Genomic DNA, 92,571 nt, shown 5'->3' on the forward strand with positions numbered 1-92,571 from the left:
TGTGCTAATTCTGTAATTAAGGAAGGTGGAAAGTATTTAGTTTTATCTCATTTAGGACATTTTAGTGGCTCATCGGAATTAAAATCTATCAAAAATCCCCGTAATTTGACTAAGGCAAAGAAGAAAGAGATAAATAAAACCAAGAATGGAGAAGCTTTGGGTTATAGTGATAAGTCAGAAACATATGAAAAACTTATAGACATGTATGGTATGCAATTGTTCTCATCTTTTATGTATTCTAATAAGCACTTGTATGTAGCACATATATTTGATTCAACGTTTTTAGTAGAAATTAATGGAACTGAAATAGAAATTGTGCATCCGTTTTTTAAAAATGATTTATATACGCATCAATCGGTGACTACTGATTATGGAAAATATACTTTAATGAATTTAGATCATTACGGCACTGCATTAGATAGAGAAATCTCAGTAATTGTAATACAAGGAAATCAAATAACAAAACTTGACTGGAATGAAAACCACAATTAAAGTTCTATTTAAAAATTCAACATAGTAGATTGAGAACCCGTACTACCTATACGATACAAAACCCTTCACAATTTAAAATACAGCTATTGCAATGGGCACAGCAGTTCCGGGAAGTAGTTTTTTTGGAGGGTAATGATTACCACAGGAAATATACTTCTTTTGATGCTGTACTTGCTGTTGGCGCTTTTACATCAATTGAAACTGATCATATAAATGCCTTTGCCAAACTTAATGAATATCAGCAGGTAACAAAAGACTGGCTTTTCGGTTACCTGTCTTACGACCTTAAAAACGATACTGAACAATTAAGCTCTGATAATTATGACGGGCTTAATTTTCCCGATTTGTTTTTCTTCCAGCCAAAGAAAGTATTCCTGATAAAGGGAGATACTATAGAATTACAATTTCTCAACATTTGTGAGGAAGAAAGCCCCCTAACCCCCGAAGGGGGATTAAAACCCGAGGGTGAGTGCGACGACAATTTGCTTTGGAAAATATTTGCCTGTAACGAATTTGAAACCCTTAACCCGCAACCCTTAACCCGCAACCTGTTAACCATACAACAACGTATTTCACACGAAAGCTATTTAGATAAAGTAACACAGATGCTGGCACATATTCAGCGGGGCGATATTTATGAGGCGAATTTCTGCATGGAATTTTATGCCGAAAATGCAGTAATTGATCCGCTACAAACTTATCAAAAACTAAACGCCATTTCCAATCCACCCTTTGCAGCTTATTTTAAAAATAATAAACAATACCTTTTGTGTGCTTCACCAGAGCGCTATTTACGCAAGGAAGGGAGTAAAATTATTTCGCAGCCTATAAAAGGAACTGCACGCCGTAGCACTAATTCCGCTGAGGACGAGCAAATAAAACAGGAATTGCTTGCTAATGAAAAGGAACGCAGCGAAAATATTATGATAGTTGATTTAGTCCGTAATGATTTGTCACGTACTGCCACTAAAGGCTCGGTAACTGTAGAGGAACTTTGCGGCGCCTATACATTTAAGCAGGTACATCATCTTATTTCTACCGTAGCCTCGCAACTAAAAGAGGGTTTTACTGCGGCAGATGCCCTTAAAACTACTTTCCCGATGGGCAGCATGACCGGAGCGCCTAAAATTTCTGCCATGCAGATTATTGAGAAGCTCGAAGAAACCAAACGTGGATTATATAGTGGTGCTTTGGGCTATTTTACTCCTAACGGAGATTTTGATTTTAATGTGGTAATCCGCAGTATTTTGTATAATGCAGCAGAAAGGTATGTATCCTTTTCTGTAGGCAGTGCTATAACTGCTAAAGCCACACCCGAAAGCGAATATGACGAATGCCTGCTAAAAGCCAAAGCTATGCGCTCTGTACTCGAAAGTAAATGAATATTACAATGAAAAAATATTTTCTGTTAATCAGTTTTTTGTTTGTTCAGTTGCAGGGTTCTGCACAATCAGACTATAAAGTTTCTTATGATAGCCTTACAGAGTACCAAGGGGTTTATGAATACACAAACAATTCAACATTAAAAATTGCCGCCTCTCCCAGAGATATTATACTGTACGCAATTATCAATCAAAGCAGATACCCGCTAAAGCCGTTGGGTAAAGATGTATTTACAAACTCTTCAAACGAAAAAGTTACTTTCAAAAGGGATATTAATAATCGTGTGATTGCTTATACAGTTGGCAACGAAACCTTTAATCTGTTAAATAGTAAAGTAAATTTACCCGAAAGCATGTGGTATCCCAGGCCAAAGAACCGTCAAATATATCCTTACCGCTATAGTAAGCCGGTAGCAGAACACGATGGTATTACGGTATCTGAAGTCCAAAAACCACTTGATAAATGTGTACTTGAGAGGTTAGTGAATGAGGTGGCAAATGACGAATACCCTAACGTACACAGTCTCCTGATTATGCAACACGGAAAGCTTGTGTTTGAAGAATATTTTTACGAGTATAATAAAGACAGCCTTCATCAAATGCGTTCGGCATCTAAAAGCGTGGTTTCCGCACTAACGGGGATTGCCCTCCAAAACGGAGATGTAAAAGATTTACAACAATCTGTTACTTCTTATTTCCCGGAATATGGCGCTGAAATTAAAACCGGGCTTAAGGATAATATTACCATAGAAAATCTCCTTACCAATCAAAGCGGACTCGATTGTGATATAAGTAATGACAGCGCTGCCGGAAATGAAACGGCAATGGGGCAAAGTGATGATTGGGTAAAATATACGCTTCAACTTCCTATGAGTGATGTGCCTGGGGGGAAGGGTATGTATTGTTCAGGTAACCCTATCATACTCGGACGTATAATTGAAAAATCCTCAGCTATGCCATTATCAAAGTTTGCGGAAAGATACTTATTTGGCCCGCTGGGTGTAAAAGACTTTAAATGGGATTTTAAGCCAAATAAGTCTAATGCTGAAGATTTTTGCCAGGTGTATCTTCGGCCGCGCGATATGGCAAAGTTTGGCCAGCTTTATCTTAACCGGGGTATGTGGGACGGTAAACAGATACTCTCAACGGAATGGGTTGAGAATTCTGTATCTCTCCACAGCACAATCCAGAATGTGGGGTACGGCTACCTTTGGTGGATTAAGTACATTGAAAGTGAAGGTGTGCGTTATAACGGATTTGCTGCCCAGGGAAACGGCGGCCAGCGAATATTCGTTTTTCCCAGGCAGGATATTGTAATCGTTATAACAGGGGGCAATTATAACCAACAGTCGCCGTCAGATAAAATCATAGCCGATTATATCCTTAAGGCTTATAATAAAAAGCATTAATTTTGCTTTTCAAAGCAAGACAGATATGCTTACCAAACTCCGAACCCATCTCTCGCAAAACCTTACTTTTTTAGAAGGGAAGAGACTGCTGCTTGCCGTTAGCGGAGGGGTTGACAGCATGGTTATGGCAACGCTTTTTAAAGCGCTTCGCTATGATATAGCGTTGGCGCATTGCAACTTCAGTCTTAGGGGTAGCGAGAGCGATGGAGATGAAAATTTTGTAAATACTTTCGCCAAAAAAAATAATATACCTGTACATATAACACGCTTTGATACAGGTGCTTTTGCTTTAGATAATAAAGTATCTGTTCAAATGGCAGCAAGGCAGCTTCGCTATAGCTGGTTTAATGAATTGCTTGAAAAGCACAGCTATGACTACCTGCTTACCGCTCACCATCTTGATGACCAAATAGAAACTTTCCTGATCAATTTTACAAGAGGTACAGGCCTTGAGGGCTTAACGGGTATCCCGCAACAAAACGGCAGGGTAGTGCGACCGTTACTGCCTTTCAGCCGTAATGATATTGAGCAGTATGCACAGGAAGAGGCGTTGCAATGGCGCGAAGACAGCAGTAATGCATCTGATAAATACCTGCGCAACAAGCTGCGCCATGATGTGGTACCGGTACTTAAAACATTAAATAAAGATTTCGGGAAGTCGTTTGCATCTACTACAGAGCATTTGCAACAGGCCTTGTCTTTAGTTCAGGATGCGGCTGTTATAGTTTATAAAGAAGTAGTTACAGAGCATGAAAACCAAAAACATATAGATATAAAGCAGCTAATCAGGCTTCCAAATTATAAAGCTTATCTTTATCAGTGGTTAAATCCGCTCGGGTTTACAGCGTGGCACGATATTTATGGCATTGTTGGTGCACAGGCAGGTAAGTATATACTTGGCGAAGGCTATAGGTTGCTTAAAGACCGTGATGTAATGATACTGGAGCCATTTTCTGAAAGTAATACTACTATTTACAGTATAAACGAAGGGCAGGAGCTAATAACCGAGCCGGTAAAACTTCGTTTTAAGGAAATTGAAGAAATGCCTAAGGATATGCTTAAGAACAGTATATATGTTAACAAACAATTAATAAAATTCCCGTTATTTGTAAGAAAGTGGCAGGAAGGTGATTATTTTTACCCTTTCGGTATGAATGGCAGAAAAAAGAAAGTATCGAAATTTTTTAAGGACGAAAAGATGTCGCTGTCTGATAAAGAAAATACCTGGTTATTATGCTCAGGCAATGATGTTGTGTGGATTATAGGGCAGCGGGCTGATGAACGTTTTAAAGTAACCGAACAAACAACGCAAATTTTAAATATACAGCTATTACCAAAATGAAAAAAACAGCATTTTTATTTTTTTCAATCTTTGCTTTTATTTCAATGCACTCACAGGTGCTTGATCCTGTTAAATGGAAATCAAAGATCGAAAAGAAATCGGATACCGAATATGTACTGATTTTTGATGGTGTAATTGAAGACGAATGGCACATGTATTCGCAATTTACACCGGAGGGCGGGCCACTACCAACAGAAATACTTTTTAATAACGCTGAAGGTAATTTTGAGGCACCCGAAAAAGCCGAAGAGAGTGAAACCCACACCCAGTTTAATGATGTTTTTGGTGTAGATGAAACGTATTTTGATAAAACGGTTCAGCTAAAACAAACCATTAAAGTCACCAACCCTAAAAATAATCTCGTTCAAGCAGAGCTTTTTTACCAGGTTTGTAAGGAGCAGTGCATCATGCAGAACAAATATTTTGAGTTTGATTTAAAAGCATTATCATCTAAAGAAGTAGTTGAATTTGGCGTAGCTGCTGTCACGCCATCAGGTAATCAGGATGAGGGAAACGATAAGCCGGCTACAGAAACGCCTACACCTGAAAAGGAAGATGACTTAAGCTTATTAGGCTTTTTCTTGTTATGCTTTGCAGGAGGATTTACGGCTTTACTTACCCCTTGTGTATTTCCTATGATACCCATGACCGTAAGCTATTTTACGAAACAAAGTAAGACAAAAGCTGCAGGTGTAAAGAACGCTTTTTTTTACGGAATTTCTATAATCGTTATCTATGTAGTACTGGGTCTTGCGGTAAGTACAATATTTGGTGCTGATGCACTTAATGAACTCTCTACAAGCGTTTCGTTTAACCTTATATTTTTTATTTTGCTACTGGTGTTTGCCTTTTCATTTTTAGGGGCATTTGAAATTATGCTGCCTAATTCATGGGCAAACAAAATAGACAAGCAGGCAGACCGTGGCGGTTTTATAGGCATATTTTTTATGGCATTGGCTCTTGCCGTTGTATCCTTTTCATGTACTGGTGTAATTGTTGGAAACGTTTTGGTAAAAGCATCTATTGAGGGCGGCCTTGCACCAGTGATAGGTATGTTAGGATTTTCTTCGGCACTTGCATTACCGTTTATGCTGTTTGCCATGTTCCCTGGCTGGCTTAACTCGCTGCCTAAATCGGGTGGGTGGCTTAATACCGTTAAGGTATTTTTAGGCTTTCTCGAGCTTGCCTTTGCTTTTAAATTTTTATCTAATGCCGACCTTGTTTTACAGGCGCACATATTGGAACGTGAAACATTTCTTGCCATCTGGATAGCCGTATTTGGTACTATGGCATTATATCTGTTCGGAAAAATTACCCTGCCACACGATAGCCCGATTAGTTCAATTTCGGTTGGAAGGTTAAGCCTGGGCATCCTTACCCTTGCATTTACGGTTTACCTTATTCCTGGCCTTTGGGGTGCGCCCCTTAAACTGATAAGCGGATTCCCGCCACCATCCACCTACAGCGAATCACCATTTGGTTTCGGGGGGTCGGCGAACAACATCGGCGATAAAGAACTTCCGGAAGGCGCAAAGTATGTTGAAAACGGCATTATTTCTTTTGAGGATTATGACAGAGGTTTAGAATATGCGAAAGAGGTAGGTAAACCGGTTTTACTAGATTTTACCGGATATGCCTGCGTAAACTGCCGTAAGATGGAGCAGCATGTTTGGAGTGATTCGAAAATACTTTCGATATTAAAAAATGATGTAGTGCTGGTTTCACTATATGTAGACGGAACTGAAAAGCTTCCGGAAAACCAACAATATGTTTCCAAAACCACCGGTAAAAAGATCAAAACGTATGCACATAAATGGAGTGATTTGCAAATAAGCAGGTATAATGTAAACGCACAGCCATATTATGTGCTGATGCACCCCGAAACGGAAGAAAATTTAAATGACCCTGTTGGCTATACCCCTGATATTGCAGAATATGAGGAATGGCTTACCTCGGGTATCAGCAATTTTAAATAACAATAAAGCTCCCTGCACGGGAGCTTTTAGTTTATATCTGCTTTATTAAATGCCGCGCGGCAGTCTGCACCGGGTCCCATACAGGGGAGAAGGGCGGGGCGTAGCTGAGGTCTAAATCGATAATATTCTGCAAAGTGAGGTTATACGTTAAGGCTGTTGCAATTACATCTATGCGTTTAGCAGCGCCTTCTTCGCCTATTATTTGTCCTCCCAATAAGCGTCCACTGTTCTTTTCAGCTAATAGTTTAACGGTTATGTCTTTAGCGCCGGGGTAGTAATGGGCTCTTGTTTTACTGTTTATAGACGCAGCAACATATTCTATCTCCAGTTTTTCGAGGTCTCTTTCCCTAAGCCCTGTGCGTGCTACTTCATATTTGCACAGCTTGCATACGGCTGTACCTACTGCTCCCGGAAAAGTAATGTTTTCTCCTGCTAAATTGCTCCCGGCAACAAGCCCCGTTTTATTGGCTATTGTACCCAAAGCAATATGCGTATGCTTTTTACTGACAAGGTCAAGCGTTTCTGTGCAGTCGCCCGCGGCATAAACATCTTCAATGTTGGTCTGCATCCTTCCATTTACCTTTATAGCATTTTTTACTCCAAGTGCTATACCCGACCCTTTTAGGAAATCGGTATTGGGAGAAGAACCCATGCCCAAAATAACCATATCGGCTTTAATTTCCCTTTTATCTGATATTACACCTGTAACTTTGCCATCTTCAGTTTTAAAGCTTTTGAGTCCTTCATTGCAGTATAAGGTAATATCGAGGCTGCGAATGGCTTCTGATATTTTATTCCCCATATCAGCATCAAGCGTATTCATAACATGGCTGCCCCTGTTAATAATGGTAACTTTTAAGCCACGTATTAAAAGGGCCTCCGCCATTTCCAGCCCAATATAACCACCACCCACAATTACAGCGGTTTCCGGCTTTTGATATTCTATAAAGTTCTCAACTTTAATACCGCTTTTCAGGGTAGATACACCAAATATTCCTTCTGCACCGTAGCCTTCAACATCGGGGCAGTAAGCCTTAGCGCCGGTTGCTATAAGTAGCTGGCCGTAATCTTCCCAAAACTCCGTTTGGTTACCTATGTCCAGTACTTTAACCCTTTTGTTTTTGGTATCTACTTCTGTAACTTCATGAAGTGTTTTAACGTTGATATTATATTTATTACGAAACTCTTCCGGGCTGCGCACAATTAGTTCTTCAACTTCAGGAACAGTTTCAGATATAAAGTAGGGTATCCCACAGGCAGAGTAGGAGGTGTACCTTGATTTTTCAAAAACAAGGATTTCCCTTTCGGGCTGCTCGCGCCTGACTTTAGAGGCTGCCGACATACCTGCTGCATCGCCGCCAATAACAACAAGCTTAGGAAGTGTTATTTTGTTATTCATATTTTTCAATTCTTTTTTGAACCATGTGTGCAGTAAGCCCATGGATGAGTACCGAGAAAAATATTGTGGCTATGGTTATATCAAATAATTTTTCGGCATTTTCAAATGTTGCTGATGTTAATGCGTAAGCCAGGTAATATACAGAACCTATTCCCCTGATGCCATAAAAAGACAATACAAACTTCTGGAAGCGGTTTAGCCGCCTACCTGCGAGTGATGCATAGCCTGCAACAGGGCGCACAATAAGTATCATTATAAGCGCAACAATTATGATACTCGGGTTAAGCAATATGTAGTAATGAGAAGCTATAAAGATACCTGTTGCTAAAAATATTAATGCCACAACCATACTTTCCAGTTCTTCATTAAAATCGTGGAGGCTGTCCATGTGCTTGTCAAATTTTTCGAAGCGGCTAAACATGCATGCGGCTACAAATACCGCTATAAATCCGTAACCCCCTGCAATTTCTGTAAGTGCATAAGGTAATAAAGTTAATGATAATGATAATATACCACGACTAATTTTGCTGAGCATATCATGATGGGCAATATTAAACACAATTTTAAACAGCCCCCATCCTGATAGCAATCCTATAACAAGCGCAATACCAATTTTTATAAGCACATGATGCAGCAGCCAGTCGGCAATCCAGTTTTCGTATTGTGTGCCATATTGTGCAGCCATTATAGCAAAATAGGTAAAGGGGAATGCAAGCCCGTCATTAAGCCCAGCTTCAGAGGTAAGGCCCAGTCGTATTTTGCTTGTGTCTGCCTCGCTGGGCTGCGATGTTTGCAGTTCTCCTGCCAAAACGGGGTCTGTAGGTGCTATGAGTGCGCCAAAAAGTAATGCTGTTGCGGGGGCAAGCCCAGCTATCCACCAGCCCAAATATGCCGCAGCCACTATGGTTATGGGCATGGTAATTGCCAGCAGGCGGAAAGAGCTTTTCCAGGTTTCCCACTTAAAAGGCTCTTTAATCTTTAATCCGGCATTGGTAAGTGCTATAATAACTACAAACTCTGTTATGCGCTTAATCAGTTCCATGTGCTGCATGGGCTGAAAGAAATAATGCAACAATATAAAATAAGATGCTATACCAAACAGCATATATACTATTGGTGCAGAAATTACCCTTTTTTGCATTATAACGGGCACAATGGCAGCCAGCAGGGCTATAATGCCTGCAGCCAGTAAAATAAGGTCGTATTGTTCCAGTTTAAAATATTCAGGCATCGTATAATATAAAATAACCAAAACAGGTGTTTTGGCTAAGTGTTTTTGGTGTTAGTGAATTAGCCTAATACGTACTGGCTAAGAATCTGATATACTTCGTTTATATTATTATCTTTTCCGAATTGTTTTTTTATAGGTCTGTCTTCTCCGCGTATCCATATTTTCAGCTCTGCATCCAAATCCATCAGCCCGGCACTTTCTTTAGAGAATTTGGTAATGCTGCCGTAGGGTATGGTCATATAATCGGCCTTAGAGCCAGTAATGCCCTGCTTATCTATTAGAATTAGCCTTTTGTTAGTAAATACAAACATATCTCTTATAATGCGGTAAGCCTTTTGTATAGATTCTCCCGGAACTAAAACAGATTCAAATTCTTTTTGTATCTTTTCTATAGAAACCTCTGAAGCCTGGCCTAAAATTGCATTAAAAATTCCCATAATTATAATTTGTGTTATATGTACTAAAGTTAAAACTTAATTTGTAACGTATAAGCGGTCTCTTACTATTTTTAAGGGTAATTTATGATTTGATAAATATTTGCTTTATTTTCGGCTGTTAAAAATTACTATATGCTTATAAAAGTTTTCGGGAGTGCCGTATTTGGTGTAGAAGCCACTACAATTACAGTAGAGGTAAATATAGATAAAGGTGTTGGCTACCATCTTGTAGGGCTTCCGGATAACGCAGTTAAAGAAAGCAGCTACCGCATTGCAGCCGCACTAAAAAATAACGGCTACCAGCTACCCGGAAAGAAAATAACCATTAACATGGCGCCTGCCGATTTGCGAAAGGAAGGCTCGTCCTATGACCTTACGCTTGCCATTGGCATACTGGCAGCAAGCGGGCAGATTAATGCAGATGAAGTTGGCAAGTATATTATTATGGGAGAGCTATCGCTCGACGGAAGCCTGCAACCCATTAAAGGCGTACTGCCCATAGCCATTAAGGCAAAGGAAGAAGGCTTTAAAGGTTTTTTCCTGCCAAAGCAAAATGTAAATGAGGCCGCCATAGTAGCAGGGCTTGATGTGTATGGTATAGAGAATGTGACAGAGGTAATCGACTTTTTTGAAGGCAAAGGTTCGCTATCGCCTACAGTAATAAATACACGCGAAGAATTTTATAAAACCCTTGATTTCCCTGAGTTTGATTTTAGTGATGTGAAGGGACAGGAAAGTATTAAACGCTGTATGGAAATTGCCGCCGCAGGCGGGCATAATATCATATTGATTGGGCCTCCCGGCGCCGGTAAAACCATGATAGCCAAAAGGCTGCCCAGCATACTGCCACCCATGACGCTTAAAGAAGCGCTGGAAACAACAAAAATACACAGCGTGGCAGGCAAAATAAAAAATGTTGGCTTGCTAAACCAACGCCCTTTCCGCAACCCGCATCATACTGCAAGTTCTGTAAGCCTTGTTGGAGGGGGGAGTTTCCCACAGCCGGGTGAAATTTCGCTGGCGCATAACGGCGTTCTTTTTCTTGATGAGCTGCCGGAGTTTAAACGCGAAGTGCTTGAGGTAATGCGACAACCTTTGGAAGACAGGGAGGTAACTATAAGCCGTGCTAAATTCACCATTACTTATCCATCTTCTTTTATGCTTGTGGCAAGTATGAACCCCAGCCCCGGCGGCTATTTTAATGACCCTGATGCACCCGTTAGCTCTTCTCCCCACGAAATGCAACGCTATCTCAGCAAAATATCGGGTCCGTTGCTCGACAGGATAGATATACATATAGAAGTAACCCCTGTCCCTTTCGAAAAGCTAAGTGATACCCGTAAATCGGAGAGCAGTGTGGAAATAAGAAAGCGTGTTACTAAGGCACGCGAAATACAAACGCAGCGTTTTGCAGAATCTGACACGGTGCATTACAATGCACAGATGAGCACAAGGCAAATAAGGGACTACTGCAAACTTGACAGCACCTCTTTACAATTGCTGAAAACTGCTATGGAAAGGCTTAACCTTTCCGCCCGGGCTTATGACAGGATTTTAAAAGTGAGCCGTACTATAGCCGACCTTGATAATGCGGCAGACATTGAGCCGCAGCATATTAGCGAAGCGATACAGTACAGAAGCCTTGACAGAGAAGGCTGGTTAGGTTAATTTATATTTTATTTCTGAAAATTATACTCTAAAGGTTTTACCTTTATTAAAAACCATTTTATGTTTAAGCAGGAACTACAGGATTTATTTACAAATATGCCCCAACAGGTACAGGAAAAACTAAAGCCCATAACCGAAAACCTTTTAGAAAGGGCAGGGGAGGTAGATGCGTTTGCCGCTGATGACCCCGACTATTATGAAAATGAAAAAGAGCTCATTATGAAAGAGGTGCGCAAAGTAAAATATATTAACGACCAGTGGCAGATTATGAATTCTGGCAGGAATAATTGAGCTGATATTATAATACTAAATCCTCAAACAGTTTTTGTGCCTTGCTTTCTAAATCTGTGCAAAACCCGGGGTGCGGGCGTGATGTTTGTATAACCGAGCTCCTTACAGCCGTTAGCCACCTGAAACGCTCTGCTGCATCAAGCTTTGCAATTGGGCCGCCGTCTTTTGCGCCATTACCTACTTTTTTAAATGCCTCAAGGTTTAATTTTATCTGGTTTATGTCCAGTTCAGGGTTAAGCATTAATAGCTTTGCTTCATCAACGGTATAGAGTACTTTTACAAAATTTTGTCGTTTGCAAAACAGTATAACACCTGCATTAACAAACTCTTCGCGCTCTACCCGGGGTACAATCCTGATTACGGCATACTCATATAAGTGTTTGTCTTGCATCTTCAGCTTCTTTTATAAATATATCGGCATTTTCTAAGCGTGTCACTAAAAAAGTAAGGTAAACTTTCCTTATTTCTTCTGCGTTAAGTTCGTTTTCTTCCCATTGCAGCCATTCATCAGGTATAAGGTTTACAATGTCCTGTAAAACTTCTGTGGTAAGCAACTGCCTGCATTGTGCATCAGCCTGTGCTAATTCAGATGCCTGTGGAAGCAGTACATGGTCTTTTATAAGCGCAAATTTGCTTTTGGCATGGCCTTCAGGGTCAGAAAATGAATGATGGAAGTATAAGCTTGCCCCGTGGTCTATCAGCCATAGCTCTTTGTGCCATATAAGCATGTTGGTATTCCTGAAGGTACGGTCAACATTGGTTATATATGCATCCAGCCATACAATTTTAGATGCCATATCAGCAGGTACGCTTGTTACTACAGGGTCAAAATTTATGGCTCCTGAAAGATAGTGCAGTGCAAGGTTAAGCCCCCTGCTGCCCTGTAACAAATCCTGTATTTCCTCATCAGCCTCTGTACGCCCAAATGCTTCGTCGAGCTCGGCAAACACAAGCTCCGGCACTTTTAAACCAAGAACACGTGCTATCTCACCGCCAATCAGTTCAGCAATAAGTGCTTTGGGCCCGTGCCCTGCACCCTTAAACTTCAGTACGTAGTTAAAATTATCATCTGCCTCTGCAATAGCAGGCAAAGAGCCGCCTTCCCGTAGGGGTGTCACATAGCGGGTTACATTAACAGTACGCAATTTTATATTTTCCGGCATAAGCTAACTGGCTTTATCAAGTAAAAGTAATAATATTTGGCAAAACATTATTATCTGTAAAACTACATGTTTTGTAACTTTAAATGAAACAGATGTAACATGAGATATTTTTTTTCTGCTTTGGTTTTCTCTGCTTTTGCATGCAATAATAATGAACCCGTAAAAGAATACATACCTCCTGTTGAAGTTCAGGATGTTAATCACGAGGAGGAACTTAGGCAATCCATAATTTCATTTGCTAAAGAACATTTGGGCACAAAATATTGTTATGCAGGCAGTACCCCTCAACAGGGTTTTGATTGCTCCGGCTTTGTCTATTATGTTTATAAACATTTTGGTATAGAATTGCCGAGAAGCTCTTCCGGGTTTAAAAACTTTGGAGAACAGGTTAAGCCTGAAGATTTCAGGGTAGGGGACATATTGGTTTTTTATGGCTACCGTGATTCCGACTCTATAGGCCATGTAGGTATTATTTGTGAAGCTAACGGTATGAATTCGAAGTTCATTCATGCATCTTCAGGGAGCGAATATGCTGTAACGATCAGTGAATTAGCGTCTGAAATGTACACCCGCAGGTTTTATAAAGCCGTGAACGTACTTGATGATTAAAAAAAGAGTCCGCTTTTAAAGCGGACTTTCTATTTATGACCTGTACAGCAGTTGCGCAAGCCTGTTATCTCGTTTATAGACATCATCATAAAATGCAACATTTCCATCTTCATCTGCCCATGCAGTAAAGTAGGCAATATAAACAGGAATCTTATTTTTAATGCTGAAGGTGTTTTCTTTTTCGGCATGCATGGCTTTATCAACCTTGCTTTCTGTCCAGTCACCATGCTTTTTTGTTATCAGTACAGCAAGTTCTTTTGCTTTCTCTACACGAACACAACCATGGCTAAAAGCTCTTTCTTCTTTATTGAAAAGGCTTTTGGCAGGAGTGTCATGCAGGTAAATATTATTAGAGTTCGGGAACATAAACTTAACCAGCCCCAAAGAGTTGTTGCCGCCCGGTTTTTGCCTTACGCGGTCATCTACCCATTCCATATTGTGCTTGGCAAGGTAATTAGGGTCGCGTTCTATGCCGGGTTTTATTTCATTTTCAAGTATACTGTTAGGCACATTCCAGTACGGGCTAAAGGCAATGTAGCTCATCTGCCCGCTAAAAACAACCGTTTTATTCAGCTCTTTACCTACAACTACTTTACTCACCAAAGCCGGCTCACCATCCTGATAATAATGCAGCCTGTATGAGGGTATGTTTACAGCAATATACTCTTTGGCAGTATTCAGTTTTGGGGTTATCCACCTGCATCGTTCCATATTTACAGATATGGTTTTTATTCTTTCAGATACCGGCACATTAAGCTCTTTTACAAGCCCCGGTGTTATGAGGCTGTCAACTTCCCTGTTATGCCTTTTATCATATGCATTTACAGCTTCAACCAAGTCGCTGTCAAAAACGTTTTTGCCATTGTTGTTTTTCAGGTATCCCTCTTTGTAAAGCCTTTCGCGCACCTGTGCCACCGCAGCAGCAGAATCGCCGGGTTTTAAAGATTTTACGCCTTTATCAAGTGTTATAGTTCCCCATCCGCCATTTTTTTCAATCTCGCGGTATTTCTTTAATCCTTTTTTCAGGTTATAGTATTGTGTGAAAAACTCTTTTTTGTCTTTTACAATAAGCTGTGGGTCGCGCATAAGTGTATCAAGATATGCTACATAAGATGTTTTTTCGCGCGGCAGGTACCAGCCGGTTTCACGGCTTGCCTGCTTGTCCAGCCCTTCATATACTTTTTTGGTATAGTAAAAATACATAGAGCTGATAAGTAGTTCAGCATTCAGGTTTGGGTCTTTTTTGGTATCACCATAAAAAAGGTTGCTCAAATCATTCCTGTAGGGCAGTTTTCTCTCCAGCCCTTCCTCGTCAAGCTGATTAGTCTGGTTATACAAAACCTGTGCAAATTCAATTATACCGCCTTTGTCATACCAAATGTAATGGTTGTGCTTGCTGTAAAGTTCTTTAATATCGCCTCTGAATTCTTTATAATCAGGGTATTTATCAAAAAAAGCTTCAAAGCGGGTTGTGTCTATTGGTATGGTATTTTCTTCATCATGCACCTCTATACCCGAAAGGTCTTCATTACCTTCATCATCTTTGTTTTTCTTGCAGGAATACAGCATAAAAACACTGCCCAAAATAACAATAAGGGCATTTAATCTCAATCTCTTCATAGTTCTTTTATTGTTTTATTAAATTTACGGAAATTTAAAAATGTACTATTATTTTTAATAAAAGTTTAGCTGATTACCCTATAAGCTCCGTCAAAATAATAGTCCATTTTTTTCTGTTTCATGATAAATATCATGAAATATATACGATTCAATCTTTTATTTTACAGCATATTACAAGTGTAACAATTGTTACTGTACAAAAGTTATGCTGCAATTACTTTTACACCATAAACCAAAATATATTGTATCATGAAGATTGAACAGATTTATACCGGCTGCCTTGCACATGCAGCATATTATATTGAAAGTAAAGGTGAAGCAGCAATTTTTGACCCGCTTCGTGAAGTTAACGCTTATATTGGCAGGGCGGCTAAAGACGGTGCCAGGATAAAATATGTTTTTGAAACACACTTTCATGCCGATTTTGTGAGCGGGCATCTTGACCTTAGAAATAAAACAGGTGCCAAGATTGTATTCGGTCCTACGGCAATGCCTAATTATGATGCTATAATTGCTGAAGACGGACAGGTTTTTAAAGTAGGGGATTGCTCCGTTAAAGTTTTGCATACACCCGGGCATACTATGGAGAGTACTACCTATTTGCTGATAGATGAGAACGGGACTAAACATGGCATTATAACTGGAGATACTTTATTTATAGGCGATGTAGGCCGCCCCGACCTTGCCCAGCATGTGGTTACTACCCTTACAGAAGATAAGCTTGCAAGGCTGTTATATAAATCGTTACGTGAGAAGATCATGCCACTGCCTGACAACCTTATAGTTTACCCTAATCATGGTGCAGGCAGTGCCTGTGGTAAAATGATGAGTAAGGACACTACCGACACGCTTGGTAACCAAAAGCGTAGCAACTATGCTTTAAGGCCGGATATGACCGAGGATGAATTTGTAAAAGAGTTGCTTACAGGGTTAACTACCCCTCCCGGATATTTCCCTAATAATGTACTGATGAACATCAGGGGTTATACCAGCCTTGATGATGTTATGAGTAATGCTAAAAAGCCTCTTTTACCTGATGAGTTTGAAATGGTGGCTAATGCAACCCGGGCCCTTGTGCTTGATACACGCAGCGCAGAAGATTTTTCTAAAGGATTTATTCCTAACAGTATTAATATAGGGCTAGACGGAAACTTTGCCATGTGGGTAGGTGAAATGATAAAAGATATTAAGCAGGAAATCTTACTTGTAACCAATCCTGGAGATGAAGAGCAGGCGCTTATAAGGCTGTCGAGGGTAGGGTATGATAATACCATTGGTTACCTGAAGGGAGGTTTTGAAACGTGGAAAAATTTTGGCAAGGAAACAGAAACGGTGAACAGGATAGATGCCGCTGAATTTTCTAAATTGTACAATCAGCACCTGCTGGTATGTGATGTACGAAAGAAAAGCGAATATGACTCCGAGCATGTTATTGGTGCGAAAAATGTTCCGTTAAACGAAATTTACAGCCACTTAGCCGAAATACCAAAAGATAAGCCTGTAATATTGCACTGTGCAGGTGGTTACCGCAGCATGATTGCAGCATCAATACTAAAACAGCTTGGCTATGAAAATATAACAGATGTACGTGGCGGATTTACGGAGATAGCCCTTACTGCTGTCCCTAAAACAGAATATGTTTGCCCTACCACACTGTTATGATGTGATTATCAATTTGATTTTTGGGAGAGTCCTTTACCTTGGCAGGTAAGGGGCTTTTTATTAAATTTGGAATAGCTGACTAAAATAAAGATGATATGGAAAATTTCTTTAAAATTATAAATGACAAAAAGCCGGTACTTGTAGATTTTTTTGCAACCTGGTGTGGCCCCTGCCAAATGCTGGCACCTATACTTACAGATGTTAAGCACAGCTTAGGTGAAAGGATTACCATTATTAAAGTAGATGTCGATAAAAATCCTGAATTAATGTCTAACCCGAGATTTTTAGTTAAAGGTGTGCCTACACTAATGCTTTTTCAGGAAGGTAAAATGCTTTGGCGGCAATCCGGGGTGCTATCAAAAGACCAGCTTATTAGTACAATACTCGATCATATCGAATAAAAAACAGCGCCTACATGGCGCTGTTTTTTATAGTGGTTCCTGCTGGCTAAGGCAATGAAAACTGCCCAAGCCCCATATAATGTCTACAGAATCTATACCTATAACCTCCCTGCCGGGGAAGCATTCCTGTAATATCTGTAGTGCTTTTTTGTCATTAACTTCATCCCTGAAAGTGGGAACAATAACACACATATTGGCAATGTAAAAGTTAGCATAAGATGCAGGAAGCCTTTGCCCGTCATACTCAACAGGTTTTGGCATAGGCAGCTCAACTACCTTTAGCGGGCTGCCGTCTTCCAGCTTCATATCTTGAAGCAGTTTCAGGTTTTCCTGAAGCAATCCGTAATTCTCATCCTCTTCATTTTCTTCTACAACTGTAACTACTGTATCTTCATTCACAAAGCGGGTAATATCGTCTATATGCCCGTCAGTATCATCGCCAACAATACCATCACCCAACCATAAAATATGCGTTACGCCATAATATTCTTTCAGGTATTCTTCTATTTGTTCTTTGTTAAGGTGTGGGTTACGGTTTTCGTTAAGCAGGCATGCAGTAGTAGTAAGTAAAGTACCCCTGCCATTAAACTCTACGCTTCCGCCTTCCATTACAATACCCGGATGGAAAACCTTTAAGCCAAGCGCTTCGCCAATTTTAGTTGGTACAACATCATCAAGGTCATAAGGCGGATATTTACCTCCCCATGCATTATAGCCCCAGTCAACAATGGCTTTTTCGCCTTTTTTTTTGTTTACAACAAAGGCAGGGCCGTGGTCGCGGCACCATGCATCGTTAGTAGGATGATAGAAAAAAGATATATTTTGCACCTTTGCGTGCTGCACAGTCGGCTCATATTTTTCAATATGGGAAAGCGCAAATTGTTTCATGGCTTCATCAGCCACATTAATACATACCTGTTGGTGGCGCGATACCAAAAGTATAAATTCACAATAGGGCTTGTATATAGTTTCAAGCTTACCGGGCCATGATTCTTCTTTGTGCGGCCATGACAGCCATAACGCTTTTTGCGGAGCAAATTCTGCTGGAAAGCTAAAACCGAGTTGTTTGGGGGTTTGATGACGACCGATGTCAGAAGACCGATGTCCGTTTTTTGAGTTCATCATTTTAGAGTATTTCTTAATGCTGCAGTTTTATTAATGAGTATAAATGCATCAGAGTATAATTCATTAACGTTCTCTTCGGTTATATATCTTCTTCTGATAGCTTTATGAAGACAGCAGACAACTTCTGATATGGATCGTAATGAATAAGTAAGAAACTTTTTAAATTCGGGATTAGTGTTACCTGTTGCACCTTCGGATATATTTAATGCTATGCTGTCTGCGGCAAGTCTTATCTGACTTTGTAAGTTATATAATTCTGAAGCAGGAAACGAGTTAGAGATATTATGAATCTTTTCTCCATAATCCATTGCTAATTCCCATACCTGAAGCCTTTCAAACTTAAATAATTTTTGCTGCATAAAACTTTTACATCAGACATCCGACATCATTTCTTCCATACCGAATATTAGTCCTCGTCAAGGTATCTTTTGGTAATGGGCTGGTAGCTGTCTATCCTTCTGTCGCGTAAAAAAGGCCAGTGCGTGCGATAGTGGTCGGTAGCTTTTGTATCTACTTCAATAACCGTAGTTTCTTCATTTTCATGTGATGCAAGGTACATAAGCTTACCCTGCGGGTTTGCCACAAAACTGCCGCCCCAGAATTTCATTGCACCTTCCTGTTCAAAGCCAACACGGTTAACGCTTACCACGTGTACGCCGTTTGCAACTGCATGTGAGCGCTGAATGGTTTGCCACGCATCATATTGTTCTTTGTTTGTGTCTTCATCCTGTGTGGTGGCCCAACCGATAGCTGTAGGGTAAAACAGTATTTCGGCGCCCATTAGAGCTGTAATGCGGCTCGCTTCCGGGTACCACTGGTCCCAACAGATAAGCACACCAATCTTGGCAAAGCGGGTATTGAATACTTTATAACCCATATCACCCGGTGTGAAATAGAATTTTTCATAAAAGGCAGGGTCGTCAGGAATATGCATCTTACGGTACTTACCAAGGTAAGCGCCGTCAGCATCAATAACAGCTGTTGTATTATGGTAAAGGCCTTCAGTTCTTTTTTCAAATAAAGAAGCAATTATCACAACTCCAAGTTCTTTTGCTACTTCAGATAAAGCTTCTGTTGAAGGTCCGGGTATCGCTTCGGCCAGTTGAAAATTGTCATAATCTTCTACATCACAAAAATATAATGAGGTAAATAATTCCTGTAAACATACAATCTGTGCACCTTTCTGTGCAGCATTGCGCACTTCTTTAATGGCTTTATCAAGATTCTCCTGTTTGTCTTTTACACAAGACATCTGTACAAGTCCTACTTTTACTTTTCCCATGGCGGATATATCAAAAATTAAAAGTCCAAAATTAAGGAAATTCTTTATTTTTACCGCATTCATTGTGTTAGGCTTTTGCTAAAACGCATGTTTATGCCAATAAAAACTTACGGCACCAGGTAAATAAATATGCCGAAAAAGTGCAGGATACTTCCGCCTAATACAAACACGTGCCAAATAGCATGGTTGTAAGGAATCTTTTCTTTGGCATAAAAATAAATGCCAAATGTGTAGCAAAGACCGCCACCCAGCAGGAAAAGCAAAGCACCTGTATCAACTGTATTTAAAAGTGGCTTTATGGCTATAATAATAAGCCAACCCATGAGTGCATAAAGCGAAAGTGAAAGTTTTTCTGATCTGCGCAGGGGTGAAAACTTAAATATAAAACCAGCTATGGCAAAAGCCCAGATGAGTCCGAATATTGTCCAGCCCCATGCACCTTTAAGCCCCAGCAGTGCAACAGGCGTGTAGGTACCTGCAATAAGTACATAAATACTCAGGTGGTCTATAAGCCTCCAAAGCCTTTTCAGTTTAAGTTTTGCAACCGCATGGTAAATGGTAGAGGCAGAATATAGCACAACCAGGCTTAGGCCGAATACCGCACATGCAGCAATATGCATTGCTGAACCTTTAACTATGCAATATACAAGCATAATTATTAGTGCGGCTACAGATAATACTGCACCTGTGCCGTGTGTTATAACATTTAAAAGCTCTTCTTTTTTGCGGTTCTTTTTCGCCATTGTCTAATCTTTATACAAAGATAAGAAGGGTACTCCTGATTATTTTTAACTTTGGGTTAAAATCTGTAAGTATGCAATATAACACAATAGAAAAAGCAGGAATTAAAGTAAGTAATTTGTCTTTTGGGTGTATGTCTTTAACTGATAGTTCAACTGGAAATGATGCGCTTATTGGTAAAGCTATTGATGCAGGCATTACATTATTTGACACTGCCGATTTATATGAAAAAGGAGAAAACGAAAAGCTCTTGGGCAAAGCCATTAAAGGCAGGCGTAAAGATGTGGCTATATCAACTAAAGCAGGTAACAGGTGGCGCAGCGATGGCAGCGGTTGGGACTGGTGCCCCGAAAAGAAATATATATTAAAAGCAGCTGACGAAAGCCTGAAACGCCTGCAGACAGATTATATAGATATTTATCTTTTGCACGGAGGCACTGTTGATGATCCTTCAGATGATGTTATAGAAGCTTTTGAAAGGTTAAAAGAGCAGGGCAAAATAAGAAGCTACGGCATTTCCTCCATACGGCCTAATGTTATCCGCAAGTATGTATCTGAATATGATATTGCAGCCGTAATGACACAGTACAGTCTTTTAGACAGAAGGCCTGAAGAGGAGACACTACCGTTATTGCAGGAAAACAATATTGCTGTCCTAGCGCGTGGCACTGTTGCGGGTGGCCTTCTTGCCGGTAAACCTGCTGCCGATTATTTAGATACAGATGCTAAAGAGATAAGTGCTATTATCAATAAAATAAACACCATGCTGCCAAACAGAGACTTTACAGAGAAGGCTTACCGATACGTGATGGATAGCCCTGCCATAACTACAGCAGTTGCAGGCATACGCACAGCAGCACATTTGCAGCAGGCTTTAATGGCTGCTGATGCAACAATATTAGCTGTACAGGAACGGCAAATGCTACGGGATATTTGGGAAGGTAATAAATACGTTCAGCAAAGGTAGGCCGTTAGATATGTCAATTAACAGTTCTTTAACGATTGGTTTTGTATTTTTGAACACCTTACTTATGAAACAAAACACTGATATAACAAAACGCGCTACAGCAATAGCCGCTTATAATAATTTGCCTGTATAATGATACTGATAGTAGACGACATACCGGCAAATATTATAGCCTTAAAAAAAGTTCTTGAGCTGCATAACCTCCAGGTTGATACTGCAGAATCTGGAGAGGAAGCGCTTAAAAAGATTCTCAAGATAAACTATACCCTTATCATTCTGGATGTGCAGATGCCCGGAATGGATGGTTTTGAGGTGGCCGAAATACTGGCAGGCAGCAACCGTACCAAAGATATACCTGTTATATTTCTATCGGCAGTAAACAAACAGAAAAAATTTATATCTAAAGGTTATGAAACAGGCGGTGTAGATTATATAACCAAGCCTGTTGACCCGGATTTACTTATACTCAAAGTAAAAACTTTTTTAAAACTGGCAGAACAACAAAATGAGCTTAAAGCCATTCGTGATATGCTGAGTAAAGAAATAGAAATAAGGAAAGAAGCACAGGATAACCTTGAAGTTAAAGTTGCCGAGCGTACCAGCGAACTGGTTGCCAAAAATGAGGAGCTTGAATTGCGCAACCACGAGCTGCAGCAATTTGCATGGGCTGTTTCGCACGACCTTAAAGAACCGGTTCGTAAAATGGAGCTGTTTATCAACATTGTAAAAGATAAATATCTTGTTGATGATGAAAAGGCACGCGATTATATAAAAAGGGCAGTAGGCTCGGCGCAGCGCATGTCTAAACTCATTACCGACCTTTTAGATTATTCAAGGCTGTCATCGGGAGCCGACGCGGTAGAAGCCGACCTTAACCTTATCTTACAGGAAGTTATAACTGATTTTGATTACATCATAGAAGATAAAAACGCAAACGTAGTTATTAACAAATTGCCTGTAATTAATGGTATACCCAGCCAGTTGCGCCAGGTATTTCAAAACCTGATAGGCAATTCCCTTAAATTTACCAATGAGGGTGTTAATCCTGAAATTACTGTAGCCTGTGAAAGTATTTCCGAGAAACGTTTTGAAAGTGAATGTAACCCTCAGGGGCAGTTTTGCAAAATAACTGTTACTGATAATGGTATTGGCTTTGACGAAAAGTACCTCGATAAAATTTTTGTAATATTCCAGGGGCTGAATGACCGCAAAGAATATGAGGGTACAGGCATAGGACTTGCCATAGCTAAAAAAATAATAGAAAAGCACAATGGTATTATCACCGCAAAAAGCAGCCCCGGCAAAGGTGCCAGCTTTATAATAATTTTACCTATTAATTAACAAACAACAACTGCAAAATATATGAGTGGCCAGTTCAGACGCAATTTAATTACAGGTTTCGGCATATCGATACTAATACTTATAATTAGTTCGGCAGCTTCTTTTATGAGTATCCGTAAATTGCTGCATAGTAATGAGATGGTAAACCATACACAGGAAATTATTTATAATCTTAATGAAGGTTCTTCTGTGCTTGTAGATGCACAAACCAGCATGCGTGGTTATTTAATTACAAATAAAAAAGATTTCCTTACGCAGTATAATGATGCAGAAGCAAGGGCAGATGATTACTTTGACCGCGTAGAACTTCTTACATCTGATAACCCTGAGCAGCAGCAATACCTCGAAAAACTTAAGCCGTTGCGCAATGAGTTCTTTAATTACCTTAAAGTAAAAGTAAACGAAAAAACTCATGGTAAGGCAATTACGGATACCGATCTTAATGAGGGCCGCCGAATAATGGGTGATATACGTAACCTCCTTAAGCAGATAGAAAGTAATGAGCAGGAACTGTTAGCGCAGCGTAACGAGACCTCGCAGCGTTTTGGTACATACAGCACAATACTTATTATTGCGGCCGCTATAATAGCGATACTGATAAGCATCTTTTTCTTTACCAGGATAATAAAAGATTATAACGAACGCCTTAAACTACAGGCAGAGCTTGAACGTAAAGACCGTGAAACAGAAGAGCGAATTCGCGTAATAAGCAAAATTGCAGAGCAGGTTGCAGCAGGCAATTATGACGTAAGGGTAAATGACAGTGAAAAAGATGCACTGGGCACCGTGGCACTCTCATTAAATAATATGGCCGGCGCCTTAAGCACTTCATTTAACTCTCTTGCAGATAATGAATGGCTGCAGGCGGGTGTAGCACAGCTTAATGAGGTAATGCTTGGGGAAAAGGGGGTAGAGCAGCTTGCTGCCGATGTGATAGAATATCTTGCAATATATACAGGCAGTAATGCAGGGGTAATATACCTGCTTGAGGGTGAAGAACTGCTGCTTACTGCAGGTTACAGCTATATAGCGGATGATAAAAGAAAATCAATAAGGTTAGGAGAGGGGCTAACGGGACAATCGGTTGTATCGGGTAAAATGTTGCAGGTTACTTCCGCTTCACCCGAAAATGTTACTATAAGCTATGCACTTGGCGAAATTAAGCCAGGTAATATAATAGCCCTGCCACTAATGGACAGGAGAGTTGCAGGTGCTTTAGAACTTGCAAAAATAGATGCGTTTACACCGCTTGAGGCTGAGTTTTTAAATGCAGTTGCCAATAACATTGCCATAGCCATAACCGCAGCACAAAACAGAAAACGCGTTCAGGAGTTGCTGGAAGAAACACAGGCACAATCGGAGGAGCTACGTGTGCAGCATACCGAGCTTGAGTCGATGAACGCCGAGCTTGAAACCCAGACAGAAAAACTACAGGCATCTGAAGAAGAACTGCGCGTGCAACAGGAAGAGCTGCAACAAACCAACCAGGAACTGGAAGAGCGCAGCGTACTGCTTGAAGAGCGTAATCTTGAAATACAAAAGAAAACGGAAGACCTTGAGCTTAGCACACGCTACAAATCAGAATTCCTTGCCAATATGTCGCACGAACTCCGTACACCTTTAAACTCCATACTACTGCTAAGCCGCCTGCTTTCTGAAAACGGAGAGGCCAACATGACCGATGAGCAGGTAGAGTTTGCAAAGGTTATACAAAGCTCAGGAAACGGGCTTCTTGGCCTGATTGATGAAATACTTGACCTTTCTAAGATAGAAGCAGGTAAAATGGATCTTGAGTTTATGGATATATCGGTTAAAGAAGTTACTGATAACCTTAAGAACCTCTTTACAGAAGTGGCAAGGGAAAAGAATATAGAATTTAAAATTGATGCTGAAAATGCCCCGCTGGTAATCAGGACAGACAAGATGCGACTTGAGCAGATCCTTAAAAACCTTATCAGCAATGCCATTAAATTTACTGCTGAAGGCTCTGTAACCCTTAAAATTAAAAAAACAGAAGACGGCAAGCATGTAGATTTTGCAGTTATAGATACAGGTATTGGCATACCGCCCGAAAAGCAACCGCTTATATTTGAGGCTTTCCAACAGGCAGACGGCTCTACCAAACGTAAATATGGCGGTACGGGGCTCGGATTATCAATCAGCCGTGAACTTTCTAAACTTCTGGGCGGAGAAATTAGCCTTAGCAGTAAAGTAAACCAGGGAAGTACCTTTGCGCTTACCATTCCGGTTATAGGACAGGCAGGAGCAAACTTAACTATTGAAAGAGAAAAAACTGCTGCTTTACCTTCAAAAGAAAATAAAGTTGATGAAACTGCCAAAGCAGAGAAAAAGGCTGAAGTTAACCGTTATATCAGCAACACGATACCTGATGACGTTCCGGATGATAAAGATATCATAAATGAAGGCGACAAAGTTATACTGATTGTTGAAGATGATGTAAATTTTGCAAAAGCGCTGCTTGATTTCAGCCACCAGAGAGGCTACAAAGGCGTTGTGAGCGTGAGAGGAGACCAAGCACTTAATCTTGCCCTCATCTTTAAGCCGGTAGGCATATTGCTGGATATTCAATTGCCTATAATGAGCGGTTGGGAAGTAATGGAAGCATTAAAAGCAAATACAGAGACCAAGCATATTCCTGTGCATATTATGTCGTCTCATAAGGTAAGAAAGGAAAGCCTTTTAAAAGGAGCTGTAAACTTTTTAGATAAGCCTGTTGCCTTTGAGCAGATGCCTGATATTTTTACACGTATAGAGCACATCATAAACAGGGAGTCTCAAAAAGTGCTTATTTTTGAAGATAATCCTAAACATGCACAGGCACTGGCTTACTTTTTAGGCTCTAATAACATCAATTCAGAAATAAAAAGTGAAATAACCGATGGTGTGTCGGCTTTGCAGCAGGAAAATGTAGACTGTGTAATACTGGATATGGGTGTACCGGATAACCAGGCGTATGAAATACTTGAAAATATAAAGAAAAACCCCGGCCTCGAAAATTTACCAGTTATAGTCTTTACTGGTAAAAGCCTTTCTATGAAAGAAGAGCTGAAAATTAAAAAGTATGCCGACTCTATAGTTATAAAAACAGCACACTCTTATCAGCGCATGCTGGATGAGGTTTCTTTATTCCTTCACCTTGTGGAGCAAAGCAAAAATGCCGATAAAAAAGAAGGTAACAGGAAAGCAGGAATACTTGCCAATGTACTTAACGGTAAAACCGTATTGGTTGTAGATGATGATGTGCGTAACATTTACTCTTTAACCAAGGCGTTGGAAACACTTAAAATGAATGTAATAACCGCTATAGATGGTAAAGAGGCACTTAAAGCGCTTGACGAAAACCCTGAGGTAGATGTAGTGTTACTCGATATGATGATGCCTAATATGGACGGCTATGAAACCGCCACAAGGATACGGCAGGACCGCAGGTTTAAAAACCTGCCGGTTATAGCGGTAACAGCAAAAGCAATGACAGGCGACCGTGAGAAATGTATTAATGCAGGTGCTTCTGATTATATTACCAAACCTGTAGACGTAGACCAATTGTTGTCGCTCCTTAGGGTTTGGCTTTATGACAGGGTATAACATATAGCCACATAATGGAAAAGAAAAAGATACTGATTATTGATGATGACCCGCGCAATATTTTTGCACTCTCGGCTACTTTAAAAGCGAAAGGATATAGTAACATATCCTGCACGGGTGCCGAAGAAGCGATTGTACTTTTGCGCGGCAGCGAACCTGTAGATTGTATATTAATGGATATGATGATGCCCGATTTAGATGGGTATGAAGCAATACCAATAATAAGGGAAATACCTGCCCGCAGGCACACGCCTGTAATAGCCGTAACGGCACAGGCAATGGTGGGCGACAGGGAAAAATGCCTTGAAGCAGGTGCAGACGGGTACATATCCAAACCAATTGATGTTGATAAACTTTTAGAAATTTTAAGCGCACTGTAATGATATGATTACTGATGACCGTGAAGTTGAGGTGCTGATAAATGAAATATTTGAATACTACGGATATGACTTCAGCGGGTATTCCAGGGCTTCTTTTAAGCGCAGGGTAGACCGGCTGTTACAGGTAGATGGATTTGATAATTTTACAGATTTCCTCTCTAAAATACGTACTGATGCGGTTTATTTTAAGCACGCGGTAGAAGAAATCACGGTTAATGTTACCGAGATGTTTCGCGATCCGCATTTTTACAAGTCACTCCGAACAGAGATACTGCCCATACTGGCTACCAAGCCTTTTATAAGGATTTGGCATGCAGGCTGCTCAACAGGTGAAGAGGTATATTCTATGGCTATCTTGCTTAAAGAAGCTAATCTGCTGCATAAAAGCCTGCTGTATGCCACCGATCTTAATACAGTTGTACTAAATTCTGCTAAGAATGGTGTGTTCCCGTTAAGGATGATGAAGCAGTATTCTGAAAACTATATACAATCAGGCGGGACTAAAGATTTTTCAGAATATTACATTGCTAATTACGGGTGGGCAAAGTTTAGCGATGATTTTTCGGCAAAAATGATTTTTTCACAACATAATCTGGTTTCCGACAGTTCGTTTAATGAGTTCGACCTTATCCTTTGCCGCAATGTCCTTATTTATTTTGATAAAGATCTTCAGGAGCAGGCACTTAAGCTTTTTGACGACAGCCTTGCCAAGCTGGGTTACCTTGCATTAGGTACTAAAGAAACCCTTAAGTTTTCGCCGCTCCAAAAGCAGTACCAGCAATTAGGAAAAGAGAAAGTATGGAAAAAGATAAACTAAATGCCAAATGTAAACTGCTTATTATTGGCGGCTCTGCAGGCAGCCTAGAAGTGCTTATTGCCGTGTTGCCAAAACTAAATATACCTTCTTTTGCGATAGTATTAGTATTACACCGCCGCAGTGGCGAAGATGGTATGCTTGAAGAACTTATTGCGATTAAAACAAAAATACCCGTTAAGGAACTGGAGGATAAAGTGCCTTTGCTTCCCGGTAATATTTATATAGCCCCGGCAGATTACCATGTGCTTTTTGAAAAAGACGGATTACTGTCGCTTGATACTTCAGAGAAGATACATTTTAGCAGGCCAAGTATAGATGTTTCTTTTGAATCAGCAGCCGATGTATATGGCAAAGAAGTTACCGCGGTATTACTGTCCGGCGCCAATGCCGATGGCACAAACGGTATTAAGGCCATACAAGAGTCAGGTGGTGTAACTGTAATACAGAAGCCGGAATCGGCAGAGGTGCCTTATATGCCTGAACATGCCTTAAAGGAAATCAGCCCCGACTATATACTTGACGCGCAGGAACTGGTTCTGTATATCAATTCTATTGCTTAGGCAGGTAACCACCTTCAATAAGTTCCTGTTCTGCAATAATTTTTTTCATAAAGCCACTATCAAGAAGCAGGTTATTATTACTTACTTCGAGCACGTCCCTGTAGTAATGATCTGTTATTACTATACCCTTTTTATCTTTTAACTTTAACAAATATTCTTTAATGTGTTCTTTATAAAGCGGTTCTATCATAGAGAAAGGCTCATCAAGCAGGAGAAAAGGATGATTAAGGTTGCTTATAAGCAGCAGCTCAAAATAGCGCAGTTCGCCCATTGAGAGGTTACCGGCTTTTGTATTTGTAATTTTATGTATGTTTTGAGCATAAAATAGTTTATCCTGTTCATCACCTTGATAGTACATGGGTATTATATCGCGTACTTTAAGATACTTCGGTATAAACGGATGTTGCGGAAGATAGGCAATTAGTTGTTGCGGTATGATATCTTTAACTGCAATATACTGTTGGTTAATAGTTACATGCACTGTATCGGCCTTAAGTATACCAAACAGAATTTTAAGAAGGGTTGACTTGCCGCTTCCGTTTCTCCCGAAAACACCTGTTATCTGTCCTGTTTCGCATTCCAGGTTTACATTTTCGAAAATGGTTTTACCCTTAAATGACTTTTTGATATGCTTTGCGCTGAGTGTATTATGCATTAAAAGGATATATTAAAAGCGCAGGCAGCAGGGCAGCAAAAAAGTTACATGCAAGTACAGCTATGGCAAGTTTTTGCCGGGTAAAGCCAAGATTATAATAAAAGTAATATTGGTTGCTGAATAAATAATTATAGCTTACTATACCAACGGCTAAGCCAACAGTACAAAATATAAAAGGCAGCCACATTAAATTGGTAAACATTAGCATCAACAGGCAAAAAGATATGTTTACAGAGTTTACCGCTATGTAATAATGCAAAAATGCCCTTCCCATTTAGTTCCTGCTTTTTCTTTTTACAAGCAGTTTTTCTATAATTTTATTTGATGTGGGGTCTGAGAAAGTTTCATCTCCTGTTACTAATATCCCTTTTGTACCCAAATGTGATACTATACCATAAACGGTGGCTTCATCATCAGGGTTAGATTCACCTTCGTAGTAATAAATATCAGAGATCTCGAACTCGTCATGGTTAAACTTACCTGTGGCGCATGCAAGGCAATTCTCCTCAAGATTAAAATCTTCTGTGTAGCCTTTTTCCTTTAGTTCGTTTATAGCCTGTAAAACGGTTGCATAGTGGTATTGAATATCCATAATAATAGTAAGGTTTATAATCTCAAATATAGAAAATTATAGCCATTAAAAGAATATAGTTAAATGAAATAAGCACCTAAAAGGTGCTTATTTTTATGGTATTGATGTCATTCCGAAGAGTTTAAACTCGCCATCTATCTTTACAAACTGAAAGGCATGGCTTGTACCCGGATGGCCTTTAGAAAGTTCGTTAGCAAGATAGGTTGGTATCCATACTTCATATAAAGTCAAATCTTCAGGATAGTCATCCGGCAGGTACTTTGGCCTGTAGCCCTTCAACAGAATTGAGCTAAAGGTATATCCTCTTTTAGCGAGCGCTTTATATACCGGAGATTTAGTAAAATTAGTGGCTATGTTAAGATAAAAAACATCTCTTGTAACAAAGTAGCCCCTGTTATTAAATTCGGGTGTGCCTACACAATCTATACAATCTACTACCGGATAAGCAAGTTTATTAAATGCGACTGCGTTATTATTTACAAGTGCATCTATAACTGCAACAAATACTTTATCCAGTTTATCCCATTCCTGTTTTGTAACCTTAACAGGAGTACTTGTTTGTTGTGCAAAACTGCATATGCTGCAAACAAAAAAGCAGCATAGTAAAAAATGTTTCATTGCTTAATCTGCTAAATAAGGGTAAAAGTAAGCATTATTTATTCCCTCTTAATACCAGCGTTTTTTATTTTTTTTCGAACCTTCAGATTTTCTGGATTTAGATTTTCCATCTCTCTGAGCGTTTTTATTATTGTTCCTAAGGTCGGGTTTCTTTTCCTGCTGTGGTTCTGCGTCCGTTTCACTAAAAGGGTAGGGATGCCCTTCAATCACTTTGATTTTAAGGCGAATCAGCTTTTCTATATCCTTTAAATATGGCAGTTCATCTTTACTGCAAAACGATATGGCAAGCCCCTCGTTACCGGCACGCCCTGTACGGCCTATGCGGTGCACATAGGTTTCCGGTATGTTGGGCAGGTCAAAGTTAATTACATAAGGCAGGTTCTCTATATCTATACCACGTGCGGCAATATCTGTAGCAACCAGGACACCTATTTCTTTATTCTTAAAAGCATCCAGCATTTTAACCCTTGCACTTTGCGACTTATCGCCATGTATCGCTCCCGAATTAACGCCGTTTTTCTTTAATGCTTTCACCACGTTGTCTGCCCCATGCTTTGTGCGTGTAAATACCAGTACATTGCTCAGGTTTTCATTACGGATAAGGTGATACAGCAATTTACGTTTATCACTCTTGTCAACAAAATACAACTGCTGCTTTACCCTTTCGGCAGTAGAAGATACCGGTGTAACCGAAATATATTTGGGGTTGGTTAAAAAAGTATCGGCAAGTTCACGAATAGCCAAAGGCATTGTTGCAGAAAACAGCAGTGTCTGCCTGTTATCAGGAGTTAGCTTAATAATTTTCTTTACATCATGTATAAAGCCCATATCCAGCATCTGGTCGGCTTCATCTAAAACAAGGTGGTGAAGCTGTTCAAGGTTTATAAAGCCCTGCTTGTGCAGGTCTAACAGCCTGCCGGGGGTAGCTATAAGCACATCTACACCTTTTTTAAGCTGGTCGGTTTGCGGTATCTGGTTAACACCTCCAAAAATGGTAAGCTGGGTAATGTTTGTGTAACGCCCGTAGGTTTCAAAACTTTCGCCTATTTGCAGCGCAAGCTCCCTTGTTGGGGTTATAATAAGCGTGCGGATGTATTTCCTTTTTTTGGCAGAGCCAACAATAGGGTGCAGGTCGTTAAGTATAGGTATGGCAAACGCGGCAGTTTTTCCGGTTCCTGTTTGTGCACAGCCCACAAGGTCTGTACCCTCAAGTATTATTGGTATGGCCTGTTGCTGAATGGGTGTGGGTGCTTCATAACCCTCATCAGCAAGTGCCTGTTGTATGTTTTTCAGTAACTTAAGATCTTCAAATTTCATGTAATACTATTATAATTCCAAGCACCCAACAGCGGGTACTGCAGGGTGCAAAGGTATACTTTTATTTTTAAAGTAATTAGCTGGTTTACAGTTTTAAAACAGAAGGTTACAGCTCTTTCGACTTGATAAAGTCGGTTATAAGATAGGCTATAAGCTTGCCCGTAAGGTGGTTGTTTTTTTCATTATCCAGTTCCGGCGCTCCTTCACAAATATGCAGGTAACACGCGTTTTTGTTCCTGCCGAAGTAATGCACGAACTGCCTTGCTTTCTCAATGCTGAAGCCTGTAGGCGTCATGGCGCTGCTGGCTATATTAGGCAATGCGTCAAGGTCCAGCTCTATACCAAAAGGCTCATCTTCTATAAAGCCGAGTGCATGGCCCATTTCGTCAGAAAAGCTTTTTTCGCGGCGCACGGCAAGCTGCTCATACGTGTTGTATTTAATGCGGTCTCCCTGCTTTTTAATGGTTTCCATTACACCCTTAGAGGTATAATTTTCGTGCAGCCCGAATATAAAATACTTTTTAAGGAAACCTTCTTCAAAAGCATAAGAAAATCCATTACCGCTATGGCGACCTTCAAGTATCCTGAAATCAGTATGCGCATCAAAATTGATGGCATTTACAGGTTTTCCTTTAGCAAGGGCGGTTCCTTTTATGTTGCCATAGGCGTTATTATGCCCACCGCCAACAATTATAGGTATTTTGCCGGCACTGATTATGGTACAGATAATATGCGATACTTCTTTATCAATCTCGCTTATGAGCACCGAAAGCTTTTTACGTTCGTCCGGCACATTGGTGTTTAAGCCTGCCGCGGCCTCCATAACGGCAGAAGTGTCTAAATGCCCCAATACTAACAGGCTGCTGCCTTTGCAGAATTTATTGTGCTGAATATTTACTATGCTTTTTAAAGCCTGTTCCCAAGCCGAAGCGGTACCGGGCCTGCCATAGTTGGCACGTACGCCAATATCTTCGGGTATGCCGAAAAGCACAAAGCCCGCATCACATTCCTTTGTAAATTCCCAAATATCTCTATCTTTGGGAACTGTAAGAATGCGCTCACCAAATTTTATTTCGCCGCTTCGCTGCGAAGTATATTTAGAAAGTTGTGCGGCTGTAAGCTTAATTATGGTTTCCATAGGCTATAAATAGGATGTCAAAAATACTATTTTCAGCTAAAATTTCGTTAAAAACAGAAGCGTAATTGAAATATCTTTAATTTTGTTAAAATTATTTGAGTGATGGAAAAAGAAAGAAGCAATTCAAGTTTAAAAGCAATAATCGTTATACTGGCTATCCTGCTTGTTGGCAGCCTGGCATTTATGTATAAGATGAGCACCGACAGCGAAAAAGCTGAAAAGCAGTATGTGAGCGAGAAAGACCAGTTTCTTGCAGAACTTAATGAAACAAAAGCACAGTATGATGCCGCTGTAGCCGAGAACACAGGCCTGAAAGGTGAACTGGAAGAAGAAAGGGCAAAAATTCAGCGCCTGATTGATGAAGTGGAGAAGTGGAAAGGCGATGCAAATTCGTTACGCAAGTATAAGGATGACTACTCGAGGCTTAAGCGTGAAATGGACAGGCTTATGGCTGAAAACAAACAGCTAAAGGCGCAGAACCAGCAACTTACCACAGAGCGTGACAGCACTATAGTTGTTCTGGATGAATCGCGCAGGTACAATGATACATTAGTATCGCAAAACGAGAACCTGAGCAAGACAGTTGAAAAGGCATCTAAGCTTACCATACTTGACCTAAAGGCAGATCCTTATAAAGAAAGGAACTCAGGAAAGCTTGTAAGTACCGAAAGGGCAAGGCGTGTAGATGTTTTAAAAATAAGCTTTACCATTGCAGCCAATGAGGTAGCCCAGGCCGGCAATAAAATGTATTATGTGCAGGTTATAGACCCTAAAAACAATGTACTTGGCGAAAAGCAGACAGAAGTATTTGGCGATTATACGCTAACTTACAGCTTTATTACCAATGCCATTTATGAAAATAAGACCATGAAGGTTTCTGAAACACTTTCAGGTAAAGATTTTGAAAAAGGAACATATCATGTAAACCTTTTTGATAAAGATAAACTGGTAGCTAACTCAACTTTTACTTTAAAATAAAACTTAAGTTTATCAGTTAAAAAGCACCGGGTACTACCCGGTGCTTTTTTTATGCAGTAATTTTATCTATACATCTGCAAAAAAACTGTTTTTTATTTTAAAAATATAATTAGTACTTACGATAACGAAATATTCTGCCTTTTTACGAACAAAAAGTAATGGTTTTTTCCGTTTTCAATATTTATCGGCTATATTAGTGTTTCATAAAAAAACAACTACATGACCGCAGGTATTATACTGGTACTTTGTCTGCTTGTGCTTTTAGCATATATATTCGATTTAACTTCACCTAAAACCAAAATACCTTCTGTATTGCTATTGCTGGTGCTTGGCTTTCTTGTAAGGCAGCTAAGCAATTTTTTTGGTGTAACGCTTATAGACTTACAGGAAGTACTGCCAATATTAGGAAGTATAGGTTTAATACTTATTGTACTTGAAGGCGCGCTGGAGCTGGAACTGAGCCGCGATAAATTGCCGGTTGTAAAAAAGGCGGTATTGATAGGGTGTATTCCGCTTATAATATTTGCACTGTTGTTAGCATATGTTTTTCAGTATATTACAGACTGGGATTATAAAACCTGCCTTACTAATGCTATACCACTTGCCATAATAAGCAGCTCTGTTGCTATTCCCAGTGTACGCAGTTTCAGGAAAGCCGACCGCGAGTTCGTGATTTATGAAAGCAGTATATCTGATATTATCGGGGTAATTTTCTTCAACTTTATAGTAATGCACGATACCATTGGCTTTATGGCATTCGGTTCTTTCTTCGTGCAGCTTATCATTATCATTATAATTTCATTTATTGCAACAGGCAGCCTTTCTTTTTTACTTAGCCGCCTGGATCATCACATAAAGTTTGTACCCATTATTTTCCTTGTAATACTCATTTATGAGATAAGTAAGGAGTTTCACCTGCCGTCGCTTGTGTTTATACTGGTATTCGGTCTGTTTTTAAATAACCTTAATCTTATAGGCGAAGTAAAACTGATACAGCAGCTTAAGCCTAAAGTTTTGAGACGGGAAGTAAACAAATTCAGGGAAATTACTATAGAGGCAACTTTTTTGGTAAGGGCTTTATTTTTCCTTTTATTTGGTTACCTTATACATACCAGCGAACTTTTAAACACAGATGTTTTGCTGTTCTCGGCGGCAATAACCCTTAGTATTTACATTTTGAGGGCTATTGCGCTTAAGCTTTCAGGCATAAAGCTTATACCGCTTTTATTTATAGCGCCAAGGGGGCTTATTACCATATTGCTGTTCCTTTCTATAATACCCGAACTAAGGCTTCCCTTCATTAACCGTAGTATGATTATACAAATAGTTATACTTACTTCTTTAGTTATGATGATGGGCACTATCCTCAGCAAAAAAGAACCTAAGGTAGAAACTACTTCGGAAGACGGGCCAGATAAAGAAAGTGAAGAAGAGCAGATAGATACTTTATAGTACAGTAATACCTTTTTATTGTTATCGGCTAAAAAGCCTTTACCAGTATGCGAATGCCAACAAGTATCATACAAACGGCAAGCGACTGAATAATAACATTGCTTTTTATTTTATGCGAAAGCAGTGCCCCAAGCTGTGCGCCGGGTACAACACCAAGAGCAAGAAGCAAGATCATTTGCACCGTACCTTCGTTATCATAAGTTCCGCTTATTGCGTGTACAATTACGCTGACTGTAGCCATTACCGCAAGTATAAAATGTGATGTAGCTGTTGCAACATGAACAGGAAACTTTAGCCAGTTTACCATGGCCGGCACGTGTATAATACCGCCGCCTATGCCCAGCAACGGAGAAATATATCCTACCACAATACTTACCAGATTGCCGTAAAGCGGATTGTAGCTGTAAGTATAAGTCATGCCTTTATTGTCTGTAAGAGTATGTTGCCTGTAGCCCTGCTTATGCTCAGGCTTTGTGGTAAGTATGGCATTCCTGTTTTTATAGAACAGATATGCTGCCAATACAAGCAGTAATACACCGAAAATAGTATTAAAAAGTTGTTGTGGTATATACTTAACTGTTAATACCCCAAGTATAGAGCCGGGTATGGTATAAAGCGCGAAGGTAATGCCCGCACGATAGTCAATCCTCCCCGAGCGTGCATAGGCAAAAGTGCCAGATATGGCATTTACAGATACCACCGCAATAGATATTGCCGTAACAAGTTCAGGGCTTAATTCAGGATAAAAAATAAGTAAGAGGGGAACAAGAATAAAACCGCCGCCTGCCCCTATAAGTGTACCTACGGTACCTATAAAAAGGCCTGCTGCCACTATCAGTATATTGCTTTCCAAAAGAGTTTGTTTTGCGGCAAATTTAAAAAATTAAAAGGTTAATATCGCGGTAAGAAAGCGAAAACCATTCAGCAATAGACCTGTTTGTTAATAAGCCGTGGTAAAAATATACTCCGTTTTTTAGTCCTCGGTTACACCGCACCGCACTTTCAAGCCCCCCGTCTTCCGCCATTTGCAGTAAAAAAGGGCTTATAATATTACTGATGGAAATAGAGGCTGTTTTGGAGTAGCGGGAAGGGATGTTAGGGACGCAGTAATGCACTACGTTGTTTTTCACAAACGTTGGTTTTTCGTGTGTAGTAATCTCAGATGTTTCAAAGCAACCGCCGGTATCAATACAAACATCTACTATTACAGCACCGCGTTTCATGTGCTCTACCATTGTTTCTGTTACGATAATAGGAGTACGGTTTTTACCGCGCATGGCGCCAATGGCTACATCACAACGCATTAAAGATTTAAGCAGTGTTTTTTCCTGTAAGGTAGATGTAAATATACGCTGGTTTAACGCCGACTGCAGCCTGCGCAGTTTGGTTATCGAGTTATCAAATACCTTTACATTTGCGCCGAGTCCTAATGCCGTTTTGGCGGCAAACTCGGCAACGGTGCCTGCGCCTATTATTACAACCTCTGTTGGCGGAACGCCTGTAATATTGCCAAGCAGTAACCCTTTGCCAATTTTTTGGTTAATCATTAATTCTGATGCAATTAATACAGATGCCGTACCTGCAATTTCGCTTAACGATTTTACAGCAGGGTAGGAGCCGTCTTCATCTTTTATAAACTCAAAGGCAAGCGCTGTAATTTTTTTAGCGGCAAGCGATTCAAAGTATTCTTTTTTTTGTGTTTTAAGCTGTATGGCTGAGATGAGTAGCGACTGGTGATTCATCATCTCAATTTCTTTAATAGTGGGCGGCTCTACTTTAAGGATAATAGGGCAGCCAAAAACTTTTTTTGTATCCTGAACCACTTCCGCACCTGCATCACTATACTCTTTATCGCTGTAGCTTGAGCTTTCGCCTGCACCTGCCTCAATCATTACACGGTGCCCATGTGCCGTAAGTGCACTTACAGCATCGGGCGTAAGGCATATCCTTCGTTCCTGGAAAGAAGTTTCTTTAGGCAGGCCAATAAAAAGATCGCCCCGCTGCCTTTCCACTTCAAGTTTTTCTTCCTGCGGTAGCAGTTGCTGTTTTGTAAATGGTGTTAATGACATTGTAATGATGTGAGATAATTGGTTCTAAATTACAAAAATATCAACGCATGTTAAAATTATTTCAGTATTAGGTGCCTTCTTCCGTCAGGCAAAATTTTTATGGTTACAGAAGAATGATCTAAGGGTATAAGGTTAGGCGTTTTTTCAGGCCATTCAATAAAACACATATTACCGGAATAGAAATATTCATCCATACCCATATCATAGGCTTCTTCCTCAGTATTCAGCCTGTAAAGGTCAAAATGATATAAGGTTCTGCCGTCTTCGGTTTCATACTCATTTACAAGCGAAAATGTAGGGCTCGATGTTATATCTTTAACCCCTAACTGCCTGGCAATGGCTTTTATCAGGGTTGTTTTACCTGCACCCATACCTGCATGAAATAAAACCGTTTGCTTTAGCCCGGCCTCTAAAATTTTTTTAGCAGCCAGGTCTATCTCGGCGAGCGAAAACGTAAATTCCATATCTCTGAACCGCTTATTTTGGGTTAAACACAAGAAATGGTATTATCATCTCTTCCAGAGAAATACCGCCATGCTGATAAGTATTCCTGTAATAACTCACGTAGTGGTTAAAGTTATTTACATAAGCAAGGAAAAGGTCGTTCTTGGCAAAAATGAAAGAGCTGCTCATGTTTATAGCTGGCAGTTGTATACTTTTAGGATCTTTAACATGATAAACATCCTTCTCTTCATAGGTAAGGCTGCGCCCTGTTTTATAGCGCAGGTTAAGGCTGGTATTCCTGTCGCCAATAACCTTGCTTGGGTTTTTCACATTAATAGTACCGTGGTCTGTAGTAATGATAAGCTTAAATCCTGCCAGTTGTGCCTGCTGTATAATTTCGAGCAGCGGCGAGTTGCGGAACCAGCTTAATGTAAGTGAACGATAAGCCTTGTCATTACTTGCAAGCTCTTTTACAACATCCATTTCGGTTTTGGCATGCGAAAGCATATCCACAAAATTGTAAACAACAGTTGTAAGGTCGTTACTTTTTAGGCCTTTAAAGTTTTCTACCAGTTTCTTCCCGTCTTTAAAATTGGTAATCTTGTAGTATTCCTGCTTTATTTTAAGGCCCAGCCTTTTAAGCTGCTCAGTTAAAAATTCAGCTTCATACATGTTCTTACCGCCATCATCAATATCATTTTTCCAGTATTGTGGCAGTTTTTTCTCCATTTCTAAAGGTGTAAGCCCCGAAAAAATAGCATTACGTGCATATTGTGTGGCAGTGGGCAGTATGGAGTAGTATGCCGATTCTTTTTCAAGTTTGTAGTAGTTATTTACAACTCCTTCAAAAGCTTTCCACTGGTCGTAGCGCAGGTTATCTATAACAACAAACAATATCGGCTGTTTCTTCTGTATTTCGGGCACTACCAGTTCCCGGAACAGGTTGTGTGAGAGTACGGGCTTATCTGCTTTAGGCTCAAACCAGTCTTCATAATTTTTCTCTATAAACTTCCCAAATTGCGAATTAGCTTCCTGTTTTTGCGATTCCAGTATTTCAACCATACTGTGGTCTTCAATATTTTCGAGTTCCATTTCCCAGAAAACAAGGCGCTTGTACATATCTACCCAGTCTTCCCAACTGTTTACCATAGCAAGGTCCATAGCAATTTTGCGGAACTCTTTCTGGTAGTCAAGGGTTGTTTTTTCAGAAACAAGGCGCGAGTTATCAAGATTCTTTTTGAGGCTAAGCAGTATCTGGTTAGGGTTTACCGGCTTTATGAGGTAATCGGCAATTTTAGAGCCTATGGCTTCTTCCATTATATATTCTTCCTCGCTTTTGGTAATCATAATTACCGGCACAGATGACTTTATCTCCTTAATTTCCGAAAGTGTTTCAAGGCCGCTAAGCCCCGGCATATTTTCATCAAGAAAGACAATGTCGAAATTTTCATCCCTGAAAAGCTCTATGGCATCCTGCCCGTTATTTGCGGTAGTAACCTTGTAGTTTTTCTTTTCAAGGAAAAGTATATGGGGTTTCAGCATATCTATCTCATCATCAACCCAGAGTATTTTTATCTCATTCATATTTTATGAGTGAATTTTCGTTCAATAAATTAGCATGCAAGTTAAATGTATTTAACGATTTTTGTGCTAATTATTTTATAAAAAAAGAGGTGCTTTTAAATAAAAAGGCCTGCAAAAATTACTTTGCAGACCTTTCCTCCAATAACCTAAGTAACAAAAAATAACGTTATTATTGTTTTTCAGGCTTGCTTGAAGTTTTTCCTGTTGATGTAGTATTATCCGAAGATGATTTTTCTTTATCTTTTCTTCGGGTTGCTTCTGATTTAGAAGACTGATTTTCATTATGCTTTTTACGCTCATTCTGTGCCATTCGCTCATCCATGACAACCTGTCTGTGTGTTATAGCAGGAGGCTGCTTTTGGATGTTATCCTGCTCTTCCTGCGCAAGTGCCGGTAATGTAAATGCTAAGAATGCACACGCTATGTAAAAAAGCAGCTTCATTTCTAATGGTTTTATACTATAAAATTAATTAATAGAGTACTAATACTAAAATATTTTATTGACATTAACCCCGGTTTAACGCTACTTAATAAATGGCGTTAATAACCTTACATACTGAGTTAAAATTATTGTTGTGCCGCTTGCAAAGGCTATGTTTACTATATTTGTTAAAAATTTGCCTTATAGTGAGCAATATCAACAAGCTAAAAATACTTAACGACCCTATTTACGGGTTTATCTCTATAACCAATCCGCTGATTTATGACCTTATACAGCACCCTTATTTTCAGCGTTTAAGGCGCATATCGCAAATGGGTATGTCTTACCTTGTTTACCCGGGTGCGCATCACACCCGCTTTCATCATGCGCTGGGCTGTATGCACATAATGCAAAAGGCAGTTCAGGTACTTAAATTTAAAGGTGTAGAAATTTCTGAAGAAGAAGAAAGGGCACTTTGCATTGCTATACTGCTGCACGATATAGGCCACGGGCCTTTTTCGCATGCCATGGAACACAGTATTGTAGAGGATGTAAGCCACGAAAAAATTTCTCTGCTTTTTATGGACAGGCTGAATGAAGAATTTGGCGGGCAATTATCTCTGGCAATAAAAATTTTTAAGGGGGAATACCACAGGAAGTTCATGCTCCAGTTAATATCAAGCCAGTTGGATATGGACAGGATGGATTACCTGAAACGTGACAGCTTTTACAGTGGTGTTGCCGAAGGTAATATAAACTCCGAAAGACTGATACAAATGATGAATGTTGATAATGATGTATTGGTAATAGAGGAAAAGGGTATATATTCGGTAGAAAAGTTTTTAGTGGCAAGAAGGCTTATGTACTGGCAGGCCTACCTGCACAAAACAAGCGTTGCTGCCGAGCTTATACTCACAAAAATCTTAAAACGTGCAAAAGAGCTTACTCAAAATGGCATTACACTGCCCTGCAGCAACCCATTACAGTATTTCTTGAGAAACCGCATAAGCCTTGAAGATTTTAATAATAATGTATTAGGCACTTTTGCAAGGCTTGATGATTTTGATATAATAAGCGCTATTAAAGAGTGGCAGTTTAATGATGATTTTGTACTTGCCGAACTGAGCAGGATGATTATTAACCGCGACCTTTTAAAAATAAGGCTGCAGGCAGAAAAACCTGATAAGGTAAAGCTTGCGGAAACAAAAGCGGCAGTATGTGAGTTGTTCGGGATAACAGAAATAGAAGCCGATTATTTTGTTTTTAAAGGAAAAATAAAAAACCAGGCCTATAACAAAACAGGAGAGCCTATACATATATTGCGGAAAGACGGCGTGGTGGAAGATGTAGCAGATGCATCTGACCAATTGAACTTAAAGGCATTAAGTAAGCCTGTAACCAAATATTATATGTGTTTTCCAAAACAGCTTTTGGAAAAAGCACTGATTTAATATAATTTTATATTTTTGTCGGGATGAAATTTACAGCAGAACAAATAGCAGGCATTCTGGAAGGCGAAGTTGTGGGCAATCCGCATGCCGAAGTATATAAGCTTGCAAAAATAGAGGAGGGCAGCGAGGGTTCGCTTACCTTTCTTTCCAATCCTAAATACCAGCAGTACATATATTCTACACAGGCATCCATAGCCATTGTTAACCGTTCTTTTGAACCGGAAACAGAAATAAGCACCACACTTATAAAGGTTGATGACGCTTATAAATCATTCACTAAGCTGCTGGAGTACTACAACCAGGTAAAACTAATGAAAAGCGGTATAGAGCAGCCTTCGTTTATATCTGATAACGTAACATATGGCGAAAACTTATACCTGGGTGCATTTTGTTATATAGGCAAAAATGTAAAAATCGGTAACAATGTAAAGATTTACCCTAACAGTTTTGTAGGTGATAATGTTACTATTGGAGACGGCTCTATACTTTTTGCAGGTGTAAGGATTTATTCTGAAACTGAAATAGGCAAAAACTGTACGATACATTCAGGCTCTATTGTAGGGTCTGACGGATTTGGCTTTACGCCAAATGAAGAAGGTGTTTATAGTAAAGTACCCCAGATAGGCAATGTAATTTTAGAGGATAACGTAGATGTTGGCGCCTGCACCACTATAGACAGGGCAACACTTGGCTCTACAATTATAAAAAAAGGTGTAAAGCTTGATAACCAAATACAGATTGCCCATAATGTTTATATTGGTGAAAATACAGTAATAGCATCGCAAACCGGTATTGCGGGTTCAACCAAAATTGGGAAGAACTGTATTATTGGCGGACAGGTTGGTATTGTAGGCCATATTACCATAGGCAATAACGTACGCATACAGGCACAATCAGGCGTTGGCAGGAGCATACCTGACGGAGAAGCCATACAGGGAAGCCCTGCACTGGGCTATTCCGATTTTAATAAATCATACGTACACTTTAAAAATCTTCCTAAAATAGTAGCTGATATAGAAGATATTAAGCAACGAAACAAACAACAAAACTAAACTGAGAACTATAATGGTTAAGCAAACCACAATAAAAAGCGAAATTTCTTTAAAAGGGGTTGGGCTGCATACCGGTAAAGAAGTTACCATGACTTTTAAGCCTGCACCAATAAACAACGGTTTTACTTTTGTAAGAGTAGACCTTGAAGGCCAGCCGATTGTAGAAGCTGACGCCAACTATGTTGTAAATACACAGCGTGGAACGAACCTTGAAAAAAAAGGTGTTAAGATACAAACATCAGAACACGTGCTTGCCGCTTTTGTTGGCTGCGATGTTGATAATGTAATCATTGAGCTTGATGCATCTGAACCGCCAATTATGGATGGTTCATCTAAGTTTTTTGTTGAAGCTATAGAAAAGGTTGGTATTGAAGAGCAGGATGCCGAGCGTAAAGTATATACGGTTAAAGAAGTAATATCTTATACGGACGAAACTACAGGCAGCGAAATTATAGTTATGCCTGCGGATGATTATCAGGTTACCGCCATGGTAGATTTTGGTACAAAAGTGCTTGGCACACAAAACGCCACACTTAAAAACATAAAAGACTTTAAAACAGAAATTGCAGATTCAAGAACGTTCAGCTTTTTGCACGAGCTTGAAGCCCTGCTTGATAACGGCTTAATTAAAGGGGGAGACCTTAACAACGCTATAGTATATGTTGATAAGGAAATTTCTCCTGAAACAATGGAAAACCTTAAAAAAGCCTTTGGTAAAGAAGACCTTACGGTAAAACCGAATGGTATACTGGATAACCTTACGCTGCATTACCCTAACGAGGCTGCACGCCACAAATTGCTTGATGTGATAGGCGACCTTGCATTAGTAGGTATCAGGATTAAAGGGAAGGTTATCGCCAACAAGCCCGGGCATTTTGTTAATACACAATTTGCAAAAAAACTATCTAAAATTATAAAAATAGAACAGCGCAACCAGGTTCCGGTATATGACCTTAACCAGGAACCATTAATGGATGTAAACAAGATTATGAGCATGCTGCCCCACAGGCCGCCGTTCCTTTTAGTTGATAAAATACTTGAAATGAGCGACAGCCATGTAGTAGGGCTTAAAAATGTTACCATGAACGAGAGCTTTTTTGTGGGGCATTTCCCCGGGGCTCCCGTTATGCCGGGCGTGCTTATAGTAGAGGCTATGGCGCAAACAGGGGGTATCCTTATACTTAGCTCTGTGCCAGATCCTGAAAATTATCTTACTTATTTCATGAAAATTGACAATGTAAGGTTTAAGCAAAAAGTATTGCCGGGAGATACATTGGTATTTAAGTGCGATCTTATTTCGCCTATACGAAGGGGTATTTGCCACATGCAGGCTAATGCTTATGCCAATGGCAGACTTGTTGCTGAGGCCGAACTAATGGCCCAGATTGTCAAAAACAGCTAAAACAGAATTGTATGAATCAACCGTTAGCATACGTTCATCCGGGGGCAAAAATTGCCAAAAACGTGGTGATAGAACCATTTACAACCATCCATAATAATGTGGAGATAGGCGAGGGTACCTGGATAGGATCAAACGTTACTATAATGGAGGGCGCCAGGATTGGCAAGAATTGTAACATTTTTCCGGGTGCGGTAATTTCTGCCGTACCACAGGACCTAAAATTCGGAGGTGAAGATTCACTTGCAATAATAGGTGATAACTGCACTGTACGCGAATGTGTTACCATCAATAGGGGTACTGTTGCTTCGGGTGTAACCAAACTCGGTAACAACTGCCTTATTATGGCTACTGCCCACATAGCACATGACTGCCACATAGGCGATAATGCCATTATTGTAAATGGTGTTGCACTTGCAGGGCATGTTACCGTTGGCAGCTATGCCATTATTGGAGGGCTTGCAGCAGTACACCAGTTTATCAGTATAGGAGACCACGCCATGATTTCCGGAGGGTCTTTAGTGCGTAAAGATGTACCGCCATTTACAAAAGCAGCCAAAGAGCCGCTCTCTTATGTAGGTATAAACTCTATAGGGCTAAGGCGCAGGGGCTTTACACCTGAAAAGATAAGGGAAATACAGGATATCTACAGGATATTATACCAAAAGAACTATAACACTACACAGGCTTTAAGCCTTATAGAAGCCGAAATGGAGGCAACACCTGAGCGTGATGAGATTATTCTTTTTATCAGGAACTCATCGCGTGGTATTATGAAAGGTTATACAGGCATTTACTAAACATTTTAATTAAGACAATATAATGGCAAGTACATCAGATATCAGGAACGGGTTATGCATTAAGTATAACAACGATATTTACAAAATTATTGAATTCCTTCACGTTAAGCCGGGTAAAGGCCCTGCATTTGTAAGGACAAAACTTAAAAGCCTTACAACCGGTAAAGTGCTTGATAATACATTTTCTGCAGGTCATAAAATTGAAGATGTAAGGGTAGAAACACACAAATTCCAGTTTTTATACCCTGAGGGAGACCAGTATCACTTTATGCATGCTGAAACGTATGAGCAGATATCGCTTAACAAGAACATTCTTGATGCCCCGGATCTTTTAAAAGAAGGAGAAAACGTAATGGTAATAATAAATACTGAAACTGATGCGCCACTTTCTGTAGATATGCCTGCATCTGTTGTGCTGGAAATTACCTATGCAGAGCCGGGTGTTAAAGGCAACACAGCTACTAATGCTACAAAACCTGCAACTGTAGAAACAGGCGCTCAGGTTAATGTTCCGCTTTTCATTAACGAAGGTGATAAAATTAAAATTGATACTTCTACTTACGCTTATATTGAAAGGGTAAAAGAATAATAAAAAGAATTTTATATAAATCTGCCGCATAAACGGCAGATTTCTTATTTTTAGTACGGTTAAAAGTTTTTCTGATGAAGTTTCCTAAAGTTTACCATCTAAAAGAAATAGCTGCTATTATTAACAGCGAATATGTGGGCGCAGATGATTTCCCGGTACATGGAATGAATGAAATCCATGTGGTTGAGCCGGGCGATATTGTTTTTGTAGACCATCCCAAGTACTATGACAAAGCGTTGCAATCGGCAGCTACAATAGTACTTATAAACAAAGAAGTAGAATGCCCCGAAGGTAAAGCGTTGCTGATATCAGATGACCCTTTCAGGGATTTTAATAAGCTTACTCGCCACTTTATGCCTTTTCAGGCAGCAGGCGCTTCTGTAGCTGCTTCTGCTAAAATAGGTGAGGGTACAGTAATACAGCCTAATTCATTTATTGGTAATAATGTAACCATTGGCAAAAACTGCCTGATACACTCTAATGTTTCAGTATATGATAATACCGTAATAGGCGATAACGTAATTATACACGCCGGTACAGTGCTTGGCGCCGATGCTTTTTATTATAAAAAACGCCCTGAAGGATTTGATCAGCTTCTTTCTGGTGGCAGGGTTGTTGTTAAGGATAATGTTGGTATAGGTGCACTTTGCACAATTGACAAAGGAGTTACCGGAGATACAACCATCGGCGAGGGCACAAAAATTGATAACCAGGTACATGTGGGGCATGACACTGTAATAGGTAAAAAATGCCTTATTGCAGCACAAACGGGCATTGCAGGCTGCGTAATTATTGAAGATGAAGTAACAATGTGGGGCCAGGTAGGCAGTACAAGCGGCATTACTATTGGCGCTAAAGCAGTAATACAGGCACAATCGGGCATTAGCAAATCGCTGGAAGGCGGTAAAGTTTATTTCGGCTCTCCGGCAGAAGAATCACGCCAGATGATGAGGCAGCTTATGAATGTGAAAAGGATACCTGAAATTTTTGAAAAACTAAAAGGCAAGTAGTATGGATGCGAAAGAACTGGTAACGGCATATTACAATTCTGATGCTTTTGGCAATCCGGATGTTATGGACAGGTTTATCCATAAAGATATGAAGATGGAATGGCGCAGCTCTAAAGGCTTTTTGCAGGTGGATAAAGAAGACCTGCTTGAACTTGTAGCAGGGCTTAAAAGGGCATATTCGTCTTACAGGCTTGATATAGGCCATATTATTGCCGATGGCGGCCGTGCCTGCGTGCGCTACACGCATTATGTCCATGCTATAGAAAATCCTTCTGAAGAAGTTGTGCTGGGCCATTTTGTCGCAATATGGGAAATAAAAGATAAAAAACTGTATAAAGGTTACCTTATGAGCCAGGTTGGATAATGCCGGGGCAAGCTCAAATAATACGCACCGTTACTTTTTTCTGGCTTATAGCCAAGCTTATTAGCTACAAAGTCTGGTTGGCTGACAGGCTTTATCCTGTGATACCGGTTTTAGATTTCAGCACCAACATGCCGGGCTATTTTCATACTATACTATTTTGCGGTTCACTACTCCTTTTTATTTACCTGCTTATTTTTCCTAAGAATAATGTGGCAATTCTATTACTTATTTTTACAGAACTGCTTTCCTGCCTTTTAGATGTAACCCGCTGGCAACCGTGGGAATATTTATACCTGTTCCTTTTTGCTATTATTGCCACTTATGGTAAAAATAAAGAAAGGCTATATATTGCCATTACACTTGTTTTAGCATCTACCTACGTGTTCAGCGGACTTCATAAACTTAATGGCGGATTTTTATATTCGGTATGGAAAATTACCATACTGCATGAACTCTTTGGCATATCGCACGAATCAGGAAAGAATTTGTTAGTACATTATTCAGGGCTATTACTGCCGGTGCTTGAAATAGCAGCAGGGCTTGGGATTTTGTTACTGAAAAACAAGAGATTACCAGTGTATATACTAATCACCATGCACTTATTTATACTGGTATTAGTAGGGCCACTGGGCACTAATTATAATGTAATCATCTGGCCCTGGAATGTTGCCATGATGTTTCTTTTATATCAGGTATCTATCAAAAACAACTATGGCTATTTTAATGCTAAAACTGTTTTAAGCGGCAGGTATGCTATAATTATTTTATTTTGGATAGTACTGCCCGTTGCCAGTTTTGGAGGCTACTGGAGCCGTTATTTTTCGTCGAGCTTATATTCAGGAAACACCTTAAACATGGATATCTGCTTTGGTGAAGGTGAAGTGCCAAAAGAAATTGACGATTTTAGAGCAAAAAAAGACAGACACAGAATATGTGATGGCAAAGCACGGCTTTCTGTACTGCATTGGGGGCTGGAAGAACTTAAAGTTCCGCCTTATCCTGAAGCCTGGTATTATAATCGTTTTAAGCAGGAGTATGAAAAAAAATATAGTAGAAGAGATGCTGCCTTTATTATGTATGCATATCCTTACAGGCAAAAGCAGCTTGCAGAATAATTTTTTTGCAAATTTAATATACAAATAGTATAATTTCTTTTATATATTTTAAGTAAAAAACTATTTTTGCATTGCGATTATAAATAATTAAAAAATATATCATGAGTGTTTTAGTAAATAAAGATTCCAAAATAATTGTTCAGGGATTCACCGGCAGCGAAGGAACTTTCCACGCAACCCAAATGATTGAATATGGCACTAACGTTGTTGGCGGTGTAACACCGGGCAAAGGCGGTACAACGCATTTAGACCGTCCTGTGTTTAATACTGTTAAAGACGCTGTAGAAATTGCAGGTGCCGATACTTCTATCATTTTTGTTCCGCCTGCCTTTGCAGCCGATGCAATTATGGAAGCCGCAGAAGCCGGTATAAAAGTAATTATTGCTATTACCGAAGGCATACCTGTTGCGGATATGATTAAAGCTTATGATTATATAAAAGATAAAGACTGCCGCCTTGTAGGCCCTAACTGCCCTGGTGTTATCACTCCGGAGGAGGCTAAGGTTGGTATCATGCCGGGCTTTGTGTTTAAGAAAGGTACTGTAGGTATCGTTTCTAAATCGGGTACGCTTACTTATGAGGCAGCCGACCAGGTAGTAAAGCAGGGATTAGGCATTACTACTGCTATCGGTATTGGTGGTGACCCAATAATTGGTACTACTACTAAAGAAGCGGTTGAACTTTTAATGAACGACCCTGAAACAGAATGTATTGTAATGATAGGGGAGATAGGCGGACAGCTTGAAGCTGATGCTGCAAAGTGGATTAAGGAAAACGGTAACAAAAAACCTGTTGTAGGTTTCATTGCCGGAGAAACTGCTCCTAAAGGCCGTACTATGGGCCACGCGGGTGCTATTGTTGGCGGCGCCGATGATACAGCCGAAGCCAAGAAACGCATCATGAGGGAAAATGGTATACACGTTGTTGATTCTCCTGCTGAAATAGGTAAAAAAGTAAAAGAAGTTTTAGGTTAATTCCTGAATCTCATATAAATAATAAACCCCGCAATTGCGGGGTTTATTGTTTTATTTGGTTCAACACCTTTCTTAAATCAATAGCATTATCAAAAAAGTCAGCCCATAGGTCACCTTTTTGTTTTACGCGCTCCGGCAGGGTTTTAATATTGAAGTTTTTAATATCAAAAATTTTATCATCGAGTTCTTCCCATTCCAGTGGGGTGCTTGCTGTAGCGCCTTCACGTGGGCGCAGGGAGTAGGCGCAGGCCATTGTTTTACCTTTGCCATTTTGCAGAAAGTCAAGATACACTTTGCCTTTGCGTTTGTCAGGCATACGTTCTAAACTGGTAATATCGGGTAGGGCGGCATGCACATGCTGACTTACAATATGTGAAAAATCCCGTGTATTATCATAAGTAAACTCAGGCTTAATAGGTATAAAAACGTGCAGCCCTTTACCGCCGCTGGTTTTCAGGTAGCCTTTTATACCGATGCTGTCAAGCACTTCCTTTACTTTCCTTGCAGTACTTAGCAGGTCTTTTAATGTAGCCTCGTTAGGGTCGAGGTCAAAAATTATGTAATCCGGATTGTTGATGCTGCCCACGCGGCTGCTCCAGGGATTGATCTCGATACACCCAAGGTTTGCCATATAAATCAGTGTTTCTTTATCATTACAGATAAGATACTCAATACTTTCACCTTTGGATGAAGAACGTATTTTGCGGGTTTTTGCCCATTTAGGCGCTTTTCCAGCCATATCTTTCTGGAAAAATCCATCTCCTTTTATGCCATTGGGTGTGCGCCGCATACTCTGTGGCCTGTCAATCAAAAAGGGGAGTACATACTCCGCCATAACATCGTAGTAGTGTATTACATCCCCTTTAGTATAACCTTCTTCGGGCCAAAATACTTTATTTAAATTAGTGACTTTAACTTTATCAGTGTCCCATCCTGTAGTATTTGTTTTTTTAGTACTTTTTTTATCCGAAACTTTTTTAGCAGATGCCTTAGTTTCATTATGTGCCGTTTCGGGAGTAAGGTGTGCTGCTTTTTCCCTAATTACCTTTTTAGGATCTTTATCTTCACGCAATGCTATGAATACAGGATGCCGCAGGCTGTCTGTTTCTGTCCATTCCGAATATTTTATTTGGGCTACCAATTCCGGCTTTATCCAGTGGATACCCTTTTCTTTCGGAGTTTCATCAAATGGCGATGTTTTCCGTTCCAGTTTTTTTAATAAGGCATGCATATCTTTCAGGCTTTCTTCATCAAAACCGGTACCCACTTTGCCTGTATAAATTAGCTTATCATCTTTATAGTAACCTAACAGCAATGAGCCAAAGCCTGTGCGTGAGCCTTTAGGGTCGGTAAACCCGCCAATTACCATTTCCTGCTCTTTGGTAACTTTTATCTTGAGCCAGTCTTTACTGCGTTTGCCAACATGGTATACCGAAGTACTTTTTTTGGCTATAATGCCTTCGCTGTTTTTTGCAGCAGCTTCTTTAAGTGCTTCAACACCTTTGCCTTCGGTGTGGGATGAAAAAAGGATGGCATCCGATTTTGGCAATAATGCTTTTGCAATTTTCTTTCGTTGCAATAATGATAGGGGAGTAAGGTCGAACCCGTTGAAGTATAGGATGTCGAATACATAACATTTCAGTTTTCCCCGGCCGGGGTTATCCTGATAGTATTGCAGCCATTGAAAGTGGCTTTGACCTTTTGTGTCTTCTACAACTATTTCGCTATCCAGAATTACATCATCGGTAATAGCTGTAAATGCCTCTACAAGTTCAGGATATTTTTTATTAAACGACAGGCCATTACGCGAAATGATGTTTACTTTTCCTTCCTGCACCTGAATCAGGGCGCGGTAGCCGTCATATTTATTTTCAAATATCCATTCGTCGTCATCAAATGCTTCATCAGTAAGTGTGGCAAGCTGTGGCCTCCACTGTGTTGGAAATGCATCCACTCTTTTTGCATCTTCCACATCTTTGGCATTTAAGCCTAATGCATCGTTACTGCTATCATCTTCAGGTATAAGGTTGTTTTTTTTAGTTTTCTTCTGTTCTTTGTTGCTTTGCCACACATCAGAATCACTGTCTTTAGCTATTTCATCAAGTGTCCTGCCTGTAAGTACCGATTGTTGCCCGAACTCTTTTTTATCGGCATATTCGTCTTTACCTTTCATTAGCAGCCATTCTTTATCCTTACCACTCATCTTTACCAAATGGTAAGAGCCTTTCAGCTTTTCGCCTTTCATTTCAATCTTTATATTGCCGTCCTTATACATTTTCCGCAGCAGCTTTTGGCTTTCGGTATAATTGCTTACGCCCTCGGCAGTATAAGTACCGGTGTCCCAAACCATAACTGTGCCACCACCGTATTGCCCTTTGGGTATTGTACCTTCAAAATCAATATAATCCATAGGATGGTCTTCTACATGCATGGCAAGCCTTTTTACAGATGTATCTGCCGAGGGGCCTTTGGGTACTGCCCAGCTAACCAGTACACCATCAATTTCAAGCCGAAAATCATAGTGCAGGTTAGAGGCAGCATGCTTTTGTACTACAAATCGCAGTTCATTCCCGCTCTTTTTTACTTTTCCTTTGGGTTCGGCGGTTTTAGTAAAGTCGCGTTTGCGGTTGTATTCAGAAAGTTTCATGGCAATTAGTTTTTAATGGCGGCAAGGCTAGCCTTTAGCTGGTCGAGCAAATCGTCTTTTGGTGCCGCTTTTTTGCGCTTGCGTGGTTCGGGTTCTTTTGGCCCTGACTTGCTTGCCGCTTTTTTCTTTATCATTTTAACCAAATCTTCTTTATAGGTGTCTTTATACTTGGTAGGGTCAAAAGGCTCTGTAAGCTGGTCTATTATTGTCATGGCCATATCCAGTTCCTTTTTGCTTATTTTTATATCTGTGGGTATTTTGGCACCTTCAGGGTCACGCAGTTCATCATTAAAGCGTATTTGTATCAGTAAAATGGCGTCTTCCTCAACCTTTAATATACCTAAATGCTGTGCGGTACGCATTACAAATTTGCATAAGCCCACTTTTTCCGATTTTTTCAATGCTTCACGCAATAATGCATACACTTTCCTGGCCTGCTTTTCAGGTTCAATTATGTAGGGTTTTTCAAGATATTTAGAGGGTATTTCTTCTTCCTTTATAAATTCAAAAATATCAATAGTGTGTGTTTTTTCTGCAGCTACGCTTTCCAGGTCACTTTTGTCCAGCACCACATAATCGCCATCTTCTTTCCTGTAGCCTTTGGCAATATCCTCCCACGGCACTTCTTTGCCATCTTTTTTGCACACCCGGACGTACTGTATAGGGCATTGGTCTTTTTTACGGATCATATCCAGGTCTATCCTGTGCTGGTTAGTGCCGCTGTATAATTTTATAGGAATGTTTACAAGCCCGAAGCTTATACTCCCTTTCCAGATAGCTTTCATGTGTGTATATTTTAAGTTTAGTACCCTTTTTTGCCAACAAAAGCGATGAGCCTTTACAGGCTATCGCTTAAGTTAATTAATTTGTGCATAAGCACATTCGGTTTTAACGTTGTGTTACAACTATTCTTCGTCTTGCTCGTGGGCGTCAAAGTTTATGTCGTTATACGCATTTTCGGTAAGTGTCATATCAGCCTGCTTTTCTTCTTCAAGCGTTTGGTGCAGCAAGTCTGCGGCATCTTCCATTCCTAAAGTTTTAGCAAAAGCACACAGGGTACCATAAGTAGCTATTTCATAATGTTCAATTTTTTGCGAAGCGGCAATTATACCCGCATCCCTTACAGGCCCCGGTTCTGTACTTTCCAGTATGTCCTGTCCTTCTTTAATAAGCCCGTCCATAGCTTCACATTTTTTTGCGGAAGCTTTTTTACCGGCAATTTCAAATACTTTTTCAAGCCTTGTTATCTGCTCTTCGGTCTCTGTTGTATGCTCATTAATGGCATGTATCAATTTTTCGCTTGTAGCGTTCTTTGCCATTTTGGGTAAAGTCTTAAGCAGTGCTTTTTCTGCCCAGTATATATCTTTAAGGCTGTCCATAAAAAGTTCTTTTAGGCCCTCTGCGGCAGATGATTTAGCTTTTACTTTTCCTGCTTTTGATGCAGTTTGCTTTGTATCTGTTGATGATTTTGATGCAGATTTTGATGCAGTAGATTTAGCAGTACTTTTTGTTGCTGATTTGGTTTCTGTTTTCATAATTTTTATTTTTGATTACTTAAATAAGCTTTTAGTCTCTGCCAAAAGTAGCCAATGCCCCAGGGAGCTGATATTAATGATATCATAAAAAACAGCTTATAACAATTATTTAACTGCCTGTATAATAGTTTACTTACAACAATGAAAAAAGCGTTTGCGCCAATTGTGCCAAAGGGTGCAAGAATACTAATACTGGGTACAATGCCGGGAGAAAAGTCTTTAGAGTTGCAGCAGTACTACGGCAACAGGGGAAACCAGTTCTGGAAGATTATATATGCAATGACCGGCGAAGATTTTAGCACCGATTATGATGAGCGGAAGGTACTGCTGGCAAAATATAAGATTGCTGTTTGGGATGTTCTGGCTTTTTGCGAAAGGACAGGCAGTCTTGACAGTGCCATTAAAAATGAGACACCTAATGACTTTGGTGCTTTTTATAAAAAGCATCCTCAAATTAAATACGTATTTTTTTCGAGTAAGAATGCCGCAGCCTATTATGATAAATATGTTGGCAGGAGTAGTGGCAAAATATATGAAATACTGCCATCTCCAAGTGGTGCTAATGCTACAAAGTCGTTTGCAGAGAAACTTGAAATATGGAAACAAAAAATGATGCCTCTGATTCTATAAATCAATGGCATCATTCCTCAAAGCAAAAAGCATAAGTTTTATGTAGTGAAATACTTTTGTAGCCTTTTTTGCTTATAGTTCCTTAATTTAGCCTGTAACATTTGCCTGACTTTAAATTTTAAAGTGCTCCATCCCATAATAATTGCTTTTTGGTTTATTAATCTGGATGCAAGTTCAGCATTTAAAAACAGATAATGTTTAAAATTATATTAAACCTTTATTAAAATTAAACTTTTAAGCGATTATTATTTTTTTGCCTATCTGTGGTATTATTATCAGTGGCATACCTTTAGCCTCTGATGCTGCTTTTACACGCTTAACAGGCTCATCCCAGTCGTGCAGCGAAAGGGCAAACTTACCCCAATGTACCGGCAGTAGTGCTGCTGCTTGTAAATCTGTAGCAGCTTTTACGGTTTCTTCGGGCATCATGTGTATATAAGGCCATGCTTCATTATACTGTCCGCATTCCAGTATCGCCATATTAAAAGGGCCGTATTCTCTCCCAATTTGCTTAAAGTGATTTCCGTAACCAGAATCCCCACCAATAAAAATACGGTAATTAGTACTCATTAATACAAAGGCCGACCATAGTGTACCATTTCTTTTTAAACCCCTTCCTGAAAAATGCCTTGCAGGAACTGCCGTAATATTCATATCACCATCTAATTTTACCGTATCTCCCCAGTCTGTTTCTTTAATTATTTCAGGCTCAAATCCCCATCTTATTAAATGTGATCCAACACCAAAGGGCGTTATAATGTTGTTTATTTTTGGTTTCAGCGCGGTAACTGTTTGATAATCCATGTGGTCCCAATGGTCATGCGTTATAATAAGATAGTCAACTTGTGGTATATCATCAGCGGTATAAATATCTGAACCTTTAAAGCTCTTATTAGTTCCGGGTACAGGGGAAGCATTGCCGCTAAAAACAGGATCTACCAATATTTTTAAGCCGTTAACCTGAATAAGGTATGAAGAATGGCCGAACCATATAATACAATTTTCTGTAGCCTGTAAACTATGCAAATTGGTTTTTATTGAATTTACCGGATGCGGAGGCTTTACGTTTTTGCTTTTACGGAATAAAAAGGTAAAAAGTACCGATATAAAGTTTTTTCCCGGGGCAAGGGCAGGAGTATCTTCCAGATTAAAAAAACTGCCGTTTTTATAGTGCGGCGATTTTTTGAGTATTGCTTTATGCCGCCGTGAGGGCTTTTTTCCGAAATCGGATTTACTGAAATAGAGCGCAAAGAAACAGCACAGGAACAACAATGAAAGCAGCAGGTACAGCATTTATATAATTGTTAAAAACTGATTAAAAATACAGATTATTTTTTTATGCAAGTGATTTGCATTTGTATTACCTTTGAATAAAAATCCACCTGTCCGGCTATGAAAATCCTGTTTTTGTTTGTCTTATTTACTGCTGCGGGTTTTGCACAAACCAGTAATTTTTTTGTTAAGCAAAACGGCCTTATATGGGAAAACGTCTTTATAACTGATAAAAAAGATATTGCAGACTTAATAAAAAAGCACCCCAGGCTGGTTATAACAGCTTCTGAAGGTAGCACTTATAAAGGGCATGGCTCTGAAGTAAAGCATACCTGCCCTGATACTTCTCCGTTTATGGAAAAAGAGCTAAGCTTTGATTTTGAGATAGTAATAAGCGAAGGTAAATATCGTGTAACTATCAGTAATATCAAATATACCAGTAATGGTAAAAAAGGAGCTAAGGCCATTATAAAGCCGGAAAGTATGTGGCTTTCTAACGGGAATATAAACAAGAATTACAATAATGATTTTGCCTGCCTTAACAGCTACTTTAACCGGATATTTACCATGGCTTCGGTTTATAAGAATAAAAGTTAGCCATTACTTTGGCAGATAAATTAAAACGTCGGTTCCTGAATTTTCCCTGCTTATTGCCGTTATATGCCCGTGGTGGTTTTCTACTATTTTGCGGCACAGCGCAAGACCTATACCTGTTCCTTTAGCGCTGTTATCAAGCCTTTCAAACATCTCAAATATACGTTCGCTGTATTTGTTGTCAAAGCCTCTGCCGTTATCTCTGATAGTGAATTTATAATAGCTGATATCCTGCTGTAATTGCTTAAAAGCGGCAATTTCCGCTACCGGCGCATCTTCACTAAAAATGTCAATTACAGGTGTACTGTCATTAAATTTTATAGAGTTGCTTATCAGGTTATAAAATAACTGGTATAATTGTATACTTATACCTTTAATTTCCGGCAGGCCGCTGTTGTTTATTACTGCATTTTTATCATTTATGATAAGTTCCATGTCTGTTATAACATTATGCAGTGTAGCATTAAGGTTAATATCTTCAAATAAAGACTCTGCCGTTGTGCGCGTATATTGCAGTATTTCTTTAATAAGCTTTGACATCCTTTGGGTAGCATCGGTAATTTTATCAGCATAAACACTTGCTGCCTCAGGCGAATTTATTTTTGATTTAAGCATTCCGGTAAAAACCTCTACCTTACGTATTGGTTCTTGTAAATCGTGAGATGCTATGGATGCATATTGTTCCAGAGCTTTATTTTTTTGCTCCAGCTCTGTTGTATATTGTTTTATTCTTTCTTCAGAGAGTTTTCGTTCAGTAAGGTCGCGGGTAACTTTAGTAAACCCTACAACATTGTCTTCATCATCATGCACTGCAGTAATTACAACACTTGCCCAGAACCTGCTGTTATCTTTTCGCCTGCGCCATCCTTCATGAACTACCCTTCCTTTCAAAAAAGCTTCTTCAATAAGCATATCAGGTAACTTGTTTTCTAAATCATTCTGAAAATAAAATTCCCTGAAGTTCTTGCCTGTAATTTCGTCGGCAGTATAGCCTTTTATTTTTTCCGCACCTTTATTCCAACTTATTATATTGCCCTCTTTATCAAGCATTATAATGGCATAATCCTGTACTTCATCAATCATCTTTTCATATCGGCTCTGCACTTTTTTGTTGTAGAGTTCCTGCTTTCGCTCGTTCTCTAATGCCTGCATGCGCAACTGGTAGCGTTGCGTAATATCTATGTGCATATTAAGTACACCAATCAGCGTTCCCGACGTATTAAATATTGGCTTGGGTAAAGGTTGAATATAACGTTTTAACCCTTGCGCATTTTCAAGGATAATTTCTTCTGTAAAAGGTTTACCATATTGTAACGTTTTTGCCATTGGAGTCTGGTCCGACGGAAGAGGCTGGCCTTCTATAGTATAAGCCCTCCAGCCTGTAAAATAAAGATCAGTACCAATTTCCGGGCTAAACCCCCAAAAAGCAGATGCAGCTTTATTATAATAGGTTATTTTTCCTTGGGCATCGCAGGTATATATAACAGCGGGAAGAAATTCCATGAGCCTTGAAAAGTACTCTTCTTTAATAAGTGATATATGCCTGTCATCTGTTGCAGAATCTTCAGGATCATTAAATATACCGGTATACCTATCCATTATTGTATCATTACAAACAAGTCAAATTTAATCAAGAACATCCGTATTTTTAACAACTCTTATAAATAATTTAATTAAACTCTTTACTAAACATTAATTAATATTTTGTTAATGTTATGTAGAATTTTATTTGTACCTTAGTATCAAATATTTAAGAACTCTTATATTATTTTTTATCACCATGGAAAATAGTACAGCTTAAAAAGGACTTATAAGTCCTTATAATGAATATCCGCAATAAATTTGTAAAAAAAGGACTATGAAAAACTTTAATATAATACTATCTGCCATTACTTTTATCGCTGCAACGGTGTTACTGATTGCAGATTTTCCTAACCTTACCACCTTTAACGGGATTATTTTCTTTTCGCTTATAATTGTATTATTACTAATCTGTATTACGGGGCTAATTATAAACCTGCCCAGTATTTCGTTTAGAAGGCGTAATAAATTCAGTATTAGTTATGATAAATATTAACTGTTTTTTATAACGCATCGTTTTTTAAATTTTTTACTTTAGGTATAGTGAAACTTAATAAACAGCGCTATGGAAAACTCATCAGGAAAAGAATTTAAAGAAGGGGAGGCAAACAAAAAAGCTACCGAAAAAATGGCAGCTAATGACCAAAGACAGGATAAGGAATATATGCGACAGCAAAATGACCTTACTCAGTCTGAAAACCCGGAAGAAAATAGTGGTAATATAACTGAAAATACAGCACCGGGAAATACCAATACGCTATCAGAGAAAGAGCAAAATAAAAGAAGGCTTGAAGATGAAGAAGACAGCGACTTTGGTATTGAATAAGTTCCAGACAACCATTAAATAGAAAAAGCTCCGCAATTGCGGAGCTTTTTTATTGAGCCTGTTTATTTAGCTTATTTGCTCTGGCCTTTCATTTCTTTTTCTATCATATCATAGAACTGGTCAATTTTAGGTAGTACCAGTATCCTTGTCCTTCTGTTGCGTGCCCTGCCTTCGGCAGTAGTATTGGCTTCTAAAGGCACATACTCACCACGTCCTGCAGCAACAAGCCTTTTAGGATCAATACCATAATCCTGTTGCAGTATCCTAACTATAGATGTAGCACGCTTAACACTTAAGTCCCAGTTGTCCTGTAGTACAGGGTTGTTAATAGGCACATTATCAGTGTGGCCTTCAACCATACATTCAAAGTCCGGCTTATCTTTTACTATAGCGGCAACTTTACCTAAAATTTCTTTAGCCCTGTCAGTAACTTCATACCTTCCGCTCTTAAACAGCAGCTTGTCGGCTATAGAGATATAAACAACTCCTTTTTCAACATTTACTTCAATATCCGGGTCGTTAACACCAACAGCTCTTTTTATACTTGTAACAAGCGCAAGCGTAACAGAGTCTTTACGGGTAAGGGCATCCTGAAGTCTTGAAATTTTCAGGTCTTTTTCTTTAAGGCTTTCTAAAGACTTTTCTATTGTTTGTGCGCCTTTTGTAGATAGTTCAGCAAAATTGTCTTTAGAAACTTTTAAATCAGTATTTGCCTGCTTAAGGTCTTCTATGCGGGCAGCCATGCCTTCTTTTTCAGCAAGGCACGTGTTCAGCTTAATAGTTGCTGAGTTAAGCATATCCTGTATTTCCTTATTTTTTGCCTCCAGTTCGGCAATTTTCTTTTTAGAACCGCAGGATGTTAGCGTTAACGCTGCCAGTGTTAGTGTCAGAATGGTTCTTTTCATAAAATGTCTGTGTTTAGATTTGTTACAAAATTAGTTAATGCTGAGAATAAGATCGATTAAATTGATTATAAACTCTTGTTAAAAGTCAGCAAAAATCTTGCCGTTGCATATAAAGTATTTATGGACTATGCTTTTAATTTTATAATAATTACTGTAATGCTTTGGCTGTCTTTTATTTAAAAAATAAAATAATTTCAAATAAAAATAAACGTGCGATTTTAAAACAGCCCAAAGGTGTGCAAACTGTCCTTTTGTAAGGAAACGGATGCCCGCAAGGCCGTCCATACCAAGCCGCAGGAACAGTATTGGGAACAGTTGCCCTGCCGGCAGGTTTTTAAGCATCATCCAAAGCGAATTTCTGAAATTTAAAAATGTTTTTTTAGGGCTGCTGTTTTTAAGTGTCGCCCCGCCCATATGATATACTACCGACTGATAGCAAAACCTCACCTTATAATTACGGTTAAATGCTCTCCAGCAAAGGTCGATTTCTTCCTGGTGGGCAAAAAAATCTTCATCAAAACCTCCAAGTTCCCTAAATACATTTTTCCGGATAAAAAAACACGCTCCCGATGCCCAGAATATTTCACTTTCATCATTATACTGTCCGTTATCTTTTTCCAGTGTGTCAAATATCCTTCCTCTGCAAAACGGGAAACCATATTTGTCTATAAATCCTCCGGCAGCACCGGCATACTCAAAATACTCACGCTTGTAATAGTCAAGTATCTTTGGCTGAATAATTGCTGTTTCAGGATCTCTTTCAAATAAGTCTATAGCAGGTTGCAGCCAGCCTTTGGTAATTTCTACATCAGAGTTTACCAGTACATATATATCTTCTTCAACTGCCTGTAACGCTTTGTTATAACCTCCGGCATAACCCAGGTTGCCGTTATTTTGTATTATCCTTACTTCAGGAAACTGCTCTTCGAGCATTACAACAGAGCCGTCAACTGAAGCATTATCTGCCACATAAACAGTGGCTTCAGGCGAATGCTTTATAACACCCGGTAAAAGGGCTTCCAATAGTTCCTTTCCGTTCCAGTTCAGTATAACAACAGCAATGCTTTTCATGATTGTAATTTGTATGGCGGAAGTTCTTTTAAAAAGATATATTTTTCCTGCTCATAATCCATACTGCAAAAGTAGTGGTTTATTCCGTTAGTAACCATCATATATTGTGCTTTAGCCGCCATATTATAACGGGCTATCTGGTCAAATGTTATCTGGGTTATGGGTACACTTGTTGCTTTGCATTCCACTAAAAGAAAAACACTGCCATCGGGGTTATATACCACTATATCATATCTTTTGCTCAGTCCGTTTATTTTAAGTAACTTCTCTACGTTGAGATATGATTTCGGGTACATAAGATCATTCAGTAAATATGTAACAACATGCTGGCGAACCCATTCTTCAGGGGTAAGTATCACAAACTTTTTGCGGACACCATCAAAAATAGCGAGCTTATTTTCACTATTTTTGAATCGAAAAGTATAGTCAGGAAAATTAAGCTTTTGCATAGCGCAAAGGTACTTTTTTCCTGATAAAAGCAACACTTAAAAGTACAGCGGTTTGGATGAAGTTTTAAAAATTGTAAATGAAATTAAGAACGGTATTATTAAGCCTGTTTACTTTTTTATGGGTGAGGAGCCATACTACATTGACAAGCTGACCGAATACATAGAAGACAACATACTTTTGGAAGAGGATAAGGGCTTTAACCAAATGGTGTTATATGGTAAAGATGTAACCATTGAAGAGGTCGTTGCCAATGCCAAGCGTTACCCTATGATGGCTGATAGGCAGGTGGTTATTGTTAAAGAAGCGCAGGAACTATCCCGAACCATAGAAAAGCTGGAAAGCTATGCCGAAAACCCGCAGCCTACAACCGTTCTTGTTTTTGCTTATAAGTATAAAACACTGGATAAACGCAAAAAACTGATTAAGAACGTTGCAAAAAACGGGGTGGTTTTTGAAAGTAAAAAAATGTATGAAAACCAGGTTGCCGACTGGATAAAGCGTGTATTATCGGGCAAAGGTTATGGTATAGAGCCAAAAGCTGCCGCAATGCTGGTAGAGTTTTTAGGTAATGACCTGAGCAGGATAAGCAATGAGTTGGATAAACTTGCTATAATATTACCTAAAAGCCATATTATAACACCTAAAGATGTAGAAGATAATATTGGCATCAGTAAAGACTATAATATTTTTGAACTGCGCAAGGCAATAGGGGAGCGCGACCAGTTAAAGGCTTATAAAATTGCTAATTACTTTGCGCAAAACCCTAAAGATAATCCGCTGGTTATGACTACAGGGCTTATTTTCGGATTCTTTTCGCAGTTGCTGCAATACCACGGGCTAAAAGATAAAAGCCCCGGCAATGTGTCAAAAATGCTTAGGGTTAACCCCTATTTTCTTAAAGATTATGATATAGCGCTACGCAATTACCCTATGAAAAAAGTAAGCGCCATTGTAGCCGCCCTGCGCGATATTGATGTAAAAAGCAAAGGTGTAGGAGCAAATGCAGTATCGCAGCATGACCTGCTGAAAGAGATGCTGGTAAAGATTTTTAATTAGCGCATATATTCACGATATTTGCACACTTATAAAAATACAGATAGTAACATCATGGGAATGAATAAAAATACCATCTTTGGGTGGGCCTCTTTTATAATGTTCCTTATCGGCACCGCGCTTGTGCTTTTAGGGGTACTGAAATATAAAGATTATGCAATAGGGTTTTCTACGGTTGGTATAGGTTTTTTTGCCATATCATGGGCATTTAATGCGCTAAAAGGCAGAGTATAGTAACAGCAAACAATTGAAAAATAATATATGAGCGACGATAAGAAAGTAATATTTTCCATGTCCCGTGTTAGTAAAACCTATCAGGGGGGCAATAAGCAGGTTTTAAAAGATATTTACCTTAGTTTCTTTTACGGGGCTAAAATCGGTATTCTGGGTCTTAATGGTTCGGGTAAGTCAACATTGCTAAAAATCATTGCAGGGGTAGATAAAAGCTACCAGGGCGATGTGGTTTTTGCACCGGGCTATACAGTAGGCTACCTGGAGCAGGAGCCAAAGCTTGACGAAAGCAAAACGGTTATAGAAATTGTGCGCGAAGGCGTAGCCGAAACAGTAGCTGTTTTAGATGAGTTTAATAAGATAAACGATATGTTTGGCCTGCCGGAGGTATATGAAGATGCCGACAAAATGCAGAAGCTAATGGACAGGCAGGCAGAACTTCAGGATAAGATAGATGCCCTTGGTGCATGGGAGCTTGATACCAAGCTGGAAATAGCCATGGATGCCCTCCGCACACCGGATCCTGACACGCCTATAAATGTGCTTTCGGGTGGTGAGAAAAGGCGAGTTGCCTTATGCCGCCTGTTGTTGCAGCAGCCCGATGTTTTACTGCTTGATGAACCTACCAACCACCTTGATGCAGAGAGCGTACTGTGGTTGGAGCAGCACTTGCAGCAATATCAGGGTACGGTTATAGCCGTAACGCACGACCGTTATTTTCTTGATAATGTGGCAGGATGGATACTGGAATTGGACAGGGGAGAGGGTATTCCGTGGAAAGGGAACTATTCTTCCTGGCTAGACCAGAAAGCCAAACGCCTTGAGCAGGAGGAGAAAACAGCAAGCAAGCGCCGCAAAACACTTGAGCGTGAGTTGGATTGGGTAAGGCAGGGCGCTAAAGGCCGCCAGACCAAACAAAAGGCGCGTTTGCAAAACTATGACAGGCTTTTAAACGAAGACCAGAAACAGCTTGAAGAAAAGCTGGAAATCTACATCCCTAACGGGCCAAGGCTTGGTACTAACGTTATAGAGGCTAAAGGCGTTGCAAAAGCTTTTGGTGACAAGTTGCTGTATGATAACCTTAACTTTACATTGCCGCAGGCGGGTATAGTGGGTATTATAGGGCCTAACGGTGCCGGTAAAACCACTATCTTTAAAATGATAATGGGAGAGCAGGAGCCTGATAAGGGTGAGTTTGCAGTGGGTGATACCGTAAAGATTGCTTATGTAGATCAGTCACACTCTAACATAAATCCTGAAAAAACCATTTGGGAAAACTTTGCCGACGGGCAGGAGCTTGTAATGATGGGCGGAAGGCAGGTTAACAGCCGTGCCTACCTGAGCAGGTTTAATTTTAGCGGCAGCGACCAGAATAAAAAAGTAAATACACTTTCGGGTGGTGAACGTAACAGGCTTCACCTTGCCATGACACTTAAAGAAGAAGGTAACGTATTACTTTTAGATGAGCCTACTAACGACCTTGATATTAATACATTAAGGGCTTTAGAAGAAGGCTTGGATAACTTTGCGGGCTGTGCTGTTATCATATCGCACGACAGGTGGTTCCTGGACAGGGTATGTACCCACATACTTGCTTTTGAAGGTAACTCTGAAGTATATTTCTTTGAAGGCAGCTTCTCTGAATATGAAGAAAACAGGAGAAAACGCCTTGGTGGTGACCTTACACCTAAGCGTATTAAATACAAAAAACTCGTACGTAATTAATTTTTTTGCGTGCAATCCATAAAAAAAGCCTCATCTTTATTTAGATGAGGCTTTTTTGTTATCTGTATTTGTCATGAAGCCCTTTGCCTTTTAATATACCTTCTAAGCATTTTTCAAGCCGTAAGAGCTTCGTTTCTTCACGTTTTGCACTTTCTATATGCTCGCAGTATTCTCTTTGCTTATAAGGTGTCAGTTGTTGAAATGCTGCCGCAAGTTCATTGTTTTTATCGAGGGAGTCCTGCAAAAGTACAGGTATTACCGTTTGTTTCTTTTCAGGCTTTATTTCCAGCCCAGCTTTTTCAACCTCAACAGCTTCCAGGATATATTGCAGTACCAAATTTCTGTTTATATCTTCTTTGCTGCTAAACCGCCATTGCCGCAATGATTTGGTGTTTTCTTCATTTGCATTTACCAGCATACCTGCTTCATCACGAAGAAAAACACCTTTAAAAAACCAAAGCGTAAAGTATTCTTTAAAGCCACCAATACCAACGATGTTTTTGCCATTATAGGTATAAACAATCCCGCCCCACTTAACTGTTTCTGTGAGTCCTGCTTCATCTGCAATGCCCTTCAGTAAATTTATTTCATCTTCCCAAAGGTGGTTTCGCTGCCATTGGTTGCTTTCCTGTTGTTTAGCCATTATAGTTTTTAGCAGTAATTTCAGCTATACGCACAATAACCTCAACAGCTTTTTGCATGCTTTCTACAGGGACATACTCATATTTGCCATGAAAGTTATGTCCGCCTGCAAAAATGTTAGGGCAGGGTAGCCCCATATAGGATAGCTGACAACCGTCGGTACCGCCACGTATAGGCTTTATTATAGGCTCAATGTTCAGTTCCTTCATTGCCTGTTCGGCAATATCTACTATGTGCATAACCGGTACAACTTTTTCTTTCATGTTGTAGTACTGGTCTTTAACCTCTGCAATAGCTACAGGCTCGCCAAATTGTTCTAAAAAGTCGTTGCTTATCTCTTCGGCTATTTTCTTGACTGTTTCCTTTCTGGCTTCAAACTTTTCTTTATCGTGGTCGCGGATGATAAGCTGAACTGTAGTTTCTTCTATACTGCCGTTAATGCCTGTAACATGGTAAAAACCTTCATATCCTGTAGTCTTTTCAGGTATTTCATTTTCAGGCAGTGTGTTAATAAAGCGGCTTGCCAGCAGCATAGAGTTAATCATTTTACCCTTTGCATAACCAGGGTGTACGCTCTTCCCTTTAAAGGTAATTTTTGCACCTGCAGCATTAAAGTTTTCATACTCAAGTTCACCTATCTGGCTGCCATCCATAGTATAAGCCCAGTCTGCACCAAACTTGGCAACGTCAAACTTATGGGCACCCCTGCCAATTTCTTCATCCGGTGTAAAGCCTACACGAATTTTACCGTGCTTTATATCCGGGTTTTTGATAAGGTATTCCATTGCAGTTACAATTTCTGTAATACCCGCTTTATCATCAGCACCTAAAAGGGTAGTACCATCGGTAGTAATTAAAGTTTGCCCTTTGTATTGCAGAAGGTCTTTAAAATAGTTTGGCGACAAAATAATGTTCTGCTCCTGGTTAAGCATAATATCGCCACCGTCATAATTTTCTATAATTTGAGGCTTTATGTTTGCCCCTGTAAAATCAGGTGTGGTGTCAAAATGCGAAACAAAGCCTATAACAGGTACATCATGTCCTACATTAGAAGGCAGTGTGGCCATTATATAAGCATTTTCATCTATGGTTACATCTTCCATGCCTATGGCCTTAAGCTCTTCTACAAGTTTATGGGCTAAATCCCATTGCTTTGCGGTACTTGGTGTTGTGTCAGAATTAGGATCAGATTCGGTATCAACTGTTACATAGCTGATAAAACGGTTTATAATGTGCTGCATTTTTTTTATTTTATATAATAAAGGAGCACAAAGTTAACGATTAATTTATTTTTTTGTGGCCAAATCCTGTTTAAATAGGCAGATTTATCGTAAAAACAGCTCCTCTTCCCGGAGATGATTCTGCCCTTATATAACCGTTGTGCTGCTCAATAATTTTTTTACAAATACTAAGCCCGATACCGGTACCTGCATACTCATTCCTGCCATGAAGCCGTTGGAACATCTTAAAAATTTGTTTGCTGTATTTATCTTCAAATCCAATACCATTATCTTCAAATCGTATTTCGGTATATTTCTGTTCAATATTATTGCCATTAAAGTCTTTAATATCAAAACCCCGCACTGTTTTACAGCTAATGCTTATAACCGGATTTTCTTTACTGTACTTTAAGGCATTACTTAAAAGATTACCAAACAACTGGTTCATGTGCAGCGGTATAGCATTTACCACAGGAAGCCTTTCTGCATTAATGACAACATTCTTTTCAGTTATGGCAAGTTCATAATCCTGCAGTACGCCATCAAGTATTTTACTCAGGTCGGTCGGGATATACTCTTCTGTGTCAGAGGCGAGCCTGCTGTAGGTCAGTACGTCCTGTATAAGCTGTGACATGCGCCTTGCAGATGTATCTATTTTCGCAAAATACTGGTCGTTCTTTTCAGGGCTGCCTTTATCCTTAATTATATTTATAAAGGTCCTTATTTTACGTAGTGGTTCCTGAAGGTCGTGGCTTGCTACATAAGTTAGCGACTCTAACTCTTTATTGCTTTGCTCCAGCTCCAGGTTTTTTTGCGCCAATAAAATATTCGACTTGTTAAGCCTCTCTGTACGGTCATTAACCATAGCTTCCAGCTTCTCGGCAAATACTTTCTGCTCATGAACATCTGTAAGCGTTCCTACCCATTGCGATATTGCTCCTTTTTCATCATGCAGTGCCACGGCACGTGCCAGGTGCCAACGGTACATTCCGTCTGAAGCCCGCTTCATAAGGAAGGATACATCGAGCCCTTCACCGGTATTTACACACTGCATCCAGTCATTATATACCTCCTGTAGCATATCAGGTTGTATAACCGCTTGCCAGCCGTTACCTTTTGCTTCTTCAAAAGTAAGTCCTGTGTAGTCATAAAAACGCTGGTTATAGTATACCAGCATACCTGTGCTGTCTGCCCTGAAAGCAATATGTGGCATTGTTTCCAGTATCAGCATTAGGTCTTCCTCGTTTTGCTCTTTTATTTTAGACGTTAAATATTCATCTGTAACCTTGTTAACCAAAGCTACTACACCTGTTATTTTATTATTCTCTACCAGTGGCTGGTAAACAGAGCTATAGTAATTAGTTTCGGTTTTGCCATTAAGTGTAAGTGTTACCGGCAGGTTATTGTGTGCGTGCTTATCTCCTGTATGCAGCACATGTAAAAGATTTTCCTCTACATAAGAACCTTTAAGCTCAGGCATAATTTCGGTCATATTCCGGCCTTCTATATGCACACGCTGCATACCAAGTATTTCGCAATACCTGTCATTAACAACATCAATTTTTAAATTCTCGCCTTTAAAAACAACAATGCCTATTTGTGCCTGATGTATAAGATTGCGGAATTTATTTTCACTATCCTCAATTTTCTTGCGTGCCTGTACCTGTGCAGTAATATTTTCGGCAATAGCTATAATACCTGATATTAAACCGTTCTCATCATGCAGTGGTTGCAGCGCAATTTTTAAATATAATTGATGTACTTCTTCTCCAATACTGATATCAAAGCGTTTCTCATCTTCCGTATAACTCTTTCCGTTAATATAAACATCGTTTAGTATTTGCCTGTAATCTCCCTCATTAATTAGTGGTAATACTTCAAGAACGGACTTGTTTTGCAGGTCATGTTTATCTGCATTCCACATTTTTAATGCCTCATCATTAGCCATTTCAATGATAAAATCGTTTCCTTTTAAAATCATTATGGCTATTGGTACCTGGCTGAAAATAGTTTTTATCTGGTTGCGGATGTGGTTCCTGCTCTTACTGATGTTAATATGAGAACGTATGCGTGCCATAAGTTCTTTAGATGAAAATGGCTTAACCAGATAATCATCTGCACCGGTTTCATATCCATGGATGCGTGATTCTTCCCCCGCACGTGCAGTAAGTAATATTAAAGGTAATACGGCAGTTTCAGGATTGCTCTTGATTTCTTTTACCAGTTGCAGCCCGTCCATTACAGGCATCATTATGTCACTCAGTACAAGCGAAATTTTATGCTGCTTAATTTTTTCCAGCGCTTGCTTGCCATTTCGTGCTGTTACAACATTGTAGTTTGACCTGATAATAGATTTAATATGATTGCGCATGTCATCATTATCATCAACTACAAGTACTGTATCTGTAACAGGATATACTTCTTCCTGGCTCACTTCTGTTTCGTCACCTTCCGGATTGGTAAGCAGCTTTATTTCTTTTGTGTGCTTATCAGTTAAATATATATCTTCTGTAAAATCATTTTCTAAAACCTGTTCATCCGGCAGGTGCTTATTTCCAAAAGGTATGGTTACTGTAAAAACAGTGCCTTTACCTTCTTCACTTTCAACAGTAATATTTCCGCCATGCTGTAATATAAACTCCCTTATCATGCTCAGCCCGATGCCCGAGCCTTCAAAACTGCGCCCGGCACTGTTGGCAATGCGGTGAAAACGGGTAAACATCTTAGGAAGTTCATTTTTAGGTATTCCTGTTCCCGTATCCTCAACTTCTATTTTAAACTGGTCTCCATCTTCTTTAATGTTTACAGATATCTTTCCTCTTAAAGTATATTTGTAAGCATTTGAGAGCAGGTTAAAAATAATTTTCTCCCACATTTCCCTGTCAAGGTAAACGTTACGGGTAATCTTGTCACTGCTGACTATAAATTCTATCCCTGCCCTTTCTATAATGGAGCGAAAGTTTGAAGCAAGGCTCATTGTAAAAGCGGCAGCATCCATAGGTATATACTTTGCTTTGATCCTGCCACTTTCTATCATGCTGAAATCAAGCAGCGTGTTTACCAGCTTTAATAGCCTTAGCGCATTTCTATGGGTTGTTTCTACAGATTTACGCTCACCCTGCTTAAGGCTTCCGTTTTGAAGCATATCTTCAAGCGGGCCCAGCATAAGGGTTAAAGGCGTACGGAATTCATGGCTTATATTGCTGAAAAAAGCTGTTTTTGCCCGGTCTATTTCAGCAAGCTCCTCTAAACGTTTACGTTCGTTTTCTGCTGCAGTAGCATTTTGCAACGCTGTTGCCACCTGGCCCGATACCATTTCAAAAAAAGTGTAATAGTCACTGTCAAGCCTGCGGGTAGGGTTAAGCCCACAAATCAATAAACCTGCCTGTACATTGCCCGAAAGTGTAAGGGGCAATGCTATTGCCTGCTTAATTTGCTGACCGGCAAGCCCTTCAGGAAAAAGGTCGGGTTCTGTAATTTCTATTATTTCTACCTGCCCCCCCTGCATAATATCAAGAAGCTTTTTGTCATTTCCGGTTTCGCGGTAGGAAATATTTTTAGGAAAAACACTTTCGGTACATTTTTCAAGACCAACACGTTGCACAACTTCCATATTGTTATTGTTGTGGAGGTAAAATATTGCAAACGGAATGTCTTCGCTATTTTTAGAAAGTATTGCAGCAGCAGAAGCACATGCTTTCGCCGGGGTTTTCTCTATAAGCGACTTGGCAGCAAGCTCAGATAAGGTACCGTTTCGCCTCGCATTAAGTATTTTTGAAGTAGTTTCGAAGTTCGGACAAAATAATCCGCCTACTTTGCCTGATTCATCTATAACAGGACTGTATGAAAAAGAAAAATATACTTCTTCCAGTAAACTGCCCCTCTTCATAAATAGCTGAACATCTGTATTATTAGATGACTTACCCTCTTTATATACTTTATCTGAGAGCGGGCCGCAGATGTCCCATATTTCTTCCCACACAACAGATGCAGGCTTACCCAGCGCCCATGGGTGCTTATCTGTACCCAAAACATCAATGTAGGCATCGTTATATAAAAAAAGATTTTCCGCGCCCCACCCAATCCAGATAGGGTTTTGCGAATTCAGCATCAGGTTTATAGTAGTTTTAAGGCTTTGCGACCAGTTCTTTATTGGCCCCAGTGAGGTTGAATCCCAGTTATGATTCCTGATTAATTGCCCTAACTGCCCGTTTGATGAAAGAAAGTCCGGCGTTACATTATTATCCTCAATTGTCATACAGGCGCATGTATAATTATTCTTAGCAATTTTATATCAAATATAGTAAAACGAAGATACACATCAGATTATGCACTACCTTATTTTAGGTAAAGATTATAAATAGTTAAACATTCTTTTTGCGATGTTTATCCATTTTAGGTATAGCGGTAAAAACTATTATGATTTAAGCATGTGCAGCTCTGTTTTTAAATTGGATCTTGCTTTTAACCCGAATTTTTCCCTGAAGTAAACTGTTTTAAAAATGTTTTCCATTTTAAGAAAGTGCTGGATTACTTTTCTTCTTCCCGGTTTATAAACCAAGTCAGGGTATAAACCATATTCTTTACGAATGTTACGGCAATAAGCATCATATTCTTCTTTGCTGCTGCCCAATATGCTCAAGTCGGCATCAAGCAACAAGTTGGTGTCTGCACAATCTGAAGTTTCATGTTTCTTTGTGGCAATTATATGTTGGGAACACAAAACAATCTTTTCTTCAGGAAAATCAATAGCTTGTAAACGTTCTGCGGCAGCCTTTGCACTGTTTTCTTCATTTTGTTTTGATGTAGCATCATAAACAAAATCATGATAAAATAAAGCAAACAGTAAACTATCGGCATCTTCTGCCTTATGTAATACGGGTTCAATAACATTTAGCATATACTGCAAATGCATTAGATTATGATAATAACGCCTTTTTGCAGAATAGTGCTCTTTTAGTTCCTGCCAAAGTTCTATCGCTTTATCTTCGTTATTGGCATATTTTACGACAAGGCCACAAAATGTATCTTTTAAGTCCATTATACAAGTGCTGAAAATTGTGTGAGTGCGGCTTCCCAATGCTGTTTCATCTCTTTCCTCTGTGATGAATCGGCTAATTTTTCCTGATGAAAGCTTATTGTAGTTCCTGTTTTGGCAGCTATAAACCGGATTTGAACCAGCGACTCATTATCCCAATTCTCTTTTTTGTATGTAAACCTTACATGAGAGAACTCTTTAACAACCCTTACAGTGCCGGTTATGGCATTACCCGTTTTGTAAGGTGAGCCCTTTACAGTGCGAAGATCAGTATCATAACCCAGCCATATTGCCATTCCCTTACCCGAAAATACAAGTTGCCATGCCTCTTGCAGGCTGATCGCAAATGTTTTTCGTACTCCCGCCTGGTAGGTACTGTCTTTAGTTTGTCCTGTAGATTGAATCATAATTTTTTAGTTGTTGGTAATCTCCTTTATCGTTATCGGGAATTTAAGTAAATTTGCGCCAACAACACAACAATTATGTATAAATCTTTTATTAGGCCGTTATTATTCAGGTACGACCCTGAAAAAGTGCACCATTTTACTTTCGACTCCATTCGGTTATTGAATAAAATTCCCGGTGCTGCTGCCTTTATGCGTAAAAAATATACTGTAAATCACCCTAAACTTAAGCGTGAAGTTTTCGGGCTAACATTTGGTAACCCTGTAGGTTTGGCAGCAGGGCTTGATAAGGATGCGGTACTGTATAAAGAACTTTCTAACTGCGGCTTCGGGTTTATAGAGATTGGCACACTTACCCCAAAGCCACAAGAAGGTAACCCAAAAACAAGGCTTTTTCGCCTTAAAGAAGATAGTGCGCTCATTAACCGGATGGGCTTTAATAATGGCGGTGTAGCCGTAGCTGCAGAAAGGCTTAAGAGCAACCCTAAAGGAAAGGGGCACGTGCTGATAGGCGGGAACATAGGCAAGAATAAAGTTACGCCTAACGAAGAGGCTGTAAATGATTATGAAATATGTTTTAATGCACTGTATGACTATGTAGATTATTTTGTAGTTAATGTAAGCTCGCCTAATACACCCAATTTGCGTGAATTGCAGGATAAAGAACCGCTGACAAAACTGCTGATGGCTTTGCAGGCTCTTAATGCTTCCAAACCCAACCAGAAGCCTATACTCCTTAAAATTGCACCCGACCTTACAGATGAACAGCTACTGGATATTATAGATATTGTAAAAACAACTGCAATTGCAGGGGTTATTGCAACCAATACCACTATAAGCAGGGAAGGGTTACAGTCAGAAAATAAAAGCGAGTCCGGCGGACTTAGCGGCAGGCCGCTAACAAAACGCTCTACAGAGGTTATCCGTTTTCTTTCGGAGAAAAGCAATAAGGCATTTCCGATAATAGGGGTTGGGGGAATCCATTCACCCGATGATGCCGTAGAAAAGCTGAAAGCAGGAGCGAGCCTCATCCAATTATATACCGGGTTTGTATATGAAGGGCCGGCGCTTGTAAAAGCTATTAACCTTGAAATAATAAAACAGGGGCTATAACTAAAATTTTGATATTCATAGCATAGCAAAAGATAATTTGCCATATTGCTAAAAATATCGGATATTGGCTTTAAATAGCAGCAAAATCAATAAAAAACTTTTTTATCTTTGGCTTCTATGAAGCAGGTAAAAATTATAGAATGCCCGCGAGATGCCATGCAGGGCATTAAAGGTTTTATACCTACAGAGCGTAAAGTGGCTTATTTACAGTCGCTGCTGCGTGTGGGTTTTGATACTATAGATTTTGGCAGCTTTGTATCGCCAAAAGCCATACCGCAAATGCAGGACACGGCAGAGGTGCTGGCACAGCTCGATTTATCTGCTACAACAAGTAAGCTGCTTGCCATTATTGCAAACACAAAAGGGGCAGAAATCGCTTCGGTACATCCTGAAATACAATACCTGGGTTACCCGTTTTCTATCAGCGAGAACTTCCAGATGCGGAACACGCACAAAACCATTGCAGAATCTATAGTTACACTTCAGGAAATACTTAACATTGCCGTAAAAAGCAACAAAGAGGTGGTTGCCTATTTATCTATGGGATTCGGCAATCCTTACGGCGACCCGTGGAATGTGGAAATAGTAGGGGAGTGGACAGAAAAACTGGCTGCTATGGGAGTTACCATACTCTCACTTTCTGACACTATTGGCAGCTCTACACCCGAGGTTATTGACTACCTTTTTTCTAACCTGATACCTAAATATCCTGATGTAGAGTTTGGTGCACACCTGCACACTACACCTAACAAATGGCATGAAAAAACCGATGCTGCTTATAAGGCCGGCTGCATGCGTTTTGATGGTGCCATACAGGGATTTGGCGGCTGCCCAATGGCAAAAGATGAACTTACTGGCAATATGCCAACAGAGAAAATGCTTTCTTACTTTACCGCCGAAAAAGCTTTGACTAATCTTAACTCGCTAAGTTTTGAGAGTGCGTATAATGAGGCAACCAAACTGTTTGGTGAGTTTCATTAAGACTTTATGAAATCGAAGCTTTTATTGCTTTTATGAGTTTTTAACTCAAATTGCGAGGCCAAATAGAACAGACCAAGAATATTAAATAAAGCAGCACCCAAAACAAGGTAAATATTGTGCTGTATGATTTCAGAATTAGTTTCGAATACAGGCTCCAATAATATAGGGGTTCTTTTATTTACATTATCGTTCTCGGTATCTCCCATACCTTCAAATATTGCAGATAAATACCTCGGGTCTGGAGAAGTTTGCTTTAAAAGTTTAAAAGCTTTTATGTCTTTTATCCTGTGTAAAAAACTGTCTTTATGTCCTTCAAGTAATCCTTTAATTTCATTTTTGGACAAACTACCATCATCTACCCTTTCACTTTTAATATTACAAGACCAAAACAGGAATTTGCGGAAGCTATATTTTGTTTTGACCTTTAAGGGCATCGCCAGAACAATTTCTATGGTTCTGTAAGATCTTCCCCTTCTTCTGCTGTGCCATTCAAACCAATAATTTTGTCCAATGTAAGCAGTATCAAGTTCAAAATTCTTAATTACTACTTTATCTATATCAGTATCATTTTCAGATGGAAGAAAATCGGGACTTTCTATAATAAGAATCTTTTGAGACAAAGATTTTATTAGTGCACTGTTTGCTGACAATAATAAACATGCAAAAATTAGCAGCGCCATATACATTTTGAATCTATCCATTTTAGGTTTTAGTTCTTTACCTTTCAGAAATGGCTTAAGATATAGAAATAAAAATATTGCGGAGAGAATTACGCTAAGCGCTATTCCATAGATGCCTTCGCCGGTATTTGTAAATATCATTTCAAAAAGCAGATAATACAAAATTGCGTGAATGATTACCAATATTGATAATGCTCTTAAATAAGGAAGGACAATATTTTTGAAACGAAATTTTATAATGCTCATAGTAAATTCTGAAAAGCCCGAAAATAGTAATAATTTCTTTATTTTAATTCTCCCTAAAAAAACTTATATTTGCATGCAATTTAACTACAAATTGCAAGATGAAAGCACACACAACTAAAATCATCGGCGAAGGTTTAACTTACGATGATGTTCTGCTGGTTCCCAACTACTCTGAGGTACTGCCTCGCGAAGTAAGCATAAAAACACGATTTACCCGAAACATTACCTTAAATGTGCCTATAGTTTCTGCGGCTATGGATACCGTTACCGAAAGCGCTATGGCTATAGCTATGGCCCGCGAAGGCGGTATAGGTGTTCTGCACAAGAACATGACAATAGAGCAGCAGGCTACAGAAGTAAGAAAAGTAAAGCGCGCCGAGTCGGGTATGATAATAGATCCGGTTACCCTGCCGCTTACCGCTACTGTGGGCGATGCTAAAAACGCAATGCGTGAATATGGTATTGGCGGTATTCCTGTGGTAGATGATAACGGAGTGCTTAAAGGCATAGTTACCAATCGCGACCTGAGGTTCGAAAAAGACAATGTACGTGCCATAACAGAGGTTATGACTTCTGAAAACCTGGTAACTGCAGGTGAGGGCACTACCCTTGAAACAGCCGAGATTATATTACAGGAAAATAAGATTGAAAAGCTGCCTGTAGTTAATACAGATAATAAGCTTATCGGGTTAATTACCTTTAGGGATATAACCAAGCTTACCCAAAAACCAATGGCTAATAAAGACAGGTATGGGCGTTTGCGGGTTGCCGCTGCCGTTGGCGTTACAGCCGATGCGGTTAAACGTGCCGAAGCACTTGTTAATGCAGGTGTAGATGCTATAATTATAGATACAGCACATGGCCATACAAAAGGTGTTGTAACTGTTCTTAAAGAGGTTAAGGCACAATTTCCCGACTTAGATGTTGTAGTGGGTAATATTGCAACCCCGGAAGCTGCATTATACCTTGCCGAAAACGGTGCAGATGCTGTTAAGGTAGGCATAGGCCCCGGCTCTATATGCACAACAAGGGTTGTGGCAGGTGTAGGTTTCCCTCAGTTTTCGGCGGTATTAGAGGTTGCTGCGGCGTTAAAAGGCTCAGGAGTACCCGTTATTGCAGATGGTGGTATCCGTTACACAGGCGATATACCTAAAGCTTTGGCAGCGGGCGCCGACTGTGTTATGCTTGGGTCACTGCTTGCAGGTACGAAAGAGTCGCCGGGCGAAACTATTATATTTGAAGGCAGGAAGTTTAAATCTTACAGGGGTATGGGCTCTGTAGAAGCTATGAAAGAAGGCTCTAAAGACCGTTACTTTCAGGACGTGGAAGACGATGTTAAAAAACTGGTACCGGAAGGTATCGTGGGGCGTGTGCCATATAAAGGCGAACTATTTGAAAGTATGTTGCAGTTTATTGGCGGCTTGCGTGCCGGTATGGGCTACTGCGGCGCGAAAGATATACCGACACTACAGGAAAACGGCAGGTTTGTGCGTATAACCTCAAGCGGTATATCCGAAAGCCATCCGCATAATGTAACCATTACGAAAGAATCTCCTAACTATTCGAGATAAGTAAGTAAAAGCAAAAAGGCATATAAAAAAACCGAAAATTTACTTTCGGTTTTTTTATACTCTGTAACTGTGAGCGGTAAACTACTCTTCAAGCGGCTTGCCGATAACTTCGGCCCTGTGTTCGCGTTTAATGTCTTCACTCTCCCATGCATGGTCATTTGCACCGAGCTGTGCGTAAAGGTCGCCCTTAATAAGTTGTTCCTGCATTTCAATTTCTTCCAGAGATGTAATGAGGAATGCCTTTTTATCGTGCCGTTTGTGCGCCAGCCTGAAGGTAGCCTGCTCATCATATTTAATAAAGCGCTGCCCTTGGCGTGTAGCTGTATAACGCCTGTGCCCAAGCTCTACCAGTGCATCTACGCCTAAATGTACTGCACTGTAAAGGTTTTCCCTGTAAAAGTCAGTTAACCCGATATCCACCATTTCAAAAGCATCAGTACGGTTTCGCGCACGCGCCAGTATTTTTAGATGCGGAAAGTGCTTTTTTATTTTTTCAATTACGCTAAGGTTAACCTGAGGGTTGTCTATCGCAGCTATAAAAATTTTAGCGCTTTCACAGCCTGCAGCCGTAAGGAGTTCTAAACGTGTAGCATCTCCGTAATATACCTTAAAGCCCATTTTGCGCAGCGAATCTACCCGTTCAGAGTTCATGTCTAATACTGTTGCCGGAATGCCGTTAGCCTTGAGCAGTCGGCCTATGGTACTGCCAAAATTCCCGAACCCGGCTATGATAACATCATTCTTTTCATCTTCATCAATGGTATCATAGTCCTTTTTGCTTTGCTTTTCCTTCACGCCAAAGTAGGGGTCTATCCATCTTTCGTTTATAAGCAGTAAGAATGGTGTGCCTACCATGCTCAATGCTATTATAGCCATCATTTGGTTAGAAAGCATAGTAGGCATAAGGTTTAGCTGATTGGCAAAGCCTAATATTACGAAACCAAATTCTCCTGCCTGGCTAAGTGCGAAAGCAAACAGCAGGTTCTGGTCAGAGCTCTTTTTATAAAGCCTTCCTATACCTGCAAGCACAAAGAACTTGATGATATTAAAGATGGTAGTAAATACTATAATAAAAGCAGGGTCGGCAAAGATAAGTGTAAAGTTGATAGAGGCTCCCACACCAATAAAGAACAGGCCAAGCAGCAAACCTTTAAAAGGCTCTATATCGCCTTCCAGCTCGTGCCTGAATTCGCTATTGGCCAATACCACGCCTGCCATAAAAGCACCAAGTGCGGGGCTAAGGCCAACAAGCTGCATTAAATAGGATACAGCCATAACCAACAATAGGGCAGAGGCCGTAAACAGTTCCTGTAGCCTTGTTTTGGCTACAATGTGCAGCAAAGGCACAATAATATAACGCCCCGCAAAATATACGGTGGCTATTGCGCCAAATACTATAGCAGCCTGCAGCCACGGCGAAAAACCGTTTATTAGAGAATGCCCCACATTTTCGTTCTGCACATTGCCGCCTGCTAAAAAGGGTAACAGTGCTAATATGGGGATAACAGCAATATCCTGAAAAAGCAGCACTGCAAATGATGACCTCCCCATAGAGGTTTTAGAAAGGTTCTTTTCTTTAAGTGTCTGCATTACTATCGCGGTAGAAGACAGCGTTAGTGCCATAGATATTACCAGAGTAGTTTCCCACTGCCACCGCAATACAAGCGAACATGCCAGGAAAAGTATCAGCGTTGTTGCAACCACCTGCAATAAGCCCATGCCAAATATAAATTTGCGCATGCGCCAAAATTTATAAGGGTCAAGTTCCAGCCCGATAAGGAAAAGCATCATCACCACTCCAAATTCTGCAAAGTGCATAATGTCTTCGCCCTCCTGCCCGATAAGCCCCAGCATATACGGCCCTATTATTATACCGGCAAATAAGTATCCTAAAATAGAGCTTAACCCCAGCTTTTTTGCAATAGGAACACATATTACAGCCGCAGAAAGGTAAATTATTGCCTCAAAAAAAAAGCCGTTTTCCATGATAGTTAGCTTATTTTAGTTTGGAACCATTCATTAAAATAAGGATATTTAGAAATCTCTGAAAGGTTTACACCTTTATTTTCAAGATACTCAAGGGCAGCACGGTATGCACTTCCGCACCTTTCATACCCCTCTGCATCCATAGAGTGTGTTCCGTGTACCACATAAGGTGGTATGTAGGTCATGTTGCATACCTTGGCTGTCTGGTTAAAAGGCTCAAGCAACTGCATAATAGTAAAACGGTCGCGCCCGGTTGGGCTGTAGTTTTCGCGCCTGCCCCCGGTGGTAATTACCTGCATGAGTATTTTATCTTTCAGTGCCTTTCCCTCGCGCCCGTATGCCCATCCGTGCTCCAGTACAATATCAATCCATTGCTTTAACAGTGGCGGGCAACTGTACCAGTACATGGGGTGCTGCCATATAATTATATCGTGAAGCAGCAAGAGCTCCTGCTCGCGCTTCATATCTATGTCAAATTCCGGGTATTCCTGGTAAAGGTCATGAAAGGTTATATTTGGCGAACCCGGAATGTGCCTTACCAGTGCAGCATGTGCATTCGATTTTTCGAACAGCGGGTGCGCGAAAATGATAAGTATCTTGTTTGGCATAAATACATTTTACTGCTTTTAAAGTTATGGATTTATTCCTAAATAATTAGCAGGAGTAATCTGTAATAATTCATTTTTTACTTCATCAGAAACATAGAGGCTCTTGATGAAGCTGTGTATAGCATTTTTATCTATAACCTGATTGGTGCGTGTAAGGTTTTTAAGCGCCTCATACGGGTTAGGGTAGTTTTCACGGCGTAAAATTGTTTGTATAGCTTCAGCAACAACAGCCCAGTTCTTCTCAAGGTCTTCCTCAAACTTATCAGCATTAAGCAGCAGCTTGTTAAGCCCTTTCAAAGTGGCTTCAAAAGCGATAAGGGTATGCCCTATTGGTACGCCTATATTGCGTAGTACCGTGCTATCGGTAAGGTCGCGTTGCAGCCTTGATATAGGAAGCTTTGCAGAGAGGTGCTCAAAAACAGCATTTGCTATGCCCAGGTTACCTTCAGAATTTTCAAAATCTATTGGGTTTACCTTATGTGGCATTGCAGATGAACCTATTTCACCAGCTTTTATTTTCTGCTTAAAGTAATCCATAGATACATAGGTCCATATATCGCGGTCAAGATCTATCAATATGGTATTAATTCGTTTTAAAGCATCAAAAAAAGCAGCAAAATGGTCGTAATGTTCTATTTGTGTAGTAGGGAAGGAGTGCCTTAGCCCAAGTGTACCTTCTACAAAATTAAGCCCAAACTGCCTCCAGTCGTTTTTTGGGTATGCAACAAAGTGTGCATTAAAATTACCGGTTGCACCGCCAAACTTTGCAGCAAACGGAATGTTGTATAATAAACGCAACTGCTCTTCGAGCCTTTCGGTAAATACTCCGATTTCTTTACCAAGGCGGGTAGGAGATGCAGGCTGCCCGTGGGTACGTGCCAGCATTGGCACATTTGCCCATTCAACACTTAGTTCTTTAAGCTTGGATATTACATTTATAAGCGCCGGCATGTAAACATTCTCAAATGCTTCTTTTGCAGATAATGGTATTGCCGTATTATTTATATCCTGGCTTGTCAGCCCAAAGTGTATGAATTCTTTATAATCCTGAAGCCCTAAATTGTCAAATGCTTTTTTAATGAAATATTCAACCGCCTTTACATCATGGTTGGTTGTTTTTTCTATTTCTTTTATCTGTAACGCATCCTGTGTTGTAAAATTCCTGTAAATATTACGCAGGTTATCATAAAGGTTTTTGTCAACCCGTTCCAGTTGCGGTAACGGTAACTCGCAGAGTGCTATAAAATATTCTATTTCTACCAGTACGCGGTAGCGGATTAGAGCTTCTTCAGAGAAATAAGGCGATAATGATATAGTTTTACTCCTGTACCTTCCGTCTATGGGAGATATAGCATTAAGTTCTGATAAAATTTGCATTTGTTGTGTGTTTAAAATAGGTATATCCGCAAAGATAATCTATTGGCTTTAACTAATACAAATTATGGATTGGCTAATTAAATATTTACATATAAAAAGCCTGCCCTAATACAGGGCAGGCTTGTAGTGGTTATACTTTATAAGTATTTACTTAAAACTTATACCTGATACCAAGCGCGATATCCGGGCCAAAATCATCATCCCTGAAATCGTCGCCAAAATAAACCTCCGGCCTAAAGTCAAGCGATAACTGCAATGGTATATCAAAATTATATTCTATACCAATATTACCTGCCAGAAATACAAATGTACCGCTGTCATCATCATCATCAAATCCCGGTGGCACATCATCATCATCAAATTCCCATGTACCAAGACCACCACCTACACCGGCATACCAGTTAAATCCGCCTTCAATATTCCAAACCCACTGGTATAGGCCTGTAAGCTTAACGGCATCATAACGTTCTGAATCACGCCAACCAAGGTCAAGTTCAAGCCTGTTGCCGGAGCTAAGGTAACGCTGGTAAGATACTTCTCCGCCAAAGCCGTCATTATCACCTAAACGTAAACCTAATGCGTTTCTTTCTTCCTGTGCCTGTGCTGTAAAGGCTACACCCAGTAGCATTACAGCGGCTAATAGTAGTTTCTTCATAATATTACTTTGGGTTATTGTTATGAAGCAAAATTATAGCACAGTTATTTGTAAGAAAATATAGTGTTAAATTCTTAACACTTATAATTTTGTTAAATTATTCAGCTACATAAACATCAAGTATTTCTTCCTGATGTACAGCAGCAGATGATGGTAATGGCAAATCTATAGGTATAGGTAATTGAGAAACATTGGAGAGGACATATTCAAAATCTGTCACCACATGCACAACACCTATATTTTCAGCATAATATTGTGTAGATACAATAATATCCTGCTCCGGCATTATATTGACAGGAAAACTGGTACCCGAAAATTCAACATTTGCAGTAACTTCCATCCTCAGTTTAATTTCTACCGACCTAACGTTATTATATTGAACGCCACCGGCCGTATAGCTTGACAGGTTTTCTTTTGCAGTACTGGTAAGGGTGTAATCAAATTCAAGTGTGGTGTTTTCATCATATACTTGAGATAATACGTCTGATACCGAACCAAGTACCTGGTTGTTAGCAGCATTTTCCCTGAATATTGTAAGGTCTGTAACATCTAAAGAGAAAGGCAGTTCTTCAGAAAAGTTAACAGCAGCACTTCCGCTTAGCACCAGCCTGTCTTCAACCTTTCTTACACCATTGTTTGCAAGTGCGCTTGAATAGAAGCCCCAAGACATATTAAGTGTTTTAAACTTTTTGTAGGTGTTACCGTTAATAACAGTATCATTAGCCACATATAAAGAGTCTCTGCCGGAGCCGCCAGCAGCATCGCTCTCAACATCATACACCCAGTAGTTACCCGCATTTAGCGGAAGAAAATCTGAAGTGGAAGTTACATTGTCATTTCCGGAATCGTCACTTGAGCAGGAAAACATAAACAGGCTGAAGCCTAATAATAAAAGTGTGTTTTTCATTTTTAAAAAATCAGTTAAGTTAGTGCTGCTAATATAACTAATTTTTAAGAGGTTTCAGTTTTTTATCAAATATCAGCGATGCTATTAATCTGTTGCCCAGTTCGGTTTCCATTTCAAAATACTCTTCCTCTTTAACCTTAATCTCATTGGCATACTGGTACAACTTCCATCTTTTTTTGTTATACTCCAAAGCCGTAAGGTTTTCAATCCAGTCGCCACTGTTAAGGTAAATAACACTTCCTTTTTTATTTTCCTTCTTCTCTATCTTCGGCTCGTGTATATGACCGCATATTACAAAGTCATACTGATTTTCTATAGCAAGCTCAGCGGCAGTTTCTTCAAAGTCAGAAATAAACTTTACGGCTTTTTTTACACCCGATTTTATTTTCTTTGATAATGAATACTGTTCGCGCCCCATTTTAACCAGAACCCAGTTTATAAACCTGTTTAATAATATAAGGTAGTCGTAGCCTATGCCGCCCAGTTTGGCTACCCATTTTGCGTGGTTAACAGAACTGTCAAAAACATCGCCATGAAAAAACCATGCTTTTTTTCCGTCAAGCTCTAAAACAACTTTATCAACCAGGCAAAAATTGCCCATACTGGTATCGCTGAATTTACGCAACATTTCGTCGTGGTTGCCGGTTATATAATAAACCTTGGTGCCTTTAGATGCCATGTCTATTATTTTCTTTACCACTTTAAGGTGCGACTTTGGGAAGTATGATTTCCTGAATTGCCATATATCTATAATGTCGCCGTTAAGTATCAGTGTCTTTGGCTTAATTGTAGAAAGGTAATTAAGCAGTTCTTTGGCGTGGCAGCCATACGTTCCCAAATGAACATCAGAGAGAACAACAAGGTCAACTATCCTTTTTTTCATGGGGTGTTTTATGCAAAATACACCTATGTGTTTTAATTACAGCTTATGATAAGGTTATAAAATAGTTGTATTTAAAAATAAAGCAGGTATTATTTAAGTCAGGAAAAAGTAAATTTGTAAAAACTTACAACATAATGGCAGGAAATACTTTTGGGCATATATTTAAACTAACAACGTTTGGCGAATCTCATGGGCCGTTAATAGGAGGGATTATTGACGGTTGCCCGGCAGGGATTGCTCTTGATATGGACGCTGTACAGAAAGAAATGGACAGGCGACGTCCGGGGCAGTCTGCAATTGTTACACAACGAAAGGAACCGGATATGGTAGAATTTTTGTCAGGAATATTTGAGGGAGTAACAACAGGTACACCTATTGGCTTTATAATAAAAAATGAAGACCACAAGAGTAAAGACTATTCTCATATTAAAGATGTTTACAGGCCGTCTCACGCCGATTATACTTATCAGCAAAAATATGGTATAAGAGATTACAGGGGCGGGGGCAGAAGCTCAGCGCGCGAAACTGCCTGCCGTGTTGCGGCAGGGGCAATAGCCAGGCAGCTCATGCCGGAAATTAAGATTAATGCTTTTGTATCATCTGTTGGAGATATATTTATAGATAAGCCCTATCAGGCGCTTGATTTAAGCCTGACAGACATTAATGATGTGCGCTGCCCTGACACAGAAACTGCTGCTAAAATGGAAGCATATATTAAAGAGGTTCGAAAAGATGGCGACACTGTAGGAGGGACAATTACCTGTGTATTGCAAAATGTACCTGCCGGCCTGGGAGAGCCTGTGTTCGATAAGTTGCATGCTGAATTAGGAAAGGCAATGTTATCTATAAATGCCGTTAAAGGATTTGAATATGGTAGTGGCTTTTGCGGCGCAAAAATGAAAGGAAGCGAGCACAATGATATTTTTAATACGGATGGAACTACGAAAACTAACCTTTCAGGGGGTATTCAGGGAGGGATAAGTAACGGGATGGATATATATTTCAGGGTCGCTTTTAAGCCTGTGGCAACACTGATGCAGAGCCAGCAGTCTATTGACATACATAGTAACTTGGCCGAAGTTAAAGGTAAAGGCAGGCACGATGCCTGTGTTGTACCCAGGGCAGTACCTATTGTAGAGGCAATGGCGGCTTTAGTGCTGGCTGACTTTTATTTAATTAACAAGATTAGCAAAACAATTTAATTGTAAGACTTGATATACAATTAAGTACAGCATTACTTTAAATACTTATTTAATAGTTAATTCAGAAAGTCGTAAAAAATATTTAATTAAAGCTTGTTTTTTTATTGATATTAACATAATAAAAATTGTATCAGATTTTTTTTTTACTACTTTTGGAAAAAATTAAAAACTATTACCATGAAAAAACAATTACTATTAGGGGCATTACTAGTAGGCTCCTTTTTAACTGCAAATGCACAAAACAATTGTGGCGGTGCAGTTGCGGTGACACCGGGTACTTACACGGTTGGAACAATTGACGGTACTTATCAGGCCGGATGCTGGCAGGCAGCAGCAGCAACTCCAACAGGAGAATGGTATTCATTTACAGCGACTGAAAACGCGCTTGTAAGGGTTAATACTAATATTGCTGCAAATACAAACCCAAACCTTGATACAAGGGTTTCTGTATTTACAGGAACTTGCAGTAACTTAACCTGCTACGCAATTAATGATGATGTTGATGCGGCTAATGAAGAATACCTTTCTGATCTTGAATTCCCTGCAGCAGCCGGTGTAACATATTACATTATGTTTGATAACCGTTGGTCAGCTTTAGGTTTTGATTTTGAACTTTCAGTTACACCTACATCATGTTTTACTCCTGGTGGTTTCCAATATGTTGAAGCGCCTACAACTACAACTGTTTCAATAAGCTGGACAGCTCCTGCAGTTGGTGCTCCTGAAGGATATCAGTTTGAGTACGGCCCACTTGATTATGAGCAGGGTAACGGTGCTATCAATACTATTGATGTAATGGATGGAACAGAAGTTAACCTTACTGATTTAACTCCAAGCACAGACTACTCATTCTACATCCGTTCTTTTTGCGGCGGTACAGATTACAGTGACTGGATAGGGCCAATCTCTTTCAGTACTGAATTTACTGCTGCTGACCTTGCTTATACTTACGGTTTCGAAACTCCAAGCCTTGGCGGATGGTCTATTCTAAATGCAGCTACAGGTTCTACCTGGGAAACAATGCCTGCTGCAGGAACTGCTTTTACCCCTCAAGAAGGTGAATTAGCTATTAGCGCAGGTGCTTTCGGTGCAATTTCTGATGCATGGCTTTTCTCTAGGCCTCTTAACCTTACAGGTGGTGAGGTAGTAACTGTTACATACTATGTAAGAGAGCGTATTGGTGCCGGTAACGGTGGTGTTAATAACCTTAGGGTAACTGTAGGTGATGATAATACTGTAGCGGCTCAAACTACAACTATTAAGCCTTTAACTGAAATTGTAAACAACGAGTGGATACAAGAAACAGCTACATTTACAGCTCCTTCAACAGGTGTTTACTACATAGGTTTCAACTATACAGCTCCTGCTCAGGCACAAGCTAACTTCGGATGGGTAACTCTTGATAACGTACAAGTATCTTCAGTTGCCGGTGTAGAAGAAAATGCAGCTTCACAACTTGCTGTATTCCCTAACCCTGCTACAAACGTAATCAACATTGCAAACGCTTCTTCAAGCCTTGTAAATGGTGTATCAGTAGTAGATATCAACGGCCGTACAGTTAAAACTGTTAAGTTTGATGGTGTTGCTGAAGCTCAGATAAATGTATCTGACCTTGCTTCTGGAATGTATATCATGAATATCTCTACAGAAAAAGGTATAGTAACTAAGAAAGTTGTTAAAAACTAATTAGTAACTTACATTATATAAAAAAGCTGCCTCGTTAGAGGCAGCTTTTTGCTTTTTATATGTTCTGCTTTTATTATTAAGAACTTATTCCATAGCTTCAATTACTAATTGTTACCAATTGCTTCAATAACCGCCTTAGCAGCAACTTCACCTGATAGTAATGCGGCATCGAGAGAACCATTTGCCAAGTGGTCACCGGCCAGATAAAGATGTTGTCCTGCCTTAACTGGTTTTTCAGGATAGCAGAGGGTTGCAAGATCGGGTAAAGCCTTTTGTATGTGATATAGCTTTAAAAAAGATTCCGTTACAATTCCGCAATGTATCTTCAGTTCATTTTCTACAGCTGCTATTAGTTCCTTATCAGCTAAATTATGCTGCCTTACTACTGTTACAGAAAGTAAATGTCCCTTGGCGGTATCAGCCGTTGCAGGCTCAGGATAGCAAATATTATTTATAAGTGCATTACCATCAGTAACAAGCCCAATAATACTTTCTTTAATGTATCTTTTAGCCGTAGTAAAATATAATGTAGTACAGCTTTTCCAGTGTACTGCAGTCGGCTGATTGCTATTGTTGATTACGGAAATATCAGCCGCTGTAATTATGTAGTCAGCCTTTAATGTGCTTCTGTCTTCCAAAACAATTGTATTATTCTCTATTGCCAGTACTTTGGCAGAAAGCTTTATAGTAGTATTTTTTAATGGTTTTGAAAGATTTTCAGCAACATCTTTTATACCGCCGTATGGTAGCGCGGCATATCCTGTACTGAACATTTTATATACAAAACAAAACATTTCGGCAGGCGTGGCAAGTTTATCTTCTAAAAATATGCCTGTAAAGAATGGTTTAAAAAAGTTTTCTATAATACGGTTACTAAAGCCATATTCCTGTAAAAATGCCAGTGTGGTTTTACGGCTGCCTTTAAAAATACTTTCTGTTTTTTGGCTTATAAGTTCTCTTGAGAGTTTAAACACAAGGTATTTATCTTTCAGGCTACCTGCAGGTGAGGCTATTGTAGGCAACAGAAAAGAAAGTTTTCTTAACGGGTCACCTATTTTACTTTGTTTACCATCTTTAAAAAGCAGGGCACCGGGCTCAAAGTGTACAGTCTCTAATTCTTTAAAGTTAATATATTTCCTTACAGATGGATATGCCGTAAGCAATACCTGAAATCCATAATCAAGGTTATAGCCTTTATAGTTATCGGTGCGCAAGCGTCCACCAAGCCTGTCGGTAGCTTCCAGTATAATTGATGCAAAACCATTTTCTTCAAGACATCTTGCGGCTGCAAGTCCGCTTGCTCCGCCCCCTATAATATATATTGCAACAGACATTTGTTTAATTATTATTTAAAAATATTAAACAAAATTAAACATTTAAATTTAAGCGCAGGCTATTTATTTACCTGTTACCTTACATTATTCTTTGCAATCAACTTTTTCCAATACCTGTTCGGATGTTTCGCTTTTATCATATCGCCAGATGCTTTCCTCATCCTGTTGCATAGCTCCGTATTTTATGCTTGCTGAATTCTCTTCCACAGTAAAATGAAGTTCTTCTTTATAATCCATTCCCTCAGCCATAGTTTCGGCTATTGCAGTGCCTTTGCCGTCTTTTAAAACACCCCTGAAAGTACTTCGTTTGGTGTCTTTTTCATAAGGCAGCCATTTTAGAACACCATAAACGCTGTCGCCTTCTCTCTCAAACTCAAAAACGATGCTGTCATTCACAACCCTGTCTTTATTATATTCAGGAGAATAAGGGGACACCTTTAAAAAGCAATATTTTTCGATAATGTTTTCCGCTATTGCCGCGTTATCTGCATTTTCATTTGCAGCTTCATTTTGTTCTTTGCCTTTGCATGCTACCAGTAATAGCATCGAAAGGCTCATAATAATATTCTTCATTGTTTTAGGTTTTTCATAAATTTAAAGTATATTAGGAAAAGCAGAAAAGTTTTTACATAATTATAACGCCTTTCACTGCTGTAATTTTAAAAGCTAATTGAGCTATATACATGACATTATTAGCTATTTTTAATAAGTTTGTCAAATTAGGCTTTCATTTTTTTGCCATATATAGTACATTAGCACAAAATCCCTATATTTTATATGCTGGAGCAGAATCAGTACACTGAAGATAACATCCGTTCACTCGACTGGAAGGAGCACATCCGTATGCGTCCCGGTATGTATATCGGAAAACTTGGTGACGGTTCCTCACCCGATGACGGTATTTATATCCTTTTAAAAGAAGTGCTGGACAACTCTATAGATGAGTTTGTTATGGGCACAGGCAAAACCATAGAAGTTACTGTTCGTGATAAAACGGTTACTGTTCGCGACTACGGTCGTGGCATTCCGTTAGGAAAGGTTGTAGATGTGGTTTCTAAAATGAATACCGGGGGCAAGTATGATTCCCGCGCATTTAAAAAATCGGTTGGATTGAATGGTGTGGGTACTAAGGCAGTTAATGCACTTTCTACATATTTCAGGGTAGAGTCGGTAAGGGACAATCAACAGAAAGCGGCTGAATTTTCGGCCGGAGAGCTTACACTGGAAGAAGATATAATAGAAACTACCAAGCGAAAGGGTACTAAAGTATCTTTTATTGCCGATGATACCATTTTTAAGAACTACAAATACCGCAATGAATATATTGTAATGATGCTCAAGAATTATTGTTACCTGAATACCGGGCTGACAATAATTTATAACGGTGAAAAATACCAGTCGGAAGAAGGGCTTAAAGATCTTTTGAGCGAAAATATTAATGAAGACGACAGGATATACCCGATAATACATCTTAAAGATGAAGATATCGAGATAGCCATGACGCATAGCAAAACCCAGTACAGCGAAGAATATTATTCTTTTGTAAACGGGCAAAATACAACACAGGGCGGTACACATCTTGCAGCATTTCGCGAGGCTTTAGTTAAAACCATAAAAGAGTTTTATAACAAAAATTTTGAGGCGGCAGATATTCGTAAATCTATTGTAAGCGCAATAAGCGTTAAAGTAGAAGAACCGGTATTTGAATCGCAGACCAAAACAAAGCTTGGGTCGACAGATATGGGGCCGAACCTGCCAACGGTGCGTACTTTTGTAAATGATTTTATAAAAACAAAACTCGATAACTTTCTGCACCGTAACCCGGAAACGGCTGATGCTTTGCTTAAAAAGATACTGCAGGCAGAGCGTGAGAGGAAAGAACTTTCGGGCATACGCAAGCTGGCACGCGACAGGGCTAAAAAAGCCAGCCTGCATAACAAAAAGCTGCGTGACTGCCGTGTGCACCTTACCGATGCCAAAAACCCGCGAAGCCTTGAAAGCACACTTTTTATTACAGAGGGTGATTCGGCTTCAGGCTCAATAACAAAGTCGAGGGATGTAAACACACAGGCGGTTTTCAGCCTTCGCGGTAAGCCGCTTAACTCTTATGGCATGAGCAAGAAAATTGTTTATGAAAATGAGGAGTTTAACTTGTTACAGGCAGCGCTAAATATTGAAGAGGAAATGGAAAACCTGCGCTATAACAATATTGTTATAGCTACCGATGCTGATGTTGACGGTATGCACATACGCCTACTGCTCATAACGTTTTTCCTGCAGTTTTTCCCGGAGCTGATAAAAGAGCGACACCTGTACATATTACAAACCCCGCTTTTCAGGGTTCGGAATAAAAAAGAAACGATATACTGCTATAGTGAAGAAGAACGCAGGGCAGCAATTGAAAAGCTTAAGGGCAAACCTGAAATTACACGTTTTAAAGGTTTGGGCGAAATATCGCCGGATGAGTTTAAGCATTTTATAGGGCAGGATATACGCCTTGACCCTGTAATGCTGGACAGTGCTACTTCTATACAAAATATGCTCGAGTTTTACATGGGCAAGAACACGCCGGACAGGCAGGATTTTATTATAAACAACCTTAAAGTAGAACTGGATGTGGTGGAGGAGTAGTTTATTACTGCTTTGCATCCTATTGCTGCAAGCGTGTACTATAATCGTGCCCAAAGAAGAAATTTATCCTTTTTCTGAAGCTGAAAAAATAGAAATAGTTTCATATCCTGACCGCATGAATTGGGATAATCACTTTGATAGCACAATAGTTGTGAGCGGAGAAATAAGGTTTAGTAAGTCATTGATTAAAGAAAGGGTAGTACTCAATGATACATTAACTGAAAAGCTTTTCCGATACTTATTTATAGAGGAATGCCCATTAATAGATATAACCCGATCCCTTTGCTACCAACCCCGTCATGCAATACTTTTCTATAATAATGAAAGTAAAATATATAGCTATTTGGAAGTATGCCTGGAATGCGGAAAAGCAGAAGGTAATTTTCTATATAACGAAATATGCGATGAAAGAACCGCAAATTTAGAACACATATTTAAGCAAGCAGGTATAAAATATTTTGGAGAAGAATAATATATGAGCGAAGATAATTTTGAACCTATAGAAGGAGAGCAATACGAAGGTGATGCCCCGGAGCAGCAGGAAACCATAACCAAGGTTACCGGTATGTATAAAGACTGGTTCCTGGATTATGCTTCTTATGTTATCCTGGAGCGTGCCGTGCCTGCCATAGAAGACGGTTTTAAGCCCGTGCAGCGCCGTATTATGCACTCGCTTAAAGAGCTTGACGACGGCCGGTATAACAAGGTGGCCAACGTTGTAGGTCATACCATGCAGTACCACCCGCATGGCGATGCCAGTATAGGCGATGCAATGGTGCAGATAGGGCAGAAGGAACTACTTATAGATACCCAGGGTAACTGGGGTAACATACTTACAGGCGATGGCGCCGCAGCACCACGTTACATAGAGGCAAGGTTATCCAAGTTTGCGCTTGAGGTGCTTTACAGCCCTAAAGTCACCACATGGCAGCTATCATATGACGGGCGTAAGAATGAGCCTGTAAACCTGCCTGTAAAGTTCCCGTTGCTGTTAGCACAGGGAGCAGAGGGTATTGCTGTTGGTTTATCCACAAAAGTGCTGCCTCATAATTTTAATGAGCTGATTGACGCTTCTATTAAAGTACTTAAAAATAAGCCTTTTACCATTTACCCTGACTTTCCTACAGGGGGAGTAGCTGACATATCAAATTATAATGATGGTATGCGCGGCGGGCGTGTGCGTGTGCGTGCTAAAGTATCTCAATTAGATAAAAGTACACTTGTAATTACACAAATACCTTTTTCAACTAATACTTCAAGTCTTATTGACAGTATATTGAAAGCCAACGAGAAAGGTAAAATAAAAATTAAAAAAATTGAAGACAATACCGCTGCTGATGTAGAGATACTGATACACCTCCCTACGGGCGTTTCGCCTGATAAAACAATAGATGCACTGTTTGCCTTTACCGCCTGCGAAACCTCATTAGCGCCGCTTGGCTGCGTTATAGACGGGCATAAGCCTTATTTTGTAGGCGTAAGCGAAATGCTGCGTATTTCTACCAAACGTACTGTTGACCTGCTGAAGCGTGAACTTGAAATTCAGCTTGATGAATTTGAAGAGCAATGGCATTTCCTATCGTTAGAACGGATTTTTATTGAGAACAGAATTTACCGCCTTATTGAAGAGGAAGAAACCTGGGAGGGCGTTATACGTGCCATAGATGAAGGCCTGAAGCCTTTTACCACACACCTTAAGCGCGCCGTTACTGAAGAGGATATTGTACGCCTGACAGAGATAAGGATTAAGAGGATTTCTAAATTTGATATTGATAAGGCCCAGGAAAAAATTGAAGCCCTTGAAGGCGAAATAGAGCAGGTAAAATATAACCTTGAGCATATTATAGATTTTGCCATAAAGTACTTCCAGAACCTTAAAGAGAAGTATGGTAAAGGCAGGGAACGTAAAACAGAATTGCGCAGCTTTGATAATATAGAAGCTACAAAAGTGGTATTACGCAATACCAAACTGTATATGAACAGGGAGGAAGGTTTTATTGGTACCGGCCTTAAAAAAGATGAATATGTAGCCGATTGCAGTGATATTGATGATGTTATCGTTTTCCTGCGTGATGGTAACATGATGGTAACCAAAGTTGATGTAAAGACCTTTGTAGGTAAAGACATAATTCACGCTGCCGTGTTTGATAAAAACGACAAGCGCACCATATATAACATGATATACCGCGACGGCAAGTCGGGGCCAAGCTATGTTAAACGCTTTAATGTATCGGGTGTAACACGCGATAAGCTATATGACCTTACACAAGGCACAAAGGGCTCTCAGGTATTGTACTTTTCCGCTAACCCGAATGGCGAGGCAGAGGTTGTAAACATATTGCTGCGACAGGTAGGCAGCATTAAAAAGCTGAAACTGGATCTTGACTTTGCCACGATAAGCATTAAAGGCCGTGCATCACGGGGTAATACAGTAACAAAATATCCTATAAAGCGTATTGAGCTTAAGGAAAAAGGCATATCAACATTAAAGCCCCGCCGCATTTGGTTTGATGATACGGTGCAGCGTTTAAATGTTGACGGCAGGGGAGAGTTGTTGGGTGAATTCCGCCCCAATGACAGGTTGTTGATTATTAACCAGTCGGGCAAAGTAAAAACTATTGTACCCGAAATTACAACCCATTTTGATGAAGGCATGATAGTGCTTGAAAAGTGGGTACCTAAAAAGCCTGTTTCTGCTATATATTTTGATGGCGAAAAAGAACGCTACTATGTAAAACGCTTTCTTATAGAAAACGAAAACAGGGAAGAGATTTTTATAACGGAGCATGAGAAATCGCAACTGGAAATTGTTTCTACCGATTACAGGCCGGTTGCAGAGGTAATTTTTGCCAAGATAAAAGGAGTTCAGAAAGAAAACCTTGTTGTTGACCTTGAAAACTTTATTGCTGTCAAGGGTATTAAAGCGCTTGGTAACCAGCTTACTGCCGATAAGGTAAAACAGATTAACCTGTTAGAGCCGTTGCCCTATGACGCACCTGAAGAAGAAGTGCCCGAAGAAATGGAAGTTAAAGGCGAAACCGACCTTACAGATGAAAACACTACTATATCACTTGACGAAGACGGGCAGATTACCCTTTCATTAGATTAATCTTTTATTTTATCATATTAAGAAAAGAAAAAGGCAGCCATCGGCTGCCTTTCTGACTGTTTTACCCTCACGTAAAACAGTACAAACCCACACATTACAAAACTATTACTTTTTAACAGCAACTTTATGTTGAGAAATTGCTCCGCTAACATTCAATTGTAGGATATATACACCTTCCTGAAGTGATGATACATCTATAGTATTACCATTTGCCTGCGGTACTACCTGCCTTCCTGAAAGGTCGAACATATTATATTGTACATCCTGTGCGCCAGCGCTAACATTAATAACCGACGCAGCAGGGTTAGGGTATAATGTAACATTGTTATTTTTAAACAGCTCTGTGCTTAAAGCTGCAGGCAGCTCTAAAAGTTCTCCGCCATTTGCTGATGCAACCCATAAACCAAATGCAGGCCCGTCACTGTTTACCGCCGGGTTAAGGAAACCACTTGCAAGTACAGTTATTGCAGCGCCATCTAACGATAACGTAGAAAGAGGTGCCTGGTAAGCCGCAACCACGGTATTACCATCAGATGTAGTTACATTTAGTGTATAATCGTCTGTAGCAAGTTCAAGGTAACCATCAAAATCACCATACATGATATCATCAACTATTGTTCCTGCACCAACAGCTACCACATCTACAGTAGGAGCATCGGTAGCACCATGAAATACCAATACATCAGTATTGCCCATTTCCATTGCCATTTCTCTTGCCATCGGATAAACATACAGGTCAAAAGGCTGGTTTGGCTCATAACCTTCGGTACTTACAATACCATTAGCTATTACAACATATGTTTCACCGGCAGTAAGTGTTGTAGTAAGATTATAAATGCTTTCACTTGCAGATGTACTTGTAGCAGGTGCAATATCTATTGATATTTCTTCGCCTGCAGGAGCATCAATAAACGGTGTAGCAGTTCTGAAAGCAAAATCATCCTCTAATATTTCGCCATTTAAATAAACATCAACCAGTTGTGCAGCCATATCGGCAGAGTTGTGTATGATCTGAACTCTGGCAGTAGTGTTTGCCAGTGGCAGCGGTATTAAATCTCCGCCGGCAGCAGTGGCAACCCACAAACCAAACGCAGGGCCATCACTATTCATTGAAGGATCTAAAAACCCACTTGCAAGGACTGTTATTGCCGAGCCCTGAAGTGCAAGCGTTTCAAGCGGAGCCTGATATGATGCTACTACAACAGCACCTGTCTCATCTGTGATGTCAATAATGTAATCATCCGTTAAAAGCTCAAGGTAATCATCTCCGAATGAAGGAAAAGAAATGTCATTTACTACAGTACCTGCAGGCACACTTGTTTCTACAACATCAACTGTAGGAGCATCCGGAGAACCGTGGCTCACAAGCATATCTACAGCAGTAGCTGATGTGGCAACTTCTCTTGCACCTGCAAATACAGAAAGCTCAAATGGCTGTAATGGTGTATAACCTGTAGTGCTTACCAAGCCGTTAGCTACAATAATATACGTTTCATTTTCTGCAAGCGAAGTTGTCAGGGTATAAATACCATCAGCTGCAGATGTACTGTTACCCGGTGCAACAACAATTGTAAGGGGCGTGTTTGCAGGAGCATCCATAAATGCTGTGGCTGTCCTGAAAGCAAAATCATCTTCCAGTATGTCACCGTTTAAATATACATCAACTTCGGCTGCTGCTGCATCAGGGGAATTGTGGATAACCTGTACCCTGGCTGTTTGTGCCGTTGAGGACATACCTGATATGCCTAGAATAACTGAAAATAAGAGTGTAATTTTTTTCATCGCATTATTGTTTTTTGTTTAACATACATCAAAATTAATTAAACAAAAATCTAAAAGTAATACTGTTAAAGAA

86 protein-coding genes are annotated in these 92,571 nt (G+C 39.8%); 42 read left to right on the plus strand and 44 right to left on the minus strand.

Annotated features, from left to right (window positions below; genetic code table 11):
* From Q0K96_RS01635 to Q0K96_RS01655, 5 genes are all read left to right on the plus strand, one after another.
* The coding region (locus Q0K96_RS01635; RefSeq protein ID WP_297332267.1) for a hypothetical protein at positions 1–492 on the plus strand (492 nt) is incomplete at its 5' end.
* Between the two features lie 29 nt (positions 493–521).
* Positions 522–1,874, plus strand: a complete 1,353-nt coding sequence (locus Q0K96_RS01640; RefSeq protein ID WP_297332268.1) for an anthranilate synthase component I family protein — start codon at positions 522–524, stop codon at positions 1,872–1,874.
* Positions 1,875–1,882: 8 nt separating this feature from the next.
* Positions 1,883–3,283 carry a serine hydrolase gene (locus Q0K96_RS01645; RefSeq protein WP_297332269.1) on the plus strand — a complete coding sequence of 467 codons (1,401 nt, stop codon included), beginning with the start codon at positions 1,883–1,885 and terminating at the stop codon, positions 3,281–3,283.
* A 25-nt stretch (positions 3,284–3,308) separates the two neighbouring features.
* A complete protein-coding gene (gene tilS / locus Q0K96_RS01650; RefSeq protein WP_297332270.1) occupies positions 3,309–4,625 on the plus strand; it encodes a tRNA lysidine(34) synthetase TilS in 1,317 nt (438 codons plus the stop codon).
* Positions 4,622–6,601, plus strand: coding sequence for a thioredoxin family protein (locus Q0K96_RS01655; RefSeq protein ID WP_297332271.1), 1,980 nt, complete (start codon positions 4,622–4,624; stop codon positions 6,599–6,601). The genes tilS and Q0K96_RS01655 overlap by 4 nt, the downstream gene beginning before the upstream one ends.
* A gap of 31 nt (positions 6,602–6,632) precedes the next feature.
* Here Q0K96_RS01655 and Q0K96_RS01660 read toward each other — a convergent pair whose 3' ends face one another.
* Genes Q0K96_RS01660 through Q0K96_RS01670 form a run of 3 tightly spaced genes read right to left on the minus strand, consistent with a single transcriptional unit; the run spans position 6,633 to position 9,668 of the window.
* The gene (locus Q0K96_RS01660) at positions 6,633–8,000 is read right to left on the minus strand and encodes an FAD-dependent oxidoreductase (protein ID WP_297332272.1); all 1,368 of its coding nucleotides are present in this window, start codon (positions 7,998–8,000) and stop codon (positions 6,633–6,635) included.
* Complete coding sequence (locus tag Q0K96_RS01665; RefSeq protein WP_297332273.1) at positions 7,993–9,231, minus strand: cation:proton antiporter; 1,239 nt, start codon at positions 9,229–9,231, stop codon at positions 7,993–7,995. The genes Q0K96_RS01660 and Q0K96_RS01665 overlap by 8 nt, the downstream gene beginning before the upstream one ends.
* Positions 9,232–9,290: 59 nt before the next feature.
* Positions 9,291–9,668 carry a PH domain-containing protein gene (locus Q0K96_RS01670; protein WP_297332274.1) on the minus strand — a complete coding sequence of 126 codons (378 nt, stop codon included), beginning with the start codon at positions 9,666–9,668 and terminating at the stop codon, positions 9,291–9,293.
* A 132-nt stretch (positions 9,669–9,800) separates the two neighbouring features.
* Between Q0K96_RS01670 and Q0K96_RS01675 the strand changes: the two genes are divergently transcribed.
* Both Q0K96_RS01675 and Q0K96_RS01680 read left to right on the plus strand, forming a co-directional pair.
* Positions 9,801–11,336 (plus strand): YifB family Mg chelatase-like AAA ATPase, encoded by a 1,536-nt coding sequence (locus Q0K96_RS01675; protein ID WP_297332275.1) that lies wholly within the window; start codon positions 9,801–9,803, stop codon positions 11,334–11,336.
* 60 nt (positions 11,337–11,396) lie between these two features.
* Positions 11,397–11,627: a hypothetical protein gene (locus tag Q0K96_RS01680; protein WP_297332276.1), complete on the plus strand. Its 231-nt coding sequence runs from the start codon at positions 11,397–11,399 to the stop codon at positions 11,625–11,627.
* A gap of 7 nt (positions 11,628–11,634) precedes the next feature.
* Here Q0K96_RS01680 and Q0K96_RS01685 read toward each other — a convergent pair whose 3' ends face one another.
* Together Q0K96_RS01685 and Q0K96_RS01690 are read right to left on the minus strand one after the other, a co-directional pair.
* Positions 11,635–12,018, minus strand: a complete 384-nt coding sequence (locus Q0K96_RS01685) for a DUF3037 domain-containing protein (RefSeq protein ID WP_297332277.1) — start codon at positions 12,016–12,018, stop codon at positions 11,635–11,637.
* Positions 11,996–12,790 (minus strand): HipA family kinase, encoded by a 795-nt coding sequence (locus Q0K96_RS01690; protein WP_297332278.1) that lies wholly within the window; start codon positions 12,788–12,790, stop codon positions 11,996–11,998. Before Q0K96_RS01690 ends, Q0K96_RS01685 begins: the two co-directional genes overlap by 23 nt.
* Positions 12,791–12,889: 99 nt before the next feature.
* Here Q0K96_RS01690 and Q0K96_RS01695 point away from each other — a divergent pair, with 99 nt between their 5' ends.
* A complete protein-coding gene (locus Q0K96_RS01695) occupies positions 12,890–13,399 on the plus strand; it encodes a C40 family peptidase (protein WP_297332279.1) in 510 nt (169 codons plus the stop codon).
* Between the two features lie 33 nt (positions 13,400–13,432).
* On the opposite strand, the gene Q0K96_RS01700 is transcribed toward Q0K96_RS01695, so the two are convergent.
* The gene (locus tag Q0K96_RS01700) at positions 13,433–15,019 is read right to left on the minus strand and encodes a L,D-transpeptidase family protein (RefSeq protein ID WP_297332280.1); all 1,587 of its coding nucleotides are present in this window, start codon (positions 15,017–15,019) and stop codon (positions 13,433–13,435) included.
* A 249-nt stretch (positions 15,020–15,268) separates the two neighbouring features.
* On the opposite strand from Q0K96_RS01700, the gene Q0K96_RS01705 reads away from it, so the two are divergent.
* The gene (locus tag Q0K96_RS01705) at positions 15,269–16,681 is read left to right on the plus strand and encodes an MBL fold metallo-hydrolase (protein ID WP_297332281.1); all 1,413 of its coding nucleotides are present in this window, start codon (positions 15,269–15,271) and stop codon (positions 16,679–16,681) included.
* A gap of 95 nt (positions 16,682–16,776) precedes the next feature.
* A complete protein-coding gene (gene trxA / locus Q0K96_RS01710) occupies positions 16,777–17,082 on the plus strand; it encodes a thioredoxin (protein ID WP_297332282.1) in 306 nt (101 codons plus the stop codon).
* A gap of 27 nt (positions 17,083–17,109) precedes the next feature.
* On the opposite strand, the gene Q0K96_RS01715 is transcribed toward trxA, so the two are convergent.
* The 4 genes from Q0K96_RS01715 to Q0K96_RS01730 all read right to left on the minus strand — a co-directional run bounded on the left by Q0K96_RS01715 (position 17,110) and on the right by Q0K96_RS01730 (position 20,232).
* A complete protein-coding gene (locus tag Q0K96_RS01715; RefSeq protein WP_297332283.1) occupies positions 17,110–18,207 on the minus strand; it encodes an agmatine deiminase family protein in 1,098 nt (365 codons plus the stop codon).
* Entirely contained in the window at positions 18,204–18,566 is a 363-nt protein-coding gene (locus Q0K96_RS01720; RefSeq protein WP_297332284.1) for a four helix bundle protein, read from the minus strand. The genes Q0K96_RS01715 and Q0K96_RS01720 overlap by 4 nt, the downstream gene beginning before the upstream one ends.
* Before the next feature lie 47 nt (positions 18,567–18,613).
* Entirely contained in the window at positions 18,614–19,489 is an 876-nt protein-coding gene (locus Q0K96_RS01725; protein ID WP_297332345.1) for a carbon-nitrogen hydrolase, read from the minus strand.
* A gap of 107 nt (positions 19,490–19,596) precedes the next feature.
* Positions 19,597–20,232, minus strand: coding sequence for a hemolysin III family protein (locus tag Q0K96_RS01730; protein WP_297332285.1), 636 nt, complete (start codon positions 20,230–20,232; stop codon positions 19,597–19,599).
* A 71-nt stretch (positions 20,233–20,303) separates the two neighbouring features.
* On the opposite strand from Q0K96_RS01730, the gene Q0K96_RS01735 reads away from it, so the two are divergent.
* From Q0K96_RS01735 to Q0K96_RS01760, 6 genes are all read left to right on the plus strand, one after another.
* Positions 20,304–21,197, plus strand: a complete 894-nt coding sequence (locus Q0K96_RS01735; protein ID WP_297332286.1) for an aldo/keto reductase — start codon at positions 20,304–20,306, stop codon at positions 21,195–21,197.
* 132 nt (positions 21,198–21,329) lie between these two features.
* The gene (locus Q0K96_RS01740; protein ID WP_297332287.1) at positions 21,330–22,538 is read left to right on the plus strand and encodes a response regulator; all 1,209 of its coding nucleotides are present in this window, start codon (positions 21,330–21,332) and stop codon (positions 22,536–22,538) included.
* Between the two features lie 21 nt (positions 22,539–22,559).
* Positions 22,560–26,144: a response regulator gene (locus Q0K96_RS01745; protein WP_297332288.1), complete on the plus strand. Its 3,585-nt coding sequence runs from the start codon at positions 22,560–22,562 to the stop codon at positions 26,142–26,144.
* A gap of 14 nt (positions 26,145–26,158) precedes the next feature.
* Positions 26,159–26,524, plus strand: coding sequence for a response regulator (locus Q0K96_RS01750; RefSeq protein ID WP_297332289.1), 366 nt, complete (start codon positions 26,159–26,161; stop codon positions 26,522–26,524).
* 4 nt (positions 26,525–26,528) lie between these two features.
* Complete coding sequence (locus Q0K96_RS01755) at positions 26,529–27,341, plus strand: protein-glutamate O-methyltransferase CheR (RefSeq protein ID WP_363317224.1); 813 nt, start codon at positions 26,529–26,531, stop codon at positions 27,339–27,341.
* The gene (locus Q0K96_RS01760) at positions 27,323–27,901 is read left to right on the plus strand and encodes a chemotaxis protein CheB (RefSeq protein ID WP_297332290.1); all 579 of its coding nucleotides are present in this window, start codon (positions 27,323–27,325) and stop codon (positions 27,899–27,901) included. The genes Q0K96_RS01755 and Q0K96_RS01760 overlap by 19 nt, the downstream gene beginning before the upstream one ends.
* Here Q0K96_RS01760 and Q0K96_RS01765 read toward each other — a convergent pair.
* The 6 genes from Q0K96_RS01765 to Q0K96_RS01790 form a co-directional block, all read right to left on the minus strand.
* The gene (locus Q0K96_RS01765; RefSeq protein WP_297332291.1) at positions 27,891–28,556 is read right to left on the minus strand and encodes an ATP-binding cassette domain-containing protein; all 666 of its coding nucleotides are present in this window, start codon (positions 28,554–28,556) and stop codon (positions 27,891–27,893) included. The genes Q0K96_RS01760 and Q0K96_RS01765 overlap by 11 nt on opposite strands.
* Complete coding sequence (locus Q0K96_RS01770; protein ID WP_297332292.1) at positions 28,549–28,830, minus strand: hypothetical protein; 282 nt, start codon at positions 28,828–28,830, stop codon at positions 28,549–28,551. Before Q0K96_RS01770 ends, Q0K96_RS01765 begins: the two co-directional genes overlap by 8 nt.
* Positions 28,831–29,148: a hypothetical protein gene (locus Q0K96_RS01775; RefSeq protein ID WP_297332293.1), complete on the minus strand. Its 318-nt coding sequence runs from the start codon at positions 29,146–29,148 to the stop codon at positions 28,831–28,833. It lies immediately after the preceding gene.
* 93 nt (positions 29,149–29,241) lie between these two features.
* Entirely contained in the window at positions 29,242–29,766 is a 525-nt protein-coding gene (locus Q0K96_RS01780) for a hypothetical protein (RefSeq protein WP_297332294.1), read from the minus strand.
* Between the two features lie 48 nt (positions 29,767–29,814).
* The gene (locus Q0K96_RS01785; protein WP_297332295.1) at positions 29,815–31,083 is read right to left on the minus strand and encodes a DEAD/DEAH box helicase; all 1,269 of its coding nucleotides are present in this window, start codon (positions 31,081–31,083) and stop codon (positions 29,815–29,817) included.
* A 106-nt stretch (positions 31,084–31,189) separates the two neighbouring features.
* Positions 31,190–32,221, minus strand: coding sequence for a formimidoylglutamase (locus Q0K96_RS01790; protein WP_297332296.1), 1,032 nt, complete (start codon positions 32,219–32,221; stop codon positions 31,190–31,192).
* A gap of 102 nt (positions 32,222–32,323) precedes the next feature.
* Here Q0K96_RS01790 and Q0K96_RS01795 point away from each other — a divergent pair, with 102 nt between their 5' ends.
* Together Q0K96_RS01795 and Q0K96_RS01800 are read left to right on the plus strand one after the other, a co-directional pair.
* The gene (locus Q0K96_RS01795) at positions 32,324–33,199 is read left to right on the plus strand and encodes a hypothetical protein (RefSeq protein ID WP_297332297.1); all 876 of its coding nucleotides are present in this window, start codon (positions 32,324–32,326) and stop codon (positions 33,197–33,199) included.
* 219 nt (positions 33,200–33,418) lie between these two features.
* A complete protein-coding gene (locus Q0K96_RS01800; RefSeq protein ID WP_297332298.1) occupies positions 33,419–34,651 on the plus strand; it encodes a sodium:proton antiporter in 1,233 nt (410 codons plus the stop codon).
* A gap of 28 nt (positions 34,652–34,679) precedes the next feature.
* Here Q0K96_RS01800 and Q0K96_RS01805 read toward each other — a convergent pair whose 3' ends face one another.
* The 5 genes from Q0K96_RS01805 to Q0K96_RS01825 form a co-directional block, all read right to left on the minus strand.
* A complete protein-coding gene (locus Q0K96_RS01805) occupies positions 34,680–35,504 on the minus strand; it encodes a sulfite exporter TauE/SafE family protein (RefSeq protein ID WP_297332299.1) in 825 nt (274 codons plus the stop codon).
* A gap of 22 nt (positions 35,505–35,526) precedes the next feature.
* The gene (locus tag Q0K96_RS01810) at positions 35,527–36,726 is read right to left on the minus strand and encodes an alanine dehydrogenase (RefSeq protein ID WP_297332347.1); all 1,200 of its coding nucleotides are present in this window, start codon (positions 36,724–36,726) and stop codon (positions 35,527–35,529) included.
* 50 nt (positions 36,727–36,776) lie between these two features.
* Positions 36,777–37,184, minus strand: a complete 408-nt coding sequence (tsaE, locus tag Q0K96_RS01815; protein ID WP_297332300.1) for a tRNA (adenosine(37)-N6)-threonylcarbamoyltransferase complex ATPase subunit type 1 TsaE — start codon at positions 37,182–37,184, stop codon at positions 36,777–36,779.
* 13 nt (positions 37,185–37,197) lie between these two features.
* Positions 37,198–38,748 carry a bifunctional response regulator/alkaline phosphatase family protein gene (locus Q0K96_RS01820; RefSeq protein WP_297332301.1) on the minus strand — a complete coding sequence of 517 codons (1,551 nt, stop codon included), beginning with the start codon at positions 38,746–38,748 and terminating at the stop codon, positions 37,198–37,200.
* Between the two features lie 169 nt (positions 38,749–38,917).
* Entirely contained in the window at positions 38,918–39,190 is a 273-nt protein-coding gene (locus Q0K96_RS01825) for a hypothetical protein (RefSeq protein ID WP_297332302.1), read from the minus strand.
* A gap of 185 nt (positions 39,191–39,375) precedes the next feature.
* On the opposite strand from Q0K96_RS01825, the gene Q0K96_RS01830 reads away from it, so the two are divergent.
* The 9 genes from Q0K96_RS01830 (at position 39,376) to sucD (ending at position 47,923) form a co-directional block, all read left to right on the plus strand.
* Positions 39,376–40,620: an HD domain-containing protein gene (locus Q0K96_RS01830; RefSeq protein ID WP_297332303.1), complete on the plus strand. Its 1,245-nt coding sequence runs from the start codon at positions 39,376–39,378 to the stop codon at positions 40,618–40,620.
* A gap of 23 nt (positions 40,621–40,643) precedes the next feature.
* Positions 40,644–41,672 carry a UDP-3-O-(3-hydroxymyristoyl)glucosamine N-acyltransferase gene (gene lpxD, locus Q0K96_RS01835; RefSeq protein WP_223052273.1) on the plus strand — a complete coding sequence of 343 codons (1,029 nt, stop codon included), beginning with the start codon at positions 40,644–40,646 and terminating at the stop codon, positions 41,670–41,672.
* A 13-nt stretch (positions 41,673–41,685) separates the two neighbouring features.
* Positions 41,686–43,074 carry a bifunctional UDP-3-O-[3-hydroxymyristoyl] N-acetylglucosamine deacetylase/3-hydroxyacyl-ACP dehydratase gene (locus Q0K96_RS01840; protein ID WP_297332304.1) on the plus strand — a complete coding sequence of 463 codons (1,389 nt, stop codon included), beginning with the start codon at positions 41,686–41,688 and terminating at the stop codon, positions 43,072–43,074.
* A gap of 11 nt (positions 43,075–43,085) precedes the next feature.
* On the plus strand, positions 43,086–43,871 hold the full coding sequence (gene lpxA / locus Q0K96_RS01845) for an acyl-ACP--UDP-N-acetylglucosamine O-acyltransferase (RefSeq protein WP_297332305.1): 786 nt from the start codon (positions 43,086–43,088) through the stop codon (positions 43,869–43,871).
* Positions 43,872–43,893: 22 nt separating this feature from the next.
* On the plus strand, positions 43,894–44,460 hold the full coding sequence (gene efp / locus Q0K96_RS01850) for an elongation factor P (RefSeq protein WP_223052276.1): 567 nt from the start codon (positions 43,894–43,896) through the stop codon (positions 44,458–44,460).
* 74 nt (positions 44,461–44,534) lie between these two features.
* The gene (locus Q0K96_RS01855; protein ID WP_297332306.1) at positions 44,535–45,470 is read left to right on the plus strand and encodes a UDP-3-O-(3-hydroxymyristoyl)glucosamine N-acyltransferase; all 936 of its coding nucleotides are present in this window, start codon (positions 44,535–44,537) and stop codon (positions 45,468–45,470) included.
* A 1-nt stretch (position 45,471) separates the two neighbouring features.
* Positions 45,472–45,834 carry a nuclear transport factor 2 family protein gene (locus Q0K96_RS01860; protein WP_297332307.1) on the plus strand — a complete coding sequence of 121 codons (363 nt, stop codon included), beginning with the start codon at positions 45,472–45,474 and terminating at the stop codon, positions 45,832–45,834.
* Positions 45,834–46,949: a hypothetical protein gene (locus Q0K96_RS01865; protein WP_297332308.1), complete on the plus strand. Its 1,116-nt coding sequence runs from the start codon at positions 45,834–45,836 to the stop codon at positions 46,947–46,949. The genes Q0K96_RS01860 and Q0K96_RS01865 overlap by 1 nt, the downstream gene beginning before the upstream one ends.
* A 101-nt stretch (positions 46,950–47,050) precedes the next feature.
* Positions 47,051–47,923 (plus strand): succinate--CoA ligase subunit alpha, encoded by an 873-nt coding sequence (sucD, locus tag Q0K96_RS01870; protein WP_223052280.1) that lies wholly within the window; start codon positions 47,051–47,053, stop codon positions 47,921–47,923.
* A gap of 43 nt (positions 47,924–47,966) precedes the next feature.
* Here sucD and ligD read toward each other — a convergent pair whose 3' ends face one another.
* From ligD to Q0K96_RS01885, 3 genes are all read right to left on the minus strand, one after another.
* A complete protein-coding gene (gene ligD / locus Q0K96_RS01875) occupies positions 47,967–50,570 on the minus strand; it encodes a DNA ligase D (RefSeq protein WP_297332309.1) in 2,604 nt (867 codons plus the stop codon).
* Positions 50,571–50,575: 5 nt separating this feature from the next.
* On the minus strand, positions 50,576–51,355 hold the full coding sequence (locus Q0K96_RS01880) for a Ku protein (RefSeq protein WP_297332310.1): 780 nt from the start codon (positions 51,353–51,355) through the stop codon (positions 50,576–50,578).
* A 120-nt stretch (positions 51,356–51,475) separates the two neighbouring features.
* On the minus strand, positions 51,476–52,105 hold the full coding sequence (locus Q0K96_RS01885; protein WP_297332311.1) for a ferritin-like domain-containing protein: 630 nt from the start codon (positions 52,103–52,105) through the stop codon (positions 51,476–51,478).
* Between the two features lie 141 nt (positions 52,106–52,246).
* On the opposite strand from Q0K96_RS01885, the gene Q0K96_RS01890 reads away from it, so the two are divergent.
* Positions 52,247–52,735 carry a DNA-deoxyinosine glycosylase gene (locus Q0K96_RS01890; protein ID WP_297332312.1) on the plus strand — a complete coding sequence of 163 codons (489 nt, stop codon included), beginning with the start codon at positions 52,247–52,249 and terminating at the stop codon, positions 52,733–52,735.
* Positions 52,736–52,969: 234 nt separating this feature from the next.
* On the opposite strand, the gene Q0K96_RS01895 is transcribed toward Q0K96_RS01890, so the two are convergent.
* On the minus strand, positions 52,970–54,028 hold the full coding sequence (locus tag Q0K96_RS01895; RefSeq protein ID WP_297332313.1) for an MBL fold metallo-hydrolase: 1,059 nt from the start codon (positions 54,026–54,028) through the stop codon (positions 52,970–52,972).
* Positions 54,029–54,127: 99 nt separating this feature from the next.
* On the opposite strand from Q0K96_RS01895, the gene Q0K96_RS01900 reads away from it, so the two are divergent.
* Positions 54,128–54,604, plus strand: coding sequence for a hypothetical protein (locus Q0K96_RS01900; RefSeq protein WP_297332314.1), 477 nt, complete (start codon positions 54,128–54,130; stop codon positions 54,602–54,604).
* Positions 54,605–54,607: 3 nt separating this feature from the next.
* On the opposite strand, the gene Q0K96_RS01905 is transcribed toward Q0K96_RS01900, so the two are convergent.
* A complete protein-coding gene (locus Q0K96_RS01905) occupies positions 54,608–56,200 on the minus strand; it encodes a PAS domain S-box protein (protein WP_297332315.1) in 1,593 nt (530 codons plus the stop codon).
* A 259-nt stretch (positions 56,201–56,459) separates the two neighbouring features.
* On the opposite strand from Q0K96_RS01905, the gene Q0K96_RS01910 reads away from it, so the two are divergent.
* Both Q0K96_RS01910 and Q0K96_RS01915 read left to right on the plus strand, forming a co-directional pair.
* Positions 56,460–56,678, plus strand: coding sequence for a hypothetical protein (locus Q0K96_RS01910; protein ID WP_297332316.1), 219 nt, complete (start codon positions 56,460–56,462; stop codon positions 56,676–56,678).
* A 69-nt stretch (positions 56,679–56,747) separates the two neighbouring features.
* Positions 56,748–57,008: a hypothetical protein gene (locus Q0K96_RS01915; protein WP_297332317.1), complete on the plus strand. Its 261-nt coding sequence runs from the start codon at positions 56,748–56,750 to the stop codon at positions 57,006–57,008.
* A 71-nt stretch (positions 57,009–57,079) separates the two neighbouring features.
* On the opposite strand, the gene Q0K96_RS01920 is transcribed toward Q0K96_RS01915, so the two are convergent.
* The 3 genes from Q0K96_RS01920 to Q0K96_RS01930 all read right to left on the minus strand — a co-directional run bounded on the left by Q0K96_RS01920 (position 57,080) and on the right by Q0K96_RS01930 (position 59,433).
* Entirely contained in the window at positions 57,080–57,913 is an 834-nt protein-coding gene (locus Q0K96_RS01920) for an OmpA family protein (RefSeq protein WP_297332318.1), read from the minus strand.
* 78 nt (positions 57,914–57,991) lie between these two features.
* On the minus strand, positions 57,992–58,984 hold the full coding sequence (locus Q0K96_RS01925; protein WP_297332319.1) for a glycosyltransferase family 2 protein: 993 nt from the start codon (positions 58,982–58,984) through the stop codon (positions 57,992–57,994).
* The gene (locus Q0K96_RS01930) at positions 58,981–59,433 is read right to left on the minus strand and encodes a type I restriction enzyme HsdR N-terminal domain-containing protein (RefSeq protein ID WP_297332320.1); all 453 of its coding nucleotides are present in this window, start codon (positions 59,431–59,433) and stop codon (positions 58,981–58,983) included. The genes Q0K96_RS01925 and Q0K96_RS01930 overlap by 4 nt, the downstream gene beginning before the upstream one ends.
* 52 nt (positions 59,434–59,485) lie before the next feature.
* Here Q0K96_RS01930 and holA point away from each other — a divergent pair, with 52 nt between their 5' ends.
* From holA to ettA, 3 genes are read left to right on the plus strand one after another with little or no spacing between them, the layout of a single operon-like run.
* Positions 59,486–60,490 (plus strand): DNA polymerase III subunit delta, encoded by a 1,005-nt coding sequence (gene holA, locus Q0K96_RS01935; protein ID WP_297332321.1) that lies wholly within the window; start codon positions 59,486–59,488, stop codon positions 60,488–60,490.
* Between the two features lie 51 nt (positions 60,491–60,541).
* The gene (locus Q0K96_RS01940) at positions 60,542–60,721 is read left to right on the plus strand and encodes a CAL67264 family membrane protein (protein ID WP_223052293.1); all 180 of its coding nucleotides are present in this window, start codon (positions 60,542–60,544) and stop codon (positions 60,719–60,721) included.
* Positions 60,722–60,748: 27 nt separating this feature from the next.
* Complete coding sequence (gene ettA / locus Q0K96_RS01945; RefSeq protein WP_297332322.1) at positions 60,749–62,443, plus strand: energy-dependent translational throttle protein EttA; 1,695 nt, start codon at positions 60,749–60,751, stop codon at positions 62,441–62,443.
* A 58-nt stretch (positions 62,444–62,501) separates the two neighbouring features.
* Here ettA and Q0K96_RS01950 read toward each other — a convergent pair whose 3' ends face one another.
* The 5 genes from Q0K96_RS01950 to Q0K96_RS01970 form a co-directional block, all read right to left on the minus strand.
* The gene (locus Q0K96_RS01950; protein WP_297332323.1) at positions 62,502–63,086 is read right to left on the minus strand and encodes a YdeI/OmpD-associated family protein; all 585 of its coding nucleotides are present in this window, start codon (positions 63,084–63,086) and stop codon (positions 62,502–62,504) included.
* The gene (gene pepT / locus Q0K96_RS01955; protein WP_297332324.1) at positions 63,079–64,326 is read right to left on the minus strand and encodes a peptidase T; all 1,248 of its coding nucleotides are present in this window, start codon (positions 64,324–64,326) and stop codon (positions 63,079–63,081) included. The genes Q0K96_RS01950 and pepT overlap by 8 nt, the downstream gene beginning before the upstream one ends.
* Before the next feature lie 70 nt (positions 64,327–64,396).
* Complete coding sequence (locus Q0K96_RS01960; protein WP_297332325.1) at positions 64,397–68,563, minus strand: ATP-binding protein; 4,167 nt, start codon at positions 68,561–68,563, stop codon at positions 64,397–64,399.
* 159 nt (positions 68,564–68,722) lie between these two features.
* Positions 68,723–69,346 carry a hypothetical protein gene (locus Q0K96_RS01965; RefSeq protein ID WP_297332326.1) on the minus strand — a complete coding sequence of 208 codons (624 nt, stop codon included), beginning with the start codon at positions 69,344–69,346 and terminating at the stop codon, positions 68,723–68,725.
* Entirely contained in the window at positions 69,346–69,750 is a 405-nt protein-coding gene (locus Q0K96_RS01970; protein WP_297332327.1) for an SRPBCC domain-containing protein, read from the minus strand. Before Q0K96_RS01970 ends, Q0K96_RS01965 begins: the two co-directional genes overlap by 1 nt.
* A gap of 75 nt (positions 69,751–69,825) precedes the next feature.
* On the opposite strand from Q0K96_RS01970, the gene Q0K96_RS01975 reads away from it, so the two are divergent.
* Together Q0K96_RS01975 and Q0K96_RS01980 are read left to right on the plus strand one after the other, a co-directional pair.
* Entirely contained in the window at positions 69,826–70,860 is a 1,035-nt protein-coding gene (locus tag Q0K96_RS01975) for a quinone-dependent dihydroorotate dehydrogenase (protein WP_297332328.1), read from the plus strand.
* 117 nt (positions 70,861–70,977) lie between these two features.
* Positions 70,978–71,841, plus strand: coding sequence for a hydroxymethylglutaryl-CoA lyase (locus Q0K96_RS01980; RefSeq protein ID WP_297332329.1), 864 nt, complete (start codon positions 70,978–70,980; stop codon positions 71,839–71,841).
* Here Q0K96_RS01980 and Q0K96_RS01985 read toward each other — a convergent pair.
* Positions 71,838–72,767: a hypothetical protein gene (locus tag Q0K96_RS01985; RefSeq protein WP_297332330.1), complete on the minus strand. Its 930-nt coding sequence runs from the start codon at positions 72,765–72,767 to the stop codon at positions 71,838–71,840. The two genes, Q0K96_RS01980 and Q0K96_RS01985, sit on opposite strands and share 4 nt — an antisense overlap.
* Positions 72,768–72,865: 98 nt before the next feature.
* Here Q0K96_RS01985 and guaB point away from each other — a divergent pair, with 98 nt between their 5' ends.
* On the plus strand, positions 72,866–74,338 hold the full coding sequence (gene guaB / locus Q0K96_RS01990) for an IMP dehydrogenase (RefSeq protein WP_297332331.1): 1,473 nt from the start codon (positions 72,866–72,868) through the stop codon (positions 74,336–74,338).
* An 81-nt stretch (positions 74,339–74,419) separates the two neighbouring features.
* Here the strand turns inward: guaB and Q0K96_RS01995 are convergent, their stop codons facing one another.
* The 6 genes from Q0K96_RS01995 to Q0K96_RS02020 all read right to left on the minus strand — a co-directional run bounded on the left by Q0K96_RS01995 (position 74,420) and on the right by Q0K96_RS02020 (position 80,754).
* Positions 74,420–76,324 (minus strand): monovalent cation:proton antiporter-2 (CPA2) family protein, encoded by a 1,905-nt coding sequence (locus Q0K96_RS01995; protein ID WP_297332332.1) that lies wholly within the window; start codon positions 76,322–76,324, stop codon positions 74,420–74,422.
* Between the two features lie 5 nt (positions 76,325–76,329).
* The gene (locus Q0K96_RS02000) at positions 76,330–76,932 is read right to left on the minus strand and encodes an NAD(P)H-dependent oxidoreductase (RefSeq protein ID WP_297332333.1); all 603 of its coding nucleotides are present in this window, start codon (positions 76,930–76,932) and stop codon (positions 76,330–76,332) included.
* 24 nt (positions 76,933–76,956) lie between these two features.
* Positions 76,957–78,309 carry an adenylosuccinate lyase gene (gene purB, locus Q0K96_RS02005; protein WP_297332334.1) on the minus strand — a complete coding sequence of 451 codons (1,353 nt, stop codon included), beginning with the start codon at positions 78,307–78,309 and terminating at the stop codon, positions 76,957–76,959.
* A 151-nt stretch (positions 78,310–78,460) separates the two neighbouring features.
* Complete coding sequence (locus Q0K96_RS02010; protein ID WP_223052772.1) at positions 78,461–78,964, minus strand: porin family protein; 504 nt, start codon at positions 78,962–78,964, stop codon at positions 78,461–78,463.
* Between the two features lie 97 nt (positions 78,965–79,061).
* The gene (locus Q0K96_RS02015; protein ID WP_297332335.1) at positions 79,062–79,871 is read right to left on the minus strand and encodes a hypothetical protein; all 810 of its coding nucleotides are present in this window, start codon (positions 79,869–79,871) and stop codon (positions 79,062–79,064) included.
* 37 nt (positions 79,872–79,908) lie between these two features.
* Positions 79,909–80,754, minus strand: coding sequence for a UDP-2,3-diacylglucosamine diphosphatase (locus Q0K96_RS02020; protein WP_297332336.1), 846 nt, complete (start codon positions 80,752–80,754; stop codon positions 79,909–79,911).
* 134 nt (positions 80,755–80,888) lie between these two features.
* On the opposite strand from Q0K96_RS02020, the gene aroC reads away from it, so the two are divergent.
* Together aroC and Q0K96_RS02030 are read left to right on the plus strand one after the other, a co-directional pair.
* Positions 80,889–81,956, plus strand: coding sequence for a chorismate synthase (gene aroC, locus Q0K96_RS02025; protein ID WP_297332337.1), 1,068 nt, complete (start codon positions 80,889–80,891; stop codon positions 81,954–81,956).
* Positions 81,957–82,133: 177 nt separating this feature from the next.
* Positions 82,134–83,642, plus strand: a complete 1,509-nt coding sequence (locus Q0K96_RS02030) for a T9SS type A sorting domain-containing protein (RefSeq protein WP_297332338.1) — start codon at positions 82,134–82,136, stop codon at positions 83,640–83,642.
* Positions 83,643–83,746: 104 nt separating this feature from the next.
* On the opposite strand, the gene Q0K96_RS02035 is transcribed toward Q0K96_RS02030, so the two are convergent.
* Both Q0K96_RS02035 and Q0K96_RS02040 read right to left on the minus strand, forming a co-directional pair.
* Positions 83,747–84,976: an NAD(P)/FAD-dependent oxidoreductase gene (locus Q0K96_RS02035; RefSeq protein ID WP_297332339.1), complete on the minus strand. Its 1,230-nt coding sequence runs from the start codon at positions 84,974–84,976 to the stop codon at positions 83,747–83,749.
* Positions 84,977–85,060: 84 nt separating this feature from the next.
* Positions 85,061–85,549, minus strand: coding sequence for a hypothetical protein (locus tag Q0K96_RS02040; protein WP_297332340.1), 489 nt, complete (start codon positions 85,547–85,549; stop codon positions 85,061–85,063).
* A 204-nt stretch (positions 85,550–85,753) separates the two neighbouring features.
* On the opposite strand from Q0K96_RS02040, the gene Q0K96_RS02045 reads away from it, so the two are divergent.
* The 3 genes from Q0K96_RS02045 to Q0K96_RS02055 are packed head-to-tail and all read left to right on the plus strand — an operon-like array spanning position 85,754 to position 90,716.
* Positions 85,754–87,607 (plus strand): DNA topoisomerase IV subunit B, encoded by a 1,854-nt coding sequence (locus Q0K96_RS02045; RefSeq protein ID WP_297332341.1) that lies wholly within the window; start codon positions 85,754–85,756, stop codon positions 87,605–87,607.
* Between the two features lie 46 nt (positions 87,608–87,653).
* The gene (locus tag Q0K96_RS02050; protein ID WP_297332342.1) at positions 87,654–88,079 is read left to right on the plus strand and encodes a hypothetical protein; all 426 of its coding nucleotides are present in this window, start codon (positions 87,654–87,656) and stop codon (positions 88,077–88,079) included.
* Positions 88,080–88,082: 3 nt separating this feature from the next.
* Positions 88,083–90,716, plus strand: a complete 2,634-nt coding sequence (locus tag Q0K96_RS02055) for a DNA gyrase/topoisomerase IV subunit A (RefSeq protein WP_297332343.1) — start codon at positions 88,083–88,085, stop codon at positions 90,714–90,716.
* A gap of 105 nt (positions 90,717–90,821) precedes the next feature.
* On the opposite strand, the gene Q0K96_RS02060 is transcribed toward Q0K96_RS02055, so the two are convergent.
* A complete protein-coding gene (locus Q0K96_RS02060; protein ID WP_297332344.1) occupies positions 90,822–92,498 on the minus strand; it encodes a DUF4397 domain-containing protein in 1,677 nt (558 codons plus the stop codon).
* Positions 92,499–92,571 lie beyond the last annotated feature (73 nt).

It is taken from the genome of Flavobacterium sp. (assembly GCF_024305175.1).
Taxonomy (GTDB): domain Bacteria; phylum Bacteroidota; class Bacteroidia; order Flavobacteriales; family Flavobacteriaceae; genus Flavobacterium.

What these genes read in the sequence shown, in the direction of transcription:
- Q0K96_RS01900 (WP_297332314.1), top strand. Translation starts at nt 54,128, where the DNA reads ATGAAAATCCTGTTTTTGTTTGTCTTATTTACTGCTGCGGGTTTTGCA.
- Q0K96_RS01860 (WP_297332307.1), top strand. Translation starts at nt 45,472, where the DNA reads ATGGATGCGAAAGAACTGGTAACGGCATATTACAATTCTGATGCTTTT.
- Q0K96_RS01960 (WP_297332325.1), bottom strand. Translation starts at nt 68,563, where the DNA reads ATGACAATTGAGGATAATAATGTAACGCCGGACTTTCTTTCATCAAAC.
- ettA (WP_297332322.1), top strand. Translation starts at nt 60,749, where the DNA reads ATGAGCGACGATAAGAAAGTAATATTTTCCATGTCCCGTGTTAGTAAA.
- Q0K96_RS01925 (WP_297332319.1), bottom strand. Translation starts at nt 58,984, where the DNA reads ATGAAAAGCATTGCTGTTGTTATACTGAACTGGAACGGAAAGGAACTA.
- Q0K96_RS01940 (WP_223052293.1), top strand. Translation starts at nt 60,542, where the DNA reads ATGGGAATGAATAAAAATACCATCTTTGGGTGGGCCTCTTTTATAATG.
- Q0K96_RS01755 (WP_363317224.1), top strand. Translation starts at nt 26,529, where the DNA reads ATGATTACTGATGACCGTGAAGTTGAGGTGCTGATAAATGAAATATTT.
- Q0K96_RS01675 (WP_297332275.1), top strand. Translation starts at nt 9,801, where the DNA reads ATGCTTATAAAAGTTTTCGGGAGTGCCGTATTTGGTGTAGAAGCCACT.
- Q0K96_RS01880 (WP_297332310.1), bottom strand. Translation starts at nt 51,355, where the DNA reads ATGAAAGCTATCTGGAAAGGGAGTATAAGCTTCGGGCTTGTAAACATT.
- lpxA (WP_297332305.1), top strand. Translation starts at nt 43,086, where the DNA reads ATGAATCAACCGTTAGCATACGTTCATCCGGGGGCAAAAATTGCCAAA.
- Q0K96_RS01985 (WP_297332330.1), bottom strand. Translation starts at nt 72,767, where the DNA reads ATGAGCATTATAAAATTTCGTTTCAAAAATATTGTCCTTCCTTATTTA.
- aroC (WP_297332337.1), top strand. Translation starts at nt 80,889, where the DNA reads ATGGCAGGAAATACTTTTGGGCATATATTTAAACTAACAACGTTTGGC.
- purB (WP_297332334.1), bottom strand. Translation starts at nt 78,309, where the DNA reads ATGCAAATTTTATCAGAACTTAATGCTATATCTCCCATAGACGGAAGG.
- Q0K96_RS01865 (WP_297332308.1), top strand. Translation starts at nt 45,834, where the DNA reads ATGCCGGGGCAAGCTCAAATAATACGCACCGTTACTTTTTTCTGGCTT.
- Q0K96_RS01725 (WP_297332345.1), bottom strand. Translation starts at nt 19,489, where the DNA reads ATGGGAAAAGTAAAAGTAGGACTTGTACAGATGTCTTGTGTAAAAGAC.
- Q0K96_RS01660 (WP_297332272.1), bottom strand. Translation starts at nt 8,000, where the DNA reads ATGAATAACAAAATAACACTTCCTAAGCTTGTTGTTATTGGCGGCGAT.
- Q0K96_RS01685 (WP_297332277.1), bottom strand. Translation starts at nt 12,018, where the DNA reads ATGCAAGACAAACACTTATATGAGTATGCCGTAATCAGGATTGTACCC.
- Q0K96_RS01655 (WP_297332271.1), top strand. Translation starts at nt 4,622, where the DNA reads ATGAAAAAAACAGCATTTTTATTTTTTTCAATCTTTGCTTTTATTTCA.
- Q0K96_RS01890 (WP_297332312.1), top strand. Translation starts at nt 52,247, where the DNA reads ATGAAAAAAGCGTTTGCGCCAATTGTGCCAAAGGGTGCAAGAATACTA.
- lpxD (WP_223052273.1), top strand. Translation starts at nt 40,644, where the DNA reads ATGAAATTTACAGCAGAACAAATAGCAGGCATTCTGGAAGGCGAAGTT.
- Q0K96_RS02060 (WP_297332344.1), bottom strand. Translation starts at nt 92,498, where the DNA reads ATGAAAAAAATTACACTCTTATTTTCAGTTATTCTAGGCATATCAGGT.
- Q0K96_RS01980 (WP_297332329.1), top strand. Translation starts at nt 70,978, where the DNA reads ATGAAGCAGGTAAAAATTATAGAATGCCCGCGAGATGCCATGCAGGGC.
- Q0K96_RS01785 (WP_297332295.1), bottom strand. Translation starts at nt 31,083, where the DNA reads ATGAAATTTGAAGATCTTAAGTTACTGAAAAACATACAACAGGCACTT.
- Q0K96_RS01910 (WP_297332316.1), top strand. Translation starts at nt 56,460, where the DNA reads ATGAAAAACTTTAATATAATACTATCTGCCATTACTTTTATCGCTGCA.
- Q0K96_RS01820 (WP_297332301.1), bottom strand. Translation starts at nt 38,748, where the DNA reads ATGAATGAGATAAAAATACTCTGGGTTGATGATGAGATAGATATGCTG.
- tilS (WP_297332270.1), top strand. Translation starts at nt 3,309, where the DNA reads ATGCTTACCAAACTCCGAACCCATCTCTCGCAAAACCTTACTTTTTTA.
- Q0K96_RS01775 (WP_297332293.1), bottom strand. Translation starts at nt 29,148, where the DNA reads ATGGATATTCAATACCACTATGCAACCGTTTTACAGGCTATAAACGAA.
- trxA (WP_297332282.1), top strand. Translation starts at nt 16,777, where the DNA reads ATGGAAAATTTCTTTAAAATTATAAATGACAAAAAGCCGGTACTTGTA.
- Q0K96_RS01665 (WP_297332273.1), bottom strand. Translation starts at nt 9,231, where the DNA reads ATGCCTGAATATTTTAAACTGGAACAATACGACCTTATTTTACTGGCT.
- Q0K96_RS01840 (WP_297332304.1), top strand. Translation starts at nt 41,686, where the DNA reads ATGGTTAAGCAAACCACAATAAAAAGCGAAATTTCTTTAAAAGGGGTT.
- Q0K96_RS01855 (WP_297332306.1), top strand. Translation starts at nt 44,535, where the DNA reads ATGAAGTTTCCTAAAGTTTACCATCTAAAAGAAATAGCTGCTATTATT.
- Q0K96_RS01930 (WP_297332320.1), bottom strand. Translation starts at nt 59,433, where the DNA reads ATGCAAAAGCTTAATTTTCCTGACTATACTTTTCGATTCAAAAATAGT.
- Q0K96_RS01700 (WP_297332280.1), bottom strand. Translation starts at nt 15,019, where the DNA reads ATGAAGAGATTGAGATTAAATGCCCTTATTGTTATTTTGGGCAGTGTT.
- Q0K96_RS02040 (WP_297332340.1), bottom strand. Translation starts at nt 85,549, where the DNA reads ATGAAGAATATTATTATGAGCCTTTCGATGCTATTACTGGTAGCATGC.
- Q0K96_RS01680 (WP_297332276.1), top strand. Translation starts at nt 11,397, where the DNA reads ATGTTTAAGCAGGAACTACAGGATTTATTTACAAATATGCCCCAACAG.
- Q0K96_RS01720 (WP_297332284.1), bottom strand. Translation starts at nt 18,566, where the DNA reads ATGCAGCAAAAATTATTTAAGTTTGAAAGGCTTCAGGTATGGGAATTA.
- Q0K96_RS02035 (WP_297332339.1), bottom strand. Translation starts at nt 84,976, where the DNA reads ATGTCTGTTGCAATATATATTATAGGGGGCGGAGCAAGCGGACTTGCA.
- tsaE (WP_297332300.1), bottom strand. Translation starts at nt 37,184, where the DNA reads ATGGAATTTACGTTTTCGCTCGCCGAGATAGACCTGGCTGCTAAAAAA.
- Q0K96_RS01705 (WP_297332281.1), top strand. Translation starts at nt 15,269, where the DNA reads ATGAAGATTGAACAGATTTATACCGGCTGCCTTGCACATGCAGCATAT.
- Q0K96_RS01765 (WP_297332291.1), bottom strand. Translation starts at nt 28,556, where the DNA reads ATGCATAATACACTCAGCGCAAAGCATATCAAAAAGTCATTTAAGGGT.
- Q0K96_RS01750 (WP_297332289.1), top strand. Translation starts at nt 26,159, where the DNA reads ATGGAAAAGAAAAAGATACTGATTATTGATGATGACCCGCGCAATATT.
- efp (WP_223052276.1), top strand. Translation starts at nt 43,894, where the DNA reads ATGGCAAGTACATCAGATATCAGGAACGGGTTATGCATTAAGTATAAC.
- Q0K96_RS01965 (WP_297332326.1), bottom strand. Translation starts at nt 69,346, where the DNA reads ATGGACTTAAAAGATACATTTTGTGGCCTTGTCGTAAAATATGCCAAT.
- Q0K96_RS01970 (WP_297332327.1), bottom strand. Translation starts at nt 69,750, where the DNA reads ATGATTCAATCTACAGGACAAACTAAAGACAGTACCTACCAGGCGGGA.
- ligD (WP_297332309.1), bottom strand. Translation starts at nt 50,570, where the DNA reads ATGAAACTTTCTGAATACAACCGCAAACGCGACTTTACTAAAACCGCC.
- Q0K96_RS01770 (WP_297332292.1), bottom strand. Translation starts at nt 28,830, where the DNA reads ATGGGAAGGGCATTTTTGCATTATTACATAGCGGTAAACTCTGTAAAC.
- Q0K96_RS01800 (WP_297332298.1), top strand. Translation starts at nt 33,419, where the DNA reads ATGACCGCAGGTATTATACTGGTACTTTGTCTGCTTGTGCTTTTAGCA.
- Q0K96_RS02015 (WP_297332335.1), bottom strand. Translation starts at nt 79,871, where the DNA reads ATGAAAAACACACTTTTATTATTAGGCTTCAGCCTGTTTATGTTTTCC.
- Q0K96_RS01690 (WP_297332278.1), bottom strand. Translation starts at nt 12,790, where the DNA reads ATGCCGGAAAATATAAAATTGCGTACTGTTAATGTAACCCGCTATGTG.
- Q0K96_RS02000 (WP_297332333.1), bottom strand. Translation starts at nt 76,932, where the DNA reads ATGCCAAACAAGATACTTATCATTTTCGCGCACCCGCTGTTCGAAAAA.
- Q0K96_RS01760 (WP_297332290.1), top strand. Translation starts at nt 27,323, where the DNA reads ATGGAAAAAGATAAACTAAATGCCAAATGTAAACTGCTTATTATTGGC.
- Q0K96_RS01735 (WP_297332286.1), top strand. Translation starts at nt 20,304, where the DNA reads ATGCAATATAACACAATAGAAAAAGCAGGAATTAAAGTAAGTAATTTG.
- Q0K96_RS02045 (WP_297332341.1), top strand. Translation starts at nt 85,754, where the DNA reads ATGCTGGAGCAGAATCAGTACACTGAAGATAACATCCGTTCACTCGAC.
- guaB (WP_297332331.1), top strand. Translation starts at nt 72,866, where the DNA reads ATGAAAGCACACACAACTAAAATCATCGGCGAAGGTTTAACTTACGAT.
- Q0K96_RS02055 (WP_297332343.1), top strand. Translation starts at nt 88,083, where the DNA reads ATGAGCGAAGATAATTTTGAACCTATAGAAGGAGAGCAATACGAAGGT.
- Q0K96_RS01825 (WP_297332302.1), bottom strand. Translation starts at nt 39,190, where the DNA reads ATGAAGCTGCTTTTTTACATAGCGTGTGCATTCTTAGCATTTACATTA.
- Q0K96_RS01885 (WP_297332311.1), bottom strand. Translation starts at nt 52,105, where the DNA reads ATGAAAACAGAAACCAAATCAGCAACAAAAAGTACTGCTAAATCTACT.
- pepT (WP_297332324.1), bottom strand. Translation starts at nt 64,326, where the DNA reads ATGCAGCACATTATAAACCGTTTTATCAGCTATGTAACAGTTGATACC.
- Q0K96_RS01895 (WP_297332313.1), bottom strand. Translation starts at nt 54,028, where the DNA reads ATGCTGTACCTGCTGCTTTCATTGTTGTTCCTGTGCTGTTTCTTTGCG.
- Q0K96_RS01670 (WP_297332274.1), bottom strand. Translation starts at nt 9,668, where the DNA reads ATGGGAATTTTTAATGCAATTTTAGGCCAGGCTTCAGAGGTTTCTATA.
- Q0K96_RS02020 (WP_297332336.1), bottom strand. Translation starts at nt 80,754, where the DNA reads ATGAAAAAAAGGATAGTTGACCTTGTTGTTCTCTCTGATGTTCATTTG.
- Q0K96_RS01715 (WP_297332283.1), bottom strand. Translation starts at nt 18,207, where the DNA reads ATGATGAACTCAAAAAACGGACATCGGTCTTCTGACATCGGTCGTCAT.
- sucD (WP_223052280.1), top strand. Translation starts at nt 47,051, where the DNA reads ATGAGTGTTTTAGTAAATAAAGATTCCAAAATAATTGTTCAGGGATTC.
- Q0K96_RS01780 (WP_297332294.1), bottom strand. Translation starts at nt 29,766, where the DNA reads ATGAAACATTTTTTACTATGCTGCTTTTTTGTTTGCAGCATATGCAGT.
- Q0K96_RS02030 (WP_297332338.1), top strand. Translation starts at nt 82,134, where the DNA reads ATGAAAAAACAATTACTATTAGGGGCATTACTAGTAGGCTCCTTTTTA.
- Q0K96_RS01745 (WP_297332288.1), top strand. Translation starts at nt 22,560, where the DNA reads ATGAGTGGCCAGTTCAGACGCAATTTAATTACAGGTTTCGGCATATCG.
- Q0K96_RS01795 (WP_297332297.1), top strand. Translation starts at nt 32,324, where the DNA reads ATGGAAAAAGAAAGAAGCAATTCAAGTTTAAAAGCAATAATCGTTATA.
- Q0K96_RS02010 (WP_223052772.1), bottom strand. Translation starts at nt 78,964, where the DNA reads ATGAAGAAACTACTATTAGCCGCTGTAATGCTACTGGGTGTAGCCTTT.
- Q0K96_RS01740 (WP_297332287.1), top strand. Translation starts at nt 21,330, where the DNA reads ATGATACTGATAGTAGACGACATACCGGCAAATATTATAGCCTTAAAA.
- Q0K96_RS01645 (WP_297332269.1), top strand. Translation starts at nt 1,883, where the DNA reads ATGAAAAAATATTTTCTGTTAATCAGTTTTTTGTTTGTTCAGTTGCAG.
- Q0K96_RS01975 (WP_297332328.1), top strand. Translation starts at nt 69,826, where the DNA reads ATGTATAAATCTTTTATTAGGCCGTTATTATTCAGGTACGACCCTGAA.
- Q0K96_RS01920 (WP_297332318.1), bottom strand. Translation starts at nt 57,913, where the DNA reads ATGAAAAGAACCATTCTGACACTAACACTGGCAGCGTTAACGCTAACA.
- Q0K96_RS01695 (WP_297332279.1), top strand. Translation starts at nt 12,890, where the DNA reads ATGAGATATTTTTTTTCTGCTTTGGTTTTCTCTGCTTTTGCATGCAAT.
- Q0K96_RS01730 (WP_297332285.1), bottom strand. Translation starts at nt 20,232, where the DNA reads ATGGCGAAAAAGAACCGCAAAAAAGAAGAGCTTTTAAATGTTATAACA.
- Q0K96_RS01905 (WP_297332315.1), bottom strand. Translation starts at nt 56,200, where the DNA reads ATGGATAGGTATACCGGTATATTTAATGATCCTGAAGATTCTGCAACA.
- Q0K96_RS01950 (WP_297332323.1), bottom strand. Translation starts at nt 63,086, where the DNA reads ATGGCTAAACAACAGGAAAGCAACCAATGGCAGCGAAACCACCTTTGG.
- Q0K96_RS01915 (WP_297332317.1), top strand. Translation starts at nt 56,748, where the DNA reads ATGGAAAACTCATCAGGAAAAGAATTTAAAGAAGGGGAGGCAAACAAA.
- Q0K96_RS01995 (WP_297332332.1), bottom strand. Translation starts at nt 76,324, where the DNA reads ATGGAAAACGGCTTTTTTTTTGAGGCAATAATTTACCTTTCTGCGGCT.
- Q0K96_RS01790 (WP_297332296.1), bottom strand. Translation starts at nt 32,221, where the DNA reads ATGGAAACCATAATTAAGCTTACAGCCGCACAACTTTCTAAATATACT.